The sequence below is a fragment of the Ruegeria sp. SAZD013 genome, from assembly GCF_059612525.1.
The window spans coordinates 113780-213030 of record NZ_JBXWQT010000024.1 but is presented as its reverse complement, the minus strand read 5'-3'; the positions used below and the strand labels follow the sequence as shown (position 1 = coordinate 213030).

The following is a 99251-nucleotide window of genomic DNA, read 5'->3' as shown; positions in this document are numbered from 1 at the left end:
TCGGCGTGAAGAGCCGAGCAGGAAGACTTCAGCCGCTATTTCCGCCGCGCTTACACATCGACTTTTTCAACAGCATCCGGACAATGCAGCCGTTTGATCTATCGCTATTGGGCGGCTCGAAACATCGGAAACAGGGGTGGGGCTTGGTCGGCTTTGATTAGACCCATCTCTTGAAAACCATAGCGCTTATACAGCGATAGATTTGTAGGGTTTGTCGACTCTAAGTAAGCAGGTCTTCCATCTTCGTCACAGCGTTTGAGGCAGCATTCAAGCAAGGCGGACCCCAACCCTTTTCCTTGGCGAAATGGATCGACCGCAATAAAAGCTAAATGCCAGCAGTCCTCATCCGGATGATAATTGTCCATCTGCCCAAAGGTTTCGAACAACGCATTATGCTTTTCTGGTGAGACCGTCTGCTCAAAACAGGCGACAAGCCGTTCTTCATCGGGGTAAATGCCTGGCGGAAGCCAAAGTGCGCCAGCGGTGAAATCATCGTTTCGAAACGCGCTGCCCTGTTCAAATGCACGTCCTCCAAAGAAGTCCATTACTCGCGGGAAGTGGGTAAGGAAATCGGCAGGTTCAGGATACAGCCAACGCATGAATGGGTCCGCAGAAAATCCAAGAGCAAGTCCGCTTAACAAACTTTCTGCTTCACTTCGGGTTGATGATCTAAACATGGAATTACCTTTGGTCGTTCCACCTCGATTTTCAAGTTTTAGCATGAGGGCCGCAAACACTTGTTGTCAAATGCGCAATTTATTTTCCTGCTTAAGCAACGAAGGATGACTGCTCCGGGCTCGAACCTGACATTGAAGTGCCGGTGATCTTGGAGTCACTGGCACATGGTTGCCTTTCACTGCGCGGGATGTGTCGGCAGGTTCGGCATCGCCACCCAGCCCGGCAATTCATCCGGCGCGACCGAGACATGCAGGCGTTCCGACTGGTCCCGCCCGACCTTGCGGTGTTTGCGCAGCAGAAATATCTTGCCCCAGCCGCGCCAGGTTCCAACCGATTGCGCATGGGCATCCGTGGGGAAACGGGTGCGCCAGCCTTCGGGCATCGGCAACCCGTGCATCTCGGCCTTGTCCAGCATCCAGATCAACGAGATATTGCTGAGCGGTCGTGCCTCTTCATAGCCGTTCAGTTGGCCGCCGATATCGCCGTGGGTGCCACGGAACCAGACCTGTTCCACATGGCCATTGAACTCGGGCTTGCATCGCCACAGAACCGGCTCGAACACCTCGCGCGTTTCGTCGAGGGCCAGCGCGTGATAGCCATGCAGAGTGGCAGGGCCCAGCTGGTGGTTGTGAAAGGCATGGCGATCCTCGGCCCAGCGCCACAGAAGCGGCAGGCGCAGGCCCAGCGCCTTGACCGTGTCCCAGACACCGACCATCTCGATCTTGACGTTGTCATGGCAGAACTTGCGGCGGAAATCGCGGGCGGCGGTGCCGCTGACATTACATTCATAGTGGCGGTAGGCTTGCAGGATATTCCGCTCGGTCGCGTGTTCGGCCTTGAGCAGGCCGATCATGTCGATCACTCCGGCCAGGCTGCGCACGCCGTAGGCTCCACGGGAATAACCGATGAAATAAATCCGGTCACCGGGCTTGTAGCGTGACGCCAGATAGCCATAGGCGCGGCGAATCTGGCGGTTGATGCCCCGGCCCATCATCACGTCCATGGTGGATTTCCAGCTTTCCCACTGCACGCCCGACTCGTAGAACACCGACACTTTGCTGCCCATTTCGCAGCACAGGCGATAGGTCTGACCGGCATGGGTTTCGAACCCCGGTTCGAGGGTGGACATGGTGCCATCAAGGATAATGACGTGGCTGATCGGCTCGCGGTGCCGCGTTTCGGCGGAGTGCTCGGACCGCAAGGGCCGCCCGAGCCATCCCAGAACCTTCCTACTGAGCCGCGACAGTTCCATGCGTCAGCAATTCCCAAACTTTGTGAGGTGTGAAAGGCATATCCGCCTGCCGCACCCCGTGATCCCAGAGCGCGTCCTGAACCGCGTTCGCCACAGCGGCCAGAGCGCCCACCGTGCCGGCCTCGCCGCATCCTTTCATCCCCATCGGGTTGGAAGTTGACGGCACCGGCGCCGAGGTAAACTTTATCATGGGTACGTCCACCGCGCGGGGCAAGGCGTAATCCATAAACGATGCCGTGAGCAGCTGTCCGTGATCATCATGCACCACATGTTCCGACAGCGCCTGCCCGATGCCCTGAACCACCCCGCCATGCACCTGTCCTTCGGCCAGCATCGGGTTGATAAGATTTCCGAAATCATCAACCACGGTGTAGCGGTCCACACGGGTTTCGCCGGTGAAGGAATCGATCACAACCTCGGCAACATGCGCGCCGTTGGGATAGCTGCGGGCATCCAGGTGCGCGCGGGACTCATGCGTCAGCAAGTCCAAGCGCCCGTCGGCGCGGGCCATGGCCGCGGCTTCGGTCAGGGTCGGCGTCAGGTTCGAGCCCGGCGCGCGGAATGTTTCATGGTCAAATCGCACATCACTGTCCTCGACCCCCATCTTATCGGCCAGATAAGGCGTGAATGCGGCGATCATCTTGTCAATGGTGGCGAGGGTCGCGGTACTTTGCACCGTCACCGAGCGTGAGCCACCGGTTCCGCCGCCATGGCCAAGCCGGTCGGTATCCCCCTGAATGACGGTGATCCTGTCCATCGGAACGCCGGTCTGATCGGACAGGAACTGGGCATAAACCGTTTCGTGCCCCTGCCCGTTCGATTGTGTGCCGACATAAAGGTTCACCGTGCCATCCTCGCAAAACTCGACCTTCGAGTTCTCGGAAGGGTCGCCCAAAATACTTTCGATATAGTAACAAAGACCCTGCCCCCGGATCAGACCGCGTTCGGCATCTGCGGCCTTGCGGGCGTCGAACCCGCTGGTCTGGTTGGCCGCGCGGTGCAGGACCATGTCGAAATCGCCGACATCATAGGTTTCACCCGTAGCAGAGGTGTATGGGAAGTGGCCGGGTTTGATGAAGTTTCTGCGCCGCAACTCCCACGGGTCAACGCCCAGTTCGCGCGCGGCGCGGTCCATCACGCGTTCCAGCACATAGATCGCCTCGGGACGTCCGGCACCGCGATAGGCGTCAACTTGCGTTGTCGTGGTATAGAACCCCTCGACCCGGAGATAGGTGGTCTGAACGTCATAGACCCCCATCAGCACCTTGCTGAACAGGTTTGTCTGGATCGCCTGCGCGAAATGGCTGTTATAGGCACCAAGGTTTACTTTGCTGTGGACGCGGTAGGCGGTGATCCGGTGGTCGGCATCAAAGGCCAGCTCGGCCAGCGAGGTCAGGTCGCGGCCATGGTGATCAGACAGCATTGCCTCGGACCGGTCGGACATCCAGTGCACGGGCTGGCCCAGTTTCATCGCGGCCACGGCCACGCAGAAATATTCGGGATATGGCATCACCTTCATGCCAAACCCGCCCCCCACATCCGGGGTGGTGACACGGATCGCATCCGCATTGAGTTTCAGCTTTTGCGCCAGCTGTGCCTTCATCGCCCAGACACCCTGCCCGCCATAGGAAAAATGCAGACGCCCGCCAGACCAATTGGCCTGACAGCCTCGCGGCTCGAGCGAGCTGATGATGACGCGGTTGTCGTGCACGTTCAGCGAGACGGTATGGGCGGCGGCCTGAAAGGCGGCTTTGGTCGCGGCTTCATCACCCAAGCCCCAGTCAAACGCGCGATTGTCCGGCGCTTGCGGGTGCAGGGCCTCACCCCCCGCGTTCACGTCCAGCTTGGCGGGGCGTTCCCGGATGTCCATCCAGATCAGCTCGACCGCGTCCTGCGCCTGAACCAGCGTATCAGCGATGACAACGGCCACGGGTTCGCCCACAAAGCGCACGCGGTCCCTGGCCAGCATATGCCGATCCGGCGCGGCAGAGCCGGTCCCGTCGCGGTTGGTCAAGGTTGCGGCATTCATCACCGTGTCGATGCCCGAGGCGGCAAGATCGTCCAGTGTCATGACCAGCCGCACCCCGTCGGCATCCCGCGCGGATTCAAGATCCAGCGCAGTGATATCGCCGTGGGCCACAGGGCTGCGGAAGAAAGCGGCAAACAACGCATTGCCGGGCACGACATCGTCCATATAGCGCCCCTGCCCGGTCAGGAACCTCTGATCCTCGGTCCGTTTGACCGGCTGGCTTTTGCCGAATTTTTCCATGGGATGCTCCTGTCACTGCCTTGATGGCGACACTAGCCCTGCGCTCGCTTATGTCCAGCGCCTTGCATGCTTATGTCCAGCGCCTTGCATGAAAGCGTGTGGCGACACCGATGTCGTAAACAGGATTGCAGGAGCGGCAGAGGGATTCGTAGGCTGTTTGAAAATGCAGCCTGCCGGAGGTCCTCCATGCCCGAACCCATTTCCCTGTCACAGGGCCGTCTGGACGCCCCATCGATCGACGCGTATTGGCAAGACGGGTTTGCCTTTCCCATCACAGTCTTTTCGCCGGATGAGACCGCACAGTTTCGGGCCGAGCTGGAGCAGATCGAGAAGACATGGCGTGTGGCCGACCTTCCGCTGCCGCTGAACATGTACAAGCGCCTGAACGCCCATGTGGTGATGCCGCTGGTCGCCCGTATCGCACTGGACCCCAGAGTTCTGGACGTCGTCGAAGGAATACTGGGGCCGGACTTGCTGCTGTGGTCTGCGGAACTGTTCATCAAAGAGCCACGCACGACTCAGGTGGTGGGAATGCATCAGGACCTGACCTATTGGGGGATGGGCGAAACACCGGATCAGATGACCGCATGGATCGCATTGTCGCCTGCCACAATTGCAAGCGGCTGCATGGACTTTGTCAGGGGCAGCCACAAAAACCCGATCCTGCCCCATAACGACACGTTTTCAGACAACAACCTGCTGTCGCGCGAGCAGGAGGTGGCTGTCGATGTGGCAGACGAGGACAAAACGCATATCGAATTGCAGCCGGGTCAAATGTCGCTGCACCATGGCCTCACAATCCATGGCTCGGGACCCAATATGTCGGACGATCGGCGGATCGGGCTGGCGATCCGGTATCTGAACCCGAACGCGCAGCAAAAAGTGGCGGACCGCGATTACGCGGTCTTGGCGCGCGGCGAAGACCGGGTGGGCAATTTCATCCTCATCGAACCACCGACCGAATTGTTTTCGCCGCCAGCCTTGGCGCTTCATGCCCGCATTCGGGAGGATCAGGCCAAGGCGATGACACAAGGCGCAGCACAAAGCACGCACCTGTACGGAAACGAGGTGACCGGCACGGGGTGACATCGGCAATCGTCGCCGCGCAGGGCCTTCCCCTTCCCGTCTCCATTCGCTATTGCAGGCGCTGACCCGAATTTGTTGACGCAGGACGCATCCCATGGCGATGGAAAAGACATTCAACGCGGCCGAGGCCGAGGCCCGTATCTATGAGGCCTGGGAACAGGCCGGAGCCTTCAAGGCAGGCGCGAACCGTTCGCGCGAGGAAAGCTTTTGCATCATGCTGCCACCGCCCAACGTGACCGGCGCGCTGCATGTGGGACATGCCTTTAACCATACACTGATGGATATTCTGATCCGCTGGCACCGGATGCGCGGGTTCGACACTCTGTGGCAACCTGGTCAGGACCACGCCGGCATCGCCACGCAGATGCAGGTTGAAAAGAAACTGATGGCCGAAGAGGGCAAGAAGCGCACCGACTACGCGCGCGAGGAGTTTCTGGCCAAGGTCTGGGATTGGAAGGGGCAATACGGCCGCAAGATTATCGAACAGATGACGCGGTTGGGGAATTCCTGCGACTGGTCGCGCAATGCCTTTACCATGGCGGGCGCGCCAGGTGACCCACGCACCGGGCACGAAAACTCACCCAACTTCCATGATGCTGTTATCAAGGTCTTTGTCGACATGTACGAAAAGGGCCTGATCTATCGCGGCAAGCGACTGGTCAATTGGGACCCGCATTTCGAGACGGCGATTTCGGACCTTGAGGTCGAGAATATTGAAACGCCGGGCCACATGTGGCACTTCAAGTACCCCTTGGCGGGCGGCGAGACATATGAGTATTTGGAAAAAGATGAAGATGGGAATGTGATCTTCCGCGAGGAGCGGGATTATATTTCCATTGCAACCACGCGGCCCGAAACCATGCTGGGCGACGGTGCTGTGGCCGTGCATCCGTCGGATGAGCGCTACGCGCCGATCGTCGGCAAACTGTGCGAAATCCCGGTTGGCCCGAAAGAGCATCGCCGCCAGATCCCGATCATCACCGATGAGTATCCCGATCCCGATTTCGGCTCGGGCGCGGTGAAGATCACCGGCGCGCATGACTTCAACGACAACATGGTGGCCAAGCGCGGCGGCATTCCAATGTACCGCCTGATGGACACCAAGGGCGCGATGCGGGCCGATGGCGCGCCTTACGCCGAGGAGGCGGGCAAGGCGCAGGAATACGCGCGCGGCAAAGCGTTCACCGAGAATGAGATCGACGCGATCAACCTGATCCCGGATCACCTGCGCGGACTGGACCGGTTCGAGGCGCGTGTGAAGGTGGTCGAGGAAATCACTGCTGACGGTCTGGCCGTGATGACCCGCGCGGATGATCCGCGTCTGGGCACCAAACTGGGCGAGGATGACGACCCGGCGGCTCTGGTGCCTTTGGTCGAGAGCAAGCCGATCATGCAGCCCTTTGGCGACCGCTCGAAAGTCGTCATCGAGCCGATGTTCACCGACCAGTGGTTCGTGGACGCCGAAAAGGTGGTCGGCCCCGCGCTGGACGCGGTCAGGGACGGCACGGTCAAGATCATCCCCGAGTCGGGCGAGAAAACCTATTACCACTGGCTGGAGAACATCGAGCCCTGGTGCATCTCGCGCCAGCTGTGGTGGGGGCATCAGATCCCGGTTTGGTATGGGCCGAGCATCGTTGTCGACGCTGACGGCAGTGAGAGCGAAGACTATGATAATCCGAAAGCGTTTTGCGCTGCGGATTTCATCTCAGCTAAAGTACTTGCGCAGAATTATTACGATGGGTTCAAGTTTTCTCTGTTTGTCGATGGAGAAGCAGAAGATCGCGGCGCGTCCGAAGATCTCTCAGATGAGATCTATGAAGAACCAGTTGACAGAATATTCATCTGGCGCGACCCCGACGTCCTCGACACCTGGTTCTCCTCCGGCCTCTGGCCCATCGGCACGCTGGGCTGGCCCGAGGATACCGAGGAGATGCGCCGCTATTTCCCGACCAGCGTTTTGATCACCGGCGCGGATATCCTGTTCTTCTGGGTCGCTCGGATGATGATGATGCAACTGGCCGTGGTGAACGAGGTTCCGTTCCAAACCGTCTACCTGCACTCGCTCGTCCGCGACGAGAAGGGCAAGAAGATGTCCAAGACCACCGGCAACGTCATTGACCCGCTGGAGATCGTGGACGAGTTCGGTGCCGACGCGCTGCGGTTCACCAACGCCTCGATGGCGGCAATTGGCGGCGTTCTGAAACTGTCGCGTGAACGCATCACCGGCTATCGCAACTTCGGCACCAAGCTTTGGAATGCCGTCCGCTTTGCCGAGATGAACGAGGTCTTTACCGACGCCGTTCCGCAACTGGATGTGGCAGACCTGAAGCCCAAGGCCGCCGTCAACCGCTGGATCATCGGTGAAACCGCCCGCGTGCGGGAAGAGGTCGACGCGGCGCTGGAAAGCTATCGCTTCAACGATGCGGCGAACGGGCTATATGTCTTTGTCTGGGGCAAGGTCTGCGACTGGTACGTGGAACTGTCGAAACCTCTGTTACAGGGCGACGACGCCGAGGCTCAGACCGAGACCCGCGCCACCATGCGCTGGGTTCTGGATCAGTGCATGGTCCTGCTGCACCCGATCATGCCCTTCATCACCGAAGAGCTGTGGGGCCTGACCGGCAATCGCGCCAAATTGGTCGTCCACGCCGACTGGCCGACCTACGGCACGGAACTGGTCGACGCCGATGCGGATCGTGAGATGAACTGGGTGATCTCGGTAATCGAAAACACCCGCTCGGCCCGTGCGCAGATGCGGGTACCTGCCGGTCTCTACGTGCCGATGCTGGTGACCGAGATCGACGCCAACGGCCAAGCCGCGTGGGACCGCAACGAGGCGCTGATCAAACGTCTGGCACGCATCGACAGCCTGACTAAGGCGGACGCGCTGCCCAAGGGCACCATCTCGATTGCCGCCCCTGGAGCCTCCTTCGGCCTGCCGTTGGCGGATATCATCGACATCGGCGCGGAAAAGGAGCGACTGGAGAAAGCCAAGGGCAAGCTGGCCAAGGAACTGGGTGGCTTGCGCGGGCGTCTGAACAACCCCAAATTCGTGGCCTCGGCCCCGGACGAGGTGGTTGAGGAAGCCAAAGCCAACCTCGCCGCCCGCGAGGAAGAAGAAGCCAAGCTGAACGAGGCACTGGCCCGTCTGGCCGAGATCGCCTGATCTTCATCTTTTCAAAACACTCATACCCCAAACCCCGCCGCTGATCCGGCGGGGTTTTCTTTTGCGTGTTCAGACCTTGCCCGCCCCTGCCGCCGCTTGTTAGCAATCACCAACCCCAACCGCCCGAGGCTGTCATGACCCAGTTTGCCCCACCGCTCCAGACAGTCTCGACCGGGTTGGTTGTCGCCATTGTCGGGTTCTTCAGTTCCTTTCCTATCGTGCTACAGGGGCTGGCCGCGATGGACGCGTCTCCGGAGCAGGCGGCCTCGGGTCTGATGATGGCGGCCATCGCAATGGGACTGACCGCCATTGTGCTGAGCCTGTGGTACCGGCAACCGATCAGCGTCGCCTGGTCGACACCGGGGGCGGCGCTGCTGGCGGTGTCCGCGACGCCGACGCTGGGGTTTTCCGAGGCAACAGGTGCGTTCCTGTGTGCTGGGGCGCTGACGGTGCTGGCCGGGCTCTGGCGGCCATTGGGGCGGCTGGCGGCCGCCATTCCAACGACTTTGGCACAGGCCATGCTGGGGGGCGTTCTGCTGCCGCTTTGCATTCTGCCCTTTCAGGCCGCAGTCGAATTGCCCGCGCAAGCCCTGCCGGTGATCCTGACATGGTTCATCGCAGGCCGGATCAACCGGCTGTTCGCCGTTCCGGCGGCCGTTGCCGCCGCCGCGCTGGTTGTGGTACTGAACGCAGGCGACACCTCGGTGACCCCGGCGCGATGGCTGGCGGCACCGGTCTGGACCATGCCCGGTTTCTCGCTGGCCTCGACCATCGGAATCGCCATCCCGCTGTTTATCGTCACGATGGCGACCCAGAATATTCCCGGCATCGCGGTGATGCGCAGCTTTGGCTATACCCCGGCGCCGGGCAGGCTGTTTTCATCCGTGGGTGGGGCAAGCCTGTTATCGGCTCCGTTTGGTGCGCCTGCCACCTGCCTTGCGGCGATCACGGCTGCGATGTGTTCCAACGAGGACAGCCACCCCGATCCCGCGCAACGGTACTGGTCGGCCATCATGGGTGGGGTGTTCTATGGTGTATTCGGCATCTTTGCCGTGGCGATTACCGGCTTTGCATCCCATGCCGATCCGCTGTTGATGGGGACATTGACCGGTGTCGCCCTGATCGGCGTGCTGGCCAATTCGATTTTCGCAGCACTTGAGGTTCCGGCCGAGCGTGAGGCCGCGATGCTGACCTTTGCGATCACCGCATCGGGCATCTCGGTCTTTGGGCTGGGCGCGGCGGTCTGGGGCCTGCTGATCGGCGGGCTGGCCTATCTGGTGAGCAACAGAATCCGGTAGCCGCTTTCGCATCCTGCCCTTGCCGGGATTAATCGCCCCTTGGTTGGTTCGGCAGAACGCAAGGTTGTGATGGCGAAAAACGCCGATTTTGAAATGCGTTACAACATGGCCCGCGATGCACGGCGGGCTTTCATCCGCTGATCATTTGAACTCGGGCTTGCGGCCCTGCATCTGCGCCATCACGACCTCCATCTGATGCGGCTTGCCGATCAGCTCAACCTGCTCGGCGGATTCCGCCTTGAGAACATCCGCGCGGGGCTGGGTTTCGGCCACTTCGATCAGCCGCTTGGCGGCACGGATGGCCGAGGGGCTTTGACCGGCGATGTTCTCGGCAATGGCCAGAGCTTCGGTCAGCGGATCATCTGAAAGCTGCGTGACCAGCCCCCAATCCATCGCCTGCTGCGCACCGATGGGCCGGGCCGTGTAGGTCAGCAGACGCAGAACGTCCGAACGCACAAGCCGGGGCAACAGAACCATGCCACCCATATCGGGGATGATACCCCATTTCATCTCCATCACCGCCAGTTTCGCCTCGGGGTGCGCGATACGGATATCCGCGCCCAGCGCAATTTGCAGGCCACCGCCATAGGCGACACCCTGAATGGCGCAGATCACCGGTACCGGTACGCGACGCCAGATCAGGGCCAGCTCCTGCATCTCGTTGGCATCCTCATGGCTGCGGGTCATCAGCCATTCGGTGGGATCCATATGGGCCATCTTTGCAAAGCTCGCCATGTCGAGCCCAGCGCAGAAGCTTTTCCCCTCGCCCGACAAAACCACGGCGCGGGCGTCCGAGGCGGCGACCTCTTGCCCGGCAGAGAGCAATGCCTTGACCATCGCGTCATCCAGCGCATTCATCTTGTCACCTCTGGTCAGGGTGACATGGGCAACATGGTCTTGATAGGTGACGGATACACGTGACATGGGGGACCTCCCGAAATTCAGTTGCGGCGACCATGCCCGGACGGGACGCCGAATTCCACTGCGACGTCAGGGCAGATCGCTGACAGGCATCCGCCCGAACCAGGGGGAATCGAGCGTCATGACATAGAACTGATCGCCCACGATCCGGCCCCCTGTCGTGATGCCAATACGGCCTTGAGGGTCTTGAAGCGTGCGCAGGATCGTGCCTTCACCATCAAACTGCACCAGCATACCCCGATGGATCGGTGCCGGGCGTACAGCCGGACCCAGCCGCCAGACCACCTTGCGCAGGAAGGGGTACGGCATCAGTGCCTCGGACGGGACACGCGGGCTGGCGAAGGCCATCCAGTAGGTGCCATCACCTTGTGCTTCGAGATTGTCGGGATAGCCGGGCAGGTTGTGCAGCAAGACCTCTTGCTGACCGGCTTTGGGCCCGCTGAGCCACAGCTTGTGTACCCGTGCGCGACCGGTCTCGGCGATCAGCAGGAAATCTGCGTCAGGTGAGAGCGCAATGCCATTGGTATAGACGAACCCAGTGGCAATCTTTTCGGTGCGGCCATCGGGTGTGTGACGGGCGACATAGCCTGTATCGGATTGTTCCCAGATGGTCAGGACCGAAGTCGGCTTGGTCCCGCCCATGGTTTCGGGATCGAACCGGTCGGAAGAGTTCGAAAAATAGATCGTGCCGTCCTGCGCCACGTCCAGTTGGTTTGCATAGACCACGGGCGCAACGTCGATATCGGCCACCACGGATTCAAGCGTGCCCGGCCCAGTCCAGCGCATCACGCCGCGAAAGCTGTCGGCAATGTAAAGCGCGCCATCCGGTCCGGCCCTGAGACCCAGAGGACGCCCACCGAGTTGGTCGGCCACAACAGGGTCGGCCCCGTCAATGCGATAGAGCGTGCCAGACCGGCTGGTCGTATAGACCGCGCCGTCGGGCAGGATGGCGATGTCTTCGGGGCCGGTTTCCCCATCGGGCAAGTGGATCAGCTGCGCGGCGTCCAGCACGGTGTTCTCGGCGAAATCCCCTGTGAAACCGACATCTTCCGGCATCTCAACGGCGACGGGGATAACGGGAACGGGCCAGAACAGAAGATAGGCAAGGCCCAGAAGAACAATGGCAGACAGTATGCGCATTTGCGCTCCTTACTTGTGTTTCAATACGTTCTGACGCGCGGGATGATGTGCGCGCTTGCCCGAAGCTCGGGCTTGGGGTTATCTGCAGGCATGACAGGACCACGATACACCCCGCTTGCCCAATCCCTGCCCGCCACCGTGCCCTTTGTGGGCCCCGAAACGCAAGAGCGTCAGCGCGGCGCGGCGTTCATTGCCCGTCTTGGCGCCAACGAGAGCGTGTTTGGCCCCTCGCCCCACGCGATCCGGGCCATGGAGCAGGCCGCGTCTGATATCTGGATGTATGGTGATCCCGAGAACCACGATCTGCGCCATGCTTTGGCCGAGTATCATGGGGTAACCTCCGAAAATATCGTTGTGGGCGAAGGGATTGACGGGCTTCTGGGTTATCTTGTGCGTCTGATTGTAGGGCCCGGGGATGCGGTTGTGACCTCGGACGGGGCGTATCCCACCTTTAATTATCATGTCGCCGGGTTCGGTGGCGTTTTGCACAAGGTTCCCTATGCCGGGGATCACGAAGACCCGGCGGCCCTGTTTGCGAAGGCGGCCGAGGTGGGTGCAAAGCTGGTCTATCTGGCCAATCCGGACAATCCGATGGGCAGCTGGCATTCCGGCGCGGATATCGTGGCGGCAATGGACGCCCTGCCCGACGGGTGCCTGCTGATTCTGGATGAGGCTTATGTGGAATGCGCGCCAGTTGGGACAGCGGCACCCGTCAGCGCAGACGACCCTCGCGTGATCCGGATGCGGACATTTTCCAAGGTCTATGGCATGGCGGGCGCACGGGTTGGCTATGCCATGGGAGCGCCCGACCTGATTGCAGCCTTCAACAAGGTGCGCAACCATTTCGGCATGAACCGCGCGGCACAGGCCGGGGCGCTGGCCGCGTTGCAGGATGGTGCATGGCTGGAGCACATTCAGGCACAGATCGCAGAGGCGCGTGAGCGGATAGGAACGATTGCCCGCGAAAACGGGTTGGAGCCGCTGCCTTCGGCCACCAATTTCGTGACGATTGATTGCGGGCGGGATGGGGATTTTGCCCGAGCGGTTCTGGAGGCTCTGGTTGCGCGGGGCCTGTTTGTCCGGATGCCGTTTGCAACTCCCCAGAACAGGTGCATCCGGGTAAGCTGTGGTGAAACAGCAGATCTGGATGCTTTCGCGGCCGCCTTGCCCAAGGCACTCGCGGAAGTGCGGGCAAAGACGGACTAGCGCTGGTCTGTCTTGCCATCGGGTCAAAGGGGGGCTGTCTGCCCCCATCGCGCAAAGCGCGATTCCCCCCGAGGATATTTTTGGCCAGATGAAGGGGCGGATCAGTGCTGTTCGTCTGAGGCGTGTCAGGCGGCCAGGACGGCAGCGGCGGCCTCGAGCGCGCCTTTGCCACGGGGGATATCAAGCGCGGCCATGGCCGTTTCCATACCGCCCAGCATCGCCATCACCATTTGCCCGTTGACATGGCCCATATGCCCGAGGCGGAAACAGCTGTCGTAATCCTCCATTCCGAGGCCAATGCCCAGTGTCAGGCCCAACTGATGTTCAGTGAACGCGCGCAGGGCCGTGCCGCGCCCCCCGTTCAGGCGCAGGGCAGTGACGGCGTGACTGCGGTGGGCGCGGTCGGCAACGTTCAGATGCAGCGCGCCGCCTTCGGCCCATGTTTCGCAGGCCGCCCAGATGGCGGTCGCCAGACGTTCATGGCGGGCCCAGACCTGTTCGATCCCTTCCGCATGGATCAGGTCGAGCGCGGCGCGCAGACCATAGAGGTGATGCGTCGGCGCGGTACCGTCGAAATACTGGTAGAACAGGTCGGGATTGGCGCGCGGCTGCCAGTCCCAATATCGCGAAACACGCGGCATGGCGGCCCGCTTGGCCTGTGCTTTGTCGTTGAAAAAGACAAAGCCTGTGCCTGCGGGGGTCATCAGGCCTTTCTGGCAGGCGGTGACCGTGACATCGACGCCCCATTCATCCATCTCGAACCGGTCGCATCCCAGCGAGGCGATGCAATCGGCCATCAACAGCGCCGGGTGGTCCAGATCGTTGAGCAGTTTGCGCAGTGCCGGGATATCGTTGCGGATCGAGCTTGATGTGTCCACATGAACCGCGAGAACGGCCTTGATCTGGTGGCTTTTATCCGCGCGCAAAGCGTCGGCAATTCGGTCGAGATCCCAGGCGGATGAGGTGCCGAAATCGATCAGCTGCACCTTTGCCCCGATGCCTTCGGCCATCTCGGCCCAGCCATGGGTGAACCGGCCCGAGGCAGGAGCCAGAACGGTTTCGCCGGGGGCGATCACGTTTGACAGAGCGGCCTCCCACGTGCCGTGACCATTGGCAATATAGATGGCAACGTCATGGCCTGTGCGTGCAACCCGACGCAGGTCACGGGTCAGGGCGGGCATCATGTCGATGAGCGCGCCATCGTAGATATTGGGCGACGGACGATGCATCGCCTGCAGGACCGCGTCCGGCATCACCGACGGGCCCGGGATTGCCAAATAAGTTCGCCCCTGAGAGAGGGCAGATGTCTGTGTCATGGGGTCAACCTGTCTGAGTTGACGCCCACATTACTGAGGGGCTTCGCGGCGTCAATCCGCCAGCTTCGACGCCTCGCGCGCAAGTGTTTCGATCCCGGCCCAGTCACCGCTTTCGACCATCTGCTTGGGCGCGACCCAGCTGCCACCGGCGCAGACCACGTTGGACAGGGACAGGTAGTCGCGGGCGTTGGACATCGACACCCCGCCTGTCGGGCAAAAGCTGATCTGCGGCAGGGGCGCACCGATTGCCTTGAGTGCGGGCGCGCCGCCCGAGGCCTCGGCCGGGAAGAATTTCAGCATGTCATAGCCTTTTTCCAGCAATGCCATCGCTTCGCTGGCCGTGGCCGCACCGGGCAGCAGCGGCAGGCCCTCGGCCTCGCACGCCGCAAGGAGCGCGTCGGTTGCGCCCGGAGAGACGCCAAACTGCGCGCCCGCCTCTTTGGCGGCGCGGACGTCTTCGGGTGTGACCAGCGTACCTGCGCCGACCACGCCGCCGGGCACCCTGGCCATCGCGCGGATCGCGTCGAGCGCGGCGGGCGTGCGCAAAGTGACCTCAAGCGCTGGCAGACCGCCGGCGACCAATGCCTCGGCCAGCGGGCAGGCCTGCGCGACGTCATCGACAACCAGAACCGGAACGATCGGGGCCAGTGCGCAGATTTCACGGGTGCGTTGGGATTTGGACATGAGGTTAAACTCCGAAAATGCTGGCACCGGTGTCGGCCGAGCCGACATTCTGGCGGAACGCGCCAAAAAGATCGCGCCCTGTACCGTGTTGATTGGCGGACAGGTCGGCGGTGACGGGCGCACGGTCCAAAACGCCTGCGGTGAGGATTTCCAGATCACCCCTGACCGCGTCAACGCGCAGGATGTCACCATCCTGAAGGTATGCAATGGGGCCGCGGTCGAGCGCCTCGGGGACGACATGGATGGCGGCGGGTACTTTGCCGGATGCGCCAGACATACGGCCATCGGTGACCAGCGCCACTTTCTGGCCCCGGCCCTGCAGGATCGACAGCATGGGCGTCAGTGAGTGCAGTTCCGGCATCCCGTTGGCCTTGGGGCCCTGGAAGCGCACGACGACGATGACGTCACCGGTGAACTCGCCCGCCTTGAAGGCTGCCTTGACCGCGTCCTGGTCGTGGAAAACGCGGACCGGAGCCTCGACCACCTGATGTTCTGGCGCGACGGCCGAGACCTTCATGACCCCGGTGCCCAGATTGCCGGTCAGGCGCGACAAGCCGCCGGTGGGCTGGAACGGGTCGCGGGCGGGGCGGACGATCTTGTCATTCAGGCTGTGGCCAGCGCCGTCTTGCCAGGTCAGCTCACCATCGATTAGCTTGGGCTCGCGCGTGTAATTGTGCAGGCCCTGCCCGGCGACGGTCAGCGTATCGGGGTGCAGCAAGCCTTCTTCGAGCAACGTGCCGATCGTGAACCCAAGCCCGCCTGCGGCGTGGAAGTGGTTCACGTCGGCCAGACCGTTGGGATAGACCCGTGCGACCAGCGGGACCACGGCGGAGATATCCGAGAAATCCTGCCAATCCAGCACGATGCCCCCGGCACGCGCCATGGCGATCAGGTGGATCAGCAGATTGGTCGAGCCTCCGGTCGCCATCAGGCCGACGATACCGTTCACAAAGGCCCGTTCGTCGAGCACCTGATAAACCGGGGTATAGCTGTTTCCCAGCGCGCTGAGCGACAGGGCGCGGCGCGCGCCCTCTTGTGTCAGCGCGTCGCGCAAGGGCGTGTTGGGATTGACGAAGCTGGAGCCCGGCAGGTGCAGGCCCATGAATTCCATCAGCATCTGGTTGGTGTTGGCGGTGCCGTAGAAAGTGCAGGTGCCGGGACCGTGATAGGCGGCCATTTCGGCGGCCATCAGTTCGTCGCGCCCGACCTCTCCGGCAGCGAATTTCTGACGGACCTTGGCCTTTTCGTCATTGGGCAGGCCGCTGGTCATTGGTCCTGCGGGCAGGAACACGGCAGGCAGATGCCCGAACGCCTGCGCGCCGATGATCAGACCGGGGACAATCTTGTCGCAGACGCCGAGGAAGACTGCCGCGTCATAGGTGTTGTGGCTGAGTGCTACGCCAGTTGCCAGAGCGATCACGTCGCGTGAAAACAGCGACAATTCCATCCCTGCTTCGCCCTGGGTGACACCGTCGCACATGGCTGGCACGCCACCCGCGACCTGAGCAGTGCCTCCGGCGGCGCGGATCGCGTCGCGGATCAAGGCAGGGTACCGTTCAAAGGGCTGATGGGCGGACAGCATGTCATTATAGGCGGTGACGATGCCCAGATTGCCCGCCGTGCCGGTGGCCATGGATTGCTGGTCTTCACCCGCACCCGCATAGGCATGGGCCTGACCACTACAGGACAGGTGCGCACGGGCGGGACCTTTGGATCTGGCCTGTTCCATCCGGTCGATATGGGGGCCGCGCAGACCGGCGCTGCGGTCGATGATCCGTTTGGTGACGTCGGAAATGACAGAGTGAACCATGATTACCCTCCGATCTGACGCCAGCGACGCCCATCGCGATGCATCAGCATCAGTGCTTCTTCGGGGCCTGAACTGCCCTGATCGTACTTGGCGGGTTTGTCCCCGCGCTGTTCCCAGCCGTGAATGATGGGATCGACCCAGGCCCAGGCGGCCTCGGCCTCGTCCCCGCGCATGAAAAGGGTCTGATCGCCCCGGATGACATCCATGATCAGGCGTTCATATGCGTCCGGGGATTGCGAGTCATCACCCAGCGCGTCGGCAAAGCTCATGTCCAGAGCGACATCTGACAGGCGGAACCCGCCCTGCCCCGGTTCCTTTATCGTTGTGCGCAGGGTGATGCCTTCGTCAGGTTGCAGGCGGATCACCAGCACGTTGCCATGCAACGGGCCGACATTGGGAAAGATCGTGTGTGGCGGGTCGCGGAAGAACACAGCGATTTCAGAGGCACGGGCGCGAAGGCGTTTGCCTGTTCGCAGGTAGAACGGCACCCCGGCCCAGCGCCAGTTGCCGATATGGACCTTGAGCGCAATAAAGCTTTCGGTGCGGCTGGCCGGGTTGCCAACGTGATCAAGGTATCCGTCACCGCCCTTGCCCGTGCGATACTGACCACGGGCGATATCCCTGGGTTCGACCGGTTCCAGCGCCTCGATCACCTTGACCTTCTCGTCACGCACCGCGTTGGGAGAGAACTTTGACGGAGGTTCCATCGCGGTCAGGCACAGCAACTGCACCAGATGGTTCTGGATCATGTCCCGCATCGCGCCGGATTGATCGTAATAGGCCCCGCGCCCTTCCACCCCGACGGTTTCCGCCACGGTGATCTGCACATGGTCGACATGGGTCGAATTCCAAAGCGGCTCGAACAGGGAATTCGCAAAGCGCAGCGCCATCAGGTTCTGCACGGTTTCCTTGCCCAGATAATGGTCGATCCGGTAAATCTGGTGTTCCTTGAAACACGCCCGCAAGCCTTCGTTTAGCGCCCTGGCCGAGGCAAGGTCATGACCGAAAGGCTTTTCAACAACGATGCGACTGTCCGGCGTGGCCAGACCGGCGTCATGCAGGCGCTGCGCAATGCCCGAAAACAGGCTGGGACCCACCGACAGGTAAAAGGCCCGCACCACGTCGGGGCGCAGCAGCTTGGACAGATCGGACCATCCGGCATCGCCCAGTGCATCCACCGGCACGTATTCAACATGAGACAGGAACCGGTCCAGCGTGTCCTTTTTGAACTTTGGTGCGAATTCCTGCATCGATACGCGGACCTGATCGCGAAATTCGTCGCTGTCGATATCCGAGCGCGCCGTGCCGATGATCCGCGCCCCATCGGGCATCTGGCCGACCTCGAACCGATGGTACAAGCCCGGCAAGATCTTACGTTGCGCCAGATCCCCGGTCGCGCCGAACAACACAAGATCGAACGGCTCTACCGGAATTACGCGTGAAACCATCACAGGCTCCTTCTCGAGTTTGCCGATATCAGTTCAGCACGGCATGAAACGGCTCTGCGGCACACTGTTACCGCTAACATTGCCTGCGTGATAGAAAGCCTGCGCGAAAAAATCAAGCATAGTTTCCCCAAAAAGCGAGGTTTTGAGGGCTATACCTGACTGCGCAGCCATTCCATCACGGCCGGACGTACGGATTGTTCGCCGCGATGGCGCGCGTCGGCGATGATTTTTCGCACCTCCATCAGGTCGCACCGCAGCAACAGGCTTTTGACCGGACCAATCGACGCCGGGCGCATAGACAGGGTGCGAATACCCATGGCCGCAAGGCACAGCGCCTCGACCGGACGGCCCGCATCCTCGCCACAGAAACTGAGCGGAGTGTCCGAAAGCCCGCAGCGTTCGACAATGCGTTCCATCAGGCTCAGGAAACTGACATTCAACGTGTCATAGCGGCGGCGGACCAGTTCATTTTCGCGGTCAGCGGCAAAAAAGAACTGCTTGAGGTCATTCCCACCGATCGAGATGAAATCGACTTCGTCAAAGAACTTTTGCGGCGCAAAGGCCAGTGAAGGGGTTTCCAGCATCGCGCCGACTTCAAGCGTTTCGGGCAGAACGTGGCCCAGTCGCTTTTCGCGTTCGATGGTTTTGTTCACTTCCCAGCGGGCTTCGCGATATTCCTCGGCCTGCGCGACAAAGGGGAACATGACGGTCAGCGGGCGACCATTGGCGGCGCGCAGAAGGGCCTGCAACTGCATCCGCATCACGCCGCGTTTGTCCAGACCGACACGAATGGCGCGCCAACCCAGGGCCGGGTTGGGTTCGGCCACGTGTTTCATATAGGGCAGTACCTTGTCCGACCCAATATCGAGCGTGCGGAACACCACCCTTTTGTCGCCCGCAGCATCCAGAACCCGCTGGTACTGAGTGACCAGCTCGGACCGTTTGGGCATCTTATTGCGGATCAGGAATTGCAGCTCGGTTCGGAACAGGCCAACACCCTCGGCACCTGACGTTCCCAGCGATGGCAGGTCGGCCATCAGACCCGCGTTCATCACCAGATTGATACGCGTTCCGTCGCGAGTGACACAGGGGGTTTCGCGGATCGAGGCATAGCGTTCCTGTGCCTTGGCCTGCATCGCGATTTTGTCGCGGAAGGCGCTGACCACGCTGTCTTCCGGACGCAGGTGAACAACGCCCTGATCGCCATCCACCAGCACGTGGTCGCCGTTCAGCGCTTCGGTCGTGATCCGGCCCACATGGACCACCAGAGGGATCGCCAGCGCACGGGCCACAATGGTGGCGTGACTGCCGACTGAACCTTCTTCGAGGATGATCCCCTTCAGCGCCCGACCGTATTCCAACAGGTCGCCGGGGCCGATATTGCGCGCGACCAGAATCGGATCGGGTGGCAGATCGGCGCTGTCGGTTTTTCCCTGCCCGGTCAGAATGCGCAACAAACGGTTGCTGAGATCGTCAAGATCCGCCAGCCGTTCGCGCAGATAGGGATCAGACACCTGCCCCATCCGGGCGCGCGCCTGGGATTGTTCTTTCTCGACCGCGGCTTCGGCGCTGAGCCCCAGGGCAATGTCCTCTTCCATCCGGCGCATCCAGCCTTTGGAATTGGCAAACATCCGGTAGGCTTCCAGCACCTTGAGCTGTTCGGTGTCACCATCCCGGGAAATTTCGAGCATCTTGTCGACGCCGACGCGCAGCTCTTCCACCGCCTCATTCAGACGTTCGCGTTCCCGGTGCGGGTCTTCGGCAATCGGATTGGTAACAACCACACGGGGTTCATGCAGCCAGACATGGCCTTCGGCGGAACCTTCCTGCGCCGGGCCGCCGCGCAACAGAACCGATTGCTGATGCCGTGGCGACAGGGCCGCGCCTTCGCCAACAAAGGCACCCAGTTCGGCCATTTCGGCCAGCACCATGGCCACCACTTCCAGCGCATAGATCTCGTCAGCGGAAAATTCACGCGCTTTGCGGGACTGGACAACCAGAACACCCAGCTTTTCCCCAAGGCGCTGCACCGGCACGCCGAGAAAGGACGAAAACCGCTCTTCCCCGGTTTCCGGCATATACCGGAACCCTTTTTCAGACGGCGCGTCCGGGGTGTTGACCACCTTGCCGGTCTTGGCGACCCGGCCCACCAGCCCCTCGCCCATGCGCATCCGGGTCTGGTGTACCGATTCCGGCGCAAGCCCTTGGGTCGCACAGAGTTCCAGGGTCTCTTCATCGCGGAACAGATATATCGAGCACACTTCGCTGCGCATGCTGTCGGCGATCAGATGAGTGATCTGATCAAGACGCTCCTGCCCAGCGGCTTCGCTGGCCATCGCCTCGCGCAACCGCCCCAGCAGCTTGCGGGATTCTGTTTCCGTGCCGTCTGCCATGGCCCAACCAATTCAGTGTGTCAGGCGAAACCCTTGGCCGATCAGCTCAGGCCGCCTTGTCCAGTTCAAAGGCATCATGCAGTGCCTGAACGGCAAGTTCCATGTATTTCCTGTCGATAAGAACGGAAATTTTGATCTCGGAGGTTGTGATGACCTTGATGTTGATCCCCTCATCCGAGAGTACCTTGAACATTTTGGCCGCAACACCCGATTGCGAGCGCATACCGATTCCCACCACCGAAACCTTGCAGACACCGGTATCAGCGACCAGTTCGGCATAGTTGAGCTCGCCCTTGTCCTTGATCGCCAGCAGCGCTTTTTCGGCACGGACCACCTGATCGGTGGGGCACGAGAAGGTCATGTCCGTGCGTCCCTCGTCCGAGATGTTCTGCACGATCATGTCGACATTGACGCCCTCATCGCTGAGCGCGGTGAAGATGGTCGAGGCGATACCGGGACGGTCCGCCACCGAAACGACGGTCATCTTGGCCTCGTCACGGGAATAGGCCACACCGGCCACAACATTGGATTCCATGATATCCTCCTCGTCAACGACCAGCGTACCGGCCTCGTCGGATTGTTCTTCGAAACTTGAAAGAACGCGCAGTTTCACCTTGTAGCGCATTGCCAGCTCGACCGAGCGAGTCTGCAGCACCTTGGCGCCCAGCGACGCCAGTTCGAGCATTTCCTCGAACGAGATCCTGTGCAGCTTGCGGGCCTTTTCGCAGATGCGCGGATCGGTGGTATAGACACCATCCACGTCGGTATAGATGTCGCAGCGTTCCGCACCAAACGCCGCGGCAAAAGCCACGGCAGTGGTGTCCGAGCCACCCCGGCCCAGCGTTGTGATGCGGCCTTCGGGGCTGAGCCCCTGAAACCCGGCCACAACGGCCACTTTCATGCCTTCGCCGAATTTCTGGTTGATGTTTGTGGTCGGGATGTCTTCGATCCGCGCCTGGCTATGCGCACTGGTTGTCAGCAGCGGCACTTGCCAGCCCTGCCAGCTGCGCGCCGGAACGTCCATTTCCTGCAATGTCAGAGCCATCAGGCCAGCGGTGACATTTTCGCCCGAAGATACAACAGCATCGTATTCGCGTGCATCAAAAAGCGGCGACGTCTCGTTCACCCAGCCCACCAGCTCGTTGGTCTTGCCCGACATGGCCGAGACGATGACGATCACGTCATAGCCCTTGGCAACTTCGACGCCAACACGCTTGGCAGCGCGGCGGATGCGGTCCAGGTTGGCGACCGAAGTGCCGCCGAATTTCATAACGAGTACGGGCATGGGGGCAAATGTCTCCGCGCCTTGGATTAGAGGTCCCGAGCCTCATAAGCGAGGGGCACCCCAAGAGCAAGAGCGCAAACAGGACCCGCCTGTGGCACAGGGCCGCTTTACATTACGCAGGTGCGGTGTCAGCCTGCGAGTAACAACCAAATCAAGAGGTTCCCCATGTTTCGCCTAGCCCTTGCCGTTACTTTGTTGTCGTCGCCTGTACTGGCCCAGGTTGCCAGTGTGGCCGGAACGGACGGAAAGAATGCACTGGGCAAAGTGCCCTGTGCCGCAAATGCCGGTGACCCGATGCAAAGCTGCAATGCGGAATTGCGCCGCCATGACGACGGCACGATAACGCTTGCGGTTGCTCTTGGTGGAGGAGAGGTGCGCCGCATCTATTTCAAGGAAGGCGTGCCAGACTCCAGCAGTTCCACCTCGAAGATGTCGTATGAAACGCGCGGTGATTTGATGGTTATCTATATTGAACCCGGTGAAGTCTATGAAATTCCCAAAGCGGCACTGTCCCGTCAGTAAGCGTGCGCCTGTCCATCATAGGTCTCGAAACAGCCGGTTGAACTGATCGACAGGGCCTCAAAGCGTTCCATCAGGCCCGAGACGGCCTGATCGACATCAATATCGGCGGCCGCGCCGCCCATGTCGGTTTGTACCCAGCCCGGATGATAGATGCCCACGGCGATCCCGTCGGCTTTCAGATCCGTCGCCAGGTTCCGCCCCAGATTCAACGCCGCCGCCTTGGAGGCACGGTAGATATAGCTGCCCCCCGGTGCCCGCGTATGAGACGCCATCTGCGACGAGATGATCGCGACCTTGCCGCCTGCGGCACGCAGATTGGGCAACAAGGCCTGAACGGTCAGGAAAACGCCGGTCACGTTGGTGGCAAAGCTTTGCGCCCACATTTCGGCGGGGTAGCCGTCGATCGTGTGCCCCTTGTCCAGATAGACCCCGGCATTGCAGACCAGCAGATCAACGGGCTGGCCTTTCAGCTGTTCGGCCATTGCCGCCTGTTGGGCAGGGTCCGCCACGTCCAGACGCACCTGCGCGCTGCCATCGCGCGCGGTTCCAGTGACCACGTCACCGCGGGTGTCGTAGCGCGAGGCAAGGGTGCGGCCGATACCGCGATTGGCACCGGTGATCACGACATGCATGGATCAGTTGGTCTTTCTGCTGGGCAGAAACGGCAGCGGTGCCACCGGCACGCCATCTTCGATCAGCGATTTCGCTTCATCCGGTCTGGCTTCACCATAGATCGAACGCTCTGGCGCCTCTCCCAGATGCATCTTGCGCGCTTCGCTTGCAAAATCCTTGCCAACGTAGTCCGAGTTCTTTTCCACATGGCGGCGCAACTCGGCCAGAACCTTCGCGATCTCAGGCGAAGGGGTGGCGACGTTGATCTGTTCATTGGATGCTGGCGCGTTTTCAGGTTTTCCCTGCGCATTCCGGGCCGGACGGACACGCGGTGTCATGATCGCCTTCGCAACCTGCGTACATCCGCAAATCGCGCAGGTCACCATCCTGGCAGAGGCCAGCTTGTCAAAGGCTTCTGCGGATTGAAACCAGCTGTCGAATGTGTGGCCTTCACTGCATTTCAACGCGTATTGAATCATGTTCAGTCCAAAATTGCGATTGGCGAATAGATACCGACCAGACTGACAATATCAAGCCTCTCTGGAACTATCTTAATGTGTATATGTCTTAAAGTCGCGTAACAAATCGGCTAGCTCGGGTGATCCGACCTTTTGAGCTGCCTTTTTAGGCGCAAACCACTTGCGCCTGCGCTCGTGCTGTTCAGGGAAATCCTGCGACATAACCTGTACATGCAGCGCAAAAACATCAACCAGTATCAAGGTCGGGGGCTGATTTGGGCTATGCTTGAGGTGCAGAAACTGCCCCAGCCCCGCTGTGCTGCATCGCCCCGTCACGCCCGCTTCTTCCCAAGCTTCCTGCACTGCGGTTTCTGATGGGGTCAGCCCGGGGATGAGCCACCCCTTGGGGATAATCCAGCGCTGGGCCCGGCGCGTCGTGATCAGCAAAACCTCTGGCTGGCCATGCCGGATCCGATAACACAGGGCAGAGGATTGCCGCAAAACAGGGGGTTCCGCAGTCTCAGTCAATACACGCGGCACCGGTCTTGCATTCATTGCGCGAAGCACCTTTTGTTCGGGCAACGGACCCTTTGGCCTTATAGGCGCGCATGACACGCCTATTTAGCGCCCACCCCTTGAAAAACTACCATATGAAGTGGTGTCCGCCAAGTCTGGCGTGACGGAGCATTTGTTGATCACATGCGGGCTGACAGCTGCTTCACCAGCTCGTCATGCGAGATATCGGCGTCAACCGCCAGTCTTCGCAGGCCGAAATGCACACGCGCGATCTGCTGGTAATAGCGCGAATAGACATAGTTCGTTCCACCACCAGCCAATGCGCCGAGCACCGGGACGGACTGTGCCGCTAGTTTTTGCCCCAGAACGATCGAAAAGCGTGGTGCCACGGCAGCAATCAGACGCTGCATGGCCGGACCGGTCAGTGTCAGGCGCACCGAGAAAAAGCCGAAATCCGCTCCGTCATCATGCGACAGCGGACCCGATGCGGACAAAACCCGCACACAATCGAACTTCACGTTCTCGGCGGACGGGTCGAAACCTTCGCGCGCGGCGGCCCCCTGAATGGCACGCAGCAGCATGGCGGTTGTTGCAGGCAGCTCCATCAGGGCTGTTGATACACCGCCCAGCCCACCGGCCGCACCCATGGCCGTGGCAAGCGCGGTATTGACCCAGGGCTGCTGATCAGGGATCGCAAGCCGGGACCCCTGAGCCGCGTGCATCGCAAACCACAACGCCTGCTCGGTAGCCCCTGTCAGGCCGTTCCGAACTGGTTCGGGCAATTGCTCAAGCAGTGACTCGGCTGATCCGCCCAGCTTGTTCAGCAGTTTGACACCGGCCCCTCCGGCAGATCGGTAATAACCCGCCAAACGATCCAGTTCAGCCTCGGCATCCACGTTTTCGACAAGAACCACGTTCTGCATGTGCGTCCTCCTGCCTATCAACATCGGCGTTGAACCGTGTCGATTCAATAGGTCAGCGGGTCCAGCGGGTGACGGCCCCATGAACTCCGGACCAGACCCCGGGCGTCAGTTCCAGCCCCAGCACCCGGTCCGGGTTGGTGGGCGGCGGCATCTCGACACCTTGCAGCCGCGCAAAACCAAATCGCCTGTAATAGGGTTCGTCACCGACCAGCATGACCCGCTGCCATCCGAGTTTGCGCCCGGCTTCAACACCGGCATGGATCAGATACCCGCCCAGACCCTCGCCCTGATGAGTAGGGTGCACGGCAACGGGCCCCAGCAACAATGCATCGTGTTCGCCGACATGGACAGGCCAGAAGCGGATTGCCCCGGCCAGAATGCCCTGACCGTCGCGCGCGACCAGAGACAGACCAGCTACCGGCGGCACATCATCGCGCAACCGGTAGGACGACAACGCCTCACGGCCCGGCGCAAAGCACAGATCGTATAGGGCCTCGACTTCCCACCAATCGTCCGGCTCTTCCGGCCTGATCCCGAATTGCTGCACGTTTGCCCTCTTTTCCTTGCTGGAAATCGCCCTAGCACTTCGTTACGCCTTGGGCAAACGCTTGGAGATATGATGTTCTACCGCCCTGAAGACGGCCACGGCCTGCCGCACAACCCATTCAATGCCATTATCACGCCACGCCCGATCGGCTGGATCTCGACCCGTGATGCGGATGGGATCAACAATCTGGCACCCTATTCCTTTTTCAACGGGGTGGCTTACTCACCACCGCAGGTGATGTTTGCCACAACCGGCACGAAACACGATCAGGTCGGCGGCAAGGACAGTATCGCCAATATCGAGGCGACTGGCGTATTCTGCGTGAATGTAGTGGCCAATGCGCATCAGGATGCCATGAACGCCAGCTCGGCCAGCCTTCCGAAGGAGGTGGACGAGTTTGCCCATGCCGGATTAACACCGGTCGAATGCGAAACCATCCCCTGTGCCCGTGTACAAGGTGCCCCGGCGGCGTTGGAATGCAAGCTCACCCAGATCGTGACCCTGCCCGGCGCGGCCAACCGCGTCGTGTTTGGCGAAGTGACAGGCGTGCATCTGCTCGACGACCACATCCGGGAGGGCAAGTTCGACGTAACCTCGTTCAAACCTCTGGCGCGGCTTGGATACCGGGACTATTCGGTCGTGTCCGAGCTGTTCTCGCTCAATCGCCCGGATGATTGAGGTTGTCGGGGGCTCTGCCCCCACCGCCCGTTCCGGGCGGCTCCCCCGGGATATTTTTTGGCCAGATGAAGCAGGGATCCTTCTTTCATCTGGCTTCAAATATCCCGGAGCGCGAGGCAGAGCCTCGCAAAAGGATCAGTGGCCGCCCAGAATGCCGGTACGGACCGAATAATCGACGGCAAGTTCATAATCCGGGTCATCATCACTGTCGACCATCAGGTGGCCTGCCTTGTTCAACAGCTTGTGGCAATCCCGGCTCAGGTGGCGCAGCATGACGCGTTTACCCGCGGCCTCGTATTTGGCCGCGATGTTTTCGATGGCTTGCAATGCCGACTGGTCCACCACACGGCTTTCAGCGAAATCGACGATGACGGTTTCCGGGTCATTCGGCACATCGAAAAGTTCGATAAAGCCATCCGATGACCCAAAGAACAGCGGTCCCTGGATTTCATAGACCTTCGCCCCTTTTTCGGTCGCCGAGTCGCGGGTGACCGCGTGGATGCGCTTGGCGTTGTTCCAAGCATAGGCCAGAGCCGAGACAATGACGCCGACAACAACCGCCACCGCGAGGTCTTCCATCACCGTCACGACAGTGACCAGAACGATGACAAAGGCGTCGGTCAGTGGAACCTTGCGCAGGATCTTGAACGAGTTCCACGCAAAGGTGCCGATCACCACCATGAACATCACCCCAACCAGCGCGGCCAGCGGGATCTGTTCGATCAGCGGTGAGGCAAACAAGATGAAGGTCAGCAGAAACAGCGCCGCAGCGATCCCCGCGATGCGGGTCCGGCCACCGGATTTCACGTTGATCATCGACTGACCGATCATCGCGCAGCCACCCATGCCACCGAAAAAGCCGGTCACGATATTCGACGCACCTTGCGCGATACATTCCTGAGAAGCCCCGCCGCGCTTGCCGGTGATCTCGCCCACAAGGTTCAGGGTCAGCAGGGATTCGATCAGGCCAATCGCAGCCAGAATGACGGCGTAGGGCAGGATGATCTCAAGCGTGCCCCAGTTCAGCGGAACCATCGGGATGTGGAAGGCAGGCAGGCCACCTTCGATCGAGGCCAGATCACCGACGCGCGGGACATCCAGCCCCAGACCGATCACCAGCGCAGCGACAACCAGAATACCGGCCAAAGGTGCTGGAATGAGACGCGTGATGCGCGGCACCACCCAGATCACCGCCATTGTCAGTGCTACAAGGCCTAGCATGGTGTATAGCTGCGCACCCGAGAGCCATTCTCCACCACCCATGCCGTGACCGGTGTTTTCCATGGTACCCGGCACCTTGAACTGGCCCATCTGGGCCAGAAAGATCACGATGGCCAAGCCATTCACAAAGCCCAGCATCACCGGGTGCGGCACCAGTCGGATGAAGCGGCCCCAGTGCATCGCCCCGGCGATAACCTGGAGGATCCCCATCAGAACCACCGTCGCGAACAGGTATTCGACCCCATGTTCGGCCACCAAAGCCACCATGACGACCGCCAGCGCGCCCGTCGCTCCCGAGATCATGCCGGGTCGCCCGCCGATCAACGCGGTGATGAGCCCCACAAGGAACGCGGCATAGAGGCCCACCAGCGGATGCACGCCTGCCACAAAAGCAAAGGCCACGGCCTCGGGCACCAGCGCGAGGGCCACGGTCAGGCCGGACAGCAGCTCGATCCGCAGGCGAGAGAAGGTCAGCCCCTCATCCGGCACCCAGCGCAGATCGGGTATGGCGATACGGTTGGCAAAACTTGCCAGCAAGGCTCGGGGCATTGGACAGTCCTATAGGATATTATGTTCGCGCGAAGGGGTCGTTGTAGCGGGCGCGCCGCTGTTAAGCCACCGCAGGAGGTGGGATGCAGCCATGCGCACAGCGCATAACTTGCCTCTCGGCAACGTGATTTGCGGCGCCCGGATCAAGCACCCAAATGTGAGTTTATGCGTTGGATTGCCCTCATATTTCTTTCGGCCCTGCCCGCCTTTGCACAGGATTTGCAAGGGAATGACACCGCCGGAAACTGGCGTGTCACGCATCATGAGATTTTCGGCATCTGGAATTCGATTTGTGACGAGCGTGAAGAAGCCGGTGCTTTGGTGCAGCGCTGTTACATAAGGCGCGCTGAGGTGTTTTCCTTGCGTCCGAAATTTGCGGCGCAGTTCATGTTCATCACACCTGAGCCAGATGGATTCAAAATCGAGTTTGGAATTGAGCCGGGTACCTTCTTCAACCCTTCTGGATTCCGCATAGAGAAAGATCAGGATGTGATCTGGCGCTCGCGGCGTCCCGGTTGCCTGACAGGGTTAAGCTGTACGTTCGAGGATCATCGCGCCGACGGCCTGCTGGATGCCATGCTGAACGGGGATGCGTATCGTTTTGAGTTTCGTGACAGGCATGGTCAATCGCAAGACCTGACGTGGCCTCTGGATGAGTTTGGAGCCGCCTGGACGGATTTCAACACGCAATCTCAACAGCGTAACCTGCTGGCAAAACAGGAATAGACCTCTTGTCAATTTCGGGTCGAACCCGCACAAATTCAATATCAGTATCTCAGGCGGAGCAGGACAGTGACCCAAACCAGGATTGCCGTTATCGGCGGATCAGGCATCTATGACATCGATGGGCTGGAAAATGCGGACTGGGTCAGTGTCGATACCCCTTGGGGGGCACCTTCGGATCAGATCCTGACCGGGTCGCTGGACGGTGTCGCGATGGCCTTTCTACCGCGCCATGGGCGCGGGCATGTGCATTCGCCCACCGATGTGCCCTATCGCGCCAATATCGACGCGCTGAAACGGCTTGGTGTGACGGATGTGATATCGGTCTCGGCCTGCGGGTCGTTTCGCGATCACATGGCACCGGGCGATTTTGTCATCGTCGATCAGTTCATCGACCGGACATTTGCGCGCGACAAGAGCTTTTTCGGAACAGGCTGCGTCGCCCATGTCAGTGTTGCGCATCCGACCTGCCCGCGCCTGTCGGACGCCTGTGAGACCGCGGGCAAGGCTGCCGGTATCACGATCCATCGCGGCGGCACCTATCTGGCGATGGAAGGGCCGCAGTTTTCTTCTCTTGCGGAATCGAAGATGTATCGCGAGCAATGGGGCTGCGACGTGATCGGCATGACCAATATGCCCGAAGCCAAGCTCGCTCGCGAAGCCGAGCTTTGTTATGCCTCGATCGCGATGGTTACGGATTATGACAGCTGGCACCCGGAACATGGTGAGGTGGATGTGACCACCATCATTGCGACCCTGACCGGCAATGCCGACAAGGGCCGTGCACTGGTCAAGGGCCTTCCCGCCCTGTTGGGGGCTGACCGCGCGCCCTGCCCGCATGGCTGTGACCGGGCGCTGGAATATGCTATCCTCACCGCACCCGAAAAGCGCGATCCGGCGCTGCTGGCCAAGCTGGACGCGGTGGCCGGGCGAATTCTCTGAAATCAGTTCTGTGGCAGGCGGTCTTGAACGGTCTGCCACAGGCCGTATGACCACAAGTCGTTGTGGGTTCCGCCGGGAATCGAGAAAAACTCGACCCTCTCACCGCCCATCTCGGCAAGGCGCGCGCCGTGATGCACTGGAACGGTTTGATCATCTGTGCCGTGGAAGATCAACGTCGGCATCTCGATTGTCCCGATGATGTCGCGGGTGGCAAACTGGTCGCGCATCAGTGACGCTACGGGCAACCAAGGATAGCGTTCAGCCGCCACATCCACAGTCGCAGTAAATGGCGCTTCCAGCACCAGCATCTCGGCCTCGGGCCGTTGCGCCGCAACCGCCGCAGCCACTCCTGTACCAAGGCTTTGGCCGTGTAGAACAACTGGCTCTCCGGCCCTACGCAAATGGTCAAACAACTCTAAACCGTCCGAGATCAAACCTGCTTGGGACGGCGCGCCTGTACTTCCCGGAAACCCGCGAAAGCTGGGCGCCAGAAGCCCGTAGCCACTGTTCAGTATCTCTTGAAATCGGGCCGCGCGGTCGCTCAGATTGCCGCTCTGGCCGTGAAAGAACAATACGGTCGGGGCACCTTCGACGGCTGCCGGCGCGGCCCAAACCGTCAGAACCGTACCATCGGACATAGGCAGTGAAAGCACATCGATATCCGCCAAAGAAACCGAGGCTGGATCAGGCAATTCACCATCTGGCTTGTAAAGCAGCGATTGCTGGTTGAAGTACATGTATCCAACGATGATCCCATACACGACGCCCCCGGCCAGCATGAGGCCAAGCAGCAACCGTTTGATGCGATTGATCCGCTTCAACGAATTGGCGTCTGTACTTTGGATCTGCACCTTTACCTCCTGCAATGTTGTGCCTTTTAGTCTGGGCAGGTTCAGGACCGTTTCAAGATGAATGAGCAAAGCTTCATCCAAACTTCAAGTCCTTGTCACACTGCCTAAATCTATGAGCTTTGCGATTCAGATGCGAGAAACGCACAGGTGCTCGATCTTGTCGCCTCAAAAACAGCCAAACGATCAAGGCAGATGCTTGACGTTGGCATCATACAAGGGCTTGGTGTGACGACACCTTTACAGGAGACACCATGTCGCTTGAACTCTGGCTGGCCTTTGTTGCCGCCTCCACCGCCTTGCTGCTGATCCCGGGGCCGACCGTGCTGTTGGTGCTGAGCTATGCGCTGTCCAAAGGGCGCAGTGTTGCCGTGGCCTCGGCCACAGGGGTCGCTGTGGGGGATCTTGTGGCGATGACCGCATCTTTGTTGGGACTGGGCGCGCTTGTTCTGGCCTCGGCCACCTTGTTTTCCGTCCTCAAATGGGTCGGTGCGGCCTATCTGGTCTGGCTTGGGATTAAACTGCTGCGCAGCGCACCGTCCGGCGGACTGAACGCGGTCGATACCGACCGCGATGTGACGGCACGCAATGTGTTTGGGCACGCCGCTGCCGTGACCGCGCTGAACCCGAAATCCATCGCCTTTTTCATCGCCTTTGTGCCACAGTTCCTGCGCCCGGCTGAACCTCTGGGACCGCAATTTGCCATCCTGATCGCCACTTTCGTCGGACTGGCCTGGCTGAATGCCCTGGCTTATGCGTTGCTGGCCGACCGGTTGCGGCGGCTGATTGGCCGTGCCAGCGTGATCACCGGGATGACGCGGTTTGGCGGGCTGAGCCTGATCGGGATGGGTGTCGTTACGGCAGTTCTACGCCGTCCGGCCTGATCCCTTTTTCAGTTTTCGGCGTTTTCCTTCATGAACCCGCGGATAAACCGGCGGATTTCGCGGGCCGCAGACGTATCCAGCTCCCTGCACAACTCGACAAACGCGTCGCGTTCATCCTTGTCCAGGCGCAGAACCAGCTGGCTGTTTTTCTTCGTCGATCCCTTGCCGTCTTTCTTTGGCACGCGCGTTGCTCCTAGCAAATGCTTGTTACTTTAGGCGATGCATTGTGTATACATAGCATAGTGATTGTCGTTATCTGGCACTTAACAGCACCGGAACGGAAATGGCAATGAACCTTCGAACCACACGAGCCTTTCTTTTGCGAAATCAACGCAATTGGCGTAAACCGCACTTGTCTTTGCCACCTGTCACACTTCACCGGTATTACGGGCTGCCCAAGGCTGTGGTTTAGCGCCGCTGGTGATCGCGCGAATGAATTGTTCCTTGCATGGCTAACCCTCTTGGGCCAAACACGTTTTGGTATTTGAAGCGGAAAAAGGTTGGTTCATGTCAAGGAACAAGACTGTCAAAGACTACATCCGGACGATTGTCGACTTCCCGCATGAAGGAATCCTGTTTCGCGATGTGACGACGCTGTTTGCCGACCCGCGCGGATTTCGGATGGCCATTGACCAGATGCTGCACCCCTATGCCGGGGAACGCATCGACAAGGTTGTCGGTCTTGAGGCGCGGGGCTTTATCCTTGGGGGTGCGATTGCGCATCAACTGAGCCTGGGTTTCGTGCCGATCCGCAAGAAAGGCAAGCTGCCCGGCACAACGATCAGCCAGGACTACAAGCTGGAATATGGCGAAGCGATCGTCGAGATCCACGATGACGCCATCCAGCCAGGCGAAAAAATCCTTGTCGTTGACGACCTGCTGGCCACAGGCGGCACTGCGGCGGCGGGCATCAAACTGATCGAGCGTTTGGGCGGTGAGATCGTCTCATGCGCGTTCATTATCGACCTGCCTGACCTCGGTGGTCGCAAGCTGCTGGAAGATATGGGCATGGACGTGCATGTCCTGTGCGAATTCGAAGGGCTTTAACGCGGCAAGCTTCGGATAGCGAAACAGGGGTCAGGGCAAGGTTCACGCCTTCAGAACCGCGCCGGGGTTCATGATGCCATGGGGGTCCAGCGCCGCCTTGACGGCCCGCATCGCATCCAGCTTTACCGGATCGCCATAGCGTTCCAGATCGCTCGTTTTCATGCGGCCCACGCCATGTTCCGCGCTGACCGAACCGTCAAAAGCGTGGACCAGATCATGCACGGCCCGCTTGACCACGGCGCTCTGACCTTCAAATTCCGCGCGGCGCTGCCCCTCCGGGGGAAAGACATTGTAATGCAGATTGCCATCCCCCAGATGGCCAAAGCAATTGATCCGGAACGGCCCGAGACTGGAAATCACCTTTTCCCCTTGGCGCACAAAATCCGGAATTCCTGAGATCGGGATCGAGATATCATGGCTCGACACCGAGCCGATCAGGCGGTTGGCCTCGGGGATACGCTCGCGCACGGCCCACAACTCACCGCGCTGCGCCTCGCTTTGTGCAATCACGCCATCCTGAACCAGCCCAAGTGCTTGCGCCCGGACAAAGATATCCTCCAGCGCGTCGGACGGAGACTGCCCCGGAGCCAGCCCCAACTCGATCAGAACGCTCCACTCTGGCGGTGTCTTAAACGGTTGCCGGACGTCCGGCAGAACCTCGGACAAGAACTCTAACCCTTGCTGGTGGATCAGTTCGAAAGTGCTGACAGCCTCGCCCACGCGATCATGCACCAGAGCCAGCAGGGAAATGGCGGCTTCGGGTGACGCCACCTGAAACATCGCCGTCCCGATCGCGGCAGGCCGGGGAAACAGCTTGAGCGCAGCTGCAGTGATGATCCCAAGCGTGCCCTCTGCCCCGATCAGCAGGTTGCGCAGGTCATAGCCTGTGTTGTCCTTTCGCAACCGGCTGAGACCGTGCCAGATTTGACCGTTGGGCAGAACGGCCTCGAGCCCAAGGCACAGGTCGCGCGCATTGCCATATCGCAAGACGTTGACGCCTCCCGCATTGGTGGACAGGTTGCCCCCGATCCGACAGGATCCCTGCGCCGCCAGCGTCAAGGGAAACAGGCGGTCTTGCGCTTCAGCCGCGGCTTGGACGTCCTGCAAAATGGCGCCGGCCTCGGCAATCAGCACATTTTCAGTGGAATAGACGGACCGGATGGCTGTCATCCGTTCCAGCGAAATCACAAGGGGCGCTGGCCCGTGCGGCATCACCTGCCCCCCGACCAGACCGGTTCCACCACCATAAGGCACCACCGGAACGCGCTCCCCGCACGCCACCTGCACCAGTACCGAGACCTCCTCGGTTGTGCGGGGCAAGGCCAGCAGGCCAGCCTGTCCGGCAAATCGCCCGCGCGGCTCTTCCAGATACCGGTCGGCCACCGGGCGCAACACCTGATCGCCCAGTTTCGAGCGGATCAGCGTGGCAATGCGGTCATCAGCGGGGTTCAAACTCATACGCTTTCAATGCCCAACCGATTCCTCCACGGCAAGCCTTATTCCAGATCAATCAGATAGCGCGGCTCCAGCACGACAACCGTTGGCCGATCCGGCAAGTCACGCAGTGAGACGGTGATCTCGGACACGCCGTCACGTTCAACCGGGAACTCATCTCGGATATCCACGAGGAAGCGATCCAGCGAAAACTCCGAGAACCAGTGCATCGGAACGATCACCGAGCTTTTCAGCCGCTTCAGAACCGAGATCATGTCAGGCAAGGGCATGGTTGTTCCGCCATCAACGGCGGCCATGACCACATCCAACCGACCCAGCGCAGCAAACTGTTCGTCTGAAGGTACATGATGCAAATGTCCCAGATGACCGATGCACAGACCTTCGACCTCGAACACGAAGATCGAGTTGCCGCGTTCCTCTACCCCGCCATAGGCCGAGCGGATATCGGTCGGGACATTGCGTATCAGCATCTCGCCCAGATCCAGATGATGTTCGATTCCTTGCCCGAACTCTCCCCATCCCGGCAGGACATGCGGGATCGCCGGGTCGGGATGCGCCGTCCAATGGGTGTCATGGGCATGGTTCATCGTCACCACATCGGGAATCAGATCGGCACCCCCGATGAACCCGGTAAAATCGGTCACCACATTCAACCCGCCACGGGTCTGGATCATAAAGGCGGCATGCGCGACATAGCTGATGCGCACCGAAAACTCCGGTACCGGGTCCTGCCACGCGGCTTTGTGCAGATATTCGATCCCCGGCGCCGCGTCGGCGATGGCGATACAATGGCTCGGCCGTCGCTCCTGCGCCACGGCCCCGCCCGAAATCACCATCAATGCTGCAACCAACCAGCGCATACCCGAAGTGTAGCGCAGATCGCCACCAAGTCATGCCCCTTGTTCATCTGGCCAAAAATATCCCGGGGGAGGTGCGGCTTGCCGCGGCGGGGGCAGAGCCCCCTAGCCCGCGTCTGTCTTGCCACGCCGGTCGGACCGCAGGCTGGCATAGAGAACATGCGTCCGCCATCGCCCGTTGATCTGTAGATATGACTGCGCCACGCCTTCATATTTGAAGCCTGAGCTTTCCAGCAAACCGCGCGACGCCCGGTTTTCCGGCAGGCACGCGGCTTCGATCCGGCTCAGATCCAGACGGGTAAAGGCGTGATGCACCATCGCGCCGATCGCTTCGCGCATGTATCCCTGACGGGCAAAGGATTCACCGGTCCAGTAACCCAGGGTTCCGGCCTGCGCAGGGCCGCGCCGAATATTGTCCAGCGTGATCGCCCCGACCAACACATTGTCTTCACGGCGAAACAGGAACAGCGGGATTGCTGTACCACTCGCGACCGAGCGCTGAGCCCAGTAGACCCGATTGGTAAAGGATTTGCGGCTCAGGTGATCCTTGGCCCAGATCGGCTCCCACGGGGTCAGGTAACCTTTTGAGGCGCGCCGCAACGCTGCCCAATCATTGAAATCGGAATGTACAGGCGGGCGCAAGCTGAGCCGCGCGGTCTCGAGTTTCAGCTTGCGTCTGCCCAACAGCATCACGCTGCACGCCTCTCCTGCAAGTCCGCCAATGTCGGTGCGTCTGCGACCGGTCCGTAAAGCGCCAGCGCCGCCGGGGCCTGAACAGCCATGGTTTCGGCAAAGGCGCGCACGTCTTCGGTGCTGACCGCATCGATCTTGGCGACCGTGTCTTCCAGCGAAGGTACCCGTCCCCAGATCTGCACCAGCCGCGCCAGACGCTCAGCCCGATTCGACGGGCTTTCCAGCCCCATCAGCATCCCGGCCTTCATCTGGGCGCGGGCACGGGCGACCTCTTCGGGGCTCATGTCCTCGGCGGCGCGCTTCATCTCATCGATCGTGATCGTCGCCAGCTCGGCCACCTGATTGGCCGAGGTTCCGGCATAGATCGTGGTTGTTCCGGTATCGGCATAGGCACCGGTCTGCGCAAAGATCGTGTAGCACAGCCCACGTGTTTCACGCACTTCCTGAAACAGGCGCGAAGACATGCCACCGCCCAATGCGGTCGAATAGATCTGCGCCGTATAGATCGCATCGTCGCGATAGCCGGGGCTTTCCAGCGCCAGAGCGAAATGCGCCTGTTCCAGCTCTTTTACCTGCCGGGCTTCGCCACCGGTAAAGCGTGCAACCTCGGGGATCAGACCCTTACGGGATTGCAGATGGCCAAACATCTCTTCGGCCAGTTTCATCAGCATATCGTGATCCACAGCACCTGCTGCAGACAGGATCATCTGTTCGGGGCCATAATGTTCCGTCACAAAGCCCGACAGATCCTCACGCGAGAAGGCACTCACCCGCTCCGTTGGGCCCAGGATCGTCCGGCCCAGGGGCTGGTCGTGATAGCTCTGCTCCTGCAGCCAGTCAAAGATCACATCGTCGGGCGTGTCATGGGCCTGACCGATTTCCTGAAGGATCACGCCCCGCTCGACCTCGATCTCGCGCGGATCGAAAACCGGGTTCAGAACGATGTCGCCGATGACATCCATCGCCAGCGCTACGTCGTCCTTCAGAACGCGTGCATAATACGCCGTCACCTCGCGCGAGGTATAGGCGTTGATATAGCCGCCCACATCCTCGATCGCCTCGGCAATCTGCAAGGCCGAACGGCGCTCGGTTCCCTTGAACGCCATATGCTCAAGGAAATGCGCGATGCCGTTCTGCTCGATCCGCTCATGCCGCCCACCGGCGGTTACCCAGATGCCGATGGCCGCTGATTGCAGCCCCGGCATGTGCTCACTGACGATACGAAACCCGTTCTTCAGTTGGTCTTGTCTGACAGTCACTCAGCGATGTGCCTTTTTATATGATCCTCAAGGGCAACCAGATCATTGGCGATGCGGGTCACCCGTTCCGGACGTTCATACAGATCAGACATGCGGGAGGGAAGAGGCGGATGTTCGCCACTCGCCTTCTCGACCGCGGCCGGGAATTTCGCCGGGTGCGCGGTGGCCAGCGTGATCATCGGAACGTCTGCCGCGCGGTGCTCTTCGGCAACCTTGATGCCCACGGCGGTGTGCGGGCAGACCAGTTCGGCACTGTGCGCCAGCGTGGATTTGATCGTGGCCAACGTTTCCTCTTCGGACACACGGCCCGAATCGAAATTCTCACGCAGCGCTTCCATCGCACCCTGGCTGATATTGAAACCACCCTTTTTCAGCTCATCCATCAATTGTGCGACGGCCCCGCCATCTTCGCCATAGGCATAATAGAGCGCGCGTTCGAAATTCGAGCTGACCTGAATATCCATCGACGGGCTGATCGAAGGGATGGTTTCACCCTTGAAATACCCCTCGCCTGTCAGGCAGCGATGCAGAATGTCGTTCTGGTTGGTCGCCACTACAAGGCGGTCAATCGGCAGCCCCATACGCTTGGCCAGATAACCCGCGAAGATGTCACCAAAGTTGCCGGTTGGCACCGTGAAGCTGACCTTGCGATGCGGCGCGCCGAGACTGACGGCGGCCGAGAAGTAATAAACGATCTGCGCCAAGACGCGGGCAAAGTTGATCGAGTTCACACCCGCCAGTTTCACTCCATCGCGGAAGTCGAAATCGTTGAACATGTCTTTCAGCGCAGCCTGACAATCGTCGAAATCGCCATCCACGGCCAGAGCATGTACATTGCTGTCCGCAGGCGTCGTCATCTGTCGACGCTGCACCTCGGACACGCGGCCATGGGGAAACAGGATGAACACATCCACCGCGTCCAGCCCGCGAAACGCCTCGATCGCGGCTGAACCGGTATCCCCACTGGTCGCGCCGACGATGGTCACACGGTCACCACGGCGTTTCAGCGCCACCTGGAACAACTGGCCGATCAGCTGCATGGCAAAGTCCTTGAAGGCCAGTGTGGGGCCGTGGAACAGTTCCAGCAGGAAGTGGTTCTCGTTCAGCTGCTTCAATGGCGCGCGGGCATCGTGGCCGAAACCTTCATAAGCGCGGGCGATGATCGCCTTGAACTCAGCCTCGGCGAATGAGCCGCTGACATAGGGCCACATCACGCGGAATGCGATTTCTTCATAGGGTAATCCGGCCAGCGCCGAGATCTCGTCCTGCGATATCACCGGGATTTCGGCGGGCAGATACAGGCCACCGTCGCGGGCAAGTCCGGTCAACATTGCCTCTTCAAACGTCAGTTCGGGCGCCTGCCCACGGGTCGAGATATATTTCATGTCGCGTCACTTTCAGAATTGGCACGGCTGCGCCACAGGAAGTACCCGGTCATCGCTGCCCAGACCAGAGCCAGACCAAACCAGGTGATTGCATATTGCAGGTGATCGTTTGGTATGCCCGCCGTGTCCACCGGCAGCGGTGTCACATTCGGGTCGGTTTGCGAACGGGCGATCAGCAGAACAGGCTCCGCGCCCAGTGCAGCCGCAAGCGCGGGCACATCGCGGGCGAACCAGATGTTGGCATCGAGATCAGGTGCGGGCGTGTAACTGTCGATTTCATCTGGCCAATGCAGATTGCCGGTAATCTCCATTTGGCCGTTGCGCCGCCCGGCCTGTTTGGCCGTGGTCGGGATGAACCCCCGGTCAATCAGAATGGTCCGGCCCTCGGTATTGAACGGCTGAATGATACGATACCCCGCACCGACCTGTTTGAGCGACACAAGAACATGGATCTCCGCAGGCTCCATCTCGCCCGACGCCGTTACCGGCAGGTATTTGTCTTGATCCACCGAAACCTGCGGCGGCAGGGAAACCGGCGTGGCCGAGATCCGATCTTCGATCTCGGCCAGAACGTCCTGCTTCCACGCCAGGCGCTGCACCTGCCAGATGCCCAGCGACAGCAGCACGCCCAAACCGGCGAGGCCGAAGATCAGCAGAAACAGGATACGGCGCATGTCAGGACCAAACTTCTTTTCAGGAACCGGCGTCTTGTTAAGGGGCGTGCGGGCTGAATTGCAACCACGCAATTGTATGGGGCGCAATCTTGCGCCCCGCATAGAGAAAAAGCCGCCCCTTGGGGCGGCTTTTGCAATTGATCGGCCTGACCGGCGCTACATCAGCGGAGCCTGGCCCCAGATGTAGACGGCAAAGAACAGGAACAGCCAGACAACGTCGACGAAGTGCCAGTACCAAGCCGCAGCTTCGAACCCGACGTGTTTTTCCGGGGTGAAGTCACCCTTCAGCGCGCGGATCAGGCAGACGGTCAGGAAGATCGTCCCGATGATCACATGTGCGCCGTGGAAACCCGTTGCCATGAAGAAGTTGGAATAGAACTGGTCGCCGCCGAATTCCCAGCCTTCATGCTTGAGCAGTTCGGCGTATTCATAGCCCTGCAAGAAGGTAAAGGCGATGCCCAGCACGATGCCAATGGCCAGACCATTGATCAGCGCCTTGCGGTCATTGTCATGCACCAGTGCATGGTGCGCCCAGGTGATCGCACAGCCTGACAGCAACAGGACCAGAGTGTTGATCAGCGGCAAGTGGAACGGGTCAACGGCATGAATATCCGGCTGGATGTATTCGGTGCCTGCATAGTCGTACATCGGGTACATGCGATGTTTGAAGAACGACCAGAACCAGGCGAAAAAGAACATCACCTCGGACATGACGAACAGGATGAAGCCGTAACGCAGACCGATGCGGACAACAGGCGTGTGATCGCCCTGACGGCTTTCTGCGACCACATCCGACCACCAGGCGAACATCGTATAAAGCACCGCTGCCAGACCGGCCCAGAACATGAAGGGCGTGATGCCTTGCATCCAGAGAACGGCTCCGAACAGCATGACAAAGCCGCCGACGGCGCCGATCAGAGGCCAGATCGACGGGGCCAGAATGTGATAATCGTGGTTTTTAGCGTGTGCCATCAGCGTCCCTCACCTACAGGCGTTAGTTCGTGTTTGTATCTGCCTGCGCATCGAGGGCGGCATAGCCCTCGGGCAGGTCAATTTCGTAGAATGTATACGACAGCGTGATCGTATGAACATACTTGGCTTCAAGATCCTCGACCATTTCCGGGTCGACGAAGAACGTCACTGGCATCTCAACGCGTTCGCCAGGTTGCAGCACCTGTTCTTCAAAGCAGAAACAGGCAATCTTCTGGAAATACCCACCCGCAGAATAGGGGGCCACGTTGTAAGACGCCTGCCCGGCAATGGGGCGGTCTGTCGGGTTATAGGCCTCGTAAAAGGCGAGGCCGGTTTCGCCGATGCGCACATCCATCTCGCGCACGACCGGCTTGAACTCCCATTCCATATCCTTGGCCTTGGACGCGTCAAAGCGGATGGTAACTGTGCGATCCAGAATGGTATCGGGGGCGGTTTCGGCAACACCAGTGGTGCCGCCAAATCCGGTCACCCGGCAGAACCAGTTGTAAAACGGCACCGATGCCCAGGCGAGACTGCCCATCAGGACAACCACGCCGACGGTCTGGACAACCGTTTTCTGAGGACCGGACAACGCCATCAGTTCTGAACCTCTTGCGTCGCCCTGTTGAAATCAGTGCCCGAGACCTTGACGATGGTCAGGCCAAAGATAATCACGATAAAGGCAGCCAGCGTCAGGCCCACACCCAGATTGCGGCTGAACCGGCGCTGATGCAGCTCGTGGTCTTTGCGAAGGCTCATGACCATCCCCCCAGACCATAGGGTTTTAGCAAGGCTTCAGCCAGAACGGCACCGAAATGCAGGAACAGATACAGCAGCGACAGCTTGAAGAAACCGCGTTCAACCTTGAAGTTATCGGCCTCGGAATCGTCCTCGGTCCGGCGCGAGATTTTCCACGCGCCCCGCAGGAACAGGATGTTCAGAACCAATGCAACGGTCAGATAGATCGGGCCGCCAATGCCCGAAAATGCAGTTCCGACGGCCAGCAGGGCCAGCAGTGCTGTATAGACTAGGATATGGACACGTGTCGCCCGGCGACCGTGGGTGACGGTCAGCATCGGCACGCCCGCGTCGTCATAGTCCGAGCGCATGAACAGGGCCAGCGCCCAGAAATGCGGCGGCGTCCACATGAAGGTCAGGGCAAACATCAGCCAAGGCTCGACCGACATCGATCCCGTGGCGGCCACCCAGCCAATCACCGGAGGGAACGCGCCAGCTGCGCCACCGATCACGATGTTCTGCGGCGTCGAACGCTTCAGCCACATCGTGTAGACGACAACATAGAAGAAGATGGTGAAGGCCAGAAACGCGCCTGCGAACCAGTTGGTCGCAAGGCCCAGCATGATCACCGACAGACCCGACAGAGCCAGACCAACGGCCAGCGCCTCGCCTTCCTCGACCTTGCCAGAAGGGATCGGGCGGGACTTGGTGCGCTTCATGACACGGTCGATATCCGCGTCCCACCACATGTTCAGCGCGCCTGATGCTCCGCCGCCGATAGCGATGAACAGGATGGCGCAAAAACCGACGAAGGGATGGACAGGAACAGGCGCCGCCAACAAACCGACCAATGCCGTGAACACGACCAGCGACATCACGCGCGGCTTCAGCAGGGCGAAGTAATCGCCAAAGCCGGCCTCGTCCGCCCGGGCGGTCACTGTGCTGGCATTGATGCTTGCGTCGGTCATTTCCGGTCCTTTTGGGGCGAAAACTGCGCGGATCGCCCGCGCAGTCTGAGTTTTGTGTCAGACGGGGTTCAACCCGCCCCTATCGCGCTCAGTTCGAGGCGACCTGATAGCTTTGCGGCAGGCCCGCGTATTCTTCGATCGCGCCCTGCAGCCATTCGTCATAGACTTCCTGGCTTACGACCTTGACGGTAATCGGCATATAGGCGTGGTCCTTGCCACACAGTTCCGAACACTGACCAAAATAGATGCCTTCCTTGTCGGCCTGAAACCACAGCTCGGCCAGACGTCCGGGCACACCGTCCTGCTTTACGCCAAAGGCCGGGATGGTCCACGAGTGGATCACGTCGGATGCAGTCACCTGCATCACGATGACCTTGCCGACCGGAACGACTACTGCGGTGTCCGTGGCCAGCAGCCATTCATCATCGCTGTAGCCTGCATCGATCAGCTTGGCGCGCATTGCGTCATCCAGAACAAACGGCGTTACATCCGCATCTGCGGGGCGTGCGCCCTCGTCCAGGGTCGCCGGATGGCCCAGCAGATAGCTGTCGAATGCGAAATCGTGATCAACATATTCGTAGGTCCAGTACCACTGGTTGCCGACGACTTTGATGGTGATGTCACCTTCCGGGATTTCCTGCTGTTTGAAAAGAACTGGCAACGAGAACGCGCCAATAAACACCAGAATCAAGATCGGACCCAGGGTCCAGGCGATTTCAACAGGGGTATAGTGCGAGAAACGTGCCGGGGTCGGATTTGCGCGCTGATTGTAGCGCACGATGCAATAGACCAGCAAAGCTGCAACCAGCAGACAGACCGCGGTGATGATCACAAGAATCATGCTGTCCAGCTTCTGGATTCCTGTGGCAAGGCTGGTGGCCGCGGGCTGAAAGCCCATGCCGCCGTCTACCGGCTTGCCAATAATCTCAAGCTCCTGAGCCATGGCGGGTAGGCTGGAGAGGGCTGTCATAAACCCTGAAAGCATCAAAGCATTCTTCATGTTCTGTCCTGATCGTTTGATCTTTGCGTCCCTGACGGAAAGGTGTGAATCGGTCGCACCTCTCCCGTTGTCTTTGGCCGCGTTAAAAACCATATTCCAGCGGGTAGATAAAGCAAAATGCTTGCGTCAAACAGACGCTATTTTTGATCTGGATCAAACCCGAAAGGTCGCTACCCATGCCTGAAGCCCCGTTTCGCCCCTTTGAGAGCGCCCTGCCGCAAGATGAAGCACTGGCCATATTGCGTTCGGCAACGGACGGGGCCGAGGATGGAGAGCTGTTTGTCGAGCGTCGGAAATCCGAATCTCTGGTGTTTGACGACGGGCGTCTTCGCACCGCGTCTTATGACGCATCCGAGGGGTTTGGTCTGCGCGCCGTTCAGGGCGAAGTGGCGGGGTACGCGCATTCGACTGATGTATCGATAGCCGCGCTGAAACGTGCTGCCGAGACCGCGCGACTGGCGGTTGGCGATGGAGGCGGAACGCTCGCCGAAGCCCCCCGGCCCACGAATACGCGCTTGTACACGGACGAAGACCCAATCGAATCTGCCGCCTTCCCGGTGAAAATCGAAACCCTGCGGGAGATTGACGCCTTTGCCCGCGACCTGGATCCGCGGGTGGTTCAGGTTAGCGCATTGATCGCAGCCGCCGTGCAGGAGGTGGAAATTCTGCGACCCGATGGTGTGATGGTGCGTGACGTGCGCCCCATGACGCGCGTGAATGTCTCGGTCATTGTTGAACAGGACGGGCGGCGCGAAAGCGGATCGGCCGGTGGCGGCGGGCGGGTTGGCCTAAGCGGGCTGATCGACCCGGCCGACTGGCAGGCCAAGGCGCGCGAAGCCCTGCGCATCGCGTTGGTCAATCTGGACGCGGTTCCCGCGCCTGCCGGCGTGATGGAGGTTGCACTTGGCCCCGGCTGGCCCGGTATTTTGCTGCACGAAGCCATCGGTCACGGGCTAGAGGGCGATTTCAACCGCAAGGGAAGCTCGGCCTTTGCCGGGCTGATGGGGCAACAGATTGCATCCAAGGGCGTGACCGTGGTGGATGACGGCACGATTGCCGACCGTCGCGGCTCGATCACTGTGGATGATGAGGGCACGCCCAGCTCACGCACCGTGCTGATCGAGGATGGCATCCTGACCGGCTATATGCAGGATCGACAAAACGCCCGGCTGATGGGCGTTGCGCCCACGGGCAACGGGCGGCGGCAAAGCTATGCGCACAAGCCAATGCCCCGCATGACAAATACGATCATGTTGGGAGGCGAAGCTGATCCGGCAGCATTGGTGGCAGATATTAAAGACGGCATCTGGGCGGTTGGATTCGGAGGCGGCCAGGTCGACATCACCAACGGCAAGTTCGTTTTCTCGTGTACCGAGGCGTATCGGGTCGAAAACGGCAAGATCGGAGCGCCTGTCAAAGGGGCCACGCTGATCGGCGACGGGCCTTCGGCGTTGAAACGTATCCGCGGCCTTGGCAATGATATGGCTTTGGATCCGGGTATGGGCACCTGCGGCAAGGACGGTCAATGGGTGCCCGTGGGTGTGGGCCAACCGACAGTGCTGATGGACGGGCTGACTGTCGGCGGGTCGGCAGCCTGAGTCGGAAGACAAGCGCAACGGCAGGCGCAGGGTTAACCATACGCCACTTTGATTCGACAGCGTTCCAACCGGCGCTATTAATTTGAGCGCCGGTTGGTTAATTTTCTTTTATTTACTTTCAGACACTTAACCGGTGCATTCCCCGAGAAATACAGATAAATCGCTGCTAATTATCTGCGATTCAGAGGCTGTTAACCCCCTGTCCCGTAAACCAGTTCTGCAATCAGGCGGAGCAACGGATGACCGAAGAGCAGCTTTCTTCCAATCACCCCCCACTCCCACCCACCACGGAAGAGGACCGGTTTTCGTGGCTTCGCCTGTTGCGCTCGCGCAAGGTCGGCCCGGCGACGTTTCGTCGGCTGCTGCGCGAACATGGCTCGGCGCAGAACGCGCTGGCCGCGCTGCCTGAAATGGCACGCGCCGCCGGAATAGAAGGGTATGAAACCTGCCCCCCCGGCGTGATCGAGGCGGAACTCAGGGCCGCAGAAGCCGCCAAAGCGCGGCTTTTGTGCCTTGGGTCCGCGGATTTCCCCGACGCATTGAACGACCTATCCGATGCCCCGCCCTTGCTTTGGGCCATCGGGGATGTGTCGCTGTTGCAGAAACCGGCGATTGCGATGGTGGGCGCGCGCAACTGTTCCTCGTTGGGCGCGCGGATGGCGCGTGGTCTGGCGCGCGCCTTGGGCGAAAAGGGACATGTGATTGTTTCGGGTCTGGCGCGCGGTATTGATACGGCGGCGCATATGGCGTCGCTGGACACCGGCACAGTTGCCGTCATGGCGGGTGGTGTTGATGTCATTTACCCGGCCGAGAACACGGAACTGGCGCATAATATTGCAACCAAGGGACTGCGGCTGTCGGAACAGCCGATGGGCGTGACACCTCAGGCCAGGCATTTTCCGCGCCGCAACCGTATCATCTCGGGCCTGGCCCAAGCTGTCGTGGTGGTTGAGGCAGCCGCCAAATCCGGCAGCCTGATCACGGCGCGTGACGCCCTGGATCAGGGGCGCGAGGTTCTGGCCGTGCCCGGCCACCCGTTCGACGCCCGCGCTGCCGGGTGCAACCTTTTGATTCGGGACGGTGCAACGCTGGTTCGGTCGGCGGACGACGTTGTCGAAGCCCTGCCACGGCACGGTGATCCGATCTTTGCCGAACCCGAGCTGCCACCTACCAAGCAGCCACGGTCTGCCGCACAGGATTTGCAGGCGCAAATCCTTGAGCGGCTGGGACCTTCCCCCATCGCCGAAGATCAGTTGCTGCGCGATATTGCGGCCTCGGCAGGGGATCTGGGGCCAGCGCTGGTCGACCTTGAACTGGACGGACGAATCCAGCGACAGCCGGGCGGGTTGTTGTCTCTGGCAGGCTGATTTGGATGGAAGGCAAGATTGCCCAGCCGAACGCTCTGCCTGCCAGCCAGCGCGGGTATCACGCTGAAATCACGTCGCTTTTCCGCCTGCCAAAGGAACGCATTGACAATCCCCGCTTGCCCCACACATTTTGCACCACCATAAAAGGCGCCACATTCGTCGAGCGAGGTTTCCCCTTAAATGCCCGTAGTTGTTGTAGAATCTCCGGCCAAAGCAAAAACAATCAATAAGTATCTCGGCCCTGACTACACCGTTCTGGCCTCTTACGGCCATGTGCGGGACCTGCCGCCAAAGGACGGATCGGTCGATCCGGACCATGGATTTTGCATGACATGGGAAGTGGGCAATGACAGCCGCAAACATGTAAAGGCCATCGCCGACGCGCTGAAAGAAGACAACGCGCTGATCCTCGCCACCGACCCTGATCGTGAGGGCGAGGCGATCAGTTGGCACTTGCAGGAAGCGCTGACCAAGCGCCGCTCGATCAAGAAAGATACACCGGTCAGCCGGGTGACCTTCAACGCCATCACCAAAGAGGCGGTGACAGAGGCGATGAAAAACCCGCGCGATGTCGATATGCCCCTGGTCGAAGCGTATCTGGCGCGCCGCGCCTTGGATTACCTTGTTGGCTTCAACCTGTCACCGGTTCTGTGGCGCAAACTGCCCGGTGCAAAATCCGCAGGTCGGGTGCAATCGGTCTGTCTGCGCCTGATCGTCGAGCGTGAGATGGAGATCGAAGCGTTCAAGCCGGTCGAGTACTGGTCGGTCCGGGCCCTGTTCGAGACACCGCGTGGTCAAAACTATGAGGCGCGGCTGGTCACGTTGGCGGGCAAGAAACTGGACAAGCACGATCTGACCAACGCAACACAGGCCGAACTGGCGGTTCAGGCCGTCACCAGCCGCGCGCTGCGTGTGACTTCGGTTGAAGCCAAGCCCGCCGCGCGCAATCCAAGCGCGCCGTTCATGACTTCGACCCTGCAACAGGAGGCCAGCCGCAAATTCGGCATGGGCGCGCGCCACGCGATGCAGGTGGCGCAGCGCCTCTATGAGGCCGGATACATTACCTATATGCGAACCGACGGGATCGACATGGCCCCCGAGGCCGTGACGGCAACGCGCGACACCATCGCGGATCGATACGGTGCAGAGTATGTGCCGGACAGCCCGCGTATGTACAAAAACAAGGCCAAAAACGCGCAGGAAGCACACGAGTGTATCCGCCCCACGGATATGACGCGTGATGCAAAGGCGCTGAAGGTCACGGATGAAGATCAGCGCAAGCTTTATGATCTGATCTGGAAACGGACGATTGCCTGCCAGATGGCAGCAGCACGGTTAGAGCGCACCACGGTCGAGATTGGCAGTGACGACGGTCAGGTCGGTCTGCGTGCCACCGGTCAGGTGGTATTGTTCGACGGATTCATGCGCGTCTATGAGGAAGGCCGCGATGATGTCGCCGATGATGACGAAAAGCGCCTGCCACAGATCATGAAGGGCGACCCCGCGCGCTTTTCCAAAACTACGTTGCGCGATCAGTTTGCCAAGGCCACCAGCGAGTCGGACAAAGCCGCAATCATGGCAGATAACGAAGCCGTTCTGGCGTTGCAGCATCACACGCAACCGCCGCCGCGCTATACCGAGGCCACTTTGGTCAAGCGGATGGAGGAGCTGGGGATCGGACGTCCGTCGACCTATGCCTCGATCGTGACCACGATTCAGGACCGCGAATATGTACGCAAGGACAAGAACCGGCTGATCCCCGAGGAAAAGGGCCGGATCGTCACTATCTTTCTGCTGAATTTCTTCCGCCAGTATGTTGGCTACGAGTTCACCGCGAATCTGGAAGAGCAACTGGATGACGTCAGCGCCGGTGATCGTGACTACAAGGATCTGCTGGGCAAGTTCTGGCGTGATTTCTCAGCAGCGATTGGTGAAACATCCGAACTGCGCATCTCGGAAGTGCTGGACAAGCTGGACGAAGCATTGGCGCCACAGCTTTACCCCCCGCGTGAGGACGGGTCCGACCCGCGCATCTGCCCGAAATGCGGTTTGGGGCAATTGCACCTGAAAACCTCGCGCACTGGCGGGTTCGTGGGCTGCGGCAATTATCCGGAGTGCAACTATACACGGCCCATCGCCGGTGAAGGCGCGGAAGGCGACGAACAATTGCTGGGCGAAGACGCCGGGGATGAGATCTGGCTGAAATCCGGTCGCTTTGGGCCGTATGTCCAGCGAGGCGAACCCACGCCCGAGAACAAGAAGCCGCCGCGCGCCTCTCTTCCACGCGGCTGGAGCAAGGATGACATGGATCTGGACAAGGCGCTGACGCTTCTGTCCCTGCCCCGTCAGATCGGTGAACACCCCGAAGGCGGCATGATCACAGCGAACTTCGGGCGTTTTGGCCCCTATCTGATGCATCAGCTGGCCGATGAAGCCAAGCCGGTCTATGCCAATCTCAAAGACCCAAACGATGTGTTCGAAATCGGTATGAACCGCGCCGTTGAGCTTTTGGCCGAGAAACGGGCCAATCCCGGCGGACGCGGGCGCGCCGCGGCAAAAGCTTTGAAAGACCTGGGCGAGCATCCAGACGGCGGCGCGATGCAGGTTCTGGACGGACGGTACGGGCCATATGTAAAATGGGAAAAGGTCAACGCGACCATCCCGAAAGACATCAAGCCCGAAGAGCTGACGCAGGAAATGGCCATAGAACTGGTCAATGAGCGCGCATCCAAGAAAGGCACCAAAAAAAAGGCTGCACCCAAAAAGAAGGCAGCCGCGAAGAAGACAGCAAAGAAAGCGGCTGAATAATCCGGACGTTTGACCGGGACATGCCACCAAACGCGCGGGCCGGTTTCTGAATAAAGGAACCGGCCTGCGTGTTTATGGACTGACGCGATACAGGATTGCGTTGTTCAGTAAAGGAGTTGAGACATGTTCAGAACCGCCATTCTTGTTGCGGCGATAGGCGTTGCGGCTGCCACGCAGGGCCAGGCCGCGCATCACGTCAAATCTGCCACAGCCGAAATCATCAACGCGCAAGGCGACGTCATTGGTCAGGCGAAGGCGACGCAAGGGCCCAATGGTGTTCTGCTGCACGTACGCGTCACTGACCTGCCGCCGGGAAAACATGGGTTACACCTGCACAGCCATGGTGTCTGCGAGGCCGGTGAAGGGTTCAAGACGGCCCAAGGCCATGTTGGCAAAGTTGAAGGCGCACATGGGCTGCTGAACCCTGAGGGCCCCGAGCCCGGCGATCTGCCCAATCTATATGTGGGACAGGATGGTGTGGGAGAGATGGAGGCCTTTACAAACCTTGTTTCACTTGAGGGTGACGGGAGCGCATTGCTGGATGCGGACGGGTCAACTTTCATCATCCACGAAGCTGGCGACGATCACATTAGCCAACCCATTGGCGGTGCCGGGGGGCGCATCGCCTGCGGAATCCTGATCGCCGACTGACACTATTGTAAGCTGAACTACCGTAGAAATACCTGAACCTTCTGGTTTCATTGACTTCCCCATGACGTGGCGGCACAACCTGCCCATCACCATGTCATTGGGGGAGTTTTCCATGAAGAAAGTCTATGCCAATGCCGCCGAGGCACTCGATGGGGTGCTGACGGATGGCATGCTGATTGCCGCGGGCGGGTTTGGTCTGTGCGGCATTCCCGAACTGTTGCTTGCTGCCATCAGGGATTCGGGCGTCAAAGACCTGAGCTTTGCGTCGAATAACGCCGGTGTGGACGATTTCGGTATCGGCATCCTATTGCAGACCAAGCAGGTCAAAAAGATGATCAGCTCGTATGTGGGCGAAAACGCCGAATTCATGCGCCAGTATCTGAGCGGTGAGCTGGAACTGGAATTCAACCCGCAAGGAACACTGGCCGAACGGATGCGCGCCGGTGGGGCCGGTATTCCCGGGTTCTACACCAAGACGGGCGTCGGCACCGTGATTGCGGAAGGGAAAGAGCACAAGGATTTCAACGGCGAGACCTATATCCTTGAAGAAGGTATCTTTGCCGATCTGGCCATCGTCAAGGCCTGGAAAGCCGACGACACTGGCAATCTGGTGTTCCGCAAGACCGCCCGCAACTTTAATGTGCCCGCTGCCACCTGCGGCAAGATCTGCGTGGCCGAAGTGGAAGAGATTGTTCCGCGCGGCTCACTGGACCCGGACAAGATCCACCTGCCCGGCATCTATGTGCATCGCATCATTCAGGGCGATCACGAAAAGCGCATCGAACAGCGCACCACCCGCAAGAAGGAGGACGCATAATGCCCTGGGACCGCAATCAAATGGCCGCACGCGCGGCAGAGGAACTGGACGACGGCATGTATGTGAACCTCGGCATCGGGATTCCGACGCTGGTGGCGAACTATGTGGGCGACAAGGACATCACTCTGCAATCCGAAAACGGAATGCTGGGTATGGGTCCCTTCCCGTACGAGGGTGAAGAAGACCCGGACCTGATCAACGCGGGCAAACAGACAATCACCGAACTGTCCCGCACCGCCTATTTCGACAGCGCTACGTCCTTTGCGATGATCCGGGGCGGCAAGATCGCTGCTGCGATCCTGGGTGCCATGGAAGTGGATGAGAAAGGCGACCTGGCAAACTGGATGATTCCTGGCAAGCTGGTGAAAGGCATGGGCGGTGCCATGGATCTGGTTGCAGGCGTTGGGCGCGTGATCGTGGTTATGGACCACACCAACAAGCACGGTGAAAGCAAGGTCCTGAAGGAATGCACTCTGCCACTGACCGGCAAGGGCGTCGTGGATCGCATCATCACCAATCTTGGCGTTCTGGACGTGGTCGAGGGCGGATTGAGGATCGTTGAACTGGCAGAAGGTGTCAGTGAAGACGAAATGCGCGCTGCGACCGAAGCGACAATCGTCGGCTGAACAAAAGAAAAGGCCCGCCGGAACGAGGCGGGCCTTTTTCAGTTTGAGGTCTGGAACACGCACCCATCTGAAATCAGATCCGGCGGTGTCGCGCACAAAGCCCGCGCGATCTGGAAAGCGGCCAGAACCTTGGGCACATAGTCTCGGGTTTCGGCATAAGGCGGCACGCCGCTGTGTTTACGTACAGCCCCCTCACCAGCGTTGTAACCGGCCAGAACCAGAATCGGATCATTTCCGAACTCTTCCATCAGCCAGTTGAGGTATTTCACACCCCCGGCAATGTTCTGCGAGGGTTGCAGACTGTCCTTAACTCCAAAGCGGGCAGCTGTGGCGGGCATTAACTGCATAAGACCCTGTGCACCGGCCGAACTGACGGCATCCGCGCGACCGGCCGATTCAACCGAAATGACAGCCAGCACCAGTGCTGGCGACACATTGGTTCCCACGGTTGATCGCAAAATCTCGATCCCACGTTCTTTCGCTATGTCTTGCAGCGATTGCAGCCGGGGTGATCTTACATTCGTCGCCGCCAGCGCGTTTATGGCAGCATCAAGCCGCCCGGCCCCGCCTTCATCAATGTGCGGTGAAATGCGGTCCCAGAATGCCTTGTACGACCCTTTAGGGTCAGGCGCGGCACCGATTCCCGGCACTGTGGGCTGAACCACTTTGGTTCTTGCTATGATTTCTGGAACCACCAGCTCCACCCCTGTGCTGGGGGCTGAGGGCTTGGCCGCGTGTTCCTCGGGTGTGATCTGAATGGTCACGCGAGGACGCTCACCCGGCTTGGGCGCTTTGATCCGCTTGTAAACTCCGCGCGGCTCAACCTCGGTCGCATACCCGGGTGCGACACCAGATAGTAGAAACGCCAGTACACCGGCGCATTGAAGTGCGTTCCGGAGAGTCATGTGCCTGCCTCATGTATTCTTTTTACGCGATTTGAACCGCGAATCTTCGCCCAAAGCCAGAAAAACAAAGCGAATTGGGGCAATTTCGCCTCATTTGGCGTAAATTTGCACCGCTGTGGAGCTCTTGGTGCGGATCAAAGAATTTTTTTTTATTTTATTTACAATGCTTTGCCCATTTAGTGACCAAAAAGTTAAGCCGCACGAAAAAAAATCTGTGTTTGGCCCAATTCCTGCCACGCACAACAGGCAAACATTAATCCATACCGAGACGGACATGAGCGGACTGAGAGAGAAAGCTCTGAAGAACGCCGAGGTTTGTTAAACTCTTTTTGATCCTTTAGGAGGGACGTAACATGATCAAGTTCATCAAGAACTTCCGCAAAGACGAAGACGGCGCAGTAACAGTTGACTGGGTTGTTCTGACCGCTGCAGTCATCGGCCTGGCAGCCGTTGCATACCAGCAGATCTCGGCTGGCGCGACCGGCCTGGCAACAGACGTGAACACCGCTCTGAACGGCGCATCGCTGAGCACCGGCAGCAACACCACAACCGGCGGTATCACAGCTGCAGGCAGCAACTAAGCCTCTGGTTTAGCAAGATTTCGAGACCGCGCCTTCAGGTGCGGTCTTTTTTTGTTTCAGAAGTACCGGTACTTCTGAGGCAAAAATACAGGCTAATAGACATGACGCCGCCCGACACATCACGAGTGCCACCGAATTAGTCACGCCCTTTTCAGGTCTCACCGCAATAAGGAACACGTGAAAAAGTGCTGAATCTTAGATATCTTCACCAAAATCAACTTTTGGCCTGATTTCCGCCATCCGAACGAACCACTGTTGGGCGACGTTACGGGAAACACTGAATTGTCGTATTGGAGATATGTAGATGCTAAAGTTCCTTAATCGGTTCAAATCGAACGAAGCAGGAGCGGTGACCGTTGACTGGGTGGTTTTGACCGCAGTATTGATCGGTCTGTCAGGCGCGACCTACCTCGTCATCAGCTCAAGTGTTGATGGTATCGGCGGTAACATCAACCAAGCCATGAGTTCCTCTGTTGTCAGCACCGGCTCGAACACCGGGCCTGGCGGTCTCGTCACAGCGGGAACCAACTGAACCACAGCGAGTTTTCACATTCACCCACTTTCCTGAGCTTGTTGGTGAACGTGTAGGGCAAATAAACGCGGCGGCCTTTTTTGGGCGCGGCGTTTGTTTCGTTGTTCTTCGTCTGGCCTGCCGTAAGGAAATGACAGCAGTCGTTTTGCGGAATTGTGCGAAAGCTGACGCAGAATCTAACAAGCAGACATTTTTGTCCCACATTTCGACACAATTTACATTTAACACTTGGGCTGTTTCAAAGTGGCCCTTTGGCCGCTTAGTATCCGGCTAAATAAGAAAGAGGTGCATGTATGCGAGCGGTATTCGGACTTGTCCTGATTGTCGGCGTTGCTCTGGCTGGGGGCGCCGTTTACATGGCGCGCAACTATATTGCGGCTTATCAAAGCGAACTGGCACGGCAGAAACAAGCGGCAGAAGAAGCGCTGGCCAATGCCAAAGTCGATGTGATCCCGACGGTAACTGTTTACGTTTCAAATCGTCCTCTGAAATACGGTGAACGCCTGACGCAAGAAGACATTCGCGCTGTAGACTGGCCGGAAAACGCGATTCCCGAAGGTACGTTCTCTGATCTCACTGCCTTGTTTCCCGAAAGTGGCGCCAATGAGCGTTATATTCTGAGGACCATGGAAAAAGACGAGGCGATTATGGAGGTCAAGATCACACGGCCAGGCGAATCGGCCGGGCTGACCTCTCGTCTTGAAAAAGGTATGCGCGCCTTTGCGATCAGCGTCGACGTGGCCTCTGGTGTTTCAGGCTTCCTGCGCCCCGGCGACAATGTCGACATCTACTGGACCGGGTCAAGCGGGACGGTAGAAGGGAATTCTGGCGGCATCACCAAACTGATCGAAACCAACGTTCAGCTGATCGCCGTCGACCAGACCGCTGGTTCGGACGTCGCAAGCGCAACGATTGCACGCACAGTCACGGTCGCAGCCACGCCGGAACAGGTCGCAGCACTCGCGCAGGCCCAGAACACCGGGCGGCTGTCACTGGCCCTTGTTGGGGTACAGGATGACTCTGTTGCGTCGGCAATCGAGGTGGATCAGCGCAAACTGCTTGGAATAACGGCAGCCGCTCCGGAACCGAAGGAAGAGGTTGAACAGGTCTGCACGACGCGCATCCGACGCGGTGGCGAGATTGTCAACGTGCCTATCCCCTGTACAAATTGACGCCAATTCAGAGTGTTACAAGATCGGAGCCGCATCTCAGATGCGGCTCTTTTCTTGTTGTTGTTGCCAATTCTCCACATAAGGAAAATTCCAGAAACCATTGATTATTGCAATAAATTCGGATTTCGCGCAGTCTCTCTGCACATAGGGCATAAGACCCAAAAAACGAGGCGTGATCGGAGAGGCAGGTCACATGACAATACGTTCCTGGATCAGCGCAACCCTGCTGGGGTTGTCGCTTGTTATGGGCCCGGTCGGCGATGCCGCCTGGGCTGAATCCCTTCGCGTGGTAAAAAAGGGCACAGTGGAAACGCTGGAAGTTCCGATGAACCGCGCGATTGTTGTGGAAAGCGAACAACCGTTTGCAGAGCTCAGCATTGCCAACGCAGGCATTGCGGATATCTCTTCGCTTTCGGATCGCACAATCTATGTTTTGGGTAAGGCCCCTGGCCTGACCACGCTGACACTGTTTGATGGCGCAGGAAATCTGCTTGCCAACGTACGTGTCCGGGTCTCGCCCGATGTAACCGAATTTAAAGAGCGTCTGCGTCAGATCCTGCCAAGCGAGCAGATTGAAGTGCGCACCGCCAATGATGGCATCGTACTGTCCGGCACGGTTTCAAGCGCCGCCAAACTGGCCCGCGCACTTGAATTGGCTGAACGCTACGCGCCCGAACGTGTATCGAACCTGATGTCTGTAGGTGGCGTGCAGCAAGTGATGTTGAAAGTACGCTTTGCCGAGATGAATCGTACTGTTGCCAAAAACCTGACAGCGTCGCTTGGTTTCGGCGGCAGTGACGTTACCGGCGGTTTCAACACACTCAACAACCAGCTTTCGCTGAACAACGCTATCGCGAACAACATCCCAAACGTTCAAACAAATACAGGCGCGATTCTGTTTGGGTTTGGCGCGGGCTCGACGCAGGTTCGCTTGTTGCTGGAAGCGCTTGAAAGCAAGGGTTTGGCCCGCAGCCTGGCCGAACCAAATTTGTCTGCCCTGTCTGGGCAAGAAGCAACATTCCTGGCCGGCGGCGAAGTTCCGATTCCTGTACCACAGGATGATGGCGTCGTAGCTATTGAATATAAGGCTTTCGGGGTCGAGATGGACTTCATCCCACGTGTTGTGGATGGTAACCTGATCAACCTTGAAATGGGAACTGCCGTTTCCAGCATCGATCAAAGCTCGGACTTTACGATCAACGGCGATTCTGTTCCCAGCTTCATTACCCGTCGTGCGACGACCACGATTGAACTGCGCGATGGGGAAAGCTTTGCCATTGCGGGTCTGATTCAGGATGATTTTTCTGATCTCAGCAATCAGGTTCCGTGGCTGGGAGATGTACCGGTGCTGGGCGCATTGTTTCGCAGCGCGAACTATCAACGCGCTCAAAGCGAACTTGTGATAATCATCACGGCGCATCTTGTAACGCCGACACGCGGCGAGGCGCTAGCCCTTCCCACCGATCGTGTCAAACCGCCCAGCGAATTTGACCTGTTCGTGAATGGTCGGGTTGCTCGTACACAGCGTCCCGGAGCCGGCGGAGCATCCGAAGTTGCCAAACAGGACTTCGGCAGCTCGTACGGCTACGTCCTAGATTGATCAGGAGGATAGGACCAATGCAGAAGTGGATCATCACACTGGGTCTTACGGTCGCCGTTGCCGCATGTACGCGCGAGGCCGGATACGAGATCGATGCCGGAACCTTCGGAAACGCGACATTGAACAATATACAGGTTCAAAACGGCGAGTTGACATATGCTCAGATTCTCGGTCGCAGATTTGCCGCAGATGTGCCCAGTCAAGTGAACTTTGCCTTCAACAGTTCGCAACTGGATGCATCAGCTCAACGCATTCTGCTGCAGCAAGCTGACTGGATCAAACAGTTCCCCGAAGCCAGGTTCCGGGTTTACGGACATACGGATGCCGTAGGCTCAACAAGCTACAACAAGAGTCTTGGGATGCGCCGCGCACAAGCGGTAGTCGCATTCCTTGAACGGCAAGGAATCTCGCGTTCACGTCTTGAAGCCGTTGTATCCTTTGGAAAAACGCAGCCGTTGATCGCAACACCGAATCGGGACCGCCGCAACCGCCGGACTGTAACGGAAGTTTCTGGCTTTGTTGACCGTCACCCGCAACTGCTGGACGGCAAATACGCCAACGTCATTTATCGCGAATACGTTGAAAGCGCGACGTGGAAGAGCACGATTGAACAGGTGACCGCGACAGACGCATCTGATGCGGGTGAATAATATACGCGAAATGGGCGACATCGTCGCCCATTTCCCTACAATTGGTTCTTTTGCGCCCAATTCTTGCCCAACTTCAGAGCAACTTTGTGAACAATAGGGTGACCTGCGGCCAAATTTGACCGTATTGGGGCGACAGCACATCAATCTGGCGGAATTCGTTCATATGACATGCTGAGCCCTCACGACGAGGATAGTGTTTATGACCAGCGCAACGCCGCAAGACGAGACTTCTGCAATCCTGGCCTGCACCATAAGCCGGGATGTCCAGAATTTTGATCTTCTGATTGAAGACATGGAAACCATTCTGGGCGAGCGCTGGGGCGACTTGGGTTTTGCCGAAGCGCTGGCCTTTTTCAGCCAGCCAGAAGCCGAAGCGCTTGAATTCGTTGCATTGGCAATCGACGGGGAAGATGAAGACAACCTGTCATTGATGGGTGAAATCATCACGCGGGCCAAGGAAAAGAAAATCAAGGTCGTCCTGATCGCCGAGGACGTCACACCTGCTTCGCTCCACCAACTGCTGCGCAAGGGCGCGGACGAGTTTGTCCCCTACCCGCTTCCGGAAGGTGAATTGCAGGAAGCGGTAGAACGCATGAAGCAGCCCGATCCGGTTGTCATGGCACAAGCCGCAGCTGTTCCATTGGCAAATGGCGAATCAAAGGAAGGCGCTTTGTTCGTCGTTCAGGGACTTGCCGGTGGCGTGGGCTCCACGACTTTGGCGGTGAACCTGGCCTGGGAGCTGGCCTGTGCATCGGACAAGGATGCCCCGTCCGTCTGTCTGATCGATCTGGATCTGCAATACGGCACGGTTTCAACCTATCTGGACCTGGCGCGTCGCGAGACGGTGTTCGAAATGCTGTCCGATACGGATTCGATGGATAGCGAGGTTTTCTCGCAAGCCCTTCAAACATATGAAGAAAAACTGCAAGTTCTGACCGCGCCATCCGACATGGTGCCATTGGACCTGATTACCCCCGAAGACATCCAGCGCGTGATTGACATGGCGCGCACACATTTCGACTATGTGGTTGTAGATATGCCCAAGACGCTGGTCTTGTGGTCGGAAACGGTCTTGCAGGCTGCACATGTATATTTTGCAATGATCGAACTCGACATGCGGTCCGCTCAGAATGCCCTGCGCCTCAAGCGCGCGTTGCAGGCCGAAGAACTGCCCTTCAACAAGCTGCGCTTTGCGCTGAACCGAGCCCCAAAATTCACCGACCTGAATGGAAAAAGCCGCGTGAAACGCATGGGGGAAAGCCTTGGCATCTCAATTGACCTGCTGCTGCCTGATGGGGGCAAGCCTGTCATGCAAAGTGGCGACCATGGTTTGCCGCTGGCCAATTCAGCCGCCAAGAACCCGCTTCGCCGGGAAATCGCGAAGCTGGCCAAATCACTTCACAGCCTTGGCAGCAGCAGCGCTGAAGCTGCGTAACATCATCCCAAGGGGGGATCGCCGTGTTCTCAAGATATAAAAAACAGCCAGCAGCGCAGCCCGTCAAAGCGGCAGCGCAGCCGGTCGAAACGGCGGCACCCGCCGCACAAGCTGCCCCCAGCCCCGCAGCAACGGCCGTCGTACGTAAACCTCAGAAAAAAACGGCTGAGGTTGCCGGGGCCGATCGTGATCGAAAACGCAAGGAACGGCTGAGTGAGATCAAGATCGAACTGCATCGCGAGTTGCTGGAGAACCTGAACCTAGCGGCTCTGGAGACCGCAGCCGAAGCGGAGCTACGAGCCGAAATCAGCGCAATCGCCAGCGAAGTTCTGGAAACCAAGAACATCGTTCTGAATCGCGATGACCGATCGCAGTTGAACAAAGAACTGTACGACGAAGTAACGGGTCTTGGTCCGCTTGAGACGCTGCTGCAGGACGATACGGTCAACGATATTCTGGTCAACGGACCGCATCAGATATTCGTGGAACGTGCCGGTAAGCTGGAAATCAGCGACATCACGTTCAAGGATGAAAAGCACCTGATGCGGATCATCGACAAGATCGTGTCTGCGGTGGGCCGTCGTGTTGATGAATCCAACCCTTATGTTGACGCCCGACTGGCCGATGGATCGCGATTCAACGCCATGGTGCCCCCTATCGCGGTAGATGGGTCTCTGGTTTCGATTCGTAAGTTCAAAAAAGACAAGCTGGGTATTGATGATCTAGTCAGTTTCGGTGCGTTCACCGAGGAAATGGCTGCCTATTTGCAGGCTGCCGTATCAACCCGTCTTAATATCATCGTGTCGGGCGGTACCGGTTCCGGTAAAACGACCACACTCAACGCTCTGTCCAGCTTTATCGACGATGCCGAACGCATCTTGACCATCGAGGATACGGCGGAACTTCAGCTGCAACAAACCCATGTGGGCCGGATGGAAAGCCGACCGCCTAACGTGGAAGGCAAAGGTGAGGTCAGCCCGCGCGACTGTCTGAAAAACGCCCTGCGTATGCGACCTGACCGCATCATCGTCGGCGAGACACGCGGCGCCGAGGTGATCGACATGTTGCAGGCCATGAACACTGGCCACGACGGTTCGATGACCACGATCCACGCGAACTCGGCCCGTGACGGGATTTCACGTTTGGAAAACATGATCGCGATGGCCGGCATCGAAATGCCCATTAAGGCCGTCCGCAGCCAGATCGCAAGCGCTGTGAACCTAATCGTTCAGGCCAGCCGATTGCAGGATGGTTCGCGCCGCATGACCTCGATCACCGAGATTACCGGTATGGAAGGTGACGTGATTTCAATGCAAGAAATTTTTCGTTTTCAACGTGTTGGCCTGACACCTGACAACAAGATCATCGGTCACTTTACGGCAACTGGTGTGCGCAGCCACTATTCGGAACGCTTCCGTCTGTGGGGGTTTGATCTGCCCGCATCCATCTACGACCCAACCACAATGTAGGAGAACCGGGTATGCAATTGCCTATGGAGGCGATCATCTATGTCGCCATCTTTGTGGGGGTTCTTGCCCTGGTCGAGGGCATCTATCTGGTTGCGTTCGGCAAATCCATCAGCCTGAACAGCCGGGTCAACCGGCGTCTGGACATGCTGGAAAAGGGTGCCGGGCGCGAACAGGTTCTGGAGCAGCTGCGCAAGGAAATGCAGCAGCACATGAAATCACAGAGCATTCCTCTGTATTCGCTGCTTGCTGACAAGGCTCAAAAAGCCGCCATTGCGTTTTCACCCCGTCAGCTGATCATGATCATGGCTCTGGTCTCGGCCATGGCGTTTGTCGGTCTGAGCATCGGTACCGCGACGGATACGGCGCTGCGCATCGCGATTTCAATCGCCATCGGTATTGGCGGTGTTTACGCGTGGGTAAACCACAAGGCCAAGAAACGTATGGGCATGATCGAAGAGCAACTGCCTGACGCGGTTGAGCTGATGGTGCGTTCGCTTCGTGTGGGTAATCCTTTCGTTTCGACAATTCAGGTTGTTTCCAACGAAGTTCAGGATCCGCTGGGAACCGAGTTTGGTATTATCGCGGATGAATGCGCCTATGGACGCGATGTGGGCGAGGCGCTCAAAGATATGGCCGAACGTCTGGACATGCAGGATCTTCGGTTCCTCGCGGTTGCTGTGGGTATTCAGCAGCAGTCCGGTGGTAACCTGGCTGAAATTCTGGCTGGATTGGCACAGGTGATCCGCGCGCGGTTCCGCCTGTTCCGGCGCGTCAAGGCGATCACGGCCGAAGCCCAATGGTCAGGTAAGTTCCTGTCTGGCTTCCCAATTGCGTGTCTGATTTTCATCCTGGTCAAGGATCCGGGGTATTATGACGAAGTGTTGGATCACCCCTGGTTCATCCCTGCGTGTTTCGTTGTCGGCATTTTGCTGACACTGAACCTGATCGTCATGAAGATCATCACCAACATCAAGGTCTGAGGGCAGCACAATGGAATTTCTGACCAACATCAATGACCTGCTGACCCAACACCTGGGTGAGTTCGGCCCCCTGATCATGGTGGGTGTACTTGGCCTGATCATGGTTCTTGTCGCTGTCTCACTGATCATGAGCCAGCCGGAAGATCCTCTGAAAAAGCTTCAGCGGTCGAATGCGGCGCCCCGGGCGACGAAAAAAAGCAAGAAAGAGCAACTGCGTAACTCCAGCCGCAATGAGCAGCTTGAGAAATTCGCGACTTTCCTGGAGCCGAAAAACGAAGAAGAGTATTCGGCGGTTGAGCTGAAGCTGCGTCAGGCGGGATACCGGTCAAAAGATGCGGTCCGGTTCTTTCACTTTGCGCAGTTTTCGCTGGGTATCATTGGTATCGTTGTCGGTGTTCTGCTGATTACGGTCCTGTCAAACGGTCAGGAATTCACCGGCCAGCAGATGATGATCCGGGTATTCGTGCCAGCCGCAATCGGTTATTTCGCGCCGAAATACTGGATCACACGCCGGGTCGAAGCACGCAAAGAGGCGATTACCGCAGGCTTTCCAGATACGCTTGACCTGATGCTGGTCTGTGTTGAGGCCGGACAATCACTGGACCAGGCCATCGTGCGCGTGTCCGGTGAAATGAAATCCTCCTACCCAGATATTGCTCAGGAATTCGAAACCGTCGCACACGAGATGAAAGCCGGTAAGGACAAAGACACTGTTTTGCGCGATTTCGGAGTGCGCTGCGGCGTACAGGACGTGAACTCATTCGTCACCGTGATGATCCAGTCGGCGACTTTCGGTACATCCATTGCCGAGGCATTGCGGGTTTACGCCTCAGAGATGCGTGACAAACGCGTGATGCGCGCCGAAGAGGCTGCGAACAAGTTGCCTACCAAGATGACTCTTGTCACAATGATGCTGACAGTTCCGCCACTGCTGATCATTCTGGTCGGCCCGTCGGCGAATGTCATTTCGACTTTCGGGCGCGCAGGATGATAAACCCCTATGAAAGCTGAATTCTGGTGCTTCCCTTCCGGGTTTCGCCGAATACTTAAGGCCACCGTGGTTTGCACCATGGTGGCTTCTTGCACAGAAGGCCTGTCGCCGAACGGCCTGGATGCGCCGGGAGTTGATCCCAGGGGACAAGCAGAAGACAATATCGAGGTCGGAAACCGGCTGATGGCTGCCGGTGAATACGAACTGGCGCTTGATACCTTTACGCGCGCCGCGCTGGACCAAGGTATGACGACACAGGTCCTGACCTCTCTGGGTACGGCCAATCTTGGGTTGCGGCGTTTAGGGCAGGCTGAGAAATTGCTGCGCCGCGCCGTGGAAGGCGATCCGGATTGGCCTGTTGCATGGAATAATCTGGGCGTTCTGCTGATGGAGAAACAGGAGTACCCCGAAGCGGCGCAGGTCTTTCAACGGGCTTACGCGCTGGACAATGGCGAAAGTGACGCAATCCGCGACAATCTGCGCTTAGCACTCGCAAAAATGGAAAATCCTGTTAATAATATCCCGCAAGAACAACAAGAATTTACACTGGAGCAGCTTGGCGACGGGCAATTCGCGCTACGCAAAATCCAGTAATCGAGGCAAGAGCAGTAAAGGACGCAAAAAATGCGCCAGCAATTCTTGATTCCGGCAGTTATTGTCAGCGGTCTGATCCTTTCGGCCTGTGCAAAGGAAACCGAAGAGGAAAAGGTGGAACGAACGTTTCAGGAAGTGAACGTCATTGACGAAACCAACCTGAACGATGTGTTGTTGAGTGCCGCCGACCCGAATGAGGCGGTGACTTATTTTCACGGTGCCACACTCAAGAACCCTGATCGCATCGACCTTCAGCGCGGATTGGCAATATCCCTGGGACGCGCAAAACGCACCACCGAAGCGGCAGCAGCGTGGAAGCGCGTGACGACAATGAAGGGTACGAACGCCGCAGACAAGGTCGAGTATGCCGATGCGCTGGTGCGAAATGGCGACTGGTCTCAGGCCAAAACCGTTCTGGATTCGGTTCCCCCAACGTTCGAAACCTTCAAACGCTACCGTCTTGAGGCGGTGGTCGCGGATTCCCGGAAAGAATGGAAGCGGGCTGATCATTTCTATGAAACGGCCGTTGGGCTGACCACCCGCCCGGGCAGCGTGATGAACAATTGGGGGTATTCGAAACTAACCCGTGGCCAGTATGCCGAGGCCGAACGCCTGTTTACCGACGCAGTCCGTCAGGACAGCTCTTTGTTCACTGCCAAGAACAATCTGGTGCTGGCCCGGTCAGCGCAGGGCAACTATAGCCTTCCAGTGGTGCCGATGACCCAGGTTGAACGGGCGCTACTGCTGAATACGATGGGTATTTCCGCGGTCAAGCAGGGCGATGTAGAAACCGCGAAAAACCTGTTCCGCGAGGCCATTGCCACCCATCCGCAGCATTTCGATGAAGCGGTCCGCTCGCTTCGTGCGCTTGAAGAGGCCTGACACATGCAAATCCCCGCTGCGGCGGCGGCATGGTTCCTGCCCTTCGTGCTGCCGATCTGCTTTTACGTGGCCTTCACGGATATGCGTGAGATGCGGATCAAAAACCATGCAGTTGTTGCGCTGGCGTTGATTTTTGTCGTGGTCGGGCTGGTTGCCATCCCGCCCTGGTCCACCGGCACGGTCAGCGGTCATCTGTTGCTGATCAATGTGTCGATGCCGATCTATTTCTGGCACCTTCTGCATATCCCCGTGGTGTTGATTTTCGGCATTCTTCTGAACGCGTCAGGGGCAATGGGCGCGGGCGACGCTAAGTTTCTTGCCGCGTCCGCGCCATTTGTCTGGCTTGGCGATCTAAAGCTGGTGCTGCTTATTCTGACCGCCTGTATTCTGGCCGCCGTGGTCACGCATCGTTTGGCTAAAATCACAAGGTTGCGCACCATTGCGCCACATTGGGAAAGTTGGGATCGGGGCAAGCAGTTCCCCATGGGGTTCGCACTGGGTGGCTCGCTGGCCATGTATCTGATTCTGGGTACTGTTCTCGGTTCGTAAACTATCATCAGCGCGCCTTGCCGCTGCCTTTGTCCCGCCACAAAGCTGGGTCATTTTTCCTTCAAGTCGCCCTTATTCGGGCAGTTGGCGTTACAATTTGACGAACGAGCACCGCGCATGAATATGCAGACTTCCTCTGTTATGGCCCCCCCTACCCCGAAGGGGTTAAGCGAAATGAAGCTTCCGCTGGTGATGATGCGGGATATCTTGCTGAAGACCATATTCCGCAAGAACACCAGCACCGTGTCAGAAGTTTCTGCGGCCATATGTCTGCCTGGCGCTGTGACCCAGGAACTGATCGACATCGCACGCGAGCAGAAGCTGCTTGAGGCAATGGGGACGCTGAACGCCAACAGCGGCAACGAGATGGGATATCAGCTGACTGATGCCGGCAAGGCCCGCGCTCTGGATGCCCTCAGCCAGTCCGAGTATTTCGGTGCGATGCCCGTCCCGCTGGATGTCTATCGCGAGCAAGTCAAACGTCAATCGATCCGCAACATTCAGGTCACGCGCGACCAGTTGACCAACGCCATGGGCCATCTGGTTCTGCCCGACAGCCTGCTGGATCATCTAGGCCCGGCAGTCAGCGCAGGCCGGTCGATCCTGATGTATGGTCCGCCGGGCAACGGTAAATCGTCCATCTCGAACGGCATTCGCGATGCGCTGGGGGACAATGTCTATGTGCCCTACGCCATCGAATATGCGGGGCAGGTGATCACGGTCTACGACCCGATCGTGCACACCGCGATCGAGCAGGAGGCCGACGACCCGAACAGCCTGCGCCGCCGCAAACGTTTCGACTCACGCTATGTACAGTGTGAACGCCCGACCGTGGTCACCGGCGGTGAACTGTCGCTTAGTATGCTGGACCTGGTTTACAACCCTACCGCGCGAACCTATCAGGCACCGCTGCAGCTGAAATCCACGGGCGGCATCTTTATCGTGGACGACCTTGGCCGTCAGGCCGAACCACCGCAGGCGCTGGTCAACCGCTGGATTGTTCCACTGGAAGAGAACAAGGATATCCTGGGCCTGCAATCGGGTGAGAAATTCGAAGTTCCGTTTGATACGCTGGTCATCTTCTCGACCAACTTCCACCCGAACGAGATATTTGACCAGGCGGCCCTGCGCCGGATCTTCTTCAAGATCAAGATCGACGGCCCGAATCAGGAAAACTTCCTGAAGATTTTCGCCATGGTTGCGCGCAAACGCGGGATGCCGCTGGATGAGGCGGCGCTGGTGCACCTGCTGAAGGTCAAATACCCGACCATCAACAACATCTACGCCAACTATCAACCGATCTTTCTGATCGACCAGATGATCTCGATCTGCGAGTTCGAAGGCATCCCCTATCAGATGAGCCCCGAACTGATCGACCGGGCCTGGGCCAACATGTTCGTCAAAGACGAGAAAATCGTCAAATAACGCCGTGCCATTACCACTCTGGGGCGGGTAGTCTGCGTTCATGACGCAGATTCCCGCACGGATTGCCGCGTGGTTTTCCACCAAAGGCTGGTCCATCCACCCGCATCAGCAAGAGATGTTCGACCGCGCATTCAGCCCGGCGACACTGCTGATTGCGCCCACCGGTGGCGGCAAAACCATGGCCGGGTTTCTGCCGTCGCTGGCTGAACTTGCGGATGCTGGCCACAATGGATTGCACACGATCTATGTCTCGCCGCTCAAGGCGCTGGCCGCCGACATCAAACGCAATCTGCGCACCCCGGTGGATGAGATCGGCCTGCCTGTCAGGATCGAGGATCGAACCGGTGACACCTCAGCCACGCAGAAGAAACGCCAAAGGGCTGATCCACCGCATATCCTGTTGACCACGCCGGAAAGTCTGGCGTTGCTGACCTCGTACGAGGATGCCCCGCGTATGTTTGAAGGTGTGCAGCGGATCATCGTCGATGAAATCCACGCACTGGCTGAAAGCAAGCGCGGGGATCAGCTGATGCTGGCGCTGGCACGCCTGCAACGCCTCAATCCCGATCTGCGCCGCGTCGGGTTGTCGGCGACGGTGGAAGATCCTGTTGCGATTGCCCGCTTTCTGGCCCGCCACCCTGATCCCTGCCAGATTGTACAGGCCGACCCCGGTCCGGACCCGGATATCCGAATGCTGGAAACGTCGCAGATGCCGCCCTGGTCTGGCGGTGGCGCGGCTTATGCTATTCCAGCCGTGCTGGAGCAGATCAAGCAGCACAAGACCACATTGATCTTTCACAATACGCGCGCCCAGGCCGAGATATTCTTTCACAACCTGTGGCTGGCCAATGATGACGGTCTGCCCATCGGCATCCATCACGGCAGTCTGGACCGGCAGCAGCGCGAGCGGGTCGAGGCGGCGATGGTCCGGGGTGACTTGCGCGCCATCGTCTGCACCGGTTCGCTGGATCTGGGCATCGACTGGGGGGATGTCGATCTGGTGATCCAGATCGGCGCGCCCAAGAATGTCAAACGGCTGGTGCAAAGGATAGGACGGGCCAACCACCGCTATAACGCACCTTCCAAAGCCCTTTTGGTACCTGCCAATCGCTTCGAAGTGGTCGAATGCGTCGCCGCGCTAGAGGCCGCCAAAGCCCATGAGCTGGATGGGGAACCCCGCGGCCGTGGCCCGCGCGATGTTTTGTGCCAGCATATCCTGATTGCCGCTTGCGCCGGACCGTTCAACGCCGATGATCTTTATGCCGAGATGACATCCGCCGGGCCTTACGCTCAATTGACGCGGGCCGAGTTTGACGCCTGCCTGAATTTCTGTGCTACCGGCGGCTATGCTCTGCAAGCCTATGATCGCTGGCAAAGGCTGCAACACGGCGCCGACGGGCAATGGCAACTGCGCGACCCGCGCGCCGCATCGCGAATTCGTATGAATCTGGGCACGATTCAGGACACGGATACGCTCAAGGTTCGTCTGAAACGCAACCGGGGCGGCAAGCCACTGGGAGAAGTAGAAGAAGCATTCGCTGCCTCGCTAACGCCCGGCGACACCTTCCTGATCGGTGGGCAAATCGTGCGGTATGAGGGGCTGCGCGAGATGGTGGTCGAAGTCACGCGGCACGCTGACCGAAAGCCAAAGATTGCGACCTTCTCGGGCACGAAATTCGCAACCTCCACTCAGCTTAGCGACCGCATCCTGAACATGTTTGCCCAAACTGACTGGCCACAGCTTCCCCCTCATACGTCTGAATGGCTGGATTTGCAGCGCCAGATGTCCCGCCTGCCCCAGCGTGACCGGCTGCTCATCGAGAGCTTTCCCAGCGACGGGCGTGAACATCTTTGCGTCTACGGCTTTGCCGGACGAAATGCACAACAGACTTTGGGCCTGTTGTTGACAAAACGGATGGAGGAGACCGGACTGGCCCCGCTGGGTTTTGTCGCCACGGACTATGCCACACTGATCTGGGGTCTGGACGCGGTTACCGATCCCCGTCCGTTGCTTCAACCCGATGCACTGCGCGACAGGCTTGACAACTGGCTGGCAGGTAACGCCGTTATGAAGCGCACGTTTCGTGCATCGGCCACCATTGCCGGTCTGATCGAACGCAACATGGCAGGGCAGCGCAAAAGCGGGCGGCAGGCTACGTTTTCGTCCGATATCCTGTATGACACCTTGCTGAAATACGATCCCGATCACCTATTGATGCAGATCACCCGCGAGGAAGCCATGCGTGGGCTTGTCGATTTCGGTCGGATCGAAACAATGCTGGCCCGAATTGGCGACAGGATTGATCTGGTGCGGCTGGAGCGTGTTTCACCCCTGTCAGCGCCACTGTTTCTGGAGGTTGGCAAAGTGCCGGTGAAAGGCAGTGCCGAAGAAAGGCTTCTGGCGGAAGAAAGCGCGCGGCTGCTGCAAGCGGCGGGGTTGGAACAGCTTTGATCTGCTTGCGCCGGGCCCTGAAACAGGCCAAGAACGTATCATGAACGAACTTGAGTTTCCCTTTGCGGGTCAGCGCCTGTGTGCTTTGCCGTCCGGTGCGCTTTGGTGGCCAGACGAAAGCTTGCTGTGCGTGTCGGACTTGCATCTGGGTAAATCCGAGCGCGTCGCGCGGCGTGGTGGGCCTTCACTTCCGCCTTATGACAGCCGTGAAACGCTGGACCGCCTGAAAGATGACCTGGGACAAACGAACGCCAAAACCATTGTATGTCTGGGCGACAGCTTCGATGATCTTGAGGCTGCCCGGGCGCTGCCAAAATCAGAAATGCTAAGGATCGCGACCTTACAGTCCGGACGTCAGTGGATCTGGATTGAGGGGAACCACGATCCCGGTCCTATTGAGCTGGGGGGAACCCATCTGTTCGAATGGCACCGTGGCCCGCTTGTTTTCCGTCATATCGCGCAGGATCCCGCGCGAGGAGAAGTTTCCGGCCATTACCATCCAAAAGTCCGGATCAGGGTCAAGGGACGTCATATTTCACGCCCCGCTTTTCTGCTGAATGATCATCGCATGATACTTCCGGCCTATGGCGCTTTTACCGGGGGGCTTCGCAGCTCTGATCAAGTGCTGTCGGCACTGATGGGATCGCAGGCGATGGCGATCCTCACAGGTCCGCGTCCATACATGTTGCCAATGCCGCAATAGGTTCAGATCAGGCCATCCATTTCCAGCATCGGTTTGTATTTCCGGCTGACCGGAACCAGATCACCATTGATCAATTTCAGATAGGTTTTACTGCCTTCCCTTTCGACACTTACAATGGATGCGTCGGTGACCCAATGCGAACGGTGCGAGCAATGACCCGGGACAGGCTCCATTTCGGCAATCGCATCTGTGAAACGCGACCGGAGCGTGAAGGTGCCTTCTGAGGTGACAACATCCACGTTGTGATCCCGAACGGTCAAGCGATAGATCTGCCCGTTGAATCTGGGTGGCAAGCGTTTGACAAGTCGTGGTTTTTCAAGATCAGATTCAGTAATTGCCGCGGCATTCAGATCGTTGCGCTGTACAAGCATCAAGCCTGTCGCGAACAAAGCGCCATAAACCACAATCCTCTCGGCGTCCGGCGCCATATATCCACCACAGGTGAAAAGAACCCAGGCCAACATCCAAAGTGAAGGCGTGAACAATGCCAAGGTCAAAGAAACAAATGCCAGATCCCTCGCCGGAACATTCAGGAAAACGGGGTTCTTCCGCATCAGCTTTCTGGCAAGCCCGGTAACCGTCAAAGCAAGGACCATCACTCCCGCCCAGAATACAAGCCGCAGTCCAAATGACAGGTCAGAATCAAGGAAGGGTGGAAACGCATATGCAAGTAAAGGAAGAAAGACCAAACCCGCTACCACACGTTGCGGTGAAAATGCCTTCAGGATTATACTTATTTTAGACGTCATACCGCTTTTGTGCATGAATTAGCATAGCTCACCCCGAATGTGTCAAACACAATAGTGCCTTCACCTGTAACCAGCTGGGATTACAGGGATATCACGATTTGTTCGGCTGTCAAACCCATTCAGGGCGCTTTGCCCATGCAGTCAGGGGGCGATTTGGCTGGAGCTTTGCCTGCCAAAAAAAGGGGGCCGGTCCGAAGGGTCCGATCCGGCCCCGCGTGTATCAGGCGGTCAGGCCTTCTGGTTCGGGGAGTTTGTTTGCGCGGCAGCAGGCGGTGAGGGTGTTAGCCAGCAGGCAGGCGATGGTCATGGGGCCGACGCCGCCGGGGACGGGGGTGATGGCGCCGGCGCGCTCGGCGGCGCTGGTATAGTCGACATCGCCGACCAGCTTGGTCTTGCCATCGCGTTCGATGCGGTTGATGCCCACGTCGATCACGGTGGCGCCTTCCTTGATCCAGTCGCCGGGCACCATCTCGGGGCGGCCGACAGCGGCCACGACAATATCGGCGCGGCGCACCACATCCGGCAGGTCCCTGGTGCGCGAATGCGCGATGGTCACAGTGCAGCTGTCCCCCAGCAGCAGCTGAGCCATCGGCTTGCCCACGATGTTCGAGCGACCGATGACAACCGCATCCATGCCCGACAGCGACCCGTGGTGATCGCGCAGCATCATCAGGCAGCCCAGCGGGGTGCAGGGCACCATCGATTTCTGACCAGTGCCCAGCAGGCCCACATTCGAGATGTGGAAGCCGTCCACATCCTTGGCCGGATCGATCGAGTTGATCACCAGATCCTCGTTCAGGTGTTTTGGCAGCGGCAGCTGTACCAGAATGCCATGCACCGCCGGATCAGTGTTCAGTTTGTCGATCAGCGCCAGCAGGTCCGCCTCGGAGGTCTCCACATCGAGCTTGTGCTCATACGAGTTCATGCCAACCTCGACGGTCATCTTGCCTTTCGAGCGGACGTAGACCTGGCTGGCCGGATCCTCTCCCACCAGAACCACGGCCAGGCCGGGGGTGATGCCGTTTTCCTCTTTCAGCTTTGCAACCTGATCGGCCACCTGCGCGCGCACTTTGGCGGCAAAGGCCTTCCCGTCGATAACCTGCGCTACCATCCTTTGGTCCCTTCTTTCAAAACCCAAACGGGCGCAGAACGCGCCCGGTCTTTACTCGGGGCCGAGCACACGTTCCTCACGTGCAATCGACCAGTCAATCAGAATGCGCCAGAGCGTTTCGGACAAATCGGGGTCCATCCCCGCGGCCTGCGAACTGGCGCGCACCTTTTGCACCACATCCTCGACCCGGTCCGGGATGCGGGCGGGCAGGCCCTCGCCCGGCTTCAGCTCAGACGCGCGGTCGATATAGCTTGCGCGCCTCACCAGCATCCCGATCAGCAGGCGGTCCAGCCTGTCGATCTGAACCCGCAGATCCCGCATCGAATGGCAGTCCTGCGGCGGTGTCAGAGTGGGCATCATCGTCTCCTCATGGCCCGGGGGTTCCGGACCATGAAATGTCTTATTCAGCGACTTAGAACAAGCCCTCGATCTCACCTGCGTCATTGAGGCAGATGGTTTCCGCGGCCGGTTTGCGGGGCAGGCCCGGCATGGTCATGATCTCACCGCAGACAACCACGATAAAGCCCGCACCCGCGCTCAGGCGGACCTCACGCACCGGGACCGAATGGCCGGTGGGCGCGCCCCGCAGGGTCGGGTCGGTCGAGAAGCTGTACTGGGTTTTCGCCATGCAGACCGGCAGGTTGCCATACCCCGCTGCTTCCCATTCTTTCAGCTGCGTGCGGATCTTGTTGTCGGCCAGAACCTCGTCGGCGCGGTAGATGCGCTTGGCGATGGTTTCGATCTTCTCAAACAGCGGCATTTCGTCGGGGTAGATCGGCGCGAAGTTCGCAGAGCCCCCTTCGACGATCTCCACAACTTTGCGGGCCAGATCAGCAGACCCTTCCGAGCCCAGTTCCCAGTGGCGCGACAGAATCGCCTCGACCCCGTGAGAGGCGCAATAATCCTTCACCGCCTGAACCTCGGCATCGGTGTCGGTGACAAAGTGGTTGATGGCGACAACAACCGGAACACCGAACGACTTCACGTTCTCGATGTGACGGCCCAGGTTGGCGCAGCCCGCCTTGACCGCGGCGACGTTTTCCGCGCCCAGATCGGCTTTGGCGACGCCGCCATTCATCTTCATCGCGCGCACGGTGGCAACCAGAACCACGGCAGAGGGCGCAATGCCCGCCTTGCGGCACTTGATGTTCATGAACTTCTCGGCACCCAGATCGGCGCCAAAGCCCGCCTCGGTCACCACATAGTCAGCCACTTTCAGCGCGGTCTTTGTGGCAATGACCGAGTTGCAGCCATGCGCAATGTTGGCAAACGGGCCACCGTGGACAAAGGCCGGGTTGTTTTCCAGCGTCTGCACCAGGTTCGGCTGCATTGCGTCTTTCAGCAGAACGGTCATCGCGCCTTCGGCCTTGATGTCGCGGCAATAGACCGGCGTCTTGTCGCGGCGATAGGCCACGATGATATCACCCAGACGCTTTTCCAGATCCTTCAGGTCGTTTGACAGGCACAGGATCGCCATGACCTCGGACGCCACGGTGATGTCAAAACCTGTTTCGCGCGGGAACCCGTTCGACACGCCGCCCAGGCTGGCAGTGATCTGGCGCAGGGCGCGGTCGTTCATGTCGACCACACGACGCCATGCGACCCGGCGAGTGTCGATCTCGCATTCATTGCCCCAGTAGATGTGGTTGTCGATCATCGCCGACAGCAGCGAATGGGCCGAGGTGATCGCGTGGAAATCGCCGGTGAAGTGCAGGTTCATCTCTTCCATCGGAACAACTTGCGCATAGCCGCCCCCTGCAGCGCCGCCCTTCATGCCGAAGTTCGGACCCAACGAGGCCTCGCGGATACAGATCATCGCATTCTTGCCGATCCGGTTCAGACCGTCACCCAGACCAACCGTTGTGGTCGTCTTGCCCTCACCCGCGGGCGTCGGGTTGATCGCCGTCACCAGCACCAGCTTGCCGTCTTCACGACCCTGCACCGAGTTGATGAACTCCTGGCTCACCTTCGCCTTGTCATGCCCATACGGCAACAGATCATCACTGGATATTCCAAGCTTCGCGCCGATCTCCTGGATCGGCTTCTTATTCGCTTCACGCGCAATTTCGATGTCGGATTTATAGCTCATTGGCCGGGGTCCTTGATTGAATACCGTGCAAAACCGACGTCTAACGTCGGCGCTACGCATTCCATACCCTTGTGTACAATCTGATTAGCCATGGATTCCGACATTCTGGCGTCGCGAAGCGTCGTCAGGTCACTTCATCGGTAACTAATCGGAAACCTGCATATTTTCGGGGCTCCAGGCAGGCTGGTCCGGAACAAAGAGCTTGAGGTGATCGCCCCGTTGAATGCGCCCAGGACGTTCGACCCAGCCCGTGACACCCCGGCGCCGGATGGAAGCGGGTTTGAACCCTGCACCATACCCCTGATGATCCGCTTCGATTTCGCGACCGGGCAATACGCAGGGGGCGTTTTCCATATCCACAGTGATCGTCAGCCCGTTGACCGCCTGAAGGCGCGAGGACGGCGGAATGTGCGAGAAATCCGGAACACCTTTCAGCACTATGGATGCGCCCAGATAAGACGGGTCAAGCCGGTCCAGCCCCATGTTCTGCGCGATCTGCTGCAACTCTTCCAAGGACAGCACCGAAAGTTGACGAACATTGCGGATTTCAGTGCCCTTGGGATAGAGGTTCGAGACCCGAACACAGGACGCACGGTTCAGACCTTCGTGCCGTTCGCCTTTCGCGCCCTCAAACCCAAGATCCAGCAACTCCACGGGCTTGGCACGAAGCGATCCGCCGGCAGGAACAAGGCCCAGCCAAACGACTTCGGCTGCAATTTCGGTTTCCCGCAAAAACGGCATACGCGCTTCCCTACCCATTGGTGTCTGCCAGCGCATAATGCCCAGTAACGCTCTGATGGAAAGAGAAAAAACCCGGGCAGAGCCCGGGTTCTTGCTGGTTATGCTGTCGGTTCAGGTTCCATCCCGCCCTCAGGCGGTGATTTCTTGGCCTTGGTCTTGGGGATGGCTGTGACGCTGGGCGCACTGCCCTCGTCCGACTTGTCGTTCCGGTCATCGCTGTCGCCGGGCGATTCCCCGTTCATGACGCGTTTGATTTCGTCACCGGTCAGCGTTTCGTATTCCAGCAAACCTTGGGCCAGACGTTCCCATTTTTCGTTATGATCGGTCAGAATCTTGTGCGCCTGTTCATAGCCTTGCTGGATCAGTCGCTTTACCTCTTCTTCAATCAGTTCCTTGGTATGAGCCGATACCGAGAACCCGGCAGTATTGCCCTGGTATCCCTCATGGGCCTCGGCATAGTCGATATTGCCGACCTTGTCCGACATTCCCCAGCGCATCACCATGGCACGTGCCAATTGGCTGGCCTGCATGATGTCCCCGGCAGGCCCGTTCGACACGTGATCTTCGCCATACTTGATGACCTCGGCCGCCTTACCTGCCATGGTCATCGCCAGCTTTTGTTCGCACTCATCCCGGTGATAGTTCAGGCGATCCATTTCCGGCAGCGAAACGACCATACCCAGCGCGCCGCCGCGCGGTATGATGGTCGCCTTGTAGACCGGATCGCACATGGGCAGAGACAGACCAACAACAGCATGACCCGCTTCGTGATAGGCTGTTTTTTCCTTCTGATCCTGAGTCAGCACCATCGAGCGGCGCTCGGCCCCCATCATCACCTTGTCCTTGGCGTTTTCAAAATCTTCCATGGTGACAAAGCGACGGCCCACGCGCGCCGCCATCAACGCGGCCTCGTTCACGAGGTTGGCCAGATCCGCACCCGAGAAGCCCGGCGTACCGCGCGCGATGATGCGCAGATCAACATCGGGACCCAGCGGTGTCTTGCGTGCGTGAACGCCCAGAATTTTCTCGCGGCCCTTGATGTCCGGGTTGCCGACTGTGACCTGACGGTCGAACCGGCCCGGTCGCAGCAGCGCAGGGTCCAGAACGTCCTTGCGGTTGGTGGCTGCCAGAATGATCACACCTTCGTTGGCCTCAAACCCGTCCATTTCGACCAGCAACTGGTTGAGCGTTTGTTCACGCTCGTCATTGCCGCCGCCATACCCGGCGCCGCGATGACGACCCACAGCGTCAATCTCATCGATAAACACGATACAGGGCGCATTCTTTTTCGCTTGCTCGAACATGTCGCGCACGCGAGACGCACCCACACCAACGAACATTTCGACAAAATCCGAACCCGAGATGGTGAAGAACGGCACGCCCGCCTCACCCGCAATGGCACGGGCCAGCAGCGTCTTACCGGTACCCGGAGGGCCAACCAGCAGCGCGCCCTTGGGGATCTTGCCACCAAGGCGGCTGAACTTCTGCGGGTTTCGCAGGAACTCGACAATCTCTTCCAGCTCTTCCTTGGCTTCGTCGATACCGGCAACATCATCAAAGGTCACGCGGCCATGCTTTTCAGTCAGCATCTTGGCCTTGGACTTGCCAAAGCCCATCGCGCCACCTTTGCCGCCGCCCTGCATCCGGTTCATGAAATAGACCCAGACACCAATCAGCAGCAGGAAAGGCAGCAGCGTGATCAGGAACGATTGAAACCCTGATTGCTGCTGTTTTACGGCCTGGACTGGTATGTTTTCCTCGATCAGAAGCTTGGTCACTTCGGCGTCGCCGGGTTTGATCGTGACATAGCTGGCACCGCTTTGCAGGGTATAGCGAATCTGCTCACCATCCAGGGTCACATTCTTGACTTCACCGCTTTGGACGGCACCGACAAAGTCGGAATAGGTTTTCTCGTTGCTCTGAAGCGTTCCGCCCGGTCCACTGAACAGATTGAACAGTGCAAGGATGAGCAGGAACAAAACGACCCAAAACGCGATATTGCGAGCGTTGCCCAAGGAAATTCTCCTAAAAGTTCCGGCAGGTGAGACGCTGCCAAGTTACCTCTTAAAATAGAGAGGATTGTCGTATGTTCAATGCGATAAAAAAGATGTGTGGAACTCGGGCCAATCTGACGCAAGACTGGCATGCCAACCATTCGCGAGACCCGCAAGCGGGGCGGCCAGCACCCTATCCGCATTCCAAACCGCAGGCGTCGCTGTCAAAGCTATCCTGGGACGCCCGGTTGCCCGCCACTCGGGCACCTGTTGCAACCCCTCACCCCCCAAAGCACGGATTTCTGCGCCCATTGTTGCCGGTCCGCTCAGCCGCCATTTGCCATCCCACACAGCACCGGGTGCAGCCAACTGAGATTTCACGGCATTAAATTCCCTGCAAATCCAAACACTCCCGCCGTGTGGAACAATAAGACAACCGCCCACTGACGCCGATTGCCCATTCGCAACTGCATCCATCGCCCGATCCACTGCCGCCTGACGCGGGGGATAACCCGACCCGGCAACCCACGAGTGGATTCCCAGCAGGACACGGCGCCGAATCTCAAGGGGCAACGCGGCAAATCCGGCCCGGTTCACCCTCACGTCACTTTGATCCACTTGCGCCACGGACCGTGCGGATTCTTGCGCACAGATGCCAAGTGCCGTGTGTGCCTGCGCCAGATTGTCAGCCACGCGGGACAATGAAAGCGCATCAATTCCCAAAGGTTCTAGACCACCCAAAGCTTCGCGCGCCTTGATCCGATCGAAACGGGCATCCTGATTCGAAGGGTCGTCCACCCATGCCACGCCAGCCCCAGTCAGATAGGTGCGCAGCTGTTCACGGGCAATCCCCAGCATCGGGCGCAGTATCGTCAGCCCCCGCTGTTTCCGAATAGCCGCCATTCCGGACAGGCCCGTGACCCCGGATGATCGGCCCAACCGCATCAACAGTGTTTCCGCCTGATCATCTGCGGTGTGGCCCAGCGCAATGGCATCGATTCCGCGGCCCTTTGCCCATTCGGATAACAAATCATACCGCGCCTGACGTGCGCGGTCCTGCAAGTTGCCGGTACCGTCCCATCCCGACCAACGCAGCGTGTCATGAGGCATCCCCAACGCAGCCGCCTGCAGGGATACCGTTTCGGCCTCGCGCGCGGATTCGGGGCGCAACCCGTGGTCGACCGTGGCAACGAAAAGGGTGATAGCCTCATCCTGCGCCACATGATGCAAAAGGTGCATTAAGGCGACAGAATCGCCGCCTCCCGAAACTGCAATACCCAACTTGCGCGGAAGTGTTTCGGGTAGCCGGGCGCGAAGGTCTGCAAGTAGTTTGCTGGAGTGATGGTTCAAGTACATCCCAACGCGGTCATCTCCTGCGTGGCGTTCGAAAACTCTGGCGCAGAAGGAAAGCGTACTCCGACCTCATTAAGAGTGATGCAGGCCTGATCAGTCTGTCCCAAACGGCCAAGCGCCGCACCCAGTTCGTACAACGCCTCGGGTGCAAATGCGCCCTCGGAATCACCCGTGAAGCTGGCCAGGAATGCTCGGGCCGCTTCGCGCGTGTCGCCAATCCCTTCAAGGGCATGACCGCGTTTCAGGTTGGCTTCGGGCGCCAGCGGACTGCCGGGATAGCTTGTTTCAAACTGCGCAAACAACGTGGCAGCAGTCTGGAAATCGCCATCGGCCAACGCTTGCGAGGCTGCATCAAAATCAGCACGTTCACCTATGGCCAGTTCACCATGATCGGTCGCCGTTGGCGTTTCGATACTTGTTGGCCCGGTGATCACAGCGGCCGTGTCACCACCCAATGTCGAGGTCTCACCCAATGTCGTCAAATCGCCGCCTTCCAGTTCGACCAGCCGGAACTCAAGGTCACCGATTCGGTTGGTGCCGTCAGTGACAATGTTCTGCACCCGCTGGTTCAACTGCTCGGTTTGGCGGGTCAGGCGCTGCAATTCCGCTTCGATCGCGACAACGCGTTCTTGGACCGAACTGCCGGACAGGTTCGGTGCAGGTGAACCCGTGGTAGAAAACTCGCGTTTCAAACGCTGAATTTCCACATGTAGCACCGTTAGTTCCTGACGGATATCTGCAAGAGTTTGCTGATCCTGTGCCTGTGCAACACCAGCCGTCGCCACAACCGCCGCCAAAACCCATCCTGCAATGCGCATCATCTTACCCCAGAGTTGACCCGGTCAGAACCGTTACCGCACGGCGGTTCTTGGAATAACATTCCTCGGTGCTGCAAATCTCGATCGGGCGTTCCTTGCCATAGCTCACGGTATTCAGGCGGCTGCCCGCAACTCCGCGTGAAATCAAGTATTCTCGTGCCTCATTAGCGCGTTTGGCACCCAAACCAAGGTTGTATTCCCGTGTGCCCTGCTCATCCGCGTGGCCTTCAATCGTTGCGACAAAATCCGGATTGGCCAGCAACCAGTCTGCCTGCCCTTGCAGCACTGTTTGCGCCTCGGGCGACAAGGTCGACTGGTCAACGGCAAACAGGACACGGTCCCCGACCGTTTGCTGGAAATACGCGGGCGAGCGCGGATCACTCGGTGATCCGGGGACAATAGATCCAATGCCCCCGCTACCACCGCCGCCCAAGGCCGAGGGGTCATTACTTGTGCAGGCGGCGATCACACTCAGCGCGCCCAGCGCCAGAACTTTGCTCAATACGTTCATTTCAGGTGCCTCGTGTTATGTTTATTGCCGCCTGTCTACCACAGGGACGATTTGTTGTGAACTTTGCTGCGATCAATTCTGCAATGGGCCCCAGGAAGGATCGCTCCCCCCGTCCGGTGTACGTACCGGCCGCAGGTTCCTGCCCGAGATATCCACCGAGTAAAGCGATGCCCTACCGCTGGCCCCCTGCGTTTCGCGGGTGAACATGATGACCCGGCCATTGGGCGACCAGGTGGGGCCTTCATCCAGGAAAGACGCTGTCAGCAAACGTTCTTCTGATCCGTCGATGCGCATCACGCCGATATGGAACCGGCCCTGGTTCTGCTTGGTAAAGGCGATCAGGTCGCCTCGCGGCGACCAGACCGGCGTACCATAGCGACCCGCGCCAAAGCTGATCCGCGTGGCTTCGCCCCCGTTTGCTGCCATTACGTACAATTGCGGCGTGCCGGAGCGGTCGCTTTCAAAGACAATCCGGCCACCATCCGGCGAATAGCTGGGAGCCGTTTCAATTGCGGGCGTGTTGGTCAGGCGCGTACTTTGCCCCGAGGTGATATCCATTTTCCACAGGTCGGTATTGCCGCCCTGAATCAGCGAATAGACAATCGACCGGCCATCCGGCGAGAACCGTGGCGAAAAGCTCATGGTCCCGTCCTGCGTCTTCAGTTCCCGTGGTTTCGGGCGCCCGACTTCAGTCACGTAAATGCGCGGGCTGCCGCTTTCATAACTGGTATAAAGCAGCCGGTCACCGGTGGGTGAGAACCGGGGCGCCAGAACGATGGCGGCGCTGTCAGTCATGTACTGCACATTCGCGCCATCGTAATCCATGATCGCCAAACGCTTCAGGCGCTGGTCCTTCGGACCGCTTTCCGAAACAAAGGCAACGCGGCTGTCAAAATAACCGCCTTCACCTGTGATCCGGCTATAGACCTGATCGGCCACCTTATGCGCCATGCGCCGCCACCCGTCGGTGGTACCTGCCAGTTGAAGGCCATTGCCCAGTTCCTGGCCCGAAAACACATCCCACACCCGGAACCGGACCGTCAGTTTCTGACCGGACACATTGACAGCGCCCGTGATCAGGGCGTCAGCGTTGATCGCCTTCCAATCCGCAAACTGAACCGGAGCTTCGAAGCTGCTGACCCGGCTGATGAACGCATCCGAGGATATCTCGCGGAACAACCCGGTCCCGGTCAGGTCAGCCGCCACCACGCGCGAGATATCTTGCGCGAACTGAGCTGCGGCCGGGCCGTCCGGCACAAAATTCGGAACGGCAAAGGGCAAGGGTTCGATAATCCCCTCATCCAGTTCCAGACGCAAAGGCCCGCTCTGTCCATAAACCGGCGCAGACATCAATGTCAGGCCGACAAAGAGGCTGGTCAGAAGCTTCATCATTTGATCCGCATCCTCTCGGGGTTAAATGTAATCTCAACATCCTGCCAATGTTCGTATTTGTCAGCAGGCAAATCATATCCTTTGGCCCCGCAGCGCAAAATTGCACGTCGCGCAGCCTCGTAGGCCTGTTTAACGGCTCCCGCCGAGCCGCCAGAGCTGTCCAGCATCCGAACGCTGCCGCCGACGACCGTACCATCACGGTTCAACGAAAACGCGACAACAACCACAGTGTTCAGCGCATCTGTGGACAAGGAACCCACATTCCAACATCCAGAGACGGCCAGTCGCATCGCGTCTTTCTCTCCGCTGGTCAGCGGTGGACCAGAAGGTTCGGACCCGCTGCCCAAGGCTTCGGCCAGGGCGTCGTTAATTGCCGTTTCATCGGTTTGTTTTTCAGGTTCCGGGGTCGCTTCAGGCGTTTTGGCCACAGCGGGTTCGGATGGCGGCCTTGGCCGGTTTGGGCGCACGCGCGGCCGCGGAGATGTCAGGGGCGACTGTTCCTTGGTTTCCTCGGCCTCGGTCACAATCTCCGGGGCTGCCTCTTGCGGCGCGGTCTGATCCTGCTGTTCCTGCTGAACTTCTGCGCCTTCATCCAGGGATACCGGCGGCGTTTCAAAATCATCAGGTTTTGCCTCGGGCGGTGGCGGAGCTATTGCCTCGGGCGCGACGCGATCCGAGGGGCGCGGCTGTGCCTCCGGACCAGGCGGCGCAGGCTGTGCAACAGGCTCGACCTGAGGTTCCGTCAGAACCGGAGGCTCGTCAGGAACCTCGGGTTCTGGCGGCGCTTCCACGATGACAGGCTCTGGCTCTGGTTCTGGTTCAGCCGGTGCAACAGGTTCAGGGCGCGGCTGTTCGTCAATCACGGATTCCGGCGGTTTGGTCACAGCCTCCGGTTGGGGCGGTTGTTGCAACGCGGTCGGCACTTCGGGGACTTCCGGCGCATCCCGCTGGGCAGTCATCGCCGCGAATTGTTCAGCCGTGATCACTGAGACGTCCTGCACAGCCATCGGCAACGGTTCGGACCTGAAGGTGCCGCCGAACATCGCCCATCCGATCAGGCTGACATGCGCAATCGCTGAAATCTTGGTGCCGGTATCCACCGTGCGACCTCACTCTCCACCTTCATCCAGCGTCGGCCCACCGGTATCGGTCACAAGGCCAACGTTGGAAAAACCGCCCGCGTTCAGTGCACCCATGACCTGCATCACCTGTGCATAAGGGATTGCGCCATCGGCCCGCAGGAAAACCCGGTCGCTGCTCCGCTCTGCCGCAATGGCACGCAGCTTGCCAATCAACTCTTCGCGCAACACATCGGTGGTCTGGATCTGCACGCGGCCGTCTGCGGTCAGAGTCACGGTCAAAGGCTCTTCGTTGTCGCCGGGCAGCGCACTGGCCGCGGTCTTGGGCAGATCGACCGGAACACCAACCGTCAGCAATGGCGCGGCCACCATGAAGATGATCAGCAATACCAGCATGACATCCACGAAAGGGGTCACATTGATCTCGGCCATCGGCTGCGCGCGACCGCGACGCCGACCACGTCTGCGCCCATTGCCGCCCGAAGATTGCTGGATCGCAGCGCCCATCTTCAGCTGTCCAACTGGCGCGACAGGATGGTTGCGAATTCATCCGCAAAGGCTTCATAGCCGCCAACGATCCGGTCACTATCTGCGCTGAGTTTGTTGTAGAAAATCACCGCCGGGATCGCCGCCAAAAGGCCCAACCCTGTCGCCATCAACGCCTCGGCGATGCCGGGAGCCACCACAGCAAGGTTAGTGTTTTGCTGCTCGGCAATCTCGATGAACGCATTCATGATGCCCCAAACGGTGCCAAACAGCCCGATAAACGGAGCTGTGGAGCCAACAGTCGCCAGAATGGGAAGCCCTTTTTGCAAGGTTTCCGCCTCTTTCGCGATGGCGACATCCATCGACCGGTCGATACGCGCGGTTGCCCCGGCAATCAGCCCGCCATCATTGCGATGCGACCTGCGCCATTCGATCATGCCTGATGCAAAGATCTTTTCCGAGCTGCCATCCGGCTGGGTTCCGATCTGCTCGAACAACTCATCCAACGGGTTGCCCGACCAGAAGCTTTCATCAAAAACCTGCGCCTCGCGTCGGGCCGCGCGATAGTTGATCAGCTTCTGAATGATGATCCCCCAGGACCATATGGATGCGCCGGTAAGTACCAGCATCACCAGTTTGACGATAAAGGTCGCGCGGGCAAACAGCCCCCACATGGAGAAGTCGATCTCCTGCGCCAGCGCCAGCGTTTCAGCTTCCATGAACCTGCTCTTTGTTTTGCCTGATGGCCGTTCGTTTGGCCTTGTTTTGCCAAACGCTATCTCAGTTGGTCATGAAAAGCCAACAGAACCACCCACGGTCAGCAAATTGTTACATCAATGCGCGAATCTCTGCCGGCAAACGGATCGGCTTGCCTGCTTTATTGATGCAAACGGCCGTGACTGTTGCACGAAATATTTCGGTCTCACCGCGTCGGACAAGCTGTGCCATGGTCAGACGCACGCCCGAGATTTCGGTAACTTCGGTTTCGACAATCAATTCATCATCGAACCTTGCAGGCGCCAGATACTCGGCCTCGAGCCGCCGCACGACCCAAACAATGCCTTCTTCTCGCATGGCGTTTTGGTCATTGCCCAGATTACGCACCCAGTCCGAGCGCGCGCGCTCGATATAGCGCAGGTAGTTCGCATGATAGACAACCCCACCCATGTCGGTGTCTTCATAATACACGCGGATGGGGTAGGTATGTTTCATTGCAACGTCTCCAGACGGGCAAACAGCCTTAACGCGTGCGAGGCATCCTGTGCCGCCCGTGGCAAAACCGGATCATAGGCCGCCCGGATCAAGGACGCGATGTCGGGACGCAGGATCGTGGCCTCACCTGCGATTGCCAGTGGAGATTGATTGCGAAATGCAGTGTCCGACCAGAGCAAGATTGTCTGCACGACCTGATTGAGCGCAAGGGTTTCAGCCGGAACCTTCGACAATTCCTTGTCCATGCGCAGAAACACGAACGCCGCGCGGATCGCGCCATCTTCTTCGAACCGGAAAATGCGGTACTGGTTTGCATCTGCCGCGACCAGCCGTGCAACCAAAGGTTCCAGATCCGGGACCAGACGATCAAGGTCCGGTACTTCCAGCAGTTCCTGCCAGTCCCGGAAAAAGAAAACCATGCAATTCGCGCCAAGTTCAGGGTCCGTCTCGGCCATTTGGTGACCGGCCAGCGTGACAACAGCTTCAAAAGCCCCCTTTACGGTGGCTAGCGTCTCGTCTTCAACGCCGAAAACGATCGGAACAACAGGCCGTCCCCAGCGCGCATACAGAAACTCGCCGCTTTCGCGTGTGAACAGCGCCTCAATTTCTTCCGGTGTCACCGCCAGCCCTTCATCTTTTTAAAAATACTCTCGCCGAAAGGCATAAAATCTAAGTGCGCGGGCTTCAACCGAACAGATCGCTTTGCCGCTTGGGCACGGCCATCCCAAGATGCGTCCACGCCTTCTGCGCCAACAAGCGCCCGCGCGGAGTACGCTGGATTAGCCCCTGTTGCAGCAAATAGGGCTCGATCACCTCCTCAAGCGAGTCGCGGCTTTCGGACAGCGCGGCAGACAGGGTTTCAATCCCAACCGGGCCGCCTGCGTAGTTTTCGGCAATCAGCTTCAGATACCGCCGGTCCGCACCATCAAGACCCAGATTATCAACGCCCAGACGGGTCAAGGCACCATCGGCCAGGTCACGTGTGATCCGCCCGTCCCCTTCGACAATCGCGAAATCCACAACGCGCCTCAGCAATCGCCCGGCGATACGCGGGGTTCCACGCGACCGGCGCGCGATTTCGCGCGCACCATCGTTATCCGCGGGCGCGCCCAGTTTCCGCGCGTTCCGGGTGACGATTTCGTGCAACTCATCCACCGTGTAGAACTGAAGCCGGGTCGGGATACCAAACCGGTCACGCAAGGGCGTTGTCAGCAGGCCCATCCGCGTGGTGGCCCCCACCAGTGTGAATGGCTGCAATTCGATCCGAACGGTGCGCGCAGCAGGACCTTCGCCGATAACAAGATCCAGCTCGAAATCTTCCATGGCCGGGTACAGCACTTCCTCCACAACCGGGTTGAGCCTGTGAATCTCGTCGATGAACAGCACGTCACGCGATTCAAGATTGGTCAGGATCGCTGCCAGATCCCCCGCCTTGGCCAGAACCGGGCCTGAGGTCATGCGGAAGTTCACTCCCAATTCACGCGCCATGATCTGCGCGAGGGTCGTTTTGCCCAACCCCGGAGGTCCGTGAAACAAGGTGTGGTCCATCGCCTCGCCGCGTTGCCGGGCTGACTGGATAAAGATGCGCAAGTTGGCGCGCGCCTCAGCCTGACCAATGAATTCATCAAGCCCCTGAGGACGCAAGGCGCGGTCATTGTCTTCCGGCAGGGGCTCCGGGCGCAGGGTGGGATCAGCGTCAACCATTCACTTACCCTTTCGGAGCCAGCAGCCTGAGGGCCGCGCGGATCAGATCAGCCTCGTCCGCATCCGGCTGGCTTGCAGCCGCTTCAGCCACAGCGCCCGCCGCGTCGGACGGCCCATATCCAAGATTGGCCAGCGCCGACAACGCCCCGGCAGACGCGGCCGCAGCACCTGATGGCGGTTTCGATACACGTCTAGGTGCGGGCGTAGAATCATTCGGCTCAACAACCTCAAGTTCCGGGCCGTCCAGCGCCTGAGTAATCGTGCCACCCATGGCCATCACACCCGGCGCCTTGTCCTTGAGGTCCAACACGATCCGCTGGGCTGTTTTTGGCCCGACCCCCTTGGCCGCCTTTACCGCACCCCAGTCCCCCAGGGCAATTGCGCGGCTGACACCGTCGGGTCCCAATGCACTCAGGATCGCCAGCGACACCTTCGCGCCGACCCCCTGGACCGAGCACAGCAGGCGATGCCACTCTTTCTCGACAAGCGACAGAAACCCGTAAAGCTGCATCAGGTCTTCGCGGACAACCATGTCAGTGTAGATCGAGACCGCCTCGCCCACCCCCGGCAATGCCGCCAAGGTCCGGTCGGAACAATAGACAAGATAGCCGACGCCCCGGACATCGATCAGCACATGATCTGCCGCACGATAATCCAGCCGCCCTGTCAGTTTTCCGATCATGCCCGCACCTCTTTCACACGCGCCTGTTGCGTCTTTCCGTAATAGGCGTGGCAGATTGCAATCGCCAGTGCATCCGCCGCGTCGGCCCCTTTCGGAAAACAGCCCGGCAATTGCAGTTTGACCATGTGCATAACCTGCTCTTTCTCGGCATGACCCACGCCCACCACGGTCTTTTTGACCCGATTGGGTGCATATTCCCCCACCGGCAGACCGGCCTGTGCCAGCGTCAGCAACGCCACGCCACGCGCCTGCCCAAGCTTGAGGGTTCCGGCCCCGTCCTTGTTCACGAATGTCTGTTCGATAGCAGCCTGATCGGGCCTGTGATCCGCAATCACTTCGACAATCTGATTGTGCAGCGACAGCAACCGCTCGCCCAGATCGTCGCCATCCGATTTGCATAATCCATTGGCCACATGGCTCAGGCGGCTGCCATTTGATTCGATGACGCCCCATCCCAGGGTTCTAAGCCCCGGATCGATGCCCAGAATTCGCATGTTTTGCCTCGGCCTGCTCGGGTTGTGTGATCTTTTTTCAACGCCTAGCACGAAGCGTGAACATTTTCCAAGCGAATTGACCCCAGGGCTGAAAACGACACGCGTGTTTCAGGCGCGACTTCGGGCGCGTTTTGCGACCCAGTGAAGTCTGAATTCGACACTTTCTCAAAGGCTTTTTCACCAATTGTTTAAGGGGATTACAACTTCGTGAAGCCTTGCAGAAAACGCATAGGACACATGCAAAAACTGAACTTGTGCGAACGAAATGGCGGCACTAGATGCCCCGCAGATCGCAGAAATGCAATGTGAACACTAACCAGAAGGAAACAGGATATGGCTGCACTGGACACAACCCGCGTCGCTACCACTGGCTCGTTCGGCCTTGTTGGCCGTATCGGCGCATTTTTCGTATCGGCCGTTAACGCCGCAGTTGAATGGAATGACGCCCGCGTAACCCGCAACGCGCTGACCGGTCTGACCGACCGCGAACTGGATGATATCGGCCTGTGCCGTGGTGACATCGACATCATTGCCGAAGGTCGCCGCTAAGAACCGACCCCAACACTTATATGCCCCTTCCTCCTCCCTTGAGGGGCACACAAAAACACCGCGCACCTTAAGGGTACGCGGTGTTTTTTAATCCGAGGGAGCGGATTAGTAGAAAACTTTGTTCAGCTGAGTGGCGAGGGCTTGCGACACAGGATCGATTTGCATCACCCAGGCACCGGCTTTTTCGACTGGTGTGCCTTCGTTCAGGCTGTCGATTCGATATTGATAGCCGGTGGGACTAAGGTGGGACAAAAGAAATGCTTTGAAAGCGAAAAAACCCACAAGCGTAAGCAACAGCACCTTTGCTGGCACCGCCGAGCTCACCCGCTGCGGCCTCATCACAACCAGGCCATCCTTGCGCATCGTCGCACGATAGCCACGGCTCATCTTTTGGTGTTTCTTGTTCAGGCGATTTACGCGCTGATTGAACTCCAGTTGTTTACCCGTCATGGCAGCCTCCAAAAACCGCCCCCCTCGACTTCATTCAGAAAACGGTAAAAAGAGATTGCGACAAAAACGTGGCAAAAACCTATAAAACTCCTGCAAATGGCCTAATTCGCGCCCTGTTTGGTTAAAATTAGGGTCGTCCACTCACCAATCTCGGCCCTATAGGTCTGATCGAACCCGTTTTGTGAATAAACGGAAACCAAGTCATCGGCCTGTTCGTTAAGGATTCCCGACAGGATCGCATGCCCACCTGGGCGGAGATTCGCTGCCATTTCGGGTGACAAGGCCACCAGAGGCCCTTTGAGAATATTGGCAAAGATTAGATCGTATGGCGCGTGCGCCTTGAGGTCGGGATGATCGAAACCTGCGGCTTCAACACACCGAACCGCGCCGGACATACCGTTTGCCTTCAGGTTGGCTTCGGCCACTTCAACGGCCACTTCGTCGATATCGCTGGCAATGAAATCACCATCCCATACCCGGGCTGCCGCCATGGCCAGTACGGCCGTGCCGCAACCGATATCCGCTACTTTCGAGGCACTGAACCCTTCATCCAACAACCGGTCCAGAGCTTTCAGACATCCCAGCGTGGTACCGTGATGCCCGGTGCCAAAGGCCATTGCCGCCTCGATCAGCAGTGGAATGCGACCGTCGGGCAGATTGTCGGCATCGTGGCTGCCATAGACAAAAAAGCGGCCCGCCTCAACCGGGGCAAGCTCGCGCCGCACATGGGCCACCCAATCGGTTTCAGGCAATTCCGACACAACAAAAGGTTTGGCTTCAAAGGCAACTGCCAGAACGGCCAGTGCGGCCTCGTCAGGGGCTTCGGTGAAATATCCACCCACTTCCCACAGGCCCGAGCCATCTTCGACCTCGAACACACCGACGCCAGTTGGTTCGGGCACCAGCCGCTCCATCGCTTCGCCCAGACCTTCGGCGGCTTTCTTACCTGTCAGCGTGGTCAGCGCAGTGAATGTGGGCATGGGGAACTCCTGTTTCAGTTGGCACTGCGCGTAGGACGGTGCGCCGCCAACGTCAAGCTTGCGACCTATTCCGCCGGGGCTGGCGCGTATTTGCTCAGGACGGTCTCATTGCCCGGTTCCGGGTGGCGTGGAACCAGCAGGGACAGCAGCAGAGAAACGACCGCCATCGCCGCCGCTAGGCCAAATACGGCGCCTGGCGACATGACCCAGAGCAAACCCAGCAACGCGGGCAGGAAAACAGCAGCGATATGGTTGATCGTGAACGCGACTGCGGCAGTTGGCGCAATATCCGCCGGATCGGCGATTTTCTGGAAATAGGTTTTCAGCGCCAGCGCCAGCGCAAACAGCACATGGTCGATGACATAGAGCGTCGCCGCCAACAGCACGCCCCAGCCAAACCAGTAGATGCCACCATAGGCTGCGAACACGATCGCCAGACCGGTGTATTCAAAGATCAACGTGCGCCGTTCGCCAAACTTGGCCACCGCTTTACCCAGCAACGGAGCAACCATCATGTTGATCATCAGGTTGATCAGATACAGGCTGGTCAGCTCATGCACTTCAAAGCCGAACTTCTCGACCATCATGAACCCGGCAAAGACGACAAAGATCTGTCGCCGCGCACCGGCCATGAATTGCAGCGCGTAATATAGCCAGTATCGACGGCGCAGGATCAGTTTCTTGGTTTGCGGTGTGGGGGCATCGAATTGCGGGAAGGCGAACAGGCAAAACAGGGCTAGCAAAGCTGTTGCACCGCCAGCAGCCATGAAGACAAAGTTATAGGACAGATCGAACCGCTCCCAGGTCAGAACGATCAGCCCGTAAACCACCATCGTTGCAGCCGAGCCCATTGCGACCAGCCATCCCAATATCTGCGGCGCGCGATCCTTGGGAAGCCATTGCAACTGAAGCGACTGGTTTACAGTCTCATAGTAATGAAACCCGATTGAACTGAACAAGGTCACGAACAGCAATCCGCCAAGGCTTGGGAACCAGGCCGTAAAAGCCGTTGCGACCCCAAGCATCATCAGCGAGATCATGGCCAGCACCTGCTCGCGAATGAAAATGATGACGGCAATCACGCCGACCGCCAGAAAGCCCGGAATCTCGCGCACCGTGTGTAGCAGGCCGATATCGGCCCCGTCGAAATTCGCTGCCTCAATGACGAAGTTGTTCAACAGCGCGCTCCACGCATTAAACGCGATGGGCATGGTCAAGGCCATCACGAACAGAAGCGTGACAGGACGACGCCAGAACGGAAGGCTCTGCGCCTCGGCAAGGGGCATAGGTTTCAGCATGAGAATCCTCTACGCCCATTTCCCAACTTTGGCGAGGGGGAAGCGACCGGCGCACAATGGCCCTGCGTTAATGCAGACGTCACCGTCAGTAAAAGCTTTGTGGATCGATATCGACGGTCAGGCGGATATCGCCTTTCAGGCGTAACGGGGCAATCCAACGGGCGATAGCATCCTGGATTGGTGCGCCCTTGGGTGCCTTGACCAACAGGCGGACACGGTGACGTCCGCGAATACGGGCAATCGGCGCCGGGGCGGGGCCAAACACCTGTGCACCGATCTGGCGCAATGGACCGTCGTTGCGCGCCATGGCATTGCCGATGTCAAAGACCGGGCCGACCTCTGGCCCTGACAGAACAATCCCTGCCATACGTCCATAGGGTGGCACACCGGCCGCTTGCCGACCGGCGGCCTCGGCCTTCCAAAAGCCCTCTTCGTCCCCCGACAGAATCGCCCGGATCACCGGATGTTCCGGCTGAAAAGTCTGTAACAGCGCCTGCCCCGGTTTTTCAGCCCGACCGGCACGCCCCGCAACCTGCCGCATCAACTGAAATGTTCGCTCGGCAGCCCTCAGGTCTGCGCCATGCAGACTTAGATCCGCGTCGATCACCCCCACCAATGTCAGCTTGGGAAAGTTGTGCCCCTTGGCCACCAGCTGCGTTCCGACAACGATATCGGCATCCCCGGCCGCAATCTCTTCGATCTTGGCCTTTAGTGCGCGGGCTGAGCCGAAAAGATCAGAACTTAGCATGGCAATTTTGGCCTCGGGGAAGGTCACCTCGGCCTCTTCGGCCAAACGCTCAATGCCCGGCCCCACCGGAGCCAGCTTGCCCTCGACCCCGCAGGAAGGACAGATCTCGGGCATCGGCTTGGTCTCGCCGCATTGGTGGCACATCAGGCGCTTCAGGAATCTGTGTTCGACCATGCGCGCGTCGCAATGGTCACAAGCGATCTGTTCCCCGCAGGCGCGGCACAGGGTTACAGGAGCATATCCCCGACGATTGATGAACAAAAGCGACTGCTCGCCTTTCTCGATCCGCTGCTGCACCGCTTGCCGCAAAGTCGGAGATATCCACGTTCCGGCCTGCATCTGTTCGGCCCGCATGTCGATGGGCTTCATCTCGGGCAACACTGCCGCCCCGAAACGCGAAGTCAGGTCGATCCGATCATATTTACCTGTCTCAGCATTTGCCCAGCTTTCCAGCGATGGGGTTGCGCTGGCCAGAATCACCCGCGCGCCGCAGATGGCCGACCGCAAGACCGCCATGTCACGCGCGCTGTAATGCACCCCGTCTTCCTGCTTGTACGAGGTGTCGTGTTCCTCATCCACCACGACCAGCCCCAGATCGCGAAATGGCAGAAACAGGGCTGACCGCGCGCCAACAACCAGTTGAGCTTCCCCCTGCCCGACCATCCGCCAGACCCGCCTGCGTTCAGTCATGGTCGCGCCCGAATGCCACTCGGCAGGGCGCGCGCCAAACCGCGCTTCAACCCGTGTCAGGAATTCTGCGGTCAGCGCAATTTCAGGCAAAAGGACAAGCGCCTGCCGCCCCATGCGCAGCGCTTCGGCCACGGCCTCCAGATAGACTTCGGTCTTGCCGGAACCCGTCACGCCTTTCAGCAGCGTCGTGCCGTAATTCCCCGCCCGTTGCCCGGCGCGAAGCTGCGCAACCGCACTTGCCTGATCTTCGGTCAGGTCCTTTCCCGGTAAATCGGGATCAAGATGCGGATACGGCAGGTCGCGCGGGCTGTCTTCTTCACGAACCGCGCCTTGCTTGACCAAGCCTTTGACAACGGACGAAGTTACCCCTGCCTGTTCCGCCAGTTCCTTTAACGTGAATGCCAACCCGCCATAGTCGCGCAACACGTCAAGTACACGGGTTCTGGCGTCGGTCATCCGGTCTGGCAGGGTGGCTCCCAAACGATAGATCTTGCGCATGGACGGCGGGTCGCCCAGCCCCGGCGCGCGGGTCGCCAGCCGCAGCATCGCGGGCATCGGTGTCAGAGTATAGTCGGCAACCTTGCCGAGGAATGCCCGCATTTCCTCGCGCATCGGTGCAACTTCCAGCACACGGATCACCGATCGCGCCTTGTTCAGATCGAAACCGCCCTGCCCCGGCCCCCAGACCACGCCCAACACCTTGCGCGGACCAAGTGGCACCTCGACAAACGCACCCAGAAAGCACCCTCCTTCGGGCGCTTTGTAATCCAACGTCCGGTCAAGCGGTTGCGTTGTCAGCACCGCAATCAGCTCTCCCTCGTCGAAAAATCCGTTAGCGCTCACAGCATATCCTTTGCAGGGGGTTCCAGCATGGCTCTCTTTGAGGTAAAGCCATCCGCGACCAAGGCCAACCCATCAAAGGACTGCCCTCATGAAATTCTTCGTAGACACTGCAGAGATTGACGCCATCGCTGAACTGAACGATCTGGGCATGGTGGACGGCGTGACCACCAACCCCTCGCTGATCCTGAAATCGGGCCGCGACATTCTGGAAGTGACCAAAGAGATCTGCGATCTGGTCGACGGTCCCGTTTCCGCCGAGGTTGTCGCGACCGAAGCTGACGACATGATCGCCGAAGGCCGCAAGCTGGCCAAGATTGCCCCGAATATCGCAGTGAAGGTTCCGCTGACATGGGCCGGTCTGAAAACCTGCAAGACGCTCAGCGATGAAGGACAGATGGTCAACGTCACCCTGTGCTTTTCGACCAATCAGGCGATTCTGGCTGCAAAAGCGGGTGCGACCTTCATCTCGCCCTTCATCGGTCGTCTGGACGATATCAACCTGGATGGCATGGATCTGATCGCCGACATCCGTCAGGTCTATGACAATTACGGATTCGAAACCGAAATTCTGGCCGCTTCAATCCGCACCGTGAACCACGTTACTGAAAGTGCCCGCATTGGTGCCGACGTCATCACCGCGCCGCCAGCCGTGATCAAGAAACTGGCCGATCACCCGCTGACTGACAAAGGTCTGGAAACATTTCTGGCAGACTGGGCCAAAACCGGTCAGAAAATCCTCTGATCTGGTGTGCAACCGCGCGGCGCTATCAGGCGCCGTGCCCGGCCCAACGGCCCAAAGCCTGATCTGCGATCAGGCGTGGCAGGCGGGAGCCTATCCGCCACAGCATCCGGGGAAATCCACTCTTGCGTGCATTTTTCCCAAGGCAAATCCGGTTCGGCATGCTATAAGCCGCCCAACAAAAAAAGACCGGACAGGACATGAGCAGCAATCCCAAACTCGAGGATAATCTCCGCGCGGCAATTCTGGCCGAGCCCGACGTCGTTCTGGACGACAAGGACCTGATGCAAGCCCTTGTGGCCGCGAACGAACGCGCCCGGGGTGATAATGTGATCGATCTGCGCGGCATTGCCATGCAGCGGCTCGAGGCGCGGCTGGACCGGTTGGAAGATACCCACCGCTCGGTCATCGCTGCGGCCTATGAAAACCTTGCAGGCACCAATCAGGTACACCGCGCGATTTTGCGCTTGCTGGAACCCGTCGAATTCGAGGATTTCCTGCGTGCCCTTGGCGCCGATGTCGCAAATATCCTGCGGGTTGACCATATCACGCTGGTTCTGGAAACCACCGTGGTTCAGAACGATCCTGCCGTCGACAGGCTTGGAGGCGTTCTGACGATCGCAGAGCCCGGCTTCATCAACCAATACCTGACCAATGGTCGCGGCGGCCCTGTCCGCGACGTGACCTTGCGCGAAACTCATCAGCCGAACCGACGTGTTTTCGGCGCACTGGCGGATCAGTTGCGCTCGGAAGCCTGCCTGAAGCTGGACCTCGGTCCGGGTCGCCTGCCGGGCATGATCGTCATGGGGGCCCGTGATCCGCGGCATTTCACACCGCAACTCGGCACCGATCTTCTCACCTTCTTTTCCGGCGTATTCGAACGCTCGATGCGCCACTGGCTGTCGTGAACCTGATCTCACCCGCTTGCCGCGACGCGCTCCAGCACTGGCTGGACACTCTGGGCGCGCTGGCGGGGCGGTCCCAGAACACCCAGACCGCCTATCGCGGCGATGTCACCGAGTTTTTGTCTTTCATGACCCTTCATCACGGGGAACGACAAGGGTTGAAGGCGCTGGAACGGATCACCGTCTCGGACATGCGCGCCTGGATGGCAGATCAGCGCAGCGGGGATATCGGCGCGCGATCCCTTGCGCGCAAACTGTCCGCCGTCAAAAGCTTCTATCGTTGGCTGGCCGAGCGAGAGGGATTTGAACCCACCGCCGTTCTGTCGACCCGCGCGCCCAAATTCACCAAGAAACTGCCCCGCCCTCTGGCCGAAGACGCCGCGCGCGCCATGATTGACACGGTCGAGCTGCAATCTGTGTCCGACTGGGTCGCGGCCCGTGATGTTGCGGTTGTCACGCTTCTCTATGGATGCGGCCTGCGGATATCCGAGGCCTTGTCTCTGACCGGTGCAGACGCGCCCTTGCCCGAGACACTGCGCATTGTCGGGAAGGGCGACAAGGAACGGATCGTTCCGGTTCTTCCAGCCGCCCGAGATGCGGTTGACCGGTATCTTCAGCTTTGTCCCCACCCGCAAGCGAAGAACGCAGCCCTGTTCCGGGGCGTCCGTGGCGGCCCTCTGAACCCGCGCGCAATTCAGGGCGTCATGGCTAAGGCACGGATGCAACTGGGGCTGCCATCAACCGCCACACCTCATGCCATGCGGCACAGCTTTGCCACCCATCTGCTGTCCGCCGGAGGAGATCTGCGGGCCATACAGGAACTGTTGGGGCACGCCTCATTGTCAACCACACAGACCTATACCGCAGTGGATACCGCGCGGCTTATGGAGGTCTACAACCGTGCGCACCCCAAGGCGTGACCGATACATCGAACAGAAACCTCGGGCTTTTGGTTTGCATCTCTGGCGTGCATCGGTCATGACCCTAACATGACACTCAGATTCAAAGCTCTTGCCGTACATCTCTTCACTGCCACAGGTGCTGTTTTCGCAATGCTGGCCATGCTGGCCGCCGTGGAAGAGAAATGGAGCCTAATGTACCTTTGGCTGGTTGTATCTTTCGTTGTTGATGGCATCGACGGTCCGCTGGCGCGGCACTATCACGTCAAAAAGAACGCGCCCGAGTTTGACGGCGTCTTGCTGGATCTGATCATCGATTATCTGACCTATGTGTTCATTCCAGCCTTTGCGCTGTTCAAATCCGGATTGATGGATGGGTGGACCGGCTGGTTCGCAATCATTGTCATCACCTTCGCCAGCGCGATGTATTTCGCGGACACTCGCATGAAAACCAAGGACAATTCCTTTTCCGGCTTTCCCGGATGCTGGAACATGTTCGTTGTCGTGATCTTCGCGCTTGAACCCAATTTCTGGATCATCCTGCTGCTGGTCACACTGCTGTCGCTTGCGATGTTTCTACCTTTGAAGTTCGTTCACCCCGTGCGCACCGAACGCTGGCGCAGTGTGACCTTGCCGGTCGCCCTTGCATGGACGTTCTTTGCGGGCTGGGCCGCGTGGGTCGATTTTCATCCCGAAAGCTGGGCACACTGGGGTCTGGTCATCGCCAGCCTGTACCTGACATTTGCGGGTATCGCACAACAGGTCATTCCGCAGCGCCGTACCTGACACGAGCGCTGCCGGACCCGGTTCAAAGAACGTCCTGAACCTCAAATTCAGTACCGTTATGGGTAAAGACGTCACCCGCGCGCAGACCGGCCATGGCCAGATAGATCGGGCTTTGCGTCGAAATCCCCATATATGTATCTCCACCCACCTCAAACCGGGTCGTCGAAACACAGACGACAAAGCTGCGGTTGTTGAACCTGATCACCGATCCCGGCTTGACTGTATCTGTCAGCCCAAAATCGGTATTCTCGATCACATCGATCTTGGCATGATGCGCATGGACAGGCGCGTCAAACGCAGCCGCCAGATCGGCATTTTCGCGCGATGCGGCTATGTCATCCTTGTCGTGGCCTTCCCGGTCGTCCAGTCGGGCATCCTTCAGAAACGCATCGTAATGGGCCTGCGCCGTTGCAAGCTCCTCCGCCTCAAGCGACATCAACCGGTCGATAATGGCCTTCTTCTGGGCTGCGCGATCATTTTCAGTGCTCATTCAATGCGATCCTTCAAATTCAGCAACTGACATAAGTTGTGCTTCCCCGGACCGGATTGCAACCGAATTTCGAGGCTCAGATCAAAAGACCCGCCGCCCGTTCATGCCGCAGCAGTGCAACCTTTGTCTCGATCCCGCCGCACCCGGAAAACCCGCCCAGCCCATTGGCGGCCAGCACTCGGTGGCAGGGAATAATAACGGGGATCGGGTTTGCCCCGCAGGCCTGACCGACCGGTTGCGCCGGTTGCCCCAACGCCTTGGCGATATCCCCGTAGGTGCGCGTTTCCCCAAGGGGAATGGCATACATGAGATCACAGACCTGCCTTTGAAACTGCGATCCATGAATGCGGTAGGGCAGATCGAAGCGGTCAAGCCGACCAGCGTCATAGGCCATCAACTGCGCCGCCGCCTCGCGCAGCAGAGCGGTCGGCTCGCCCTCGTCCTCGCCGTCCCAGACCAGCCGCGTGAGGGCACCATCGGTTTCCTCGATCCCGAGTCTTCCGAACTGAGTTTCAACTGCAATCATCGCCATGGGATGACGGTTTCAGATCAATCCTCCAAGTTCAAGTGGGGAAGCCATGGGGGCTGCGCGACGCGCGGATTTTGTGAATTTCGGCAATCATGTTAGCCTACTTGCATTGTCAAAAAGAGTTTTGGAGCATGAGATGGGTCGTCATTTGATCCTGACGGTTCATGGAATTGGCGAACAAATACCCGGTGAGACCGTCGATCAGGTTGTCGGGGCCGCGACAACCTGGCTGGATGGAAATCCCGAACCGCCGATTGAGGTTCAGCGCGGGATGATCGAGCTGGCCGAGACAACCTTCGACGGCACCCCCCGAAGCGCGACATTGTTCCCGGTCAACCTGCGCAAGGTGACAAAACCGTCTGCTCCGCAGGATGAAGCTATGTTTGCCGAGGTTTTCTGGGCAGATCGCTCACCCGCCCCGAAAGGTGTCATTAAGACAGCGTTGGACCTGATCTGGGTTGTTCTCGCACTGGGTTATCTGGCGATGGACAATGCCGAACAAACGCATAGCCGAGCGGATGTGGCCTCGGACCAAGCCAACGGCAGGAACACTTTGGCCGCGCGGCTGGTTCACCTTTTTACCTGGGTTTTCTTCGGTGCAGTCGCGACCCTGAATGCCTATCTTCTGATCGGAGCGCTCGCCGTGATGGTCGATCGCGTTCCCGGGATCTTCTTTCAAAGCACGTTCCTGCTGTTCTGGCTCTTGTTCACGCTTTACGCAGGAGGGGCCGCATACGGACTAAGGCGCAGCTTTAAAGCCCCGACTTATCTAAGACGCGTATTCTGGCGCGGCATTTTCGGGATGGGGTTCTTGCTGCTGATCTGCCTGATCATAGGTCCGCTTGGTCTGGAAATCCGGGCCTGCACACCCTTGCCGGGCAGCCCAGCCTGCCCTTCGGCGCTGGAGCAGTTTGTAGCTTTTCAGGTCTACCTGCTGGCGTTTTTCTGGGCTTCGCTGATCTTCATGACAATCATTTTGTACGTGCTTTCTGCGACCAGGCTTGATGAAAAGGTTCAGGCAGACAATCTGAAAGAACACAGACGGCTGTATCCCAGCGTATGTGCTGGGATGTTGGTGTTCTGGATGTTCTTTATATCCGGGTTGTGGCTTATGCTGCGGGAAATGCTCGACACGGTTCCGGGGCTTTCGGATGGAAAACTGACCGGTCTGTTTGACAATTTCCTCAGTGACTCCATCGAAACGCTCAGCGTTGCCTTTGCGGCAATTGTCCTTCTTGTGTTTGTCGGTGTTGGCCTGTTTGCCGGTCGCAGAAGGCTGAAGGCAAACCTGCATGTCCGCGACGGGCTGATCAGCCGCGCCATCCTCAATCGTTTTGCACAATGGGTCTTTTTGTTCGGTGCAATCACGCTGGCCCTGGTCGCAATCCGAGAGATCGCGATGAGCCAGCACGTCGATCCCCTGTGCCAGATCGGAACGGACAATTGCAACGTGATTGGCCTGGTTTTGAACAAGCTGGCAAGCAAACAGGGCGAGATTGGCCTGATCGTCCTGGGTGCAACAGCATTGATGTACCGCTTTTCCGATTTTGTCGCGGCAGGGCTGGGCGTGGCAAGAGACATCGTCACCTATGCCATTCGCGACAAGTGCTTTCTGAAAGCGGACCTTAAAACCAGGCTGCGCAATTATCCGGATCGCAAGGCGATTGATGAACGGTTTTACCGTGCGCTGCATTACGTGGTGGATATCTTTGCCGCGGACCACATCACGGTGATCTCACATTCACAAGGCACCGTGATTGCTACACAGATGCTGGCTGATCCACGCGTGCAAAAGCTGATTGACGGGCGCACCCTGACGCTGATCACGATGGGCTGTCCTGTGACCCATATCTATCAGCGCTATTTTCCGGAGATGTTCACAGTTGTTCCCAAAAACCTGAACGCCGCATGGTTCAACATCTTCCGGCAGGATGACTTTGTAGGGACCGAGATTGAAGGCGGGCTGATATCCGTAAATCGCAACATCCCGGTCGATCCTGGTGGGCACACTGGATATTTCACGGATTATCAGGTCTGGAAGGCCCTGAAGGACCCAGCCATTGGCTTTGACCTGTTTAATCCGACACCGCAGTCCGTGCAGACGTGAAACGAAAAACGCCCCCTCGGAAGATCGAGAGGGCGGTTTCCATCAGCTTAGCGCTTCATCGCAGCGTCGGCAAACTCCGGCGTGGGCGTGGCGGCCCACGTCAGGAAGGATTTTCCAACAGCGCTGACACTTCTCGCCTTCGGCCTTCTCGAACACGACGGCAACGCCTTCGATTTCGGGTACGCGGAACGCTTCGGCCGGGGCCGGGTCGCCAGTCACAGTCAGGCCTGACGTGATGCACAAATCGTCCACGTCAAAGGTCACCAGCAGATCAAGGGTTTCACTGTCCTCAACATGCACAATCGGAGCTGCTTCGAGGCTGGAGCCGATCACCTTGTCCTGACGCTGGATCTCAAGCGCGGCCGTCACTGCACGGCGTACACGGCGCACTTTGGCAACAGCCTCTTCCAGTTCGGCAAAACGCCAATCCGCAGGCGTTTCCGGGAAGTCGACCAAATGGACCGAGCTATCTTCGCCCGGAAAGCGCTCCAACCAGACCTCTTCCATGGTGAAAACCAGAACCGGTGCAAGCCACGTGGTCAGGCGATGGAACAGGATATCCAAGACCGTCCGCGCGGCACGACGGCGCGGCGTGTCGCCGTCACAATAAAGTGCATCCTTGCGAACGTCGAAGTAGAAGGACGACAGGTCCACCGTGGCAAAGGTAAAGACCGCGCTGAATACGCCCTGGAAATCGAAAGACGCATAACCTTTGCGAACCTGCTCATCCAGATCGGCCAGCCGGCTGAGCACCCAGCGTTCCAGACGCGGCATATCTTCGGGCGCAACGCGGTCGGCCTCGGTGAAATCCGCCAGCGAGCCCAGCATGAACCGCATAGTGTTGCGAAGACGGCGATAGCTGTCGGCGGTGCCTTTCAGGATCTCCGGCCCGATACGCTGATCGGCCGTGTAGTCGGTCTGAGCCACCCAAAGGCGCAGGATATCGGCGCCGTATTGCTTGACGACCTCTTCCGGCACAATCGTGTTGCCCAGCGATTTGGACATCTTGTTGCCCTTGGCGTCCAGCGTGAATCCATGAGTCACAACGTTGCGGTAAGGCGCACGGCCTTTGGTGCCGCAGGCCTGCAGCATGGACGAATGGAACCAACCACGGTGCTGGTCGGTGCCTTCCATATAGACATCGGCGATGCCGTCCTCGGTCCCATCTTCGCGGTCGCGCAAAACAAAGGCGTGAGTCGAACCAGAATCGAACCACACATCCAGCACGTCAAACACCTGATCGTAGTCATCGGGGTTGGCGATGCCGTCGAGAATTTTCTCTTTGAACCCGTCGGTGTACCAGATATCCGCGCCGTCTTTCTCAAACGCCGCCTTGATGCGCGCGTTCAGGTCTGCGTTGCGCAGCAGGTAATCCGCGTCGGTGGGCAAGGCACCTTTCTTGGTGAAGCAGGTCAGCGGTACGCCCCAGGCGCGTTGGCGCGACAGAACCCAGTCCGGACGCGCTTCGATCATCGAATAGAGGCGGTTACGCCCCGTCTGCGGCGTCCACTTCACCAACTCGTCGATCGAGCGCAGCGCACGTTCGCGGATGCTGTCCCCCATCTCACCCATGCCGTCGTCCAGCTTGCGGTCAACGGATGCAAACCACTGCGGCGTGTTGCGATAGATGATCGGCGCTTTCGAGCGCCACGAATGCGGATAGCTGTGCTTGATCTTGCCACGCGCCAGCAGCCCGCCGACCTCGGCCAGCTTGTCGATGACGGCTTTGTTCGCGTCACCCTCACCGCCCTTGCGCGACAGGATGAACTTGCCACCAAAGAACGGCAGATCGGCACGGAACGAACCATCATCCATCACATTGTAGGTGATGACCTGCTCCAACATGCCCAGATCGCGATAGAGTTCGAATTCCTCCATCCCGTGGGACGGCGCGCAATGAACGAAACCGGTGCCTTCGGTATCGGTCACGAAGTCGGCGGCACGGAAGTCGCGGATATCGTCCCATTCGCCATTGCCACCTTCGGCACCGGCCAGCGGGTGGGTCAGTTGCAGACCTGACAATTCGTGCGTTGTCACACCACGAACACGCTTCCACTGGTCGTCGTTCAGACGGGCGCGACCCAGAACATCAGCGGCCAGATTGTCGGCCAACAAAAATTTGTCGCCGACCGAAGCCCAGCATTCCTCCGGTGTCCCGGTGACTTCGTAGAGGCCGTAGGAAATATCTTCTCCAAAAACGACTGCTTTATTAGACGGCATCGTCCAAGGTGTTGTCGTCCAAATTACAACGTATGCACCCAGCAACTCTTCGTAAGGAGTTTTGTCCGGCAGAGGAACAGGCTCATCGCCAACGGCTGGGCCGCCGGGGTCCATTGCCATGTAGCTATCGACCTTGAACTTCACCCAGATGGTGAAGCTTTCCTTGTCGTGATACTCGACCTCGGCTTCGGCCAGCGCGGTCTTCTCGATGGGCGACCACATCACGGGTTTCGAGCCCTGATAAAGCGTGCCGTTCATCAGGAACTTCATGAACTCATCGGCGATCACCGCTTCGGCATGGAAGTCCATGGTGATGTAGGGATCAGGCCAGTTGCCGGTGATGCCCAGACGTTTGAACTCTTCCCGCTGGATGTCGATCCAGCCTTCGGCGAACTTGCGGCATTCCTGACGGAAGTCGACGATGTTCACCTCGTCCTTGTTCTTGCCCTTCTTGCGGTACTGTTCTTCGATCTTCCATTCGATCGGCAGGCCGTGGCAGTCCCAACCGGGCACGTAACGCGCGTCAAAGCCCATCATCTGATGGGAGCGCACGATCATGTCCTTGATCGTCTTGTTCAGCGCGTGGCCGATATGCAGGTGGCCGTTCGCATAGGGGGGGCCGTCGTGCAGAGTAAAGGGTTTGCGGCCCGTTTTCTCGCGCAAGCGGTCATAGACACCGATGGTCTCCCACCGCTCCAACCATGCGGGTTCGCGTGCGGGCAGGCCCGCACGCATGGGAAAATCGGTTTTTGGCAGGTTCAGCGTGTCTTTATAGTCAGGCGTTTGAATCGTGTCGGCGCACATTTTGAGCGTCCTTTGGATGATCTGGTCGTACTTGGATCGAAGCGGTCGGTGCGAGTTCTCAAACACCTTTGCCCGGCGTCTCAGAGGGTCAGAGCGCCGGGGATATAATTCGAATAATGATGGCCGTCCGGTCATACATGGCCGCGCTTATAAGACGCCTGCCTTCAATGGTCCAGAGGTTCCGGCCCATGCGGCGAATGGCGCAGCTTGGCCCAGCGATTCAGCCATGCCAGACCAGCGAGCCCAAGCCCCAGCGCCAGCAGTGAGAACACCCGGATCAACCCACCCAGACCGGCAATATCGATCAGGAAGACCTTGGCCACCGCCAGCCCGATCACCACCAGCCCCGCCTTGCGCATCGCATCCGAACCACGTGCCAGAGATTGGTAGAACAGCACCGCCCCGACCAGCAGCAGAACAAGGGTATATGTATAAAGCTCGGGCTGCGTGACGCCGTTGCCTTCAAACATGCCTGCTGCTCCCTGCCAGACATGGCGGATGGTCAACCCAAACCACACGGCAATCAACGCGCCCGCAATGGCGTAGCTTGCCAGCCTGATCTGCTTTGGCATGTCCCTGATCCGCCAGG

The 99251-nt window shown here is 59.0% G+C and carries 94 protein-coding genes (1 of these 94 cut by a window edge); 37 read left to right on the top strand and 57 right to left on the bottom strand.

Annotation, left to right across the window (positions count from 1 at the left end; all coding sequences use genetic code 11):
- Positions 1 to 104: 104 nt before the first annotated feature.
- The 3 genes from AC2FLU_RS13830 to AC2FLU_RS13820 all read right to left on the bottom strand — a co-directional run bounded on the left by AC2FLU_RS13830 (position 105) and on the right by AC2FLU_RS13820 (position 4199).
- A complete protein-coding gene (locus tag AC2FLU_RS13830) occupies positions 105 to 722 on the bottom strand; it encodes a GNAT family N-acetyltransferase (RefSeq protein WP_480478436.1) in 618 nt (205 codons plus the stop codon).
- Between the two features lie 131 nt (positions 723 to 853).
- Entirely contained in the window at positions 854 to 1930 is a 1077-nt protein-coding gene (locus tag AC2FLU_RS13825) for a T6SS phospholipase effector Tle1-like catalytic domain-containing protein (protein WP_480484403.1), read from the bottom strand.
- A complete protein-coding gene (locus AC2FLU_RS13820; RefSeq protein ID WP_496808855.1) occupies positions 1908 to 4199 on the bottom strand; it encodes a xanthine dehydrogenase family protein molybdopterin-binding subunit in 2292 nt (763 codons plus the stop codon). Before AC2FLU_RS13820 ends, AC2FLU_RS13825 begins: the two co-directional genes overlap by 23 nt.
- Before the next feature lie 186 nt (positions 4200 to 4385).
- On the opposite strand from AC2FLU_RS13820, the gene AC2FLU_RS13815 reads away from it, so the two are divergent.
- The 3 genes from AC2FLU_RS13815 (at position 4386) to AC2FLU_RS13805 (ending at position 9749) form a co-directional block, all read left to right on the top strand.
- Positions 4386 to 5285: a phytanoyl-CoA dioxygenase family protein gene (locus AC2FLU_RS13815; RefSeq protein ID WP_496808854.1), complete on the top strand. Its 900-nt coding sequence runs from the start codon at positions 4386 to 4388 to the stop codon at positions 5283 to 5285.
- A 94-nt stretch (positions 5286 to 5379) separates the two neighbouring features.
- Positions 5380 to 8451 (top strand): valine--tRNA ligase, encoded by a 3072-nt coding sequence (locus AC2FLU_RS13810; protein WP_496808853.1) that lies wholly within the window; start codon positions 5380 to 5382, stop codon positions 8449 to 8451.
- Positions 8452 to 8585: 134 nt separating this feature from the next.
- A complete protein-coding gene (locus tag AC2FLU_RS13805) occupies positions 8586 to 9749 on the top strand; it encodes a benzoate/H(+) symporter BenE family transporter (protein WP_496808852.1) in 1164 nt (387 codons plus the stop codon).
- Positions 9750 to 9890: 141 nt separating this feature from the next.
- On the opposite strand, the gene AC2FLU_RS13800 is transcribed toward AC2FLU_RS13805, so the two are convergent.
- Both AC2FLU_RS13800 and AC2FLU_RS13795 read right to left on the bottom strand, forming a co-directional pair.
- Positions 9891 to 10673, bottom strand: a complete 783-nt coding sequence (locus AC2FLU_RS13800; RefSeq protein ID WP_209505660.1) for a crotonase/enoyl-CoA hydratase family protein — start codon at positions 10671 to 10673, stop codon at positions 9891 to 9893.
- Between the two features lie 66 nt (positions 10674 to 10739).
- Positions 10740 to 11810 carry an SMP-30/gluconolactonase/LRE family protein gene (locus tag AC2FLU_RS13795; RefSeq protein WP_496808851.1) on the bottom strand — a complete coding sequence of 357 codons (1071 nt, stop codon included), beginning with the start codon at positions 11808 to 11810 and terminating at the stop codon, positions 10740 to 10742.
- Between the two features lie 90 nt (positions 11811 to 11900).
- Here AC2FLU_RS13795 and AC2FLU_RS13790 point away from each other — a divergent pair, with 90 nt between their 5' ends.
- Positions 11901 to 13016 carry a pyridoxal phosphate-dependent aminotransferase gene (locus AC2FLU_RS13790; RefSeq protein WP_480554445.1) on the top strand — a complete coding sequence of 372 codons (1116 nt, stop codon included), beginning with the start codon at positions 11901 to 11903 and terminating at the stop codon, positions 13014 to 13016.
- A gap of 125 nt (positions 13017 to 13141) precedes the next feature.
- On the opposite strand, the gene AC2FLU_RS13785 is transcribed toward AC2FLU_RS13790, so the two are convergent.
- The 6 genes from AC2FLU_RS13785 to AC2FLU_RS13760 form a co-directional block, all read right to left on the bottom strand.
- The gene (locus AC2FLU_RS13785; protein ID WP_480554446.1) at positions 13142 to 14332 is read right to left on the bottom strand and encodes a pyridoxal-phosphate-dependent aminotransferase family protein; all 1191 of its coding nucleotides are present in this window, start codon (positions 14330 to 14332) and stop codon (positions 13142 to 13144) included.
- 51 nt (positions 14333 to 14383) lie between these two features.
- Positions 14384 to 15016, bottom strand: a complete 633-nt coding sequence (locus tag AC2FLU_RS13780; RefSeq protein WP_496808849.1) for a bifunctional 4-hydroxy-2-oxoglutarate aldolase/2-dehydro-3-deoxy-phosphogluconate aldolase — start codon at positions 15014 to 15016, stop codon at positions 14384 to 14386.
- A gap of 4 nt (positions 15017 to 15020) precedes the next feature.
- Positions 15021 to 16826 (bottom strand): phosphogluconate dehydratase, encoded by a 1806-nt coding sequence (gene edd, locus AC2FLU_RS13775; protein WP_496808848.1) that lies wholly within the window; start codon positions 16824 to 16826, stop codon positions 15021 to 15023.
- A gap of 2 nt (positions 16827 to 16828) precedes the next feature.
- Positions 16829 to 18274 carry a glucose-6-phosphate dehydrogenase gene (gene zwf, locus AC2FLU_RS13770; protein ID WP_496808847.1) on the bottom strand — a complete coding sequence of 482 codons (1446 nt, stop codon included), beginning with the start codon at positions 18272 to 18274 and terminating at the stop codon, positions 16829 to 16831.
- Between the two features lie 149 nt (positions 18275 to 18423).
- A complete protein-coding gene (gene ptsP / locus AC2FLU_RS13765) occupies positions 18424 to 20667 on the bottom strand; it encodes a phosphoenolpyruvate--protein phosphotransferase (protein WP_480473669.1) in 2244 nt (747 codons plus the stop codon).
- Between the two features lie 46 nt (positions 20668 to 20713).
- Positions 20714 to 21952 (bottom strand): aspartate kinase, encoded by a 1239-nt coding sequence (locus AC2FLU_RS13760; protein ID WP_480473670.1) that lies wholly within the window; start codon positions 21950 to 21952, stop codon positions 20714 to 20716.
- 165 nt (positions 21953 to 22117) lie between these two features.
- Here AC2FLU_RS13760 and AC2FLU_RS13755 point away from each other — a divergent pair, with 165 nt between their 5' ends.
- A complete protein-coding gene (locus AC2FLU_RS13755) occupies positions 22118 to 22474 on the top strand; it encodes a hypothetical protein (RefSeq protein WP_480473671.1) in 357 nt (118 codons plus the stop codon).
- Here the strand turns inward: AC2FLU_RS13755 and AC2FLU_RS13750 are convergent.
- The 5 genes from AC2FLU_RS13750 to AC2FLU_RS13730 all read right to left on the bottom strand — a co-directional run bounded on the left by AC2FLU_RS13750 (position 22468) and on the right by AC2FLU_RS13730 (position 25530).
- Positions 22468 to 23106: an SDR family NAD(P)-dependent oxidoreductase gene (locus AC2FLU_RS13750; RefSeq protein WP_480554452.1), complete on the bottom strand. Its 639-nt coding sequence runs from the start codon at positions 23104 to 23106 to the stop codon at positions 22468 to 22470. The two genes, AC2FLU_RS13755 and AC2FLU_RS13750, sit on opposite strands and share 7 nt — an antisense overlap.
- A gap of 3 nt (positions 23107 to 23109) precedes the next feature.
- Positions 23110 to 23565 (bottom strand): DUF1178 family protein, encoded by a 456-nt coding sequence (locus AC2FLU_RS13745; RefSeq protein WP_480473673.1) that lies wholly within the window; start codon positions 23563 to 23565, stop codon positions 23110 to 23112.
- Positions 23566 to 23637: 72 nt separating this feature from the next.
- Entirely contained in the window at positions 23638 to 24099 is a 462-nt protein-coding gene (locus AC2FLU_RS13740) for an NUDIX hydrolase (RefSeq protein ID WP_496808846.1), read from the bottom strand.
- 140 nt (positions 24100 to 24239) lie between these two features.
- Positions 24240 to 24983, bottom strand: a complete 744-nt coding sequence (locus tag AC2FLU_RS13735; RefSeq protein ID WP_480473676.1) for an EcsC family protein — start codon at positions 24981 to 24983, stop codon at positions 24240 to 24242.
- Between the two features lie 52 nt (positions 24984 to 25035).
- The gene (locus AC2FLU_RS13730) at positions 25036 to 25530 is read right to left on the bottom strand and encodes a GNAT family N-acetyltransferase (RefSeq protein ID WP_480473678.1); all 495 of its coding nucleotides are present in this window, start codon (positions 25528 to 25530) and stop codon (positions 25036 to 25038) included.
- A gap of 72 nt (positions 25531 to 25602) precedes the next feature.
- Between AC2FLU_RS13730 and AC2FLU_RS13725 the strand changes: the two genes are divergently transcribed.
- Positions 25603 to 26208, top strand: coding sequence for a flavin reductase family protein (locus AC2FLU_RS13725; protein ID WP_480473679.1), 606 nt, complete (start codon positions 25603 to 25605; stop codon positions 26206 to 26208).
- Positions 26209 to 26343: 135 nt separating this feature from the next.
- Here the strand turns inward: AC2FLU_RS13725 and AC2FLU_RS13720 are convergent, their stop codons facing one another.
- Positions 26344 to 27978 carry a SulP family inorganic anion transporter gene (locus AC2FLU_RS13720; RefSeq protein ID WP_480518881.1) on the bottom strand — a complete coding sequence of 545 codons (1635 nt, stop codon included), beginning with the start codon at positions 27976 to 27978 and terminating at the stop codon, positions 26344 to 26346.
- Between the two features lie 165 nt (positions 27979 to 28143).
- Between AC2FLU_RS13720 and AC2FLU_RS13715 the strand changes: the two genes are divergently transcribed.
- Together AC2FLU_RS13715 and AC2FLU_RS13710 are read left to right on the top strand one after the other, a co-directional pair.
- Entirely contained in the window at positions 28144 to 28704 is a 561-nt protein-coding gene (locus AC2FLU_RS13715; protein WP_496715633.1) for an invasion associated locus B family protein, read from the top strand.
- Between the two features lie 66 nt (positions 28705 to 28770).
- Positions 28771 to 29643 (top strand): S-methyl-5'-thioadenosine phosphorylase, encoded by an 873-nt coding sequence (locus AC2FLU_RS13710; protein WP_496808844.1) that lies wholly within the window; start codon positions 28771 to 28773, stop codon positions 29641 to 29643.
- Between the two features lie 2 nt (positions 29644 to 29645).
- On the opposite strand, the gene AC2FLU_RS13705 is transcribed toward AC2FLU_RS13710, so the two are convergent.
- A complete protein-coding gene (locus AC2FLU_RS13705; RefSeq protein ID WP_496808843.1) occupies positions 29646 to 30494 on the bottom strand; it encodes an alpha/beta hydrolase in 849 nt (282 codons plus the stop codon).
- 251 nt (positions 30495 to 30745) lie between these two features.
- Here AC2FLU_RS13705 and AC2FLU_RS13700 point away from each other — a divergent pair, with 251 nt between their 5' ends.
- Positions 30746 to 31375: a LysE family translocator gene (locus tag AC2FLU_RS13700; protein WP_480495160.1), complete on the top strand. Its 630-nt coding sequence runs from the start codon at positions 30746 to 30748 to the stop codon at positions 31373 to 31375.
- 8 nt (positions 31376 to 31383) lie between these two features.
- Here the strand turns inward: AC2FLU_RS13700 and AC2FLU_RS13695 are convergent, their stop codons facing one another.
- Positions 31384 to 31557: a hypothetical protein gene (locus tag AC2FLU_RS13695; protein ID WP_209505622.1), complete on the bottom strand. Its 174-nt coding sequence runs from the start codon at positions 31555 to 31557 to the stop codon at positions 31384 to 31386.
- A 325-nt stretch (positions 31558 to 31882) separates the two neighbouring features.
- On the opposite strand from AC2FLU_RS13695, the gene AC2FLU_RS13690 reads away from it, so the two are divergent.
- Entirely contained in the window at positions 31883 to 32422 is a 540-nt protein-coding gene (locus AC2FLU_RS13690; RefSeq protein WP_480473688.1) for an adenine phosphoribosyltransferase, read from the top strand.
- A gap of 42 nt (positions 32423 to 32464) precedes the next feature.
- Here the strand turns inward: AC2FLU_RS13690 and AC2FLU_RS13685 are convergent, their stop codons facing one another.
- The 11 genes from AC2FLU_RS13685 to coxB form a co-directional block, all read right to left on the bottom strand.
- The gene (locus AC2FLU_RS13685) at positions 32465 to 33880 is read right to left on the bottom strand and encodes an FAD-binding oxidoreductase (protein WP_496808842.1); all 1416 of its coding nucleotides are present in this window, start codon (positions 33878 to 33880) and stop codon (positions 32465 to 32467) included.
- 38 nt (positions 33881 to 33918) lie between these two features.
- Positions 33919 to 34737 carry an MBL fold metallo-hydrolase gene (locus tag AC2FLU_RS13680; protein WP_480554468.1) on the bottom strand — a complete coding sequence of 273 codons (819 nt, stop codon included), beginning with the start codon at positions 34735 to 34737 and terminating at the stop codon, positions 33919 to 33921.
- A gap of 102 nt (positions 34738 to 34839) precedes the next feature.
- Positions 34840 to 35424 (bottom strand): GNAT family N-acetyltransferase, encoded by a 585-nt coding sequence (locus AC2FLU_RS13675; protein WP_209505614.1) that lies wholly within the window; start codon positions 35422 to 35424, stop codon positions 34840 to 34842.
- The gene (locus tag AC2FLU_RS13670) at positions 35424 to 36686 is read right to left on the bottom strand and encodes a M16 family metallopeptidase (RefSeq protein WP_480473691.1); all 1263 of its coding nucleotides are present in this window, start codon (positions 36684 to 36686) and stop codon (positions 35424 to 35426) included. The genes AC2FLU_RS13675 and AC2FLU_RS13670 overlap by 1 nt, the downstream gene beginning before the upstream one ends.
- On the bottom strand, positions 36683 to 38071 hold the full coding sequence (gene thrC, locus AC2FLU_RS13665; protein WP_480554470.1) for a threonine synthase: 1389 nt from the start codon (positions 38069 to 38071) through the stop codon (positions 36683 to 36685). Before thrC ends, AC2FLU_RS13670 begins: the two co-directional genes overlap by 4 nt.
- The gene (locus tag AC2FLU_RS13660) at positions 38068 to 38745 is read right to left on the bottom strand and encodes an SURF1 family protein (protein WP_496808857.1); all 678 of its coding nucleotides are present in this window, start codon (positions 38743 to 38745) and stop codon (positions 38068 to 38070) included. Before AC2FLU_RS13660 ends, thrC begins: the two co-directional genes overlap by 4 nt.
- Positions 38746 to 38901: 156 nt before the next feature.
- Positions 38902 to 39717: a cytochrome c oxidase subunit 3 gene (locus AC2FLU_RS13655; protein ID WP_209505605.1), complete on the bottom strand. Its 816-nt coding sequence runs from the start codon at positions 39715 to 39717 to the stop codon at positions 38902 to 38904.
- Positions 39718 to 39739: 22 nt separating this feature from the next.
- Positions 39740 to 40315: a cytochrome c oxidase assembly protein gene (locus AC2FLU_RS13650; protein WP_480484379.1), complete on the bottom strand. Its 576-nt coding sequence runs from the start codon at positions 40313 to 40315 to the stop codon at positions 39740 to 39742.
- Complete coding sequence (locus AC2FLU_RS13645) at positions 40315 to 40476, bottom strand: cytochrome c oxidase system small membrane protein (RefSeq protein WP_267363054.1); 162 nt, start codon at positions 40474 to 40476, stop codon at positions 40315 to 40317. Before AC2FLU_RS13645 ends, AC2FLU_RS13650 begins: the two co-directional genes overlap by 1 nt.
- Positions 40473 to 41423, bottom strand: a complete 951-nt coding sequence (gene cyoE, locus AC2FLU_RS13640) for a heme o synthase (protein WP_480518862.1) — start codon at positions 41421 to 41423, stop codon at positions 40473 to 40475. The genes AC2FLU_RS13645 and cyoE overlap by 4 nt, the downstream gene beginning before the upstream one ends.
- Positions 41424 to 41511: 88 nt before the next feature.
- Positions 41512 to 42423, bottom strand: coding sequence for a cytochrome c oxidase subunit II (gene coxB, locus AC2FLU_RS13635; RefSeq protein ID WP_480473697.1), 912 nt, complete (start codon positions 42421 to 42423; stop codon positions 41512 to 41514).
- A 176-nt stretch (positions 42424 to 42599) separates the two neighbouring features.
- Here coxB and tldD point away from each other — a divergent pair, with 176 nt between their 5' ends.
- The 6 genes from tldD to AC2FLU_RS13605 all read left to right on the top strand — a co-directional run bounded on the left by tldD (position 42600) and on the right by AC2FLU_RS13605 (position 50290).
- Positions 42600 to 44021 (top strand): metalloprotease TldD, encoded by a 1422-nt coding sequence (tldD, locus tag AC2FLU_RS13630; protein WP_496808841.1) that lies wholly within the window; start codon positions 42600 to 42602, stop codon positions 44019 to 44021.
- Between the two features lie 239 nt (positions 44022 to 44260).
- Entirely contained in the window at positions 44261 to 45388 is a 1128-nt protein-coding gene (dprA, locus tag AC2FLU_RS13625; RefSeq protein WP_496808840.1) for a DNA-processing protein DprA, read from the top strand.
- Positions 45389 to 45568: 180 nt separating this feature from the next.
- Positions 45569 to 48196 carry a type I DNA topoisomerase gene (gene topA, locus AC2FLU_RS13620; RefSeq protein ID WP_496808839.1) on the top strand — a complete coding sequence of 876 codons (2628 nt, stop codon included), beginning with the start codon at positions 45569 to 45571 and terminating at the stop codon, positions 48194 to 48196.
- Positions 48197 to 48319: 123 nt separating this feature from the next.
- On the top strand, positions 48320 to 48847 hold the full coding sequence (locus AC2FLU_RS13615; RefSeq protein ID WP_480554473.1) for a superoxide dismutase family protein: 528 nt from the start codon (positions 48320 to 48322) through the stop codon (positions 48845 to 48847).
- A gap of 112 nt (positions 48848 to 48959) precedes the next feature.
- Complete coding sequence (locus AC2FLU_RS13610; RefSeq protein WP_209505579.1) at positions 48960 to 49664, top strand: CoA transferase subunit A; 705 nt, start codon at positions 48960 to 48962, stop codon at positions 49662 to 49664.
- Positions 49664 to 50290, top strand: coding sequence for a 3-oxoacid CoA-transferase subunit B (locus AC2FLU_RS13605; RefSeq protein ID WP_480473704.1), 627 nt, complete (start codon positions 49664 to 49666; stop codon positions 50288 to 50290). The genes AC2FLU_RS13610 and AC2FLU_RS13605 overlap by 1 nt, the downstream gene beginning before the upstream one ends.
- Positions 50291 to 50328: 38 nt before the next feature.
- Here the strand turns inward: AC2FLU_RS13605 and AC2FLU_RS13600 are convergent, their stop codons facing one another.
- Complete coding sequence (locus AC2FLU_RS13600) at positions 50329 to 51195, bottom strand: lytic transglycosylase domain-containing protein (RefSeq protein ID WP_480518854.1); 867 nt, start codon at positions 51193 to 51195, stop codon at positions 50329 to 50331.
- A gap of 353 nt (positions 51196 to 51548) precedes the next feature.
- Here AC2FLU_RS13600 and AC2FLU_RS13595 point away from each other — a divergent pair, with 353 nt between their 5' ends.
- The 15 genes from AC2FLU_RS13595 to pdeM all read left to right on the top strand — a co-directional run bounded on the left by AC2FLU_RS13595 (position 51549) and on the right by pdeM (position 67210).
- A complete protein-coding gene (locus AC2FLU_RS13595; RefSeq protein ID WP_496716143.1) occupies positions 51549 to 51776 on the top strand; it encodes a Flp family type IVb pilin in 228 nt (75 codons plus the stop codon).
- Between the two features lie 304 nt (positions 51777 to 52080).
- Complete coding sequence (locus AC2FLU_RS13590) at positions 52081 to 52308, top strand: hypothetical protein (protein ID WP_496716141.1); 228 nt, start codon at positions 52081 to 52083, stop codon at positions 52306 to 52308.
- 293 nt (positions 52309 to 52601) lie between these two features.
- A complete protein-coding gene (cpaB, locus tag AC2FLU_RS13585) occupies positions 52602 to 53480 on the top strand; it encodes a Flp pilus assembly protein CpaB (protein WP_480488502.1) in 879 nt (292 codons plus the stop codon).
- A 193-nt stretch (positions 53481 to 53673) separates the two neighbouring features.
- Positions 53674 to 55080: a type II and III secretion system protein family protein gene (locus tag AC2FLU_RS13580; RefSeq protein ID WP_496716139.1), complete on the top strand. Its 1407-nt coding sequence runs from the start codon at positions 53674 to 53676 to the stop codon at positions 55078 to 55080.
- A gap of 17 nt (positions 55081 to 55097) precedes the next feature.
- The gene (locus AC2FLU_RS13575; protein WP_480518846.1) at positions 55098 to 55730 is read left to right on the top strand and encodes an OmpA family protein; all 633 of its coding nucleotides are present in this window, start codon (positions 55098 to 55100) and stop codon (positions 55728 to 55730) included.
- A 199-nt stretch (positions 55731 to 55929) separates the two neighbouring features.
- Positions 55930 to 57165 carry a CpaE/TadZ family protein gene (locus AC2FLU_RS13570; protein ID WP_480518844.1) on the top strand — a complete coding sequence of 412 codons (1236 nt, stop codon included), beginning with the start codon at positions 55930 to 55932 and terminating at the stop codon, positions 57163 to 57165.
- Between the two features lie 23 nt (positions 57166 to 57188).
- Positions 57189 to 58634, top strand: coding sequence for a TadA family conjugal transfer-associated ATPase (locus AC2FLU_RS13565; RefSeq protein ID WP_496808838.1), 1446 nt, complete (start codon positions 57189 to 57191; stop codon positions 58632 to 58634).
- Positions 58635 to 58645: 11 nt separating this feature from the next.
- Complete coding sequence (locus tag AC2FLU_RS13560) at positions 58646 to 59614, top strand: type II secretion system F family protein (RefSeq protein ID WP_267363023.1); 969 nt, start codon at positions 58646 to 58648, stop codon at positions 59612 to 59614.
- 10 nt (positions 59615 to 59624) lie between these two features.
- Positions 59625 to 60605 (top strand): type II secretion system F family protein, encoded by a 981-nt coding sequence (locus AC2FLU_RS13555; protein ID WP_480833060.1) that lies wholly within the window; start codon positions 59625 to 59627, stop codon positions 60603 to 60605.
- A 9-nt stretch (positions 60606 to 60614) separates the two neighbouring features.
- Positions 60615 to 61199: a tetratricopeptide repeat protein gene (locus AC2FLU_RS13550; protein WP_480586136.1), complete on the top strand. Its 585-nt coding sequence runs from the start codon at positions 60615 to 60617 to the stop codon at positions 61197 to 61199.
- A 30-nt stretch (positions 61200 to 61229) separates the two neighbouring features.
- Positions 61230 to 62081: a tetratricopeptide repeat protein gene (locus AC2FLU_RS13545; protein ID WP_267363020.1), complete on the top strand. Its 852-nt coding sequence runs from the start codon at positions 61230 to 61232 to the stop codon at positions 62079 to 62081.
- 3 nt (positions 62082 to 62084) lie between these two features.
- The gene (locus AC2FLU_RS13540) at positions 62085 to 62630 is read left to right on the top strand and encodes a prepilin peptidase (RefSeq protein ID WP_480554478.1); all 546 of its coding nucleotides are present in this window, start codon (positions 62085 to 62087) and stop codon (positions 62628 to 62630) included.
- A gap of 117 nt (positions 62631 to 62747) precedes the next feature.
- The gene (locus tag AC2FLU_RS13535; RefSeq protein WP_480473719.1) at positions 62748 to 64055 is read left to right on the top strand and encodes a DUF8689 domain-containing protein; all 1308 of its coding nucleotides are present in this window, start codon (positions 62748 to 62750) and stop codon (positions 64053 to 64055) included.
- Between the two features lie 40 nt (positions 64056 to 64095).
- Positions 64096 to 66507 carry a ligase-associated DNA damage response DEXH box helicase gene (locus AC2FLU_RS13530; RefSeq protein ID WP_496812011.1) on the top strand — a complete coding sequence of 804 codons (2412 nt, stop codon included), beginning with the start codon at positions 64096 to 64098 and terminating at the stop codon, positions 66505 to 66507.
- Between the two features lie 40 nt (positions 66508 to 66547).
- Positions 66548 to 67210 (top strand): ligase-associated DNA damage response endonuclease PdeM, encoded by a 663-nt coding sequence (gene pdeM, locus AC2FLU_RS13525; protein ID WP_496808837.1) that lies wholly within the window; start codon positions 66548 to 66550, stop codon positions 67208 to 67210.
- A gap of 2 nt (positions 67211 to 67212) precedes the next feature.
- On the opposite strand, the gene AC2FLU_RS13520 is transcribed toward pdeM, so the two are convergent.
- The 18 genes from AC2FLU_RS13520 to ruvC all read right to left on the bottom strand — a co-directional run bounded on the left by AC2FLU_RS13520 (position 67213) and on the right by ruvC (position 83625).
- Positions 67213 to 67806 (bottom strand): LytTR family DNA-binding domain-containing protein, encoded by a 594-nt coding sequence (locus AC2FLU_RS13520; RefSeq protein ID WP_480473722.1) that lies wholly within the window; start codon positions 67804 to 67806, stop codon positions 67213 to 67215.
- 373 nt (positions 67807 to 68179) lie between these two features.
- On the bottom strand, positions 68180 to 69070 hold the full coding sequence (gene folD, locus AC2FLU_RS13515) for a bifunctional methylenetetrahydrofolate dehydrogenase/methenyltetrahydrofolate cyclohydrolase FolD (protein ID WP_480554481.1): 891 nt from the start codon (positions 69068 to 69070) through the stop codon (positions 68180 to 68182).
- A gap of 51 nt (positions 69071 to 69121) precedes the next feature.
- Positions 69122 to 69427, bottom strand: a complete 306-nt coding sequence (locus AC2FLU_RS13510) for a chorismate mutase (RefSeq protein ID WP_480880457.1) — start codon at positions 69425 to 69427, stop codon at positions 69122 to 69124.
- Positions 69428 to 69482: 55 nt separating this feature from the next.
- The gene (locus AC2FLU_RS13505; protein WP_496715701.1) at positions 69483 to 71159 is read right to left on the bottom strand and encodes a formate--tetrahydrofolate ligase; all 1677 of its coding nucleotides are present in this window, start codon (positions 71157 to 71159) and stop codon (positions 69483 to 69485) included.
- A 144-nt stretch (positions 71160 to 71303) separates the two neighbouring features.
- Complete coding sequence (locus tag AC2FLU_RS13500; protein WP_496808836.1) at positions 71304 to 71900, bottom strand: MOSC domain-containing protein; 597 nt, start codon at positions 71898 to 71900, stop codon at positions 71304 to 71306.
- Positions 71901 to 71998: 98 nt separating this feature from the next.
- Positions 71999 to 73915 carry an ATP-dependent zinc metalloprotease FtsH gene (ftsH, locus tag AC2FLU_RS13495; protein WP_480518822.1) on the bottom strand — a complete coding sequence of 639 codons (1917 nt, stop codon included), beginning with the start codon at positions 73913 to 73915 and terminating at the stop codon, positions 71999 to 72001.
- Between the two features lie 75 nt (positions 73916 to 73990).
- The gene (tilS, locus tag AC2FLU_RS13490; RefSeq protein ID WP_496808835.1) at positions 73991 to 75250 is read right to left on the bottom strand and encodes a tRNA lysidine(34) synthetase TilS; all 1260 of its coding nucleotides are present in this window, start codon (positions 75248 to 75250) and stop codon (positions 73991 to 73993) included.
- Entirely contained in the window at positions 75241 to 76065 is an 825-nt protein-coding gene (ybgF, locus tag AC2FLU_RS13485; RefSeq protein WP_480476809.1) for a tol-pal system protein YbgF, read from the bottom strand. Before ybgF ends, tilS begins: the two co-directional genes overlap by 10 nt.
- 4 nt (positions 76066 to 76069) lie before the next feature.
- Positions 76070 to 76576: a peptidoglycan-associated lipoprotein Pal gene (gene pal, locus AC2FLU_RS13480; protein ID WP_480518818.1), complete on the bottom strand. Its 507-nt coding sequence runs from the start codon at positions 76574 to 76576 to the stop codon at positions 76070 to 76072.
- 72 nt (positions 76577 to 76648) lie between these two features.
- The gene (tolB, locus tag AC2FLU_RS13475; RefSeq protein ID WP_496808834.1) at positions 76649 to 77968 is read right to left on the bottom strand and encodes a Tol-Pal system beta propeller repeat protein TolB; all 1320 of its coding nucleotides are present in this window, start codon (positions 77966 to 77968) and stop codon (positions 76649 to 76651) included.
- Positions 77965 to 79068 carry a cell envelope integrity protein TolA gene (tolA, locus tag AC2FLU_RS13470; RefSeq protein ID WP_480624078.1) on the bottom strand — a complete coding sequence of 368 codons (1104 nt, stop codon included), beginning with the start codon at positions 79066 to 79068 and terminating at the stop codon, positions 77965 to 77967. Before tolA ends, tolB begins: the two co-directional genes overlap by 4 nt.
- A 9-nt stretch (positions 79069 to 79077) precedes the next feature.
- Positions 79078 to 79554 (bottom strand): protein TolR, encoded by a 477-nt coding sequence (tolR, locus tag AC2FLU_RS13465; RefSeq protein ID WP_480473731.1) that lies wholly within the window; start codon positions 79552 to 79554, stop codon positions 79078 to 79080.
- Between the two features lie 2 nt (positions 79555 to 79556).
- Positions 79557 to 80252: a protein TolQ gene (gene tolQ, locus AC2FLU_RS13460; protein WP_209505518.1), complete on the bottom strand. Its 696-nt coding sequence runs from the start codon at positions 80250 to 80252 to the stop codon at positions 79557 to 79559.
- A gap of 109 nt (positions 80253 to 80361) precedes the next feature.
- Complete coding sequence (ybgC, locus tag AC2FLU_RS13455) at positions 80362 to 80745, bottom strand: tol-pal system-associated acyl-CoA thioesterase (RefSeq protein ID WP_480518814.1); 384 nt, start codon at positions 80743 to 80745, stop codon at positions 80362 to 80364.
- Positions 80742 to 81365 carry a hypothetical protein gene (locus tag AC2FLU_RS13450; protein WP_480554487.1) on the bottom strand — a complete coding sequence of 208 codons (624 nt, stop codon included), beginning with the start codon at positions 81363 to 81365 and terminating at the stop codon, positions 80742 to 80744. Before AC2FLU_RS13450 ends, ybgC begins: the two co-directional genes overlap by 4 nt.
- A gap of 64 nt (positions 81366 to 81429) precedes the next feature.
- Positions 81430 to 82449, bottom strand: a complete 1020-nt coding sequence (ruvB, locus tag AC2FLU_RS13445; RefSeq protein ID WP_480554488.1) for a Holliday junction branch migration DNA helicase RuvB — start codon at positions 82447 to 82449, stop codon at positions 81430 to 81432.
- Between the two features lie 4 nt (positions 82450 to 82453).
- Positions 82454 to 83131, bottom strand: a complete 678-nt coding sequence (gene ruvA / locus AC2FLU_RS13440) for a Holliday junction branch migration protein RuvA (RefSeq protein ID WP_480483973.1) — start codon at positions 83129 to 83131, stop codon at positions 82454 to 82456.
- Complete coding sequence (gene ruvC / locus AC2FLU_RS13435) at positions 83128 to 83625, bottom strand: crossover junction endodeoxyribonuclease RuvC (RefSeq protein WP_480483974.1); 498 nt, start codon at positions 83623 to 83625, stop codon at positions 83128 to 83130. The genes ruvA and ruvC overlap by 4 nt, the downstream gene beginning before the upstream one ends.
- Positions 83626 to 83958: 333 nt before the next feature.
- On the opposite strand from ruvC, the gene AC2FLU_RS13430 reads away from it, so the two are divergent.
- Complete coding sequence (locus AC2FLU_RS13430; RefSeq protein ID WP_480483975.1) at positions 83959 to 84174, top strand: DUF1127 domain-containing protein; 216 nt, start codon at positions 83959 to 83961, stop codon at positions 84172 to 84174.
- A 105-nt stretch (positions 84175 to 84279) separates the two neighbouring features.
- Here the strand turns inward: AC2FLU_RS13430 and AC2FLU_RS13425 are convergent, their stop codons facing one another.
- The 4 genes from AC2FLU_RS13425 to AC2FLU_RS13410 form a co-directional block, all read right to left on the bottom strand.
- Complete coding sequence (locus AC2FLU_RS13425; RefSeq protein ID WP_480518806.1) at positions 84280 to 84624, bottom strand: hypothetical protein; 345 nt, start codon at positions 84622 to 84624, stop codon at positions 84280 to 84282.
- A gap of 101 nt (positions 84625 to 84725) precedes the next feature.
- A complete protein-coding gene (locus AC2FLU_RS13420) occupies positions 84726 to 85604 on the bottom strand; it encodes a 50S ribosomal protein L11 methyltransferase (protein WP_480554492.1) in 879 nt (292 codons plus the stop codon).
- Between the two features lie 65 nt (positions 85605 to 85669).
- Positions 85670 to 86902 carry an MFS transporter gene (locus AC2FLU_RS13415; protein WP_480473741.1) on the bottom strand — a complete coding sequence of 411 codons (1233 nt, stop codon included), beginning with the start codon at positions 86900 to 86902 and terminating at the stop codon, positions 85670 to 85672.
- Between the two features lie 85 nt (positions 86903 to 86987).
- Positions 86988 to 89183 (bottom strand): primosomal protein N', encoded by a 2196-nt coding sequence (locus AC2FLU_RS13410; protein ID WP_480554493.1) that lies wholly within the window; start codon positions 89181 to 89183, stop codon positions 86988 to 86990.
- An 88-nt stretch (positions 89184 to 89271) separates the two neighbouring features.
- On the opposite strand from AC2FLU_RS13410, the gene fsa reads away from it, so the two are divergent.
- The 4 genes from fsa (at position 89272) to AC2FLU_RS13390 (ending at position 92512) form a co-directional block, all read left to right on the top strand.
- Positions 89272 to 89925: a fructose-6-phosphate aldolase gene (gene fsa / locus AC2FLU_RS13405; RefSeq protein WP_209505487.1), complete on the top strand. Its 654-nt coding sequence runs from the start codon at positions 89272 to 89274 to the stop codon at positions 89923 to 89925.
- A gap of 197 nt (positions 89926 to 90122) precedes the next feature.
- Positions 90123 to 90830, top strand: a complete 708-nt coding sequence (locus AC2FLU_RS13400) for a DUF484 family protein (RefSeq protein WP_480605022.1) — start codon at positions 90123 to 90125, stop codon at positions 90828 to 90830.
- On the top strand, positions 90827 to 91747 hold the full coding sequence (locus tag AC2FLU_RS13395) for a tyrosine recombinase XerC (protein WP_496812010.1): 921 nt from the start codon (positions 90827 to 90829) through the stop codon (positions 91745 to 91747). Before AC2FLU_RS13400 ends, AC2FLU_RS13395 begins: the two co-directional genes overlap by 4 nt.
- A 69-nt stretch (positions 91748 to 91816) precedes the next feature.
- Complete coding sequence (locus tag AC2FLU_RS13390) at positions 91817 to 92512, top strand: CDP-alcohol phosphatidyltransferase family protein (protein ID WP_480518798.1); 696 nt, start codon at positions 91817 to 91819, stop codon at positions 92510 to 92512.
- A gap of 22 nt (positions 92513 to 92534) precedes the next feature.
- Here AC2FLU_RS13390 and AC2FLU_RS13385 read toward each other — a convergent pair whose 3' ends face one another.
- Positions 92535 to 93002 (bottom strand): hypothetical protein, encoded by a 468-nt coding sequence (locus AC2FLU_RS13385; RefSeq protein ID WP_480494804.1) that lies wholly within the window; start codon positions 93000 to 93002, stop codon positions 92535 to 92537.
- Between the two features lie 76 nt (positions 93003 to 93078).
- Positions 93079 to 93534, bottom strand: coding sequence for a methylated-DNA--[protein]-cysteine S-methyltransferase (locus tag AC2FLU_RS13380; protein ID WP_480473747.1), 456 nt, complete (start codon positions 93532 to 93534; stop codon positions 93079 to 93081).
- Between the two features lie 133 nt (positions 93535 to 93667).
- On the opposite strand from AC2FLU_RS13380, the gene AC2FLU_RS13375 reads away from it, so the two are divergent.
- The gene (locus AC2FLU_RS13375) at positions 93668 to 95638 is read left to right on the top strand and encodes a hypothetical protein (protein ID WP_496715082.1); all 1971 of its coding nucleotides are present in this window, start codon (positions 93668 to 93670) and stop codon (positions 95636 to 95638) included.
- Between the two features lie 42 nt (positions 95639 to 95680).
- Here AC2FLU_RS13375 and ileS read toward each other — a convergent pair whose 3' ends face one another.
- Both ileS and AC2FLU_RS13365 read right to left on the bottom strand, forming a co-directional pair.
- Entirely contained in the window at positions 95681 to 98662 is a 2982-nt protein-coding gene (gene ileS, locus AC2FLU_RS13370; RefSeq protein ID WP_496812009.1) for an isoleucine--tRNA ligase, read from the bottom strand.
- Between the two features lie 164 nt (positions 98663 to 98826).
- Positions 98827 to 99251: the end of a DUF2339 domain-containing protein gene (locus AC2FLU_RS13365; RefSeq protein ID WP_496812008.1), read on the bottom strand. Its footprint extends 2284 nt past the window's final position; 425 of the gene's 2709 nt are visible here — the last part of the coding sequence; its start codon lies beyond the right edge, outside the window; it ends in the stop codon at positions 98827 to 98829.

Excerpts from the sequence above, each read along its gene's own strand:
- AC2FLU_RS13830 (WP_480478436.1), bottom strand. The coding sequence starts at position 722 with ATGCTAAAACTTGAAAATCGAGGTGGAACGACCAAAGGTAATTCCATG.
- AC2FLU_RS13825 (WP_480484403.1), bottom strand. The coding sequence starts at position 1,930 with ATGGAACTGTCGCGGCTCAGTAGGAAGGTTCTGGGATGGCTCGGGCGG.
- AC2FLU_RS13820 (WP_496808855.1), bottom strand. The coding sequence starts at position 4,199 with ATGGAAAAATTCGGCAAAAGCCAGCCGGTCAAACGGACCGAGGATCAG.
- AC2FLU_RS13815 (WP_496808854.1), top strand. The coding sequence starts at position 4,386 with ATGCCCGAACCCATTTCCCTGTCACAGGGCCGTCTGGACGCCCCATCG.
- AC2FLU_RS13810 (WP_496808853.1), top strand. The coding sequence starts at position 5,380 with ATGGCGATGGAAAAGACATTCAACGCGGCCGAGGCCGAGGCCCGTATC.
- AC2FLU_RS13805 (WP_496808852.1), top strand. The coding sequence starts at position 8,586 with ATGACCCAGTTTGCCCCACCGCTCCAGACAGTCTCGACCGGGTTGGTT.
- AC2FLU_RS13800 (WP_209505660.1), bottom strand. The coding sequence starts at position 10,673 with ATGTCACGTGTATCCGTCACCTATCAAGACCATGTTGCCCATGTCACC.
- AC2FLU_RS13795 (WP_496808851.1), bottom strand. The coding sequence starts at position 11,810 with ATGCGCATACTGTCTGCCATTGTTCTTCTGGGCCTTGCCTATCTTCTG.
- AC2FLU_RS13790 (WP_480554445.1), top strand. The coding sequence starts at position 11,901 with ATGACAGGACCACGATACACCCCGCTTGCCCAATCCCTGCCCGCCACC.
- AC2FLU_RS13785 (WP_480554446.1), bottom strand. The coding sequence starts at position 14,332 with ATGACACAGACATCTGCCCTCTCTCAGGGGCGAACTTATTTGGCAATC.
- AC2FLU_RS13780 (WP_496808849.1), bottom strand. The coding sequence starts at position 15,016 with ATGTCCAAATCCCAACGCACCCGTGAAATCTGCGCACTGGCCCCGATC.
- edd (WP_496808848.1), bottom strand. The coding sequence starts at position 16,826 with ATGGTTCACTCTGTCATTTCCGACGTCACCAAACGGATCATCGACCGC.
- zwf (WP_496808847.1), bottom strand. The coding sequence starts at position 18,274 with ATGGTTTCACGCGTAATTCCGGTAGAGCCGTTCGATCTTGTGTTGTTC.
- ptsP (WP_480473669.1), bottom strand. The coding sequence starts at position 20,667 with ATGGCAGACGGCACGGAAACAGAATCCCGCAAGCTGCTGGGGCGGTTG.
- AC2FLU_RS13760 (WP_480473670.1), bottom strand. The coding sequence starts at position 21,952 with ATGCCCGTACTCGTTATGAAATTCGGCGGCACTTCGGTCGCCAACCTG.
- AC2FLU_RS13755 (WP_480473671.1), top strand. The coding sequence starts at position 22,118 with ATGTTTCGCCTAGCCCTTGCCGTTACTTTGTTGTCGTCGCCTGTACTG.
- AC2FLU_RS13750 (WP_480554452.1), bottom strand. The coding sequence starts at position 23,106 with ATGCATGTCGTGATCACCGGTGCCAATCGCGGTATCGGCCGCACCCTT.
- AC2FLU_RS13745 (WP_480473673.1), bottom strand. The coding sequence starts at position 23,565 with ATGATTCAATACGCGTTGAAATGCAGTGAAGGCCACACATTCGACAGC.
- AC2FLU_RS13740 (WP_496808846.1), bottom strand. The coding sequence starts at position 24,099 with ATGAATGCAAGACCGGTGCCGCGTGTATTGACTGAGACTGCGGAACCC.
- AC2FLU_RS13735 (WP_480473676.1), bottom strand. The coding sequence starts at position 24,983 with ATGCAGAACGTGGTTCTTGTCGAAAACGTGGATGCCGAGGCTGAACTG.
- AC2FLU_RS13725 (WP_480473679.1), top strand. The coding sequence starts at position 25,603 with ATGTTCTACCGCCCTGAAGACGGCCACGGCCTGCCGCACAACCCATTC.
- AC2FLU_RS13720 (WP_480518881.1), bottom strand. The coding sequence starts at position 27,978 with ATGCCCCGAGCCTTGCTGGCAAGTTTTGCCAACCGTATCGCCATACCC.
- AC2FLU_RS13715 (WP_496715633.1), top strand. The coding sequence starts at position 28,144 with ATGCGTTGGATTGCCCTCATATTTCTTTCGGCCCTGCCCGCCTTTGCA.
- AC2FLU_RS13700 (WP_480495160.1), top strand. The coding sequence starts at position 30,746 with ATGTCGCTTGAACTCTGGCTGGCCTTTGTTGCCGCCTCCACCGCCTTG.
- AC2FLU_RS13690 (WP_480473688.1), top strand. The coding sequence starts at position 31,883 with ATGTCAAGGAACAAGACTGTCAAAGACTACATCCGGACGATTGTCGAC.
- AC2FLU_RS13685 (WP_496808842.1), bottom strand. The coding sequence starts at position 33,880 with ATGAGTTTGAACCCCGCTGATGACCGCATTGCCACGCTGATCCGCTCG.
- AC2FLU_RS13680 (WP_480554468.1), bottom strand. The coding sequence starts at position 34,737 with ATGCGCTGGTTGGTTGCAGCATTGATGGTGATTTCGGGCGGGGCCGTG.
- AC2FLU_RS13675 (WP_209505614.1), bottom strand. The coding sequence starts at position 35,424 with ATGCTGTTGGGCAGACGCAAGCTGAAACTCGAGACCGCGCGGCTCAGC.
- thrC (WP_480554470.1), bottom strand. The coding sequence starts at position 38,071 with ATGAAATATATCTCGACCCGTGGGCAGGCGCCCGAACTGACGTTTGAA.
- AC2FLU_RS13660 (WP_496808857.1), bottom strand. The coding sequence starts at position 38,745 with ATGCGCCGTATCCTGTTTCTGCTGATCTTCGGCCTCGCCGGTTTGGGC.
- AC2FLU_RS13655 (WP_209505605.1), bottom strand. The coding sequence starts at position 39,717 with ATGGCACACGCTAAAAACCACGATTATCACATTCTGGCCCCGTCGATC.
- AC2FLU_RS13650 (WP_480484379.1), bottom strand. The coding sequence starts at position 40,315 with ATGGCGTTGTCCGGTCCTCAGAAAACGGTTGTCCAGACCGTCGGCGTG.
- AC2FLU_RS13645 (WP_267363054.1), bottom strand. The coding sequence starts at position 40,476 with ATGAGCCTTCGCAAAGACCACGAGCTGCATCAGCGCCGGTTCAGCCGC.
- cyoE (WP_480518862.1), bottom strand. The coding sequence starts at position 41,423 with ATGACCGACGCAAGCATCAATGCCAGCACAGTGACCGCCCGGGCGGAC.
- coxB (WP_480473697.1), bottom strand. The coding sequence starts at position 42,423 with ATGAAGAATGCTTTGATGCTTTCAGGGTTTATGACAGCCCTCTCCAGC.
- tldD (WP_496808841.1), top strand. The coding sequence starts at position 42,600 with ATGCCTGAAGCCCCGTTTCGCCCCTTTGAGAGCGCCCTGCCGCAAGAT.
- dprA (WP_496808840.1), top strand. The coding sequence starts at position 44,261 with ATGACCGAAGAGCAGCTTTCTTCCAATCACCCCCCACTCCCACCCACC.
- topA (WP_496808839.1), top strand. The coding sequence starts at position 45,569 with ATGCCCGTAGTTGTTGTAGAATCTCCGGCCAAAGCAAAAACAATCAAT.
- AC2FLU_RS13615 (WP_480554473.1), top strand. The coding sequence starts at position 48,320 with ATGTTCAGAACCGCCATTCTTGTTGCGGCGATAGGCGTTGCGGCTGCC.
- AC2FLU_RS13610 (WP_209505579.1), top strand. The coding sequence starts at position 48,960 with ATGAAGAAAGTCTATGCCAATGCCGCCGAGGCACTCGATGGGGTGCTG.
- AC2FLU_RS13605 (WP_480473704.1), top strand. The coding sequence starts at position 49,664 with ATGCCCTGGGACCGCAATCAAATGGCCGCACGCGCGGCAGAGGAACTG.
- AC2FLU_RS13600 (WP_480518854.1), bottom strand. The coding sequence starts at position 51,195 with ATGACTCTCCGGAACGCACTTCAATGCGCCGGTGTACTGGCGTTTCTA.
- AC2FLU_RS13595 (WP_496716143.1), top strand. The coding sequence starts at position 51,549 with ATGATCAAGTTCATCAAGAACTTCCGCAAAGACGAAGACGGCGCAGTA.
- AC2FLU_RS13590 (WP_496716141.1), top strand. The coding sequence starts at position 52,081 with ATGCTAAAGTTCCTTAATCGGTTCAAATCGAACGAAGCAGGAGCGGTG.
- cpaB (WP_480488502.1), top strand. The coding sequence starts at position 52,602 with ATGCGAGCGGTATTCGGACTTGTCCTGATTGTCGGCGTTGCTCTGGCT.
- AC2FLU_RS13580 (WP_496716139.1), top strand. The coding sequence starts at position 53,674 with ATGACAATACGTTCCTGGATCAGCGCAACCCTGCTGGGGTTGTCGCTT.
- AC2FLU_RS13575 (WP_480518846.1), top strand. The coding sequence starts at position 55,098 with ATGCAGAAGTGGATCATCACACTGGGTCTTACGGTCGCCGTTGCCGCA.
- AC2FLU_RS13570 (WP_480518844.1), top strand. The coding sequence starts at position 55,930 with ATGACCAGCGCAACGCCGCAAGACGAGACTTCTGCAATCCTGGCCTGC.
- AC2FLU_RS13560 (WP_267363023.1), top strand. The coding sequence starts at position 58,646 with ATGCAATTGCCTATGGAGGCGATCATCTATGTCGCCATCTTTGTGGGG.
- AC2FLU_RS13555 (WP_480833060.1), top strand. The coding sequence starts at position 59,625 with ATGGAATTTCTGACCAACATCAATGACCTGCTGACCCAACACCTGGGT.
- AC2FLU_RS13550 (WP_480586136.1), top strand. The coding sequence starts at position 60,615 with ATGAAAGCTGAATTCTGGTGCTTCCCTTCCGGGTTTCGCCGAATACTT.
- AC2FLU_RS13545 (WP_267363020.1), top strand. The coding sequence starts at position 61,230 with ATGCGCCAGCAATTCTTGATTCCGGCAGTTATTGTCAGCGGTCTGATC.
- AC2FLU_RS13540 (WP_480554478.1), top strand. The coding sequence starts at position 62,085 with ATGCAAATCCCCGCTGCGGCGGCGGCATGGTTCCTGCCCTTCGTGCTG.
- AC2FLU_RS13535 (WP_480473719.1), top strand. The coding sequence starts at position 62,748 with ATGAATATGCAGACTTCCTCTGTTATGGCCCCCCCTACCCCGAAGGGG.
- AC2FLU_RS13530 (WP_496812011.1), top strand. The coding sequence starts at position 64,096 with ATGACGCAGATTCCCGCACGGATTGCCGCGTGGTTTTCCACCAAAGGC.
- pdeM (WP_496808837.1), top strand. The coding sequence starts at position 66,548 with ATGAACGAACTTGAGTTTCCCTTTGCGGGTCAGCGCCTGTGTGCTTTG.
- AC2FLU_RS13520 (WP_480473722.1), bottom strand. The coding sequence starts at position 67,806 with ATGGTCCTTGCTTTGACGGTTACCGGGCTTGCCAGAAAGCTGATGCGG.
- folD (WP_480554481.1), bottom strand. The coding sequence starts at position 69,070 with ATGGTAGCGCAGGTTATCGACGGGAAGGCCTTTGCCGCCAAAGTGCGC.
- AC2FLU_RS13510 (WP_480880457.1), bottom strand. The coding sequence starts at position 69,427 with ATGCCCACTCTGACACCGCCGCAGGACTGCCATTCGATGCGGGATCTG.
- AC2FLU_RS13505 (WP_496715701.1), bottom strand. The coding sequence starts at position 71,159 with ATGAGCTATAAATCCGACATCGAAATTGCGCGTGAAGCGAATAAGAAG.
- AC2FLU_RS13500 (WP_496808836.1), bottom strand. The coding sequence starts at position 71,900 with ATGCCGTTTTTGCGGGAAACCGAAATTGCAGCCGAAGTCGTTTGGCTG.
- tilS (WP_496808835.1), bottom strand. The coding sequence starts at position 75,250 with ATGTACTTGAACCATCACTCCAGCAAACTACTTGCAGACCTTCGCGCC.
- ybgF (WP_480476809.1), bottom strand. The coding sequence starts at position 76,065 with ATGCGCATTGCAGGATGGGTTTTGGCGGCGGTTGTGGCGACGGCTGGT.
- pal (WP_480518818.1), bottom strand. The coding sequence starts at position 76,576 with ATGAACGTATTGAGCAAAGTTCTGGCGCTGGGCGCGCTGAGTGTGATC.
- tolB (WP_496808834.1), bottom strand. The coding sequence starts at position 77,968 with ATGATGAAGCTTCTGACCAGCCTCTTTGTCGGCCTGACATTGATGTCT.
- tolR (WP_480473731.1), bottom strand. The coding sequence starts at position 79,554 with ATGGGCGCTGCGATCCAGCAATCTTCGGGCGGCAATGGGCGCAGACGT.
- tolQ (WP_209505518.1), bottom strand. The coding sequence starts at position 80,252 with ATGGAAGCTGAAACGCTGGCGCTGGCGCAGGAGATCGACTTCTCCATG.
- ybgC (WP_480518814.1), bottom strand. The coding sequence starts at position 80,745 with ATGAAACATACCTACCCCATCCGCGTGTATTATGAAGACACCGACATG.
- ruvB (WP_480554488.1), bottom strand. The coding sequence starts at position 82,449 with ATGGTTGACGCTGATCCCACCCTGCGCCCGGAGCCCCTGCCGGAAGAC.
- ruvA (WP_480483973.1), bottom strand. The coding sequence starts at position 83,131 with ATGATCGGAAAACTGACAGGGCGGCTGGATTATCGTGCGGCAGATCAT.
- ruvC (WP_480483974.1), bottom strand. The coding sequence starts at position 83,625 with ATGCGAATTCTGGGCATCGATCCGGGGCTTAGAACCCTGGGATGGGGC.
- AC2FLU_RS13430 (WP_480483975.1), top strand. The coding sequence starts at position 83,959 with ATGGCTGCACTGGACACAACCCGCGTCGCTACCACTGGCTCGTTCGGC.
- AC2FLU_RS13425 (WP_480518806.1), bottom strand. The coding sequence starts at position 84,624 with ATGACGGGTAAACAACTGGAGTTCAATCAGCGCGTAAATCGCCTGAAC.
- AC2FLU_RS13420 (WP_480554492.1), bottom strand. The coding sequence starts at position 85,604 with ATGCCCACATTCACTGCGCTGACCACGCTGACAGGTAAGAAAGCCGCC.
- AC2FLU_RS13415 (WP_480473741.1), bottom strand. The coding sequence starts at position 86,902 with ATGCTGAAACCTATGCCCCTTGCCGAGGCGCAGAGCCTTCCGTTCTGG.
- fsa (WP_209505487.1), top strand. The coding sequence starts at position 89,272 with ATGAAATTCTTCGTAGACACTGCAGAGATTGACGCCATCGCTGAACTG.
- AC2FLU_RS13400 (WP_480605022.1), top strand. The coding sequence starts at position 90,123 with ATGAGCAGCAATCCCAAACTCGAGGATAATCTCCGCGCGGCAATTCTG.
- AC2FLU_RS13390 (WP_480518798.1), top strand. The coding sequence starts at position 91,817 with ATGACACTCAGATTCAAAGCTCTTGCCGTACATCTCTTCACTGCCACA.
- AC2FLU_RS13385 (WP_480494804.1), bottom strand. The coding sequence starts at position 93,002 with ATGAGCACTGAAAATGATCGCGCAGCCCAGAAGAAGGCCATTATCGAC.
- AC2FLU_RS13380 (WP_480473747.1), bottom strand. The coding sequence starts at position 93,534 with ATGGCGATGATTGCAGTTGAAACTCAGTTCGGAAGACTCGGGATCGAG.
- AC2FLU_RS13375 (WP_496715082.1), top strand. The coding sequence starts at position 93,668 with ATGGGTCGTCATTTGATCCTGACGGTTCATGGAATTGGCGAACAAATA.
- ileS (WP_496812009.1), bottom strand. The coding sequence starts at position 98,662 with ATGTGCGCCGACACGATTCAAACGCCTGACTATAAAGACACGCTGAAC.